Origin of the sequence: Mesorhizobium sp. WSM4887 (assembly GCF_029625865.1) — a bacterium.
Lineage (GTDB): Bacteria > Pseudomonadota > Alphaproteobacteria > Rhizobiales > Rhizobiaceae > Mesorhizobium.
Window position 1 is genome coordinate 1 of the sequence record NZ_JARTVP010000011.1, and the last position, 112,969, is coordinate 112,969.

Here is a 112,969-nt window from a genome sequence, read left to right on the forward strand (position 1 = left end):
ACAATCACACCCCCTCGCCCCTTGGCCCCCCCCCCCCCCCCCCCCCCCCGCGGTGGGCCCCAATTTTACCCCCCCCCCGGCGGCCCCGCCACCCCCGGCGCCTGCCCCCGGCGTCCGTATTGACGGGCCGCATGCGGCCCGTCAGTCTGCAGCCCACCGGCTGCCGATAAGCGCGATGAACAATGGCGTGATGAATTATTCCGACCCATCCATCGTCCAATCCGCTCCGTTCCTGAGCCTCGAGGCCGTGCGCAAGACCTATCCCGGCGTGGTGGCGTTGGACGGGTTCTCGATGGAGGTCAGGCCGGGCGAGGTGATCGGGCTGGTCGGCGAGAACGGCGCCGGCAAATCGACATTGATGAAGATCCTCGGCGGCGTGACGCGGCCGGACAGCGGCTCCGTCACCGTCGACGGCGTCGCGCATGACGGCTTGACCGTGGAAGCCAGCATCGGCTCCGGCATCGCCTTCGTGCATCAGGAGCTCAACCTGTTCGAAAACCTCGACGTCGCCGCCAACATCTTCTTCGGCCGCGAGCCGCTCAAGGCCGGGCCGCTGAAGCTGGTCGACCGCGCGAAACTGCGCGAGATGGTGGCGCCGCTCCTGAAACGCGTCGGCGCCAATTTCTCGGCCGACGCGCCGGTCGCCTCGCTGTCGCTGGCGCAGCAGCAGATGGTCGAGATCGCCAAGGCGCTGTCGATCAAGGCGCGGCTGGTGATCCTCGACGAGCCGACCTCCAGCCTGCCGATCGCCGAGACCGAAAAGCTGCTCGACGTGATCAAGGGACTGCGGGCGGAAGGCATCAGCGTCATCTTCATCTCGCACCGCCTGCACGAGGTCGAGCGCGTCGCCGACCGCGTCGTGGTGCTGCGCGACGGCATGCTTGCCGGCACGCTGCCGAAGAGCGACATCAATCACGACCAGATGGTCAAGCTGATGATCGGACGCATGCTGAAGGAGCGCGAGAAAGCCGCGGAGGCGGGTCGCGCGCCGGGCGGCGTCGCACTCTCGGCGACAGCGGTGCGCACCAGCGCCTATCCCGACCACCCGGTCGACCTGGAGCTTCGGCGCGGCGAAATCCTCGGCCTTGCCGGGCTGGTCGGCTCCGGCCGCACGGAGCTCGCGCGCGTCCTGTTCGGCATCGACGAGCGGCTCGGCGGCAGTGTCGCGCTGGACGGCAAGGCGCTCAATGTCGGATCGGCCGCCGATGCGGTGGCGAGCGGCATCTTCCTGGTACCCGAAGACCGCAAGCTGACCGGCATCCTGCTCGACCTCTCGATCGCACAAAATATTTCGCTGCCCAATATGCCGGCGCATGCGAAGCGCTCGCTGGTGTCGACCAGCGCGGAGCTCGCCACCGCCGAGAAGCAGAAGAAGGATCTCGGCATCAAGGCGCCATCGGTCCTGACCCGCACCGGCACGCTGTCCGGCGGCAACCAGCAGAAGGTGGTTCTGGCCAAATGGCTGGCGATGAACCCCAAGGTGATGATCCTCGACGAGCCGACGCGCGGCATCGATATCGGCGCCAAGGCCGAGATCTACGCGCTGATGCGGGCGCTGGCCGATGCCGGCGTCGCGGTGCTGATGATCTCCAGCGACATGGAGGAGGTGATCGGCGTCTCGGACCGCATCGCGGTCATGCATGAGGGGCAGATCTCCGGCATCCTCGACCGGGACGATTTCAGCCAGGAGAACGTGCTGTTGCTGGCGGTGGGCAAGAAGCCGAAGCTGGCGCAAGCCGCGGGAGGAGCGCAATGAGCAAGAAAGACCTCGGCCTGCTGGTCCTGATCCTGGTGGTCGGCGCGGTGGTCACGGCTATAAATCCGCGCTTCCTGTCGACGATCAATCTCGCGAACACCTCCAACCTGGTCGCGCTGTTCGGCATCCTTTCGATCGGCCAGGCCTTCGTCATCATCACCGGCGGCATCGAGCTTTCGGTCGGTTCGCTGATCGCGCTGCTCGGCACGCTGTTCATCGACTTCATCGCCGTGCGCGAGATGGACTGGCCGTTGGCCTTCGTGCTGATCATCGTGCTCGGCGCCATCATCGGCTTCGTGCATGGCTGGCTGATCACGCGGCTCAAGATGCAGCCCTTCGTGGTGACGCTTTGCGGCCTGCTGATCTACCGCGGCGTCGCCCGTTTCTACACCGCCGACGGCACGGCGGGCTTCGCTTTCGGCCAGAATTTCCCGGATCTCGAATTCCTGACCGCCGGCCGCTCCGGCGGGTTGCCGAATTCCTTCATCGCGCTGATCGTGATCGCCATCGTCATGTGGGTGGTGCTGCACCGCTCGGTGTTCGGGCGCTATCTCTATGCCATCGGCAAGAATGAGGAAGCGGCGAAGTATTCGGGCATCCGCACCGGACGCGTGGTGATCGCGGCATACGTGATCTGCGGTGTGCTGACGGCGCTGTCGGCGATCTACTTCGCCATGTACACGCGCTCGATCTCGCCGGCGAGCCACGGCCAGTTCTATGAGCTCTACGCCATCGCCGCGGCGGTGCTCGGCGGCTTCTCGCTGCGCGGCGGCGAGGGCTCGCTGGTAGGCGTCATCCTCGGCACCGTGCTGCTGCAGGAACTGCAAAACCTCGTCAATCTGCTCGGCATCCCGTCCTCCCTGAACTTCGCGGTGATGGGCGGCGTGATCCTGATCGGCGTGCTGGTCGACCAGCAGTGGGGTGTGTTCCGCGCCCGGCGCCGGATGATGGAGGCGTCGCGCCGGAACGTCGCCGGCGCGCCGGCGGAGTAGCTTCCCTCGTCCGATCTCGGCAGGCAGCGGGGCAGATTTCAACTTCGCGTGCTGCACACATTTTTTGGACGTTGGCGCCGACATCAACAAGTCTCGGCCCAACCTCCCACTCGCAAGCCGGCATCACCTGAATCAATACACCTCAGATCATGTCCGAAAGGTCCGAAAACGCCATCGCCTTGCGCAGCACCTCGGCGAAACGGTCGCCGGCGATCTCTCTGGCGCCGCTGTTGTCGATGGAGGTGACATCCAGCCCGGAAAGCGTCACGCTGGTGCTGCGCGCCAGACGCGCCAGCACCTCGCCGCGCGATTCACGGCCGCGCGCCGCCAGCCGCTCGGCGAGGATCTCCGGCGCAGCGGTGATCTCGACCACCGCCAGGTTGGCATAGCGCTCACGCAGCAACGGGATGACGGCACGGGAGACGTTGGCAACGGCAACATGACCATTGGCGATCGCCCAATCGACATCGGCCGCCAGGCCATAGCGCAGGCCGTGCGCGTCCCAGCAGATGGCGAAGGCGCCGTCCGCTTCCGCCTCGGCGAAGGCGGCGTCGGCCAGCGTATCGTGGTCCTCACTGGCGGAGTCGCTCGGACGGGTGATGACGCGGCGGACGAACTCCAGCCGCGTCTCGCCGGCAAAATGCGCCTTGGCGTAGCCGATCACCGTGTCCTTGCCGGCGCCGCTCGGCCCGACCACCGCGACGAACACGCCGTTGCGGATCGGAGGCGTTTCGGTGAGTTCGCGTTCGATCAGCGCAGAAACCATCATGCGACGCACCTGCCCTGACGCCAGACGTTGCGCACGACCGGCACATGCTGGTCGACGCGCACGCGCACGAGGTCGGCGCGCCGGCCGGGCTCGATGACACCGCGATCGCTAAGGCCGACCGCTTCCGCCGGGTTCTTCGAGACCATGGCGACCGCCTGCGGCAGCGAAATGCCTTCCACGACATCGCCGAGGAAGAAGGCGGACTGAATCAGGCTGAAGGGGATATAGTCCGACGACAGGATGTCGAGCAAACCGTCGCCGGCAAGCGAGCGCGCCGACACATTGCCCGAATGCGAGGAGCCGCGCATGACGTTGGGCGCGCCCATCAGCACGCCGAGCCCTGCCGCCTTCGAGGCTCTCGCTGCTTCCTCGGTGGTCGGGAATTCGGCAACGCGCACGCCCTGCTCCACCGCCTCGTCGACATGGCCGGCTGTCGCATCGTCGTGGCTGGCAAGCACGATGCCGCGCTCGCGGCAGGCGGCGGAAATGAAGACGCGGTTCGGCCCGGAATTCTTGGCCGATTCGGCCATACGCTTCGCGCAGAATTTCTCGAAGTCGCGGTCGGTCAGCTTCAGTTTGCGCTGGTAGTAATAGGCGTAGGTCTCGAGATCGACGAACTGGCGCTGGCCCGGCGCGTGGTCCATCAGCGAGGCGAGCTTCACCCTGTCGTCGGTCTCGAAATTGGCGAAGGCCTCGAGGCAGTCCGGCGCCGAGACCTCGCAGCGCAGATGGATGAAGTGGTCGGCCCTGAGCCGATCCTGGCGCACGCTGTCCTCGATCGCATCGGCGAGCTTGCGCACGTCGTCGGACTTCAGGTCGGCATCCTCGTCCATGCCGACGCGCAAGGCGTCGAGCACCGTGGTGATGCCGGCGGTCGCCACCTGCGCATCGTGGGCGAGCACGGCGGCGATCGGGTTCCAGCGCACTTTCGGACGCGGCGCGTAATGGCCTTCGAGGTGATCGGTGTGCAGTTCTACGAGACCTGGGATGATGTAGTCGCCGCCCATGTCCTCGCCGGTGCGGGCCGCACCCAGCTCGATCGCGGCGATCAGCCCATCGCGCAGCAGCAGCGAGCCCGCGACGATCTCGTCGGGCAGCACGATGCGGGCATTGTTCAAAACGGTCTCGGCGGTCATTTCAGCAGTCCTATCTCAGGCGGGCGGACATCAGGCGGTTTTTCTGGCCGGGCCGCGTCCAAGCACGTGGTGCGAGAGCACCATGAAGGGCGCGCCCGGTTCGGTTTCGACGAACAGCGTCAGCGCATCCACCGGCACCGGACGCTGCAGCACATCCGCGAACAGGCTGTCGATTGCAGCGCGAAGGCGCGGGCTTTCCTGTGGCCCGACCCGTCCGGAGAGCGTCATGTGGAAGCGGAACGTCTCGAAGACGTAGGGATAACCCCACTGGCAGAGGTTGCGGAACTCATCCGGCTTCAGCGAGTCTGGGCTGCGGCGCTCGATCTCGGCCTCGGTCAGCGGCGCACGGAAGCGGTCGAAAGCGCGCACGACCTCGCCGGCGAAACTGTTGAGCGGCTCGAAAGGACTTCCCGGCACGAGCGCGAAAAAGCCGTCGATCTGGCCGACGACCAGACGCGGGACGACGACTGGTGCCGTGGCCTCGGCGAAATCGTCGAGCGCCGCCCGCAGCGAGGCTTCCGTTTCGCTGGGCGCCAGCCGGAACGGCGCCTTCAGCGTCGCGTGGAACCCATAGCGCCGTGCCGAGGCGGTGTGGAAGGCAACTTCCGCCGCCGACAGGTCACCCACACCCTCGACCGGCCGCGTCGGCGCGCCGAACGGGTCGCGCCCCAGCCAGTTAGCGGCAATCCGCGCCAGCGGCTCATCCTGCCTCGGGGTAAAGTAAATGGCATAGCGCATCGAAAATCCTCGTCAGACCGCTGCCATAGGTGATTTCCATGACGGATTGACGAAGCTTTCATGGGTTTTCGAAGGCAACCCAGGCTCCGGCGGTCCTTAGCCGACGATTTTCCCGAACTGGACCAACAGGTTGAGGGCTATGAAAAATCTCACGCCTTCATCAGCCACTCATGCTCGGCGGCGTTGTGGAATTTCCATGTCCGCTTCGGGCCGGCCATGACATTGAGATAATAGAGATCATAGCCGTGGCAGGCCGCACACGGGTGGTAGCCCTTCGGCACCAGCACGACATCGCCGTCCTCGATCGCCATCGCCTCGTCCAGATCGCGCACGCCATTTCTGTCGGCGTCGGTGTAGACGCGCTGGAAGGCGAAACCCTGCGGCGGGTTGAGGCGGTGATAATAGGTCTCCTCGAGATAGGACTCGGCCGGCAGATTGTCCTGGTCGTGTTTGTGCGGCGGATAGCTGGAGGTATGGCCGCCGGGCGTGATGACCTCGACCACCAGCAGCGAGTCGGCCGGCTTGCCCTCGGGCAGGATGTTGGTGACGTAGCGGGTGTTGGTGCCCTTGCCGCGCACTTCCTGACCGAGATCGTCGGGCGCAATGACGCGGGCGGGCAGGCTGCCGCCAAGACCGGGCGCCGAGCAGACGGCAAGCTCCAGCTCGGTGTCGGCGGTCACTGCCCAGTCGGAGCCTTGCGGCACATAGACCGACCAGGGCTTGCCTTCGAAGGGCGACATGCGCTCGCCGAGCAGGCCGAGATCCTTGCCGCCGGCCGCAGCCTTGCCCTTGCCGGTGACGAACACCAGGCAGACCTCGCGCTCGCCCGTCTTGCCGGCGGCCGTCTCGCCCGGCCGCAACCGGTGGAGATCGAAACCCACGTAAGTCCAGCCCGCGCTTTGCGGGGTGACGTGGGCGACGTGGCCGTGGCCCTTGTCGGCCTTGACGAGCAGTTTCGACATTTTTGTCTCCTGGGTCATTCCTTCGGCTCGGCCGGAGGCTTGGGCTCCTCGGCCGGCTTGTAGAGGTAGAAGAACTGCCACACCGCGTAACCGGCGAAGCCGAGCGCGATTACCCCCCAGAACGGCGTGCCGGAGGCGAATTCGATCACCGACCAGATTAGGCAGACGGCGACGACGGCAATGCGCCGCCACAGCGGTCGGAAGAAGGGGTGTTCATAGTCTTTCATCGCGCCAATCCGGGACTTGTCCAAACGCATCAGATAGAGCGAGCGGCCGGACGATCCACCGCTTACGCCGGGAAGCCCTGCGTCTCGACCGTATAGCCGGCGGCCGTCATCACCCGCATCAGCTCCTTATGGCCGACCTCAGCCATCCTCAGCGGCGGGTTCTTTTTCGGATCCTGCTCGGCCTCGACCACGAACCAGCCTTCATAGCCGTAGTCGGCGAAGCGTTGGACGATCGCACCGAAATCGAGCGAGCCGTCGCCGGGCACGGTGAAGGCGCCGAGCGCGACGGCATTGAGGAAGGACTGTTTCGTGCGGTCGAGCCCGTCGATCACGTTCATGCGCACGTCCTTCACATGGACGTGGTTGATGCGCTTGTGGTGGTTGTCGATGGCGCGCAACACATTGCCGCCGGCGAAGGCGAGGTGGCCGGCATCGAGCAGCAGCGGGATGCCCTCGCCCGAATGATGGATGAAGGAATCGAGTTCCGGCTCGGTCTCGATCACGGCCGCCATGTGATGATGGTAGGAAAGCGGCATACCCTGGTCGGCGCACCATTCGCCGAATTCGGTGACGCGGCGGCCATAGGCCTTCATCTCGTCGCCGGAAAGCCGTGGCTTGGTGGCAAGAGGCTTGGTGCGGTCACCCTGGATGGAGCGGCCGACCTCGCCATAGACTATGCAGGGCGCGTTGACCGCCTTGAACAGGTCGATCATCGGCTGGATGCGATCCTTGTTGCTTGCCAGGTCCTCATCGACCAGCGTGCCGGAGAACCAGCCGCCGCAGAGCGTGACGTCGGCCTCTTTCAGGATCGGCAGCATCACCTTCGGGTCGTTGGGGAAGCGGCGGCCCATCTCCATGCCGGTGAAGCCGGCCGAGCGCGACTGGCGCAAACACTCCTCCAGCGACACATCATCGCTCAATTCCACGAGATCGTCGTTCCACCACGCGATGGGAGACATGCCCAGTTTGGCTTTCAAGTCGTCACTCCAGGTTCGGATCGTTCAACTTTCGCTCGTCGGCGCTGCCCTCATCCGCCTGCCGGCACCTTCTCCCTGGAAATGACGGGGAGAAGGGACAGGCTTCAGCGGTGGCGGCCCCCTTCACGGGGAGCAGGGCAAGGGTGAGGGGCAGCGCCAGCTTCAATCACCTAAGCTCTGCATGAGCTTTTTCTCGTCATACGCCTTGCGCGCGGCGTTCACCTGCGGCCGCGACGAGACTTCCGGCACGGCAACATCCCACCAGTGGCCGCCGGCCTCGGTCGACACCAGCGGATCGGTGTCGATGACCAGCACGGTGGTCTTGTCGTGGCCCTTCGCCTTGGCGAGCGCCGTCTCGAGTTCAGCAATCGAGGCCACCTTCTCGGCGACGGCACCGAGGCTTGCCGCATGGGCGACGAAGTCGACGTCGGGCATCACCTCGTGGCGAGCGTCCTTCAAAAGATTGTTGAAGCTGGCGCCGCCGGTCGCCATCTGCAGCCGGTTGATGCAGCCATAGCCGCGATTGTCGAGCAACACGATGGTGAGTTTCAGGCCGAGCATCACCGACGTCGCGATCTCGGAGTTGAGCATCAGATAGGAGCCGTCGCCGACCATGACGACGACTTCCTGGTCGGGTTTCGCCATCTTGACGCCGAGTCCGCCGGCGATCTCGTAGCCCATGGTCGAGAAGCCGTATTCGGCGTGATAGGAACCGGGCGCGCCCGCTTGCCAGAGCTTGTGCAATTCGCCGGGCAGCCCGCCGGCGGCATGCAAAAGCGTGACGCCCGAGCCCATCACGCGTTGCACGGCGCCGATCACCTGCGCGTCGGAGGGACAGGCGGCGTTGGTCGAGGCCGTCACCTTGGCGGCGGCAGCCTGCCATTCCGTCTTGCCCTTCAGCGCATTGTCGGTCCAGGCGGTCGGCGCCTTCCAGCCCTTCAGCGCGGCGGAAAGCTCGGCGAGCCCTTCGGTGGCGTCGGCAACCAGCGGCAGCGCCCAGTGCTTGCCGGCATCGAAGACCTGGGTATTGAGCCCGATGATGGTGCGGCCGGCATTCTTGAACAGCGCCCAGGAGCCGGTGGTGAAGTCCTGCAGCCTGGTGCCGACGGCAAGAACCACATCGGCCTCTTCCGCCAGCCGGTTGGCCGCTGAGGTGCCGGTGACGCCGACGGCCGCCATGTTGAGCGGATGATCGTCGGGCAGCGAGGATTTGCCGCCTTGGGTCTCGCAAACCGGAATGCCGGCGCCCTGCACCAGCTTGGCCAGCTCTCCGGAAGCCTGCGAATAGAGGACGCCGCCGCCGGCGATCACCAGCGGCTTCTTGGCGTTCTTCAGCGCCGCCACGGCGACGGCCAGCTCGTTGCGATCCGGGCGCAGCCGGCGTGGCGTCCAGACGCGCTCGGCAAACAGGCTTTCCGGATAATCATAGGCCTCCGCCTGCACGTCCTGGCAGAGCGAAAGCGTGACCGGGCCGCATTCGGCCGGATCGGTCAGCACCTGCATGGCGCGGTTCAGCGCCGGGATGATCTGCTCCGGCCGCGTGATGCGGTCGAAATAGCGCGAGACGGGGCGGAAGCAATCGTTGACGCTCGCCGTGCCGTCGGAGAAATCTTCGGCCTGCTGCAGCACCGGGTCGGGCAAGCGGTTGGCGAAGACATCGCCGGGAAGCAGCAGCACCGGTAAGCGATTGACGTGGGCGAGCGCCGCAGCCGTCACCATGTTGAGCGCGCCGGGGCCGATCGAGGTGGTCGCGGCCATGAAGCGGCGGCGGAAATTCGCCTTGCCGTAAGCAATCGCCGCATGCGCCATCGCCTGCTCGTTATGGGCGCGGAAGGTCGGCAGCTCGTCGCGGACCTGGTAGAGCGCCTCGCCGATGCCGGCGACATTGCCGTGGCCGAAGATCGCCCAGACGCCGCCGAAGATCGGCACCTTCTTGCCGTCGATCTCGGTCATCTGGCGGCTGAGAAAGCGGGTCAGCGCCTGCGCCATCGTCAGGCGAACGGTGTTGGTCATTGTCGTTTCCTCCGGCTTTCCCTGTGCCGCCTAATATGCTGCCCGTTCTTCTTATGCTGCTTTGCGGCCGCGCGCTGCAAGCCATGCCTCGGTCAATTGCTCGAAGCGCGAGGCCATGTCGGCGACAGCCTCGTCATCCGAGATCTTGCCGGCCAGCCATTGTTCGGCGGCATTGACAAAGATGGTGCGACCGACGGCAAATCCCTTGACGATCGGCGCATTGGCGGTGGCGGCAAAGGCGGCGACCAGCTCATCCTGCGGCGCCTCCAGACCGAGCAGCACGACGCCGCGGCACCACGGATCATTCTTGACGATCACCTGCTCTATCCTGGCCCAGGCCCCTGCCGAGGCTTGCGGCTCGAGCTTCCACCAGTCGGGCTTGATGCCCAGCGCATAGAGTTCTTCAAGGGCGCGCGGAATGGTGGTGTCGTCGAGCGTGCCGTGCTTGCCGGCGATGATCTCGACGAGCAGTTCCCTGCCGACTTTCCGCGCCGCCTCGAACAGGGCTCGCAGTTTTTGCTGCTGCTCTGTCTTCAGCGCCTCCGGATCATCCGGATGATAGAAGCAGAGGCACTTGATGCAATGGTCGACCGGCCATTCGGTGAGCTGCGAGCCGACGTCCTGCGAGAATTCGAAGCGCAGCGGCCGCGATCCGGGCAATTCGACCGGCCGACCGAGCCAGGCAAAGGGATGGCGGGCGAACTCGAAGATGGCATCGCGGCCGTATTTCTCATCGATCAGCATGCCGTAGCCGTCGCGGCCGGCGGCGACCTTGGCCGCCGCCTTGACGGTGAGCACCTTGAAGTCGGGGATGCGCGAGACATCTGCACCGACCCTGGCGGCGACATCTTCCAGCTGGACGCGGTGGTCGCAAGCGAGCGCCATCAGCGAAGGGATGTCGCGCCGGCGCGTCGTCGCCCAGTGGATGTGGTTGATCGCCTCGTCCTTGCGCAGCGCCAGATGCTTGCTGCCGTGCTTCAGAAAGAACTGCAGCTCTTCGAAGGTGGGATATTCCGGCGCGCACAGCAGGCGCGACACGGCGAAGGCGCCGCAGGCATTGGCCCAGGTCGCCGCCGTGGCAAAGCTTTCGCCGCCGAGCCAGCCGCGCAGGAAGCCCGACATGAAGGCGTCGCCGGCGCCGAGCACGTTGTAGATCTCGATCGGGAAGCCCTCGCCGACGACGCCGTCCTCGAGGTCGTCGCTGATCGGCCCGTCATAGACGATGCAGCCTTTGGCACCGCGCTTGAGCACGATGGTAGCGGCCGACAGCGTGCGGATCGTCTTAAGCGCGCTCAAACAATCGTCGGCGCCGGAGGCGATCATGATTTCCTCCTCGGTGCCGACGATGAGGTCGCAATCGGGCAGCACCGTCTTCAGCTGCGCCGAGACCCGGTCCGACTTGACGTAGCGCTCGAAGCCCTCTGCATGGCCGGCGAGCCCCCAGAGGTTCGGGCGGTAGTCGATGTCGAACACGACCTTGCCGCCCTTGGCCTTCATCAAACGGATCGCCTTGCGCTGTGCGGCATCCGAGTTGGGACGCGAGAAATGGGTGCCGGTGACGACCACGGCGCGCGCCGAGGCGATGAAAGCCTCGTCGATGTCCTCTTCGGCGAGCGCCATATCGGCGCAATCCGAACGATAAAAAATCATCGGCGAGACGCCTTCGTCCTCGACGGAAAGCAGCACCAGCGCCGTCAGCCGTTCCTTGTCGGTCTTCAGGGCGTCGACCGAGACGCCCTCACGCCTGAGCTGCTCGCGGATGAAACGGCCCATCTGCTCGTCGCCGACGCGAGTGAGCAGCGCCGAGCGCAGGCCGAGCCTTGCCGTGCCGACGGAGATATTGGCCGGGCAGCCGCCGACCGACTTGGCGAAGGAGGTTATGTCCTCCAGACGCGAGCCGATCTGCTGGCCGTAGAGATCGACAGAGGCGCGGCCGATCGTGATGACGTCGAGCGGCGGATATTTCGCTTCCACGGCTTCGCCCATTCGAACCTCCCATCGGCTTTGTTGTGCAGAGCAGCGTCGTTTTTTTGGGCAGCACGCGCGAACGGCGGCGTGACACCGTCAATATGAAATAATAATTCCAATCCATAGTCAATATGGAATGAGTGTTCCCTGATGGAAAAACGCCCGTTCGGGGCCGCTCAGGCCTTGCGCTTGCGGCCGGCGTCGCGCCGCTTTTCGCCGACGGCAACGGTCAGCGCCATGGCAAGCGCCATCGTTGCCGACAAAGAGCGGAAGCCGCCGAAATCGGATTCGGCCACCTCGAACCAGACCTTGGCGAATTGGGCGAGCGGCGAGAACGAGCTGTCGGTGATGGCGACGATGGGCACGCCCTGCTCGGCGATCGAGCGCGTCTCCTCGATGGTCGCGGGCGCGTAAGGCGAGAAGCTGATGGCGATGACGGCGTCGCGCGGCGTAGCGAAGCCGATCATCTCGGCATTCAAGCCCGCGGCCGACTCGATCAGTTGGTTGCGGATCTTGAGCTTGCCAAGCGCGTAGGCGATGTAGGAGGCGACCGGATAGGAGCGGCGCTTGGCCAGCACATAGATTGTCTCGGCCTTTGCCAGCAGCGTGATCGCCTGTTCGAAATGCGCATCGTTCAGCGCGCGCGAAATGTCGCTGAGCGAGGTGCTGGCGGCAGCCACGAAGCCGTCGAAGATCGCCCGGTGTCCAGCGCCTTCCTCGGCCTTGGCGCGCAGTGCCGCCAACCGCTCGTCATAGGAGGAATTGCGTTCGCGCAGCCGCTCGCGAAACACCTGCTGCAGGCTAGTGAAACCATCGAAGCCGAGCTGCTGGGCGAAGCGGATCAGCGTCGAGGGCTGGACGCCGGCGGAAGCCGCGATACTCGCCGCCGTGCCGAAGGCGATGTCGTCGGGATTGTCCAGTGCATAGGCGGCGATCTGCGCGATGCGCTTGGGCAGACTGGTGCGCCGCTCCAGGATCGTCGTGCGCAAGGTCTCGAAATCGCGAGGCACCCGTCCGTCCATCGTCGCTCCGCCCACGGCCATGCTGGTGTTCCCTCTCCTGCCTCATCATAGCGGTTTCGCGCAAGAACACCATAAAAAATGATTTGGACGTTCCATTCTCGACTGAAATGGATTAATTCATCCATGCGAATTCTTCCCCTTCAGCGGAGACAATCGACATGGTCGGAGTGGGCCTCATCGGCACGGGCTTCATGGGCAAGTGCCACGCCATTGCCTGGAACGCGGTCGGCACCGTCTTTCCCGATGTCGAGAAGGCGAGGCTGGCGCATCTGGGTGAGGTCAATGACGAGCTTGCAAAGCGCAAAGCGGCCGAGTTCGGCTTCACTCGAGGCTCGGGCGACTGGCGTGCCGTCGTCAACGATCCGGAGGTCGATGTCGTGTCGCTGACCACGCCCAACCAGTTCCATCCGGAAATGGCGATCGCCATCCTCGAAGCCGGCAAGCACCTGTGGTGCGAGAAGCCGATGGCACCGAGTTTTGCCGAGGCCGAGGCGATGGCGAAGGCAGCGACCAAATCCGGCAAGGCTGCCGTGCTCGGCTACAACTACATTCAGAACCCGGCCATCCGCCACATCGGCGCGCTGCTCGAGGAAAAGATCATCGGCGATGTCAATCTCGTGCGCATCGAGATGGACGAGGATTTCATGGCCGATCCCGAGGCGCTGTTCTTCTGGAAGCATGAGGCGGCTTCCGGTTATGGCGCGCTCGACGATTTCGCGGTGCATCCGCTGTCGCTGATCAAAGTGCTGTTCGGCCGCGTCGCTCGCGTCATGTGCGACATGGCGAAACCCTATGCCGACCGGCGCGTCGCCTCCGGCGGCCGCCGTGCGGTCGAGACCTACGATATCGCCAGTGTGCTGATGCATCTGGAGAACGGTGTCGCCGGTACGCTGCTGGTCAATCGCTCGGCCTGGGGCCGCAAGGGCCGTATCGCCCTCCAGATCTTCGGCTCGAAAGGCTCGATCCTCTACGACCAGGAGCGAATGAACGAGTTCCAACTTTATCTGACCGCCGACCGGCCGACCGAGCAGGGCTACCGCACGATCCTGCTGGCGCCGCACCACAAGCCCTACGATTCCTTCGTGCCGGCGCCCGGCCACGGCCTCGGCTTCAACGACCTCAAGATCATCGAATGCCGCGAGCTTTTGATGCGGATCGCCGGCAAGCCGGCGCGGACCATCGACTTCGACGAGGGGCTGGAGATCGAGCGCACCGTGCATGCGATGGCGCGATCGTTCCAGGAACAGCGCTGGGTGGATGTGAGGTGAGCCGGCTCGCCTTCAGGTGCCGGCGGCTGCTGCCGCATTGATCTCCCAGCCGTCCACCCAAACCTGCCGCAGTTGATCGCCTTCGCCTTTGAACCACAGGCCGGTCGGCTGGCAATCCTCGATGCGGTCGCTGCGGAAATTGCGGATGGCCTGGCGCAGCTCGCACCAAGCGACGATGTTGGCGGTCTCGGCGTAGTAGATCAGCGCGATCGGGCGGACGATACGCTGTGTGTCGCGGCCGGCTTCGTCGCGGTAGGCGAGGTCGAGCTTCTCCTCGTCGCGGATGGCGCGGCGCACCAGCGCCAGATCGACCGCCGCGGCCGCAGGCGAAAAACCCCAGGCATGAAGAGCGTTGGCGTCGAGCGTCTGGCGCAAGGGCGGTGGCACGGCGCCGGCGATCTTGGCGCCGACGCGCTTTGCCGCCTGCTTGAGCTCGTCGTCGCCGGTGCGTTCCAGCAGCGCCAGCGACAGCACGATCGCCTCCATCTCCTCGATCGAAAACATCAGCGGCGGCAGGTCGAAGCCGGGGCGCAGGATATAGCCTATGCCGCGCCCGCCCTCGATCGGCACCCGCATCGCCTGCAGCGCTGCGATATCGCGATAGACCGAGCGCACCGTCACTTCCAGTTGCTCGGCGATCGTCGCCGCGGTCACCGGCTTCTTGGCCAGCCGCAGGATCTGGATGATTTCGAACAGGCGCGAGGCCTTGCGCATTTTTCCACTCGATCGAAACGCAACTGACACACCCCCGTCAGTTGGGATGACCTATAGGGCCGCGCATCGGTTTGAAAATCAACAGATTCCTCAGCGTCCTTGGCGGGCCGCGACAGGCAACTGACATGAGTTACACGGAAAATCTCTGGCTGTTCTTCATCCTGCTGTTCGGCATCATCGCCGTGCCGGGCATGGACATGCTGTTCGTGCTGGCCAATGCGCTGACCGGGGGGCGCGACAGGGGGCTGGCGGCGACCGGCGGCATTATGCTCGGCGGCGTAGTGCATACGTTGAACGGGGCGATCGGGGTCGGGCTGCTGATTCATTTCGTGCCGGTCCTGTTCAAACCGCTGCTGATCGCCGGCGCCGCTTACATGGCCTATATCGGAATTTCGCTGATGCGCAGCTCGATCACCGTCAGCGATGACGGGCCCGCCGGCAGCCGCTCCGCCTGGAAAGCCTTTCGCCAGGGATTGGTCACCTGCCTGATCAACCCCAAGGCCTATCTGTTTATCCTTGCCGTCTATCCGCAGTTCCTGAAGCCGGTTTACGGTCCGATCTGGATGCAGGCGACCATCATGGGACTGCTGACTGTCGTCACACAAGCAGGAATCTACGGCGGCCTCGCCATCACCGCCGGGCGCAGCCGGGCGCTTCTGGTCGGCAATCCGCGGGCAACGGTCATTGCCGGCCGTGCGGCCGGGCTGCTTCTATTCGCGGTCTCGGTATTCACCGCATGGGAAGGGCTGAGGGCCGCGTGAACGCCGCCCTCGCCAGGGTTGTCAGGCGGCGCCCTGACGGGTGGCGAGCAGTTCGCGCTTCACGGACCGGCGCCACTCGACGGCGCCGGCAAGTCCGTGCAGCACCGTTTCGGTGGTCGCCCAATCGATGCAGCCGTCGGTGATGCTCTGGCCGTAGGTGAGCTGCTTGCTGGGCACGACGTCCTGACGGCCGGCGACGAGATTGCTCTCGATCATGACTCCGATGATGCGCTCGTCGCCCGCTGCGACCTGGCCCGCCACGTCGTGCGCGACTTTCGGCTGGTTCTCCGGCTTCTTGCCGCTGTTGGCGTGACTGACATCGATCATCAGGCGCGGCGCGATGCCGATGCGGCCGAGCTCCGCGGCGGCCGCGTCGACGCTTGCCGCGTCGTAGTTCGGCGCTACGCCGCCACGCAGAATGACATGGCAGTCTTCGTTGCCGGTCGTCGCCGCGATCGCGCTGCGGCCGCCCTTGGTCACCGCCATGAAATGATGCGGCTGCGCAGCGGACTTCACCGCCTCGCCGGCGATTCTCAGATTGCCGTCGGTGCCGTTCTTGAAGCCGACCGGGCAAGAGAGGCCCGACGCCAGCTCGCGGTGGATCTGGCTTTCGGTCGTGCGCGCGCCGATGGCGCCCCAGGCGACGAGGTCGGCGATGTATTGCGGCGTCGTCATGTCGAGGAATTCGGTCGCCGCCGGCAGGCCGAGATTGTTGACGGCGGAAAGCACGTTGCGCGCCATCCGCAAGCCTTTGTCGATGTTGAAGCTGCCGTCGAGGTCGGGATCGTTGATCAGGCCCTTCCAGCCAACCGTGGTGCGCGGCTTCTCGAAATAGACGCGCATGACGATCTCGAGCCGGTCGGCCAGGGCCTCGCGCAGCGCCGCCAGACGGCTGGCGTAGTCCACGGCGGCGACCGGATCGTGGATGGAACAAGGGCCGACGATGACGACCAGTCGATCGTCGGCCCCGGTCAGGATGGAATGGATGGCGTTGCGCGAGGCGGCAACGGTGCGCGTCGCCGTGAGCGAGCGCGGTATCTCGCGCATCACGTCGTCCGGCGTGCTCAGGACTTTGAGTTCCTTGACCCGTAGGTCGTCTGTGGTGGTCAACACGGCTTTCTGCTCCTGGTTAGGAGACCTGCCGGCTGAAACGAAAAAGCCGCCAGGTCTGGCGGCTTTTCGGATTAGATGCTGCAATCTTCAGATCGAGCGCAATCCTCCCGCCGCCAGCGAGCTACCGTAGCTAAAGTACCAAAACGAGGCGGTCAGGTGGATCATGCGGCTCATATAGTCGATGCCGAGGCGCTTGTCACGTCCTCATGAAGCTAAGCATTTGCTTGGTTTGCGCCGTGCTCCGTGGCCTCGGGAAAAAAGAGAGCATCATGCAGCGGTTCACGGTTCATGCAGACCATGGATCGAAAAGTTCGATTGCAAAGCCTTCGAAATCCTTCGAATTACGCGTTGCCAAGGTGAGCTGCTTCGCAATCGCGGTGGCGGCGATCAGACCGTCCATCGACGACAGACTGCGACCGCGGCGCTTGGCAAGGCCCATCAGGTCGCCCCAGGCCAAGGCAACGGCTTCGTCCACGGGCAAAACCCTTTGCTCGAAGCGCTGCGGCAAATCTCGAGCGAGCCATTCGGCCAGTGCCTCTCGTTTGCGGCCCTCATCCATGAGGGAAACGCCGCGCCGGATCTCGGCGATCGACACGACGCTGATGAATGATCGATCCTCATCAAGCCCGTCCAGCCACTTTAGAACGCCTACATCCGGCGCCGGCCTCGTCACCTCTGACAGGACATTGGTATCGAGCAGAAGCCTCAAAGCGGCTGATCACGCGGTTCGTCGGCTTGACGCTCAAGGTCGAGATCGGCGCCGCGCAGCGGCGACTCCAGGAGGAACTCCGCAAGCGTTCCTTTGCGGGCGGTCTTCCGCCGCCATTCCTCTGCGGACACGACGACAACGCTTGGTTTGCCGTTACGGGTGATCGTCTGAGGCGAAGATTGCGCCCGATCTATTACCTCCGAGAGCCGGGCCTTTGCCCCAGCGACCGTCCAGCTCGTATCTTCTTTCGGTCCGGGCAGCATCTCAATCTCATGACTACTCTGACCATCTTGACTATACCGGAATAGCGATGCTGCGGCAACAGGGGCTCTCAGGGGCCGCGTACCTTTGGGCGCACGAGGCTGATCACATCTCCACCCATAGCTGGCCGGCTTCTGGCGTAAGGCTACTCGTGTCACTACTCCCCGATCACGCCAGCTATGTTTTGATCATAATCGACCAGCGAGCCGGTCATGACGCCGGCCTGCGGGCTGAGCATATAGGTGATCAGCCGGGCAAGCTGCGCCGGCTTGACCAACTGGCCCATCGGCTGCGCGGCCTCGGCCTTTTCCAGCCAGTCGTCCGGCGCATCGTGCCACTTCTTCTGCACGATCGCCTCGCCCTCGGTATCCATCCAGCCGGGCAGCACCGCGTTGCAGCGGATGCGGTTTTTCCGGTAGGAGCTGGCGACATTCTTGGTCAGCGTCATCAGCGCGCCCTTGCTGGTCGAATAGGGCGTCAGGAAGGACTGGCCGGCATGCGCCGACATCGACAGCACGTTGACGATCGAGCCCGGCGCCCTGCGCTCCAGGAGATGCGCGACGAGGCCTTGCATCAGGAAAAAGGGGCCGCGCACATTGGTGTCGAAGATCTGGTCGAAAAGCTCTTCCGATGTCTCGACCAACGAGCCGCGGGCCGAAGTGGCGGCGGCGTTGACCAGCGCGTTCAAAGTGCCGAAATGCGCGAGCGCCGTTGCGACGGCGCGCTTGCAGTCGGCGACCTTGGCGACATCGGCGCTGATGAAGATGGCATCGACACCGTTCTTCTTGAGCGCTGCGACCGCCTTGTCACCTTTGTCCTGCGAGCGGCCGACCAGCGCCAGCGCGCGGCAACCCTCGTCGGCCAAGGCTTCCGCGACGGCGAAGCCGATGCCCTGCGCGCCGCCGGTGACGATGGCGCGCGTTTCTGAATTGCGACCGGCTAGACCGTTCATCGCTCTGGCTCCTGTAATCGAGTTTCAAACCTTCAGGCGACGCGGACGGTCTTGCCTGTCTTGGCAGACTCCAAGGCGGCATCAGCCAGCTTCAAGGCGACCAGCCCGTCCTTGCCGCTCGGCGCCGCCTTCTTGCCGGCAGTCGCGGCGGCGATGAAGGAAGCGATCTCGTTGGCGTAGGCTTCGATGTAGCGGGTCATGAAGAAATCGTGCAGCGGCGGGCGGGTGTAGCCCTTGTCATTGGCGAGCTCGATCGACACCGGCCGCTGATTCTCGGCCGCAACCATGCCCTTCGAGCCGTGCGCCTCGATGCGCTGGTCGTAGCCATAGGTGGCGCGGCGCGAGTTGGAGATGACGGCCTGCTTGCCGGACGCCGTTTCCAGAATGACGCTGACGGAATCGAAATCGCCCGCTTCGCCGATCTTCTTGTCGACCAGCACCGAGGCGTGCGCGCTGACCGCCACCGGCTCCTCGCCGAGCAGGAAGCGCGCCATGTCGAAATCATGGATGGTCATGTCGCGAAAAATGCCGCCGGATCGCGCGATGTAGTCGAGCGGCGGCGCGCCCGGATCACGCGAGGTGATGGTGACCATCTCGACATCGCCGATGGCGCCGTCGTCGATCGCCTTGCGGACGGCGGCGAAATGCGGGTCGAAGCGGCGGTTGAAGCCGACCATCAGCGTAGCGCCGGCCTTGTCGACCACGGCCAGGCACTGCTCGACGCGCTTGACGTCGAGGTCGATCGGCTTCTCGCAGAAGATCGCCTTGCCGGCCCTGGCGAAGCGCTCGATGAGGTCGGCGTGAGTGTCGGTCGGCGTGCAGATGATGACGGCGTCGATGTCCTTGGCCTGCTCGATGGCGTCGATGCTGCGCACCTCGGCCCCATAGGCGGAGGCAAGCTCCGTCGCCGCTTTCTCGAAGGCGTCCGCCACGGCCACCAGCTTGGCCTGCGGGTTTGAGGCTACGGCGCGGGCATGCACCTTGCCGATACGGCCGGCGCCGAGAAGAGCGAAGCGGAGAGTCATGGAATGTCCTTTGAGGGTGGCTCTAAAACGTGTCCGCGCCGGCCGGCGCGGACGATTTGGTCTGGTCCCGTCGTGGCGCCTGGTCAGGCGGCCTGAAGCTCCGCCTGCCCGGTCTTGGCGCCGGTGATGTAAGCGACGATGTCGTTGCCGTCGGTGTCCTGCTTGCGCAAATTGGCGACGATGCGGCCGCGCCGGAAGACGACGATGCGGTCGACCAGGTCGAAGACCTGGCGCATGTTGTGGCTGATCAGGATCAGCGGCTCGCCGTTCTCCTTCAGCGTGCGGATGATGTTTTCGACCTGCGCCGTTTCCTGCACGCCAAGCGCTGCGGTCGGCTCGTCCATGATGATCAGCTTGGAGGCGAAGGTTGCGGTCCTGGCGATCGCCACGCATTGGCGCTGGCCGCCCGACATGTGGCGGATGGTGCTGGAAAGGTTCGGGATCTTCACCGCGGTGCGGATCAGCGCCGCCTCCGTCGCCCTGCGCATCGCCTTGCGGTCGAGAATCGAGAAGGGGCCGAGGTTGAAAAGCACCTTCTCCCGGCCGAGGAAGAGGTTCGACGGCACGTCGAGGTCGTCGGCCAGAGCCAGGTTCTGGAACACGGTCTCGATGCCGGCCTCGCGCGCCTCGATCGGGCCGGCGAAGTTCACTTCCTTGCCGTCGAACCAGATCTTGCCGTCGGTGCGCTGCTCGACGCCGGTGATCTGGCGCACGAAGGTCGACTTGCCGGCGCCGTTGTCGCCCATGATGGCGACATGCTCGCCCTTGCGCAGCTCGAAATTCGCCTCCTGCAGCGCGTGAACGCCGCCATAATGCTTGGTGAGGTTTTCGGTCTTCAGAACGATATCGGACATGGTCAAGCTCCTATCGCCCGGCGGCGCTGGCGCCATTGATCGAGAACGACTGCGCCGACGATGATCACGCCCTTGACCATCTCCTGGTAGTAGGCGTCGAGGCGCAGGAAGGTGAAGCCGGAGATGATGACGCCGAAGATCAGCGAGCCGATCACCGTGCCTATGATAGACCCGCGGCCGCCCGAGAGCGAGACGCCGCCGATGACCGCCATGGCGATGGCGTCGAGCTCGTACATCACGCCCATGCCGGCCTGGGCAGTGAGGTTCTTGGAGGAGAGCACCACCGCGGCGATCGAGGCGAGGATGCCGGCAATCACATAGACCAGCACCTTGTGGTTGGCGATCTTGATGCCGGACATGCGCGCGGCGTCCTCGTTGGAGCCAATGGCGTAACAATGCTTGCCGTATCGGGTGTAGCTCAGGATGAGCTGGAACAGGATCGCCAGTGAAATGAAGATGATGACCGGCATCAGCCCCTTGCCGATGGCCGCGAAGCTGTCGGTCGGGAACGAGATCGGTTGGCCCTTCGACCACCATTTGGCGATGCCGCGCGCCGTGACCATCATGCCGAGCGTGGCGATGAACGGCGGAATGCGGGTGTAGGCGATCAGGGCGCCGTTGATCAGGCCGGCAATCAGCCCGCAGCCGATCGCGACCAGCAGCGGCACGATGACCGGCAGGTCGGTCCATCCGTAGTCAATGAACATCGCCTTCGGGTTGGGATTGCCGTTGACGGTCGCAACCTGCGCGAAACTCATGGCGATCATGGCGGTGGCGCCGACGATCGAGCCCGAGGACAGGTCGATGCCGCCGCAGATGATCACCTGCGTGACGCCGATGGCGATGATGCCGACGATCGACACCTGCAGGATGATGATCTGCAGCCGCTGCTCGTTGAAAATAGCATCGACGTTATCGCGGGTGTTGAAGAGGAAGCTGTCGCCGAGGAAGACGCGGCCGATCAGCTCGAATGCGCCGACCAGGATGACCAGCGCCAGAAACACGTTGAACTCGGCAGGCCAGGGGCGCTTTTTGGCGTCATAGCTCAGCCCGCCAATGCCATGCGATGTCTGTGACACGTCTTCTTCCTCCGAATGACCGCGCCCGCTCTCCCGCCCGGTCGGGCGGGAGAAGGAAGGGAGCGACGCTGCTCTGTCTGCAGCCGATTTCAGCCAACTCGATGCGTCGGAGCGCCGCTCCAGGGTTTGTCCTCACGCAAGTCCGTACGGAAAACTTCCTGGAATTGCGTTGGCGCGACCTCAGTTCTTCTTCAGGAACTTGTCGATGTTCGCCGGCGTCACGAGCTGGAAGGGGATGTAGACCTTGCGCTCCACCTTCTCGCCCTTGGCGAGCTTCAGCGCCGCATCGAGCGCGCCCGCGCCCTGGCCCGCCGCGTCCTGGAAGACCGTGACGTCGAGATCGCCCGCCTGCATCGCGGCCAGCGCGTCCTGGGTTGCGTCGACGCCGCCGACCACGACCGACTTCATGTCGATATTGGCGGCCTTCATCGCCTGGATGGCGCCGATGGCGCTTTCGTCATTGTTGGCGATGACGCCGTCGAACGGCTTGCCGGACGACAGCCAGTTGGTCATCAGGTTCTGCGCTTCGTCACGCTTCCAGTTCGAGGTCTGCTTGTCGATGATTTTGATGAAGTTGCAGTCCGGCGTGGCAATCACTTCATCGATATCCTTGGTGCGCTGCACCGCCGCCTGATTGGATAGCTCGCCCATGATCACATAGACATTGGCTTCCTTCTTGCCGGCTTCCTTGAACAGCCGGCAGATTTCCTTGGTCTCGAGCGTGCCGGACTCGGCCTCATTGGACGCGACGAAAGCCTGGTTGTCGGGCAGCTTGTCGACATTGACCGGCTCGCGGTTGACATAGACCAGCGGGATCTTGGCCGCGGCCGCCGCATCCGACATCGCCTGGGTGGCCGAAGTGTCGACCGGGTTGACGATGATCGCGTCGACGCCCGAAGCGGCGAAGTTCTTGATCTGGTCGAGCTGCTTGGCCACGTCGTTCTGCGCGTCCTCGACCTGCAGTTCGACGCCGTCCATGCCCTTGGCCTGGGCGATCATGCCGTTGCGCAGCACCGTCAGGAAATTGTCGTCGAAAAGAGCCATCGAGACGCCGATCTTGGCGGCGAAGGCGGACGAACACATCAGCGCCGAAAGCGCGACGCCCAAAAGCAGTTTCTTCATTTTAGTTTCTCCTCCACTTGGTGTCCGGCTGCACCGATTGAACCGGAATCCCCGATGTTACCGGGGAATCTCTCCCATGGCCCTTCCGGCGGCGTTTTCCTCGCATAATGGAACGCCTGGTCCTCTGTTTGAAACAGATATTCCGGAACGAAAGAACCAAAATACCCAGTTGGTGAAATATTTATTCCATTTCGCTTACAGCCGTCAAGGGAGATTCGAAATGGGCGTGCCGGTTTTTCGATGAAGACAAGCGTGCAGCGCCCTCGCGGCCGGGCATGCAAACGTTCTGCGGCGGACTTCCGGGCAATTTCACGGCGCGAAAGAATTCCATCAGCCTGATGGATCACATCATTCCGACGGAAGGCGGCTTAGATGTTTTCCGGCAGATAGATGTCGAAGGGGAGAAAAGTCTGGCCGGGCGCATTGGCGGCGCCGGTCTCGATGGCATGCGCCATCAGCCCGACAAGCTCGCGGCAGAGCGCCGCCAGCGGGGTCGAGATCACCATGGTCAGGATGTTGTCGGCAAGTGCCGCGCGCGACTCCGCATTGATCTCGTTGCAGACGACCACCGGCATATGCGCCGGCTTCGCCGCCCTCAACGCCGCGACCGCGCCCTCCATGCCGCCGCCGGCGACGTAGCAGCCGGCAAGGTCGGGATGCCGAGCCAGAAGCTCGAGCATCGCATCCTGCGTCACCTGGTTGGCCTCCAGGTTGACCAGCGTCTCCATCACAGTGAAATCCGGCGCATGCTCGCGAAAATAGGAGCGGAAGCCGATCTCGCGCAGCTCGTGACCATGAAAACGGTGGCTGCCGACGAAAAGCGCGACCTTGCCTGGCTTGCTGGCGGCCTTGGCGATCATCCAGGCCGCGGTGCGTCCGACCTTGCGGTTGTCGAGCCCGACATAGCCTTCACGGATGCCGGCGGCGAAGTCGGAGAGCAGCGAAAAGACCGGCTGCCCTCGCGCCTTCAGCGCCTCGACCACCGCCGTCAGGGTGGGATGGTCCGGACCGACCACGGCGATGGCCCTGGATTTCGCCGCCAGCTTGCGCATCTGGGCGGCGATCTCATCGGGCGCCAGCGAAGCGGCGAAGTCGATCGTCGCAGTGCCCCGGAAACGTTGCGATTGCGAGACGGCAAGCTCCAGCTCGCGCGCGAAATCGCCGTAGAAAACGTCATTGCCGCGCAGCAGCAGGAAGCCGAGACGATATTCGGGCAACTCCTGGCGCATGCGCTGCCTGATCAGGCCAGCGGCGTGATAGCCGATGTCGGTCGCCGCCTCGTAGACGCGACGCGCCGTCTCCTCGCGCACCGGCAGGCGATTGTTCAACACCCGGTCGACCGTGGCGACGCTGAAACCTGAAACGCGCGCGAGATCGGTGATTGTCGGCCGCTTTGCCATGAGTGCTCCATCGCTTGCCCGACTCAGATTAGCCCAATCTGATAGAAAATGATAGAATCTATCTTTGTGACATTGAGGCTATCATGACTTGGCGCTATGGTGAAGTCGAAGCCAGCCATGGGCGAGGCGCGGCATTGCCGAGGGCCATTCGCCAGGTGCTGATGGAGGACCCCGCAATGACGGCAATCACGTCTCCGGCGCCGTCCGGACGCGACTACAGCCTGACCGGCCGCGACGCCAAGCGCGCGATCGAGAACGGTCTTTCGGCGGCCCAGTGGTACCACACCGAGATCCCGCGCAAGCAGATGAAGGAGCTGATGCAGCGCTCCGACCAGCCCGCTATCCGAGACACCATCATCTGGCTCGGTGCGCTGTTCCTCAGTGGCGCGGGCGGCGCTTGGTTCTGGGGCAGCTGGTGGTGCGTGCCGTTCTTCTTTGTCTATGGCACGCTGTACGGTTCCTCGACCGACTCCCGCTGGCACGAATGCGGTCACGGCACTGCCTTCCGCACCCAATGGATGAACGATGCGGTCTACCAGCTCGCCTGCTTCATGATCATGCGCAATCCGGTGACCTGGCGCTGGAGCCATACACGCCACCACACCGACACCATCATCGTCGGCCGCGACCCGGAGATCGCCGTCATGCGACCGCCGGACCTTTTGCGCGTTGTGCTGAATTTTTTCGGCGTGCTCGATGCCTGGCATGCGATGACCGACATGGTGCGCAATGCCGCCGGCGTCATCAGCGCCGCAGAACAGACCTTCATCCCGGAACAGGAGCAGCCCAAGGCCATCCGCATCGCCCGTATTTGGCTCGCCATCTATGTCGCGACCATCGCGCTGGCGCTCTATCTGCATTCATGGCTGCCGCTGATGCTCGTCGGCCTGCCCCGCCTCTACGGCGCCTGGCATCACGTCATGACCGGGCTGCTGCAGCATGGCGGGCTGGCCGACAATGTCATCGACCATCGGCTGAACAGCCGCACCGTCTACATGAACCCGATCAGCCGGTTCATCTATTGGAACATGAACTACCATGTGGAGCACCACATGTTCCCGATGGTGCCCTACCACGCGCTGCCCAAGCTGCATGAGCTGATCAAGCACGATTTGCCGGCGCCGACGCCGTCGATCCTGGCCGGCTACCGCGAGATGATCCCGGCCTTCCTGCGCCAGCTGCGCAACGAGGACTACTTCCTCAAGCGCGAGCTGCCGCCGACGGCAAAGCCCTACCGGGAAGAGCTGCACAACGACAATCCGGTAGCGGCCGCGGCCGAGTGACCGGATCCGACACAACCGACAACGAAGAATTTCGCCGGAGGACGACATGAGCGACTGGGTCGAGGCCTGCGCGGCCGGAGACATCGACGAGGAGGACGTAATGCGGTTCGATCATGCCGGCCGCACCTACGCCATCTATCGCAGCCCGGAGGACGAGTATTACGCGACCGACGGCCTGTGCTCGCATGAGAAAGTGCATCTGGCCGATGGGCTGGTGATGGACGACATCATCGAGTGTCCAAAACACAATGGCCGCTTCAACTACAAGACCGGCGACGCGCGCGGGGCGCCGGTCTGCGTCAATCTCAAGACCTATCCGGTCAAGGTCGACGCCGGCAAAGTCCTCATTCAGCTTGGGTGACGGCATGGCGGGAGGAATGGTCATCATCGGCGCCGGCGAGTGCGGCGGTCGTGCCGCGCTTACCCTGCGCGACCTTGGTCATGAAGGGCCGGTGACGCTGGTCGGCGACGAGCCGCATCTGCCCTATGAACGGCCGCCGCTGTCGAAGGAGGCGATGACCAGCGAGGCGCCCCTCATCAAGGCGATCGCCAGCGACGAGCTTTTGGCCGAACACTCGATCCGCCACATCCATTCCGTTCGGGCCGTCGCTATCGACCGCGCCGCGCATCTCGTGCGCCTCTCCGACGGCTCTTCGCTTGGCTATGGCAAGCTGCTGCTCGCGACCGGGTCCGTGCCGCGCAAGCTGCCGATGCCTGGTCTGGGCGGCCGCTGCGTTTATCTCAGGACCTTCAACGACGCGCTCGCGATCCGCGCCCATCTCAAGCCGGAGAACCGCGTCGCCATCATCGGCGGCGGTTTCATCGGCCTCGAGCTTGCCGCTTCGGCGCGCAAGCTAGGCGCAACGGTCACAGTGCTCGAGGCGCAGCCGCGCATCCTGATGCGCGGCGTGCCGGCCGAGATCGCGGAAATCATTCATAAGGCGCATCAGGCCGAAGGCGTGAAGGTGCTTACCGGCCAAGGCATCACGGCGATTGCCGATGACGGCACGCAAGTTCGCATCACGCTTGCCGACAGGCAGGACATCGTCGCCGATCTTGCCGTGATCGGCATCGGCGCGGTGCCGGTGACGGCGCTCGCTGCCGAAGCAGGACTTGCGATCGACAATGGTATCGCCGTCGATGAGAACCTTTGCACCGCGGATCCGGATGTTTTTGCCGCCGGCGACTGCTGCTCGTTCCCGCTCGCCGTCTATGGCGGCCGGCGCGTGCGGCTGGAAGCCTGGCGCAACGCGCAGGAGCAGGGCGCGCTCGCCGCGAAGAACATGCTGGGCGCCAACGAGGCGCATGCCGCGGTGCCGTGGTTCTGGTCGGATCAATATGGGCTCACGCTGCAGATCGCCGGGCTTTCGGACGAAGGCCGCTCGACCGTACGGCGCGACCTCTACGACGGCGCCTTCATTCTGTTCCACCTGGCCGAGGACGGCAGGCTGGTCGCCGCCAGCGGCATCGGGCCCGGCAATGCGGTGGCGCGCGACATACGGTTGGCCGAGATGCTGATCGCGAAGCGGGCGACGCCCGCGCCTGAGGCGCTCGGCTCGCAATCGGTCAAGCTGAAGTCGCTGCTGGCGGCATAGGCCCGAGTAATCGCTGGAAACGAGGGGATCCACGGACATGGCACGCAACAGACCGACCGTCGCCGATTTGCAATTGCTGAAGGGCAAGCGCCAGCTTTCGAAGCTGCGCGTTTTCTCGCTGGAGGAGGCCGAGGCCGCCGAGCGTGCCGGCATCGACATCATCTCGGTCCCCTATGATCTTATCTTCGATCCGCGTTTTCGCGACGCCGCACCCACTTGCTTTGCCATTCCCGGCGACGAACGCATCAAGCTGGGCGCAACCACCGACGAGATCCTGCGCATGGCGGTGAAGCTGCGCGCGGCCAGCGCCGACGCCATGTATTGCGCGGCCAGCCTGCAGACCATCCGCCGGCTGCGCGACGAGCATATTCCGGTCTGCGGTCACGTCGGGCTGATCCCGGCGCATGCGACCTGGACGGGCGGCTTCAAGGCGGTCGGCAAGACGGCCGAAAGTGCTGCCTTCGTCTGGAAGCAGGTCAAGGACCTTGAAGCCGCCGGCGCCTTCGCCGCCGAGATCGAAGTTGTGCCGGCCCCGGTTGCAAGCGCGATCTCGCGGCGTACATCGCTGATCATGATCTCGATGGGCGCCGGCGCCGGCTGCGATGCGCAATATCTGTTCTCCGAAGACGTGCTCGGCAGCAATCGCGGCCATTATCCGCGCCATGCCAAGCGCTACCGCGACTTCGCGGCGGAGTTCGACCGCCTGCAGAGCGAGCGCATCGCGGCCTTCCGCGAATATGCAGACGATATCCAGGCGGGCGCCTATCCAGAGCCGCGGCACATGGTCGAGGCGGATGCCGACGAAATGCGCAAGTTCGAGGCGTTTCTCGCCTCGGAAGGCTACTGAACCACCCGGCTCAGCCGGCTAGAACAGCGTCTTCAGCTCGTCCAGCTTGTCGTTGACCAGCCAGCCGTAATAATTCTCCTCGGGCAGCTTTTCCGGTTCCCCGGCGGCGCGACGCTTCTCGTTCTCCTCCTCCAACGCATAGGCGCGCTGCTCGGGGTTGCCGACATTGTAGAGCGTGGCGGTCAGGCCCGGATTGTGCGAGATGTCGAAGCCGGCGATGCTGTTGTAGGCGTCGATCGACTTCCTGATGGTCGCAGCGACGTAAGGCAGCGTGAGGTCGGGATCCATGATGGTCTTGTAGACCGTGTTCGGATCATTGACGTCGAGCTCGGGCAGGCCGGAGACCTTGTGCACGAGATCGCTCATCTGCAGCGCCGTCAGCGGGTTGAGCTGGCCGAGTCCGAAAGTCTGGCCGGCATAGTAGGGTTGGAAGAAAGTGGCTCCGAAGCGGTCGTTGGGGAAGCTGGTCCCGCCGACGGTCTTGCCGCGGAAGGAATGGTTCCACACCTGCTCGCGGCATTCCCAGAGATCGTAGCTGTCGGTTATGCCGGCGCATTTCTGGAATTGCGGCCGCTCAACGAAATCGCTGACGTCCTCCCCTTCATAAGCAAAGGTGAGCTTGCTCGACAGGTAGGACATTGCCTTGACGTAATAGGTCTGCAGCCGATCATAGGCGTCGACATTGTAGGTGTGCTCGCCGACGATGGCGCCGACGATGTGCATCGGATCGATGTCGTAGGCGGCCGCCACTTTCCTGATCTTGGCGCGCAGCTCGGCATCGTTCTGCAAGAGCGCGTAGACCTTGCGATACTTGGCCTGGAAGCTGGTGTTGGTGGCCTGAGTGCGCCGGCTGGAAGCGCCCGGAATATCCGGCTGCACGCTATTGCGATTGCCCGGCGGCACCATGGTCGCCGCGTTCGCCGTTGCCATCGCCGCGGCCAATGCCAGCCCAACAAAAAGAAGTATGCGTTTCTTCATCCACCGCCGCCTTCAAGTCGGCGGCAAACTAGGTAAAGCGCGTGGGAGAGTCGAGACGAGGCAAGCTTCCGACGGGACGAAAGGTGGCCAGATGGTACCATCTGGCCACACATCGCCGGGCTTCGCCCGTTAGAGGATGAACCGTGACAGGTCGGTGTTGCGCGAGAGATCGCCGACATGCTTCTGCACGTAGTCGGCATCGATGGTGACCGCCGTGCCGTGGCGGTCCGGCGCGTCGTAGGAAATCTCGTCCAGCACCCGTTCCATCACCGTCTGCAGGCGTCTGGCGCCGATGTTCTCGACATTGGCGTTGAGGTCGACGGCAATGCCGGCGAGCGAATCGATGGCGTCGTCGGTGAAGGCCAACTCGACGCCTTCGGTCTTCATCAGCGCAATATACTGCTTGATGAGGCTGGCCTCTGTTTCGGTGAGGATGCGGACGAAATCCTGCTTCTCCAGGGCACGCAATTCGACCCGGATCGGCAAGCGGCCCTGCAGCTCCGGAAGCAGGTCCGAAGGCTTGGAGACGTGGAACGCGCCCGAGGCGATGAAAAGAATATGGTCCGTCTTGATCGGCCCGTATTTCGTCGCAACGGTGGTGCCTTCAACCAGCGGCAGCAGATCGCGCTGAACGCCTTCACGTGAGGGACCGCCCGAAATGTCGCTCCTGGCCGCGATCTTGTCGATCTCGTCGAGGAACACGATGCCGTCATTCTCCGTCGATTCCAGCGCCTGGCGAACCACCTCGTCCTGGTCGAGCAGCTTGTCGGACTCGTCATTGATCAGTAGCGCGTAGGATTCCTTCACCGTCGTCTTGCGGGTCTTGGTCTTCCTGCCGCCCATCGCCTTCGACAGCATGTCGTTGATGTTGAGCACGCCGATATTGGCGCCCGGCATGCCGGGGATCTCGAAGCCCGGCATACCGCCGGTGCCGGTGTCCGCCACCTCGATCTCGATCTCCTTGTCGTCGAGCTCACCGTCGCGCAGCCGCTTGCGGAAGCTGTCGCGCGTGGCCGGGCTCGCGGTCTTGCCGACCAAAGCTTCGAGCACGCGCTCTTCGGCATTGATGTGAGCGCGCGCCTTGACGTCCTCACGCATCTTCTCGCGCGTCAGCCCGATGGCGACCTCGACGAGATCGCGCACGATCTGCTCGACGTCGCGGCCGACATAGCCGACCTCGGTGAACTTGGTGGCCTCGACCTTGACGAAAGGCGCGCCGGCCAGCCGCGCCAGCCGGCGCGAGATCTCGGTCTTGCCGACGCCGGTCGGGCCGATCATCAGGATGTTCTTGGGCATCACCTCTTCGCGCATCTGGCCCTCCAGCTGCTGGCGGCGCCAGCGGTTGCGCAAGGCGATCGCCACGGCGCGCTTGGCGTCTTTCTGGCCGATGATGAAGCGGTCGAGTTCCGAAACGATTTCGCGGGGAGAAAAGGTGCTCATATTACTCAAATTCCACTTTGCCACTGCCTGATGGACTCGAACGGATGCAGCAGCATGATCACGTTGAGCGTCAGATTGTCCCGGATGATGTAGCCCGTGCCGAATTCGAAAATGAGCGCCAGAGCCACGATCACCCATATAGGGAGCTTTCGCGCCATCACAAATCCGAGCGCCATGAACAGCGTGTCGGACACCGAATTGATGATGCTGTCGCCGTAGTAGTTGAGGGAGATGGTGCCGGCGCGGTAGCGGTCGATGATGAAGGGGCTGTTCTCCAGGAGTTCCCAGCCGCCTTCGATGAGGACGGCGAAAGCCAGCCTCAGCCCGACGGGCGAGCGCGGGAACAGAGCCCAGGCCAGCGCATAGAACAGGAAGCCGTGGATGATGTGCGAGAAGGTGTACCAGTCGGCGATGTGCTGGGAATTCTCCGAGCTGTTCACCACACCGTGCCAGAGCTTGACGTAGCCGCAGGTGCAGATCGGCGGATGGCCCATGCCGTAGAGAATGCCGGCCTGGAAAACGACGAGAGCCAGCACCAGCAGCAGCCCCATGCGCCAGCTGTCTTCATAGGCCGACAGCGTCTTGTCTCCCCCGGATGCGGTCATTGTGATCAGTCCCCCTCTTGTTGGTCGATTTCGGCCGCATCGACGGCCATCAGCACGACGTCCCCATATTCCGAATGCCTGCGGCCGATCGGCCTGAAGCCGGCCTTTTCATAGGCGCGGATGGCGCGGCCATTGCCGGGATGCGGATCGATGACGACGCGCGGCGCGCCTTCCTCGAACAGTTCCGCGACGAACTGGCGGACGATGGCCGAGCCGTGGCCGATGCCGACCAGGTCCGGCGGCCCGATCGACAGATCGATACCCAGCGTGCCGAATGGCTGGTCGGCGTAAGGATGGTTGTCCTCGAGATGCGGATCGTAGCTCTGCAGATAGGCGATCGGCTTGCCGCCCAATTCGACGATCAGCGGCTCCACCGAAACCGACCCGATATGCTCGCGTATCTCGGCGATCTCCTTTTCCGGATCGCCCCACCATTCGGCGATATGCGGCTCGGCAAGCCAGCGGGCGATCATCGGCAGATCCTTTTGGGTGACCGGCCGAAAATCGTAGCTGTCTTCCTGTTCGACCATGATCTGTTCCAGAAGCCGATTCCCATTTTTCGGGATCATGGCCGGCCGCCTAGGCGGCATCGAGCGTTTCGACGACGAAGCTGCTGTTGGTGTAGACGCAGATATCGGCGGCGATCTGCATCGCCCTGCGGGCGATCTCCTCGGCGTCCTTGTCGGTGTCCATCAGCGCGCGGGCGGCGGCGAGCGCGTAGTTGCCGCCGGAGCCGATGGCCATGACGCCATGTTCCGGCTCGAGCACGTCACCGGTGCCGGTCAGCGCCAGCGAGACCGACTTGTCGGCGACCAGCATCATCGCTTCCAGGCGGCGCAGATAGCGGTCGGTGCGCCAGTCCTTGGCGAGCTCGACGCAGGCGCGGGTCAGTTGGTCAGGATATTGTTCGAGCTTGGCTTCGAGGCGTTCGAGGAGGGTGAAGGCGTCGGCGGTGGCGCCGGCAAAACCGGCAATGACACTGCCGCCCTTGCCGATGCGGCGCACCTTGCGGGCGTTGCCCTTCATGATGGTCTGGCCAAGACTGACCTGGCCGTCGCCGGCGATGACAACCTTGCTGCCCTTGCGCACGGTGACGATGGTGGTGGCGTGCATGGTCAGTTCATTCCACATTTCCTGCTCCGAGTCGCGCTATCCCTCAAAGGCGATTGGCGCGGTACGAGTGACTTTGATCGGCCATATGTATGCATAGGGCGAGTGATTGCAAACCGTCCGCGGCAAGGCCGATACAGTCCGGAATGGCAACTGGCAATCGCCGGATCATGCTGATAGAAGGCTCTCGTTTTCAAGCCCGCGCCTCTGAACAGGAAAGACTGATGCCGCCCCGTTCCGCAGAAATCAGCCGCAAGACCAAGGAAACCGAGATTTCCGTATCGGTCCATGTCGACGGCACGGGTAAATCCGACATTTCGACGGGTGTCGGCTTCTTCGACCACATGCTCGATCAGCTGTCGCGCCATTCGCTGATCGACATGACGATCGAGGCCAAAGGCGATCTTCACATCGACGACCATCACACCGTCGAGGATACCGGCATTGCCATCGGCCAGGCTCTGAGCAAGGCTTTGGGGGAGCGGCGCGGCATCATGCGCTTTGCCTCGATCGAGCTCGCAATGGACGAGACGCTGACCCGGGCGGCGATCGACGTTTCCGGCAGGCCGTTCCTGGTCTGGAACGTTTCCTTCTCGTCGCCGAAGATCGGCACATTCGACACCGAGCTGGTGCGCGAATTCTTCCAGGCGCTGGCGCAGAATGCCGGCATAACGCTGCATGTGACCAACCACTACGGCGCCAATAACCATCATATTGCGGAAACCTGCTTCAAGGTCGTGGCCAGGGCGCTGCGCGTGGCGCTGGAGCCTGACCCGCGCCAGCCCGATGCGGTGCCGTCCACCAAGGGATCCCTGAAAGGATAACCCTATGGCCATCTATGTCGTGATGGAGCCGCCTGCGGGGGGCAACGAGAAGGACGCCGCCCTGGTGCGCGACAGCTTCACCTGGCTCGGTTTCCTGTTCTCGCCGATCTGGCTCGCCTGGCACCGCCTCTGGATCGAGGCCCTGCTCACCTTCGCCGCCATGGCGGCGTTGTCCATGCTCGGCGAGAAACTCAGGCTTGAATGGGCTGGATCGGCGCTCTCGCTGCTGGTGTCGCTCTATATCGGCTTCGAAGGCCAGGCCCTGCGGATCGCGGCGCTCCGCCGCCGCGGCTGGCGGGAATGGGGCGTCGTCGAGGCCGGCAGGCTCGGCGATGCCGAGGTCCGTCACGCGCTTGAAGCCAGCGAGCGCACGCAGGAACAGGCGCCGATGCCGCACATCGTGCCCGACACCAACCTGGCGCGGCCGGCGCAGACGGGCATGGCGCTGGGGCTGACCCATACGCCGGGAAGGCCCTGACATGCGGGTAGCGATCATCGACTATGGGTCGGGCAATCTGCGCTCGGCCACCAAGGCCTTCGAGCGCGCCGCGCATGAGGCGGGCATCGCCGCGACCATCGATCTCACCGCCGACGCCGAGCGGGTGCGCAGCGCCGACCGCATCGTCCTGCCGGGCGTCGGCGCCTATGCCGACTGCGCGGCCGGCCTGCATGCCGTCACCGGCATGTGGGAAGCGGTGGAAGAGGCGGCGCTTCGCAAAGGGCGGCCGTTCCTCGGCATCTGCGTCGGCATGCAATTAATGTCGGAACGCGGGCTGGAAAAGACCGTCACCGAGGGTTTTGGCTGGATTGCCGGCGACGTCAAGGAAATCACGCCGAAGGATCCGGCACTAAAGATCCCGCAGATCGGCTGGAACACGATCGAGCTCGCGCGCAAGCATCCGCTGTTTTCGGGCATCGAGACCGGTCCGAAAGGACTGCACGCCTATTTCGTCCATTCCTACCACCTGGAGGCGAGGAACCCGGCCGAGGTGCTGGCGACGGCCGACTATGGCGGGCCGGTGACGGCGGCCGTTGCCCGCGACAACTTTGCCGGCACGCAGTTCCATCCCGAGAAAAGCCAGGCGCTCGGCCTGGCGCTGATCACCAATTTCCTGAATTGGAGGCCCTGAATGACCAAGAAGGGCTACTGGATCGCCATGATCGATGTCCGCGACTCGGACACCTACAAGAAATACATCGAGGCCAACGCGAAGGCCTTCGCCAAATTTGGCGCGAAGTTTGCTGTTCGGGCCGGCCGCCATACCGACCCGGAGGGAGCAACGGGAAACCGCCATGTCGTGGTGGAGTTCGATTCTTACGACAGGGCGCTCGCCTGCTATCAGTCGCCCGAGTACCAGGAAGCCTTGAAATTCCGGCTGGCGGCATCGACCGGCCACTTCGCCATCGTCGAGGGCGCCTGATCGTGATCCTGTTTCCGGCAATAGACCTCAAGGACGGCAAATGCGTGCGCCTGAAGCACGGCGACATGGCGACCGCCACCATCTACAACGATGACCCGGCGGCCCAGGCACGAGCCTTCGAAGAGCAAGGCTTCGAATGGCTGCACGTCGTCGACCTCAACGGCGCCTTCAAGGGCCAGAGCGTCAATTCCGCCGCGGTCGGCGCCATCCTCGAGGCGACGAAGAACCCGGTGCAGCTCGGCGGGGGCATCCGCACGCTGGCGCAGATCGAGGACTGGCTGGACCGCGGGCTGGCGCGAGTCATCCTCGGGACCGTGGCGGTGCGGGAGCCCGAACTGGTGAAGGAGGCATGCAGGACCTTTCCCGGCAAGGTAGCAGTCGGCATCGACGCCAAGGGCGGCAAGGTGGCGGTCGAGGGCTGGGCCGAAGCCTCGGAACTCGGCGTCATCGAATTGGCGAGGAAGTTCGAAGGTGCGGGCGTGGACGCCATCATTTACACCGACATCGACCGCGACGGCGTGCTCTCCGGCATCAACTGGGATGCCACCATCGACCTTGCCGAGGCGGTATCGATCCCGGTGATCGCTTCCGGCGGATTGGCCTCTATCGCCGACATCGTGCGCATGACCATGCCCGATGCGAAGCGCCTGGAGGGCGCGATCTCCGGCCGCGCGCTCTATGACGGGCGCATCGACCCGGCGGAGGCGCTCGCCATCCTGCGCGGCAATCACGCGGAGGCACGAGCGTGAACATCTCGATCATCCTGGCATCTTATGACAGCGGCCACTTTCACGGCCGCTGTGGCCAAGGCCCCGATGCGCTGATCTCCGGCGGGCTGGCCGAGGCGCTAAAGCTTGCCGGTCACGACGTCGAGGTGCGCGACATCGGCAAGGTCGTCGAGGACGAGCAGGAGCGCGAGATCGGCACGGGATTTGCCGTCTGCAACGTCGTTTCGGGCGAGGTCCGCATCGCGCTGGACAACGGGCGCTTTCCCATCGTTCTGGCCGGCAATTGCCTGACCAGCGCGGGCGCGGTGGCCGGTGAAGGCGCGGACGCCATCATCTGGGCCGACCAGCATGGCGACCTCAACACGCCGGAATGCTCCACCTCCGGCTTTCTCGACGGCATGGCGCTGGCAACGGCGCTTGGATTGTGCTGGCGGCGCATGGCGGCGCAGATTCCCGGCTTCAAGCCGATCGAGCCGGCCCGCTGTGTCCTGGTCAACGCACGCGACCTCGATACGGCCGAGAAAGAGCTTTTGGAGAAGCTGCCGATCATTCGCACCGAGTGTCCGGACTGGGCAGCCGCCGCGGCGAAGCTGAAGGCCACGGGTGCCGAGCGCATTCACATGCATGTCGACCTCGACGTGCATGATCCGGAAAAGCTGCAGGCCAATCGTTACGCAACGCCTGGCGGCCCGGCGCCGGAGCAGGTCCGCACCGCGATGTGCGGCCTTGCCGGCCCGCTCAGCATCGCCGGACTTACCATTTCCGCCTACGACCCGGCGTTCGACCCGAAGGGCGAGGTGCCGCCGCAGGTCGGCGAGCTGGTGGTCGACCTTTTGTCGACCATGGAGGGGCGCTGATGCTGAAAGCCCGCGTCATTCCCTGTCTCGACGTCAAGAACGGCCGCGTGGTCAAGGGCGTCAATTTCGTCGACCTGGTCGATGCCGGCGATCCGGTCGAGGCGGCCAAGGCCTATGACGCGGCGGGCGCCGACGAGCTCTGCTTCCTCGACATCACCGCATCGTCCGACAATCGCGAGACGATCTTCGACGTGGTCGCCCGCACGGCCGAACAATGTTTCATGCCGCTCACCGTCGGCGGCGGCGTGCGCCAGGTGGCCGACATACGAAGGCTGCTTCTGGCCGGCGCCGACAAGGTATCGATCAACACGGCGGCGGTGAAGAACCCGGATTTCGTCGCGGAGGCTGCCGACAAGTTCGGCAACCAGTGCATCGTCGTCGCCATCGACGCCAAGAAAGTATCGGCTGCCGGCGAGGCCAACCGCTGGGAGATCTTCACGCATGGCGGGCGCGAGAAGACCGGCATCGACGCGGTCGAGTTCGCCAAGAAGATGGTCGATCGCGGCGCCGGCGAGATCCTGCTGACCTCGATGGACCGCGACGGCACCAAGGCCGGCTACGATATCGCGCTGACCCGCGCGATCGCCGATGCCGTGCGTGTGCCGGTCATCGCTTCGGGCGGCGTCGGCACGCTTGATCACATGGTGGAAGGCATTCGCGATGGCCATGCCGCCGCCGTGCTTGCCGCCTCGATCTTTCATTTCGGCACCTACACCATCGCCCAGGCCAAGGCGCATATGGCGGGCGCCGGCCTGCCGATGCGGCTGGACTCGACCGTTCATCGGACTTAAACCACTGCTATGGCTCAATTTTCACTCGCCGAGCTGGAAACGATAATTCATCAGCGCGCCCATTCCGGTGATCCGGAGTCATGGACGGCGAAATTGTTCGCCAAGGGCATGGACAAGGCGGCGCAGAAGCTCGGCGAGGAAGCGGTCGAGGCTGTGATCGCCGCCGTTCGCGGCGACCGGCAGGCCCTCGTTTCGGAAAGCGCCGATCTTCTATATCATTGGCTGGTCGTCCTCGCGATCGCGGGCATTCCGCTGGAGGACGTGCTGAAGGAGCTCGAGGGCCGCACCGGCCGCTCGGGCGTCGCTGAAAAGGCGTCCCGGCCCCGGGGCTGACCGCTAAAGACGGATAGAGCATGATGTCGTCCGAAAACCGCTCCACACTTTTCGGCATCATGCTCTAGGAGGGCAGGAGACTCGATGGACCAGCTTGCTCCGACCGAGAAATACTCCCCCTTTCGTTTCTTCTCGGCCGAGCAATGGTCGCAGTTCCGCGCCGACACGCCGCTCACGCTGACCGAGGACGAGATCGACCGGCTGCGTTCGCTCAATGACCCGGTCGACCTCGAAGAGGTCAAGCGCATCTACCTCTCGCTTTCCCGTCTGCTTTCGGCGCATGTCGAGGCGAGCCAGCTGCTGTTCAGGCAGCGCCAGGCCTTCTTCAACGCGCAGGACGTCGTCAAGACGCCGTTCATCATCGGCATCGCCGGCTCGGTCGCCGTCGGCAAATCGACCACCGCTCGCGTGCTTAAGGAATTGCTGGCGCGCTGGCCGTCGAGCCCGAAGGTCGATCTCATCACCACCGACGGCTTCCTCTTGCCGAACGAGATCCTGCGCCGCAACAATCTGATGGAGCGCAAGGGCTTTCCAGAAAGCTACGACGTCGGCGCCCTGCTCCGCTTCCTTTCCGGCATCAAGTCGGCGCAGCGCGATGTCCGGGCCCCGGTCTACTCGCACCTGACCTACGACGTCATTCCGGGCGAGTTCGTCACCATCGACAGGCCGGACATTTTGATCTTCGAAGGCATCAATGTTTTGCAGCCGGGCAAGCTGCCGAAGGACGGCAAGATCGTGCCGTTCCTGTCGGATTTCTTCGACTTCGCCATCTATATCGATGCCGACGAGAAGCTGATTCACCAGTGGTACACCCAGCGCTTCATGCGACTGCGCGAGACTGCCTTCCGCAACCCGGACTCCTTCTTCCACCGCTATTCGCAGCTGTCGGAGGATGCCGCCCGCGCCATCGCCGAGGGCCTGTGGAGCAACATCAACCTGAAGAATTTGCGCGAGAACATCCTGCCGACCAGGGCGCGCGCCGACCTCATCCTGCGCAAAGGCGCCAACCACCTGGTCGAAGAGGTGGCATTGCGGAAACTCTGATAGAATCCGGCGGACCGGCCCCTAAAGCGCATGGCCCTGGCGTCGATTCAGGCGACGCGCTTTCAAATTAGTCTTTGTTCTTAGTCGGCGGCAGCTTCGATAAGGAGCCGGGTCTCAGCAGACCGTAGCGGCGGCCACGGGACGGTTGACGGCTCCGATCGGCATGTTCGGCACGAGGCGACGGTCCGCGGGGATCAGCTTGCGAGCGACGATGTAAATCACAGACACGACGATGACGGCGACATAGCTGTCTATTGCATAGTGCCATGCCAGATAGACCGAGCTGACAGCAACAAAGGCCACGTAGAGCAGAGCGAAGGCGCCGAGGAGGCGGCTGTATTCGCGCACGAACAATGCATTGAGCATTGCAAGGCCGACGTGAACGCTGGGAAACGCCGAGATACCCGTGGCAAAACCGGTCTGCTTGGCCTCATACAGCGACCATAGATACTGCTGGTAGGCGGCCGCGGAGTTGCTTGACCCAGCCCCGCGGGCCAGGAATGCAAGCTGTTCACCAAATCGCGCCGTGTCTCCCGTGACCGCGCCGTAAAATGCCGGACCCGCCGAGAGGAACAGCGCCGCCAGGATGTTCCCGACCAGGATCCAGACTGCCATAAAGCAGGCGAGATAGCGCGTTCGGACCGATGCCACCATGGGCGATGTGGCGACGAAGAACAAGCCGACGAAATTCAGCAGAAACCAGAAGACGTTGTAGTTCCATTCTATTATGGCGCGCACCAGATCACTTTCGGCCACGGAGTAGAGCCAGCGCCACGGATCGGCGCCCAAATGGAGGAAAGCGTCGATGTCCGCGTGCAGGACATCGAATTGAAAACCGCCTTGCCAGGCCGACATTCCGTTTTTCACGGAAGTGAAATTGCCCTGAAAGATCATGAGCGCCATCAGAAGGCACAATCCCGATAGCGAATATGCCAACCGCCCGGTCGAAAACACTCTTTTCGCAACCAAACGTCGCCGGGAATTGAAGCGATGCATAATGAGAATTGCGTCGGCAAGGATTGCTATTGTGGGCAGTGCGAAGCCGTTGAGGGAGATCCAGGACCCGAAATATATCGAGAACGCGAGGCGGTCGGCCGCGCCAATCGCGTTCAGAAAGATCAGCCCGGCCAAAACATAAATGACGATGGCCAGATAGAGGCCCGAATCCCTCCGAACGAGTTGGGCTGCCTCCGTGACGATTGCCCACAGGCCGCGGAGGACCGAATAGCTTTCCGTCATTGCCGAGCCCCAAGCTGCAATAGCTGCCCGTCTTTATGAGGAAAACTTCTAGATTTCGTTAGCTTGCGGGCACCGTTACCCGCCGCAGCGTCAGATTGATACGGCCGCCACTCCTCAACAGCGCCGAGGTCGCTGGGTAGATGCGGTCAACGCCGTGGAAACAGAGGCGTCCCTCGCCGCCAAGCACGACGACATCGCCGCTCTTCAGCCTGAACGACTTGGTGCCGCCTTCGCGCGTGGTGTGACCGACCCGAAACAGGCAGTCGTCGCCGAGCGACACCGAAACGACGGGTGCTGCGAAATCCTGCTCGTCGCGGTCCTGGTGCAGACCCATCTTGGCCTCGCTCGAATAGAAATTGACGAGGCAGGCTTCCGGCGCGTGCGAATAGGCCGACACCTCGCACCACACTTTTATCAGGGCTTCGGGGATCGGCGGCCAGGGCTCGCCTGTCACCGGGTGCATCGGCTGGTAGCGATAGCCGCGCTCGCGGTCGGTCACCCAACCGAGCACGCCGCAATTGGTCATGCGCACGCTCATCTCCTTGCCGGTGCGCGGCATGGCCGGCACGTAAAGCGGCGCCGCCTGCACGATGCGCCTGATCTCCTCGACCAGCGCTTCCTGCTCCGTGCGCGACAGATAGCCCGGCATATGGCGAATGCCCTTGGGCAGAACGAGCATGGGATTCGATCCGATCAGTTCGTCCGAGCATGCCACCGGCAGAACGGCTTCGCGACCCGAAAGCGGCCGTCGTCGGATGTCGGCCCCTAGTCGCTTTCAACCCGGCCGCGCAGCTTCTTGACCGTCGAGCGCCCGGCCTTGGTCTTGAGGCGCCGCTCGACGGCGCCCTTCGAAGGCTTCGTCTTCTTGCGCGGCGGCGGCGGCGGCTCGGCCGCCTTGGCGACCAGTGCCGTCAACCTGGCTCGCGCGTCGGCGCGATTCTGTTCCTGAGTGCGGAAGCGCCCGGCCTCGATGACGATGACGCCATCCTTGGTTGCGCGCTGGCCGGCGAGCTTGATGGCGCGCTCCCGCACCCGCTCCGACAGGCCCGGCGCATTGGCGGCGTCGAAGCGCAGCTGGACGGCGGTCGCCACCTTGTTGACGTTCTGGCCGCCCGGCCCGGAAGAGCGGATGAAGTCCTCGTGCAGGTCATCCGGATGGATGACCGCATCACTGGCGATGATGATCCTGTCGTCGGCATTCATGCGCACAGTCATGGCGCGGCGGCGGGAAAAAGAAAAGGCCCGGCCAAAGCCGGGCCCTGGAGGAAGATGTTGGAGCGGCAGCTATTCCGCCGCCTCCTGCAGGCGCGGTGCCGCGCCGCGGATGGCCGCGTCGACATGTGTTTCGAATTTCTCGAAGTTGGCGGCGAACATGTTGACCAGCTTGGAGGCCTGCCTGTCATAGCCCGCCTTGTCGGCCCAGGTCGAGCGCGGATCGAGAATGGCGCCGTCGACGCCCGGCACCGCCACCGGCACCTCGAAGCCGAAATTGGCATCGGTGCGGAATTCGGCGGCATTGAGCGAGCCGTCGAGCGCCGCGCCGAGCAGGGCGCGCGTCACCTTGATCGGCACGCGACGGCCGGTGCCATAGGCGCCGCCGGTCCAGCCGGTGTTGACCAGCCAGCAATCGACGCCATGGCCGGCGATCAGCTCGCGCAGCAGATTGCCGTATTCTGACGGATGGCGCGGCATGAAGGGCGCGCCGAAGCAGGTCGAGAAGGTCGCCTCGGGTTCAGTTATGCCCTTTTCGGTTCCGGCGACCTTGGCGGTATAGCCTGAGAGGAAGTGATACATCGCTTGCGCCGGCGTCAGCCGGGCGATCGGCGGCATGACGCCGAAGGCGTCGGCCGTCAGCATGATGATGTTCTTCGGATGGCCGGCGCGGCCGGTCCTCGAGGCATTGGGAATGTAATCCAGCGGATAGGCGCAGCGCGTGTTCTCCGTCAGGCGGCCGTCGTCGAAATCCGGCGCGCGCGCAGCGTCGAGAATCACATTCTCCAGCACCGTGCCGAAGCGCTGCGTGGTGGCGAATATCTCGGGCTCCGCCTCGGCCGAAAGCCTGATCGTCTTGGCGTAGCAGCCACCTTCGAAGTTGAAGATGCCGTGCGGCCCCCAGCCGTGCTCATCGTCGCCGATCAGCGTGCGCGATGGATCGGCCGACAGTGTCGTCTTGCCTGTGCCGGAAAGGCCGAAGAAGACGGCCGCGTCGCCGGCGGGTCCTTCGTTGGCCGAGCAATGCATCGGCATGACGCCTTTTTGCGGCAGCAGGTAGTTCAGCACGGTGAACACCGATTTCTTCATCTCGCCGGCATAGGACGTGCCGCCGATCAGCACGATCTTGCGGGTGAGGTCGACCGCGATAACCGTCGCCGCGCGGGTGCCGTGGCGGGCCGGGTCGGCGCGGAAGGACGGCAGGTCGATGATCGTCATCTGCGGCACGAAGCGGTCGAGCTCGGCGGCTTGCGGGCGGATCAGGAGATTGCGGATGAACAGCGAGTGCCAGGCGAATTCCGTCACGACGCGAACCGGCAGCTGGAACTCGGCGTCGGCGCCGCCGACGAGATCCTGCACATAGAGATCCTTGGCCGCAGCATGGGCGCGGAAATCGGCGAGGAGCGTCTCGAACTGCGCCGGCGAGATCGCCTTGTTGTTTTCCCACCAGACATGCGGGGCGGTGCTGTCGTCACGCACGACGAACTTGTCCTTCGGCGAGCGTCCGGTGTGCTGGCCGGTCTCGGCAACCAGCGCGCCCTGCGCGGTCAATTTCGCCTCGCCGCGGCGGATCGCTTCCTCATAGAGCTCGGCAGCGCCGAAATTATATCGCACCGTGCCCGTGGTCTTCAGGCCGATCGCGTCAATGGCGCAGTCGGGGTTGCGTTTGCCGGCTTCCGACATCAAATTTCCTCTCCGGATTTTGGCCGCGTCTGACCGGTCATTGCCGGAACGCGCAAGGGACTAATTAGGGTCAGAACCAGAAAAGGCGAATGATATCAAATCATTAATCGATTTAAAAATTTTGAAAGTTGTTTAAATCGTTTATATGTGCAAAAAATCACAGAGGTTGCCCAAAGGATTGGCAGGCTTCGTTCGTCCAATCCGGTTATGGGTGCGATCGTGTGTAGCGGCAGGCCGCCCGTGACTTCGGACAAGGCCCGTGCCACATTTTGTACCCAATTTGTCCTGCAAAAGCCCTTTCTCGACGACAGAAGGGACAGCTCATGAGGGAGCCGCTTGAAATGGCAACAATCGCGCTTGTCGACGACGACCGAAATATTTTGACTTCGGTGTCGATCGCGCTCGAATCCGAGGGCTACCGCGTCGAAACCTACACCGACGGCGCGTCGGCACTCGAAGGCCTGGCGGCGCGGCCGCCCAACCTCGCCATCCTCGACATCAAGATGCCGCGCATGGACGGCATGGAGCTGTTGCGCCGGATGCGGCAAAAATCCGACTTGCCGGTGATCTTCCTGACCTCGAAGGACGACGAGATCGACGAATTGTTCGGCCTCAAGATGGGGGCCGACGACTTCATCCGCAAACCGTTCTCGCAGCGCTTGCTCGTCGAGCGGGTGCGCGCGGTGCTGCGCCGCACCAGCGCCCGCGAGGCGGCCGCCAAGGCGCCCAGCCAGCAGGCGCGCTCGCTCGAGCGCGGCCAACTGGTGATGGACCAGGAGCGGCACACCTGCACCTGGAAGGGCGAGCCGGTGACGCTGACGGTAACCGAGTTCCTGATCCTGCATTCGCTTGCGCAGCGGCCCGGCGTGGTAAAAAGCCGTGATGCGCTGATGGACTCGGCCTATGATGAGCAGGTCTATGTCGACGACCGCACCATCGACAGCCACATCAAGCGGCTGCGCAAGAAGTTCAAGGCCGTCGATGACGACTTCGAGATGATCGAAACCCTTTACGGAGTCGGGTACCGGTTTCGGGAAGCTTGATAATAGTGAATAGTCAATGGTGAATGGTGGATGGTGCGAGCGGCCCAATGGGCTCTATCTAAGCGCCCCATTTTTCCATTCGCCATGCACCATTCACCGGACAGGGACTGCTAGTTGATGGCAGTGGACGCAGAGCGAGGCAGGCGGGCGGGCGCGGCGAAGCGCCCGTCGCGTATCGTGCCTGCATTCCTGTCGAAGATCACGGTGCCGATGCGCCGCTTCCTCGGCCACCACATCTTCTCCAGCCTGACGCGGCGCATCCTGTTTCTCAACCTGGCCGGCCTTGCCGTGCTGGTCACGGGCATCCTCTACCTCAACACCTTCCGCGACGGGCTGATCGACGCCCGCGTCGAAAGCCTGATGACGCAAGGCGAGATCATCGCCGGCGCCATCGCGGCCTCGGCGACGGTCGAGACCGACTCGATCAGCATCGATCCGGAAAAGCTGCTCGAGCTGCAGGCCGGCGAAAGCCTGGGGCCAGGCTCCGACCAGCTCGACAATCTCGACTTCCCGATCAATCCCGAGCGCGTGGCGCCGGTGCTGCGGCGGCTGATCTCGCCGACCCGCACGCGCGCCCGCATCTACGACCGCGACGCGAACCTGCTGCTCGATTCGCGGCATCTCTATTCGCGCGGCCAGATCCTGCGCTACGACCTCCCGCCTGTCGACGACGAGCAGCCCGGCCTTTTGGAGCGCGTCGAGAAATTCGTCTTCGACTTCTTCCGCAACAAGGACCTGCCCGTCTATCACGAACAGCCCGGCGGCAATGGCGCGGCCTTCCCCGAAGTGGTCAAGGCGCTGACCGGCAGTCCCTCGACCATCGTGCGGGTAAGCGAGCAGGGCGAACAGATCGTCTCGGTAGCGGTGCCGATCCAGCGCTTCCGCGCCGTGCTCGGGGTCTTGATGCTGTCCACCGAAGGCGGCGACATCGACAAGATCGTCGCGGCCGAACGCAAGGCGATCCTGCGCGTGTTCGGCATCGCGGCGCTCGTCACGGCCATCCTCTCGCTGCTGTTGGCCTCCACGATCGCCAATCCGCTGCGGCGGCTGTCGGCTGCTGCCGTACGGGTGCGGCGCGGCGTCAAGAACCGCGAGGAGATCCCTGACTTCTCCGACCGTCAGGACGAGATCGGCAATCTGTCGATCGCGGTGCGCGACATGACAAACGCGCTCTATGCGCGCATCGAGGCGATCGAAAGCTTCGCTGCCGATGTCTCGCACGAGCTCAAGAATCCGCTGACCTCGCTGCGCAGCGCGGTCGAAACGCTGCCTCTGGCCAAGAACGACACCTCACGCGAGCGTTTGATGGAAATCATCCAGCACGACGTGAAGCGGCTCGACCGGCTGATCACCGACATTTCCGATGCCTCGCGGCTCGATGCCGAATTGGCGCGCGAGGATGCCTCGACGGTCGACCTGAAGAAGTTCATCACCGATCTTGTCGCGGTCTCGCGCGAGACGACGCGCAACAAGAAGTCGGTCGAGATCGAGCTCAAGGTCGCCAAGCTGCCGCAGGGCGTCAAAGGCTATGTCGTCGTCGGCCATGATCTGAGGATCGGCCAGGTCATCACCAACCTGATCGAGAACGCGCGTTCCTTCGTTCCCGAGGAACACGGCCATATCACCATCTCGCTGGCGCGCGCCGGCAAGTTCAACATCGTCACCGTCGACGACAACGGTCCGGGCATCAGAGCCGAAAAGATCGATCGCATCTTCGAGCGCTTCTATACCGACCGGCCCGCCGGTGAGGCCTTCGGCCAGAACTCCGGCCTGGGCCTGTCGATCAGCCGCCAGATCGTCGAAGCGCATGGCGGCACGCTGACGGCGGAAAACATCCCCGGCACCAAGCCGGGCGAGATCAAGGGCGCGCGCTTCGTGGTGACCCTGCCGGCCGAAGGCTGATCTCCGTTCCCAGACAGAAACGATCATGTCCGATCTTGCCGTGAAGCCCGAAAATATCCACGCAACGGCGATCCTGATCGGCGATCGCGGCGTCCTCATCACCGGGCCGTCCGGCGCCGGCAAGACGACGCTGGCGCTGACGCTCATCGATCATTGCCGGGTGCGCGGGCTGTTTTCGCGACTGATCGGCGACGACAGGCTGCTTGCCGCCCCGCGTCACGGGCGGCTGGTCTGCCGGGCGCCGGCCACCATCGCCGGTCTCGCCGAAGTGCCCGGCTTCATTCCGAGCCCGCTGCCGTTCGAGCCGGGCGGCGTGATCGACCTGCACGTCCGGCTGGTGCCGAAAGAGGAAATGGCCCGCTTCCAGGAAGAAATCAGCGAGCCGGTCGCGGGCTGCCTGGTGCCGCGCATCGATCTTGCCGAGCGCAATGTTGTCACAGGCGTGCCGGCCGTGATGGCGCGGCTGTCGATAGCGCCTTTTTCATGATCCGGTCCGGATTTTTTGCTGCAATGCGTCAAAATGGACCGGGGCGTCGCAATTTTGGGCTTGTCAACCGGCCGTGCGTCGACAAGATAGCGCTCCCGCCGCCTGGAATGGTTGGCGAACATAAAATACGCCAGTGAAGCGGCGATGACGGGAGCCACCAAAGAATGATCGGACTCGTGCTCGTGACGCACGGTCAACTCGCCACCGAGTTCCGGCATGCCGTCGAACACGTGGTGGGGCCACAGGACAATTTCGAAACGGTCGCGATCGGCGCCGACGATGACATGGAGAAACGCCGGGCCGACATCGTCGACGCGGTGGCACGCGTCGACACCGGGGCCGGCGTCATCGTGCTCACCGACATGTTCGGCGGCACGCCTTCCAACCTCGCCATCTCAGTGATGGAATCGGGCCGCACCGAGGTCATCGCCGGCATGAACCTGCCGATGCTGATCAAGCTCTCCTCGGTCCGCAAGGGCGACAACATGGCCGCCGCGCTCGACGAGGCGCAGGCCGCGGGGCGCAAATACATCAACGTCGCCAGCCAGCTTCTGAGCAGCAAATGAACGCCCATGCGCCGGAAAAAGACGAGGTTGTGCGAGAGTTCCCGATCGTCAACCAGCGCGGCCTGCATGCCCGCGCCTCGGCCAAGTTCGTCCAGGTCGCCAGCGGCTTCGACGCAACCATCCATGTCGAGAAGGACGGCGTGAAGGTCGGCGGCACCTCGATCATGGGCCTGATGATGCTGGCGGCAAGCCCCGGCTATTCGATCCGCGTCACCGCCAGCGGTCCGCAAGCCGGTCCGGCCATGGACGCGCTGGAGCAATTGGTCGCCTCGCGCTTCGGCGAGGAAATCTGAAGGTTCGCCGCTCGGTGCCGCGCATTGTCTCCAAAGACATGCACGAATAAAGATTTCTTTATATCCCATTGTCGTTTGGCAGCCGATCTGCTAGTCAGGCCGGCAATCCGCGCCCTCCATGCGCCGTCCCGGCGCCGGCGCGCTTTTGAAGACAATCACACCGGAGCACTGCCATGACGGGTAGCAAGGACTATGTGGTCGCCGACATTTCGCTTGCCGGCTGGGGCCGCAAGGAGATCGAGATCGCCGAAACCGAAATGCCGGGCCTGATGGCCTGCCGCGAGGAATTCGGCGACAAGAAGCCGCTCAAGGGCGCGCGCATCACCGGCTCGCTGCATATGACGATCCAGACCGCGGTGCTGATCGAGACGCTGAGAGCGCTGGGCGCCGATATACGCTGGGCCTCCTGCAACATCTTCTCCACCCAGGATCACGCCGCCGCGGCGATCGCCGAGGCCGGCATTCCGGTCTTCGCCATCAAGGGCGAGTCGCTGGAGGACTACTGGGATTACACCGACCGGATCTTCCAGTGGGCCGACGGCGGCACGTCCAACATGATCCTCGACGACGGCGGCGACGCCACCATGTACATCCTGCTCGGCGCGCGCGCCGAGGCGGGTGAGGACGTGCTGTCCAATCCGGGCAGCGAAGAGGAAGAGATCCTGTTCGCCCAGATCAAGAAGCGCATGAAGGCTTCGCCGGGCTTCTTCGCCAAGCAGAAGGAAGCGATACGCGGCGTCACCGAGGAGACGACCACCGGCGTCAACCGCCTCTACCAGCTGCAGAAGAAAGGCCTGCTGCCCTTCCCGGCGATCAACGTCAACGACTCCGTCACCAAGTCGAAGTTCGACAATAAATACGGCTGCAAGGAATCGCTGGTCGACGGTATCCGCCGCGGCACCGACACGATGATGGCCGGCAAGGTCGCCGTGGTCTGCGGCTATGGCGACGTCGGCAAGGGCTCTTCGGCCTCGCTGCGCGGCGCCGGCGCTCGCGTCAAGGTGACCGAGGTCGACCCGATCTGCGCGCTGCAGGCGGCGATGGACGGCTACGAAGTGGTCACGCTGGAAGACGCAGCCCCCACCGCCGACATCGTCATCACCACCACCGGCAACAAGGACGTCGTCACGCTCGACCATATGCGGGCGATGAAGGACATGGTGATTGTTGGCAACATCGGCCACTTCGACAACGAGATCCAGGTGGCGTCTCTGCGCAACCTGAAATGGACCAACGTCAAGCCGCAGGTGGACATGATCACCTTCCCGGACGGCAAGCGGATGATTCTTCTGTCCGAAGGCCGCCTGCTCAACCTGGGCAACGCCACGGGCCATCCGAGCTTCGTCATGTCGGCTTCGTTCACCAACCAGGTGCTGGCTCAGATCGAGCTGTTCACCAAGCACGGCCAGTACCAGAACCAGGTCTATGTGCTGCCCAAGCACCTCGATGAGAAGGTGGCGCGACTGCATCTCGACAAGCTTGGCGCGCGCCTCACCGAGCTCTCTTCCGAGCAGGCGGCCTATATCGGCGTGACGCCGCAGGGCCCGTTCAAGCCTGAGCACTACCGCTATTAACCAAAACGAAAATATCTACAACATATTGAAGCCGGGTGTTGACTTTCCGCCCGGCTTCATTTTTTGCACCTGTGATTCTTCACGCCGATTCCGGCAGGCGTTATTGTTGTGATTCGCGGTCCGGGGACAGTTGGGCCGGGGACGCATTCAGGGCGGTCTTGCATTCAAGCGGCGAAGAGGACCAAGACATGCCGGGGGATAACCCGCCACGCGCGGGAAAGGCCGTTTCCGGCGGCCACGAGGATTCGATCACGACCGGCTCCGCCGCGGCGGGCGGAGCCCTTTCATGGCGCGCCGGCGCCCGTCTCGGCACGCTCCTTGCCACCGCCATGTCTGCCGCCCCATTGCTTAGCATTGCGGCGCATGCCGATACCGGCGTGGCCGCGGCGGTCAGCACGGTCGAGGTGATGCAACTTGCGATGTTTGCCGGCGTCATGGGGGCAGCCCTTGTCTCGGCCATCTTCCTGATCCGCGAGCGGGCACGGACGGCGTCGCAAAATGTCCAGCTCAGGGCGCGAATCGCCGACGTCAACGCGGCCCTGCAGCGCTCCGAGGCGCTGCTCAATTTGCGCGACCAGCGCGTCGTCGTGTGGAGTTCCGAGATCAAGAAACCGGAGCTGATCGGCAGCCTGCCGCTCGAAAGCGGCGCACCGGACGAGCGGTCCGCCTTCCTCGCTTTCGGCCGCTGGCTGATGCCGCGCTCCGCCGCGGCGCTCGAGAACGCCATAGCGGCGCTGCGCGACCAAGCGAAGACTTTCGACCTCGTCATCGAAACGCAGGCGGGCATGCCGCTGGAGGTGCATGGCCGCAAGAGCGCCGCGCATGTCTTGGTCCGCTTCATATCGCTGTCGGAAACGCTGCGCAGCCAGGCCCGGCTGAAGGTCGAGAATCAGCGGCTCAGCGCCGACTACGATACCATGCTCGGCCTGCTCGACGCGCTGAAGATGCCGACATGGCTGCGGGCGGCCGACGGGCGGCTGAAATGGGTCAACCGCGCCTATGCCGAGGCGGTCGAAGCGGAAAGCGCGGAGGCCGCCGTGCGCGAAGCCAAGGAGTTCCTCGGCGGACAGGCGCGCGAGCAGATTGCCGAACAGCACAAGTCGCGCCCCGTCTTCGAGCAGACATTGTCGACGGTCATCGAGGGTGATCGCCACATGTTTTCGGTCACCGACTTTGCGAGCGCCGACGGCTCGGCGGGGCTCGCCTGCGACATCAGCGCCATCGAGACGATCCGCGCCGAATATGAGCGCACCGTGCGCAGCCATGCCGACACGCTCGACCAGCTCAACACGGCTGTGGCGATCTTCGATACGGATGAAAACCTGCGCTTTTTCAACCAGGCATTCCAGAAACTGTGGGGCCTGGACGGCGGCTTCCTGCACAGTGCCCCCTCCAACGCGCTGCTGCTCGACCGGCTGCGCAGCGAAGGCAAGATCGCCGAACAGCCGGAATGGCGGCGCTGGAAGGAGAACCTGCTCGGCGCCTATCGCGCCGTCGAATCGCAGGAGCATTGGTGGCACCTGCCGGACGGCAAGACGATCCGCGTGGTGGCCAACCCGCAGCCCAAGGGCGGCGTCACCTGGGTGTTCGAGAATCTGACCGAGAAGATGGACCTCGAAAGCCGCTACCAGACCGCCGTGCGTGTGCAGGGCGAGACGCTGGACAATCTGGCGGAGGGCGTGGCGGTGTTCGGCCCGGACGGACGGCTGCGCCTGTCCAACCCCGCCTTTATCGCGCTGTGGGGGCTGGCGCCGGATGCGATCAAGGCTAACGTGCATGTCTCGGCGATCCGCGACCTTTGCGATCAACGCGCGGCCGACAGTCCGTGGGGCGGCTTCGTCGCCGCCATCACCGGCTTCGACGACGAACGCCGCGACCGCCACGGCCAGGCGGAACTCGTCAACGGCACGGTGCTGAGCTATGCCGTGATCCACCTGCCCAACGGGCAAGTGATGATGACCTTTGTCGACGTCACCGACACCGTCAATGTCGAGCGGGCGCTGAAGGACAGGAACGAGGCGCTGGAGAAGTCAGACCAGTTGAAGAACGAGTTCGTGCAGCACGTCTCCTACGAACTGCGCTCGCCGCTGACCAACATCATCGGCTTCACCGAACTGCTGTCGCTGCCGACGACGGGACCGCTGACGCCGAAGCAGCGCGAATATGTCGAGCATGTCGGCTCGTCGTCCTCGGTCCTGCTCACCATCGTCAACGACATACTGGATCTCGCGACGGTCGATGCCGGCATCATGCAGCTCGACATTTCCGAGATGAGCATCGACAGGACGATCGCTGCGGCCGCCGAGCTGGTCGCGGACCGGCTGGAGGAGCATCAGATCAAGCTCAAGGTCGACGCTGCATCGGCGCCGAAGAGCTTCCACGGCGACGAGATCCGGGTCCGCCAGATCCTCTATAATCTCTTGAGCAATGCCGCAAATTATGCGCCAGCGGCGAGCACGATCACGCTCGCTTGCCGTCAAATGGCAGACGGCGTCGAATTCTCGGTGCATGACGACGGGCCGGGCATGCCGCCGGACGTGCTGGAATCGGTCTTCCGACGCTTCGAGCCGCGCGCCAATGGCGGCCGCCGACGCGGCGCCGGGTTGGGACTGTCGATCGTCAAGAGCTTCGTCGAATTGCACGGCGGAACGGTGCGTATAGAGACCGGAGCGGACAAGGGCACGACCGTGATCTGCACCTTCCCGGAGACGCCCTCCGGCGGCATCCGCGAAGCGGCCGAGTAACGCGCTTTGGCAGAAACGGTGTTGGAACGATTTCTCGCCGACGAGGCGGCGACCGCAAGGCTTGGCGAAGACCTTGCCATGGCGCTGCGGGCTGGCGACGCAATTGCGCTGAAAGGCGATCTCGGCGCCGGCAAGTCGACGCTCGCCCGCGCGCTCATCCGGGCGCTTGCCGACGACGCCGGCCTCGAAGTGCCTAGCCCGACCTTCACGCTGGTGCAGAGCTACGAGACGCGGATACCCGTGCACCATTTCGACCTCTACCGCCTGTCCTCGCCGGACGAGCTCGACGAGCTCGGCCTCGACGACGCGCTGGCGCAGGGCGCGGCACTGATCGAATGGCCGGACCGAGCCGGCGACCAGCTGCCGGCAAATGCGCTCCAGGTCGAGCTTATCGAGCAGGGCGCGGGCCGGTCGGCAAGGATCTCCGGACAGGGAGCCGCCTTCGAGCGCGCGGCGCGCTCGCTGGCGATGCGTGATTTCCTGGCCTCGGCCGGCTGGGGCGAAGCGAGCCGCCGTCATTTCGTCGGCGACGCGTCCGCCCGTTCCTACGAGATCGCCTCGCTTCCCGGCGGGGCGCCGCGGGTGCTGATGAACTCGCCGCGCCTGGTGCTCGGACCGCCGGTGCGCGACGGCAAGCCTTACGCCGTGATCGCTCACACCGCACAGTCGGTCGCCGCCTTCGTCGCCATCGACCGGGCGCTTCTCGCCGCCGGCGTCAGCGTGCCGCTTATCCATGCGCAGGACCTCGATCAGGGCTTTCTGCTGCTCGAACATCTCGGCTCGGAAGGATTTTTGGGCGGCGACGGCCAGCCGATCGTCGGGCGCTATGAGGCAGCGGCGGAGCTGCTCGCCATGATGCATGGCAAGGCCTGGCCGGACCGCATGGAGGCCGCGCCGGGCGTATACCACGCCGTTCCGCCCTTTGACCGCGAGGCGATGCTGATCGAGGCCGACCTTCTGGTCGATTGGTATGTGCCGATGGTCACCGGCGAGCCGGCAAGCGATGCATTGCGGGCCGGCTATCATAACGCATGGAATGCGGTGCTCGACCGGCTCGAGGGCCAGGAATACACGCTGATGCTGCGCGACTTCCATTCGCCCAACATCATCTGGCGGGCAGAGCGTTCCGGCCTCGATCGGCTCGGCATCGTCGACGTGCAGGACGCACTGATCGGCCCGGCGGCTTACGACGTCGCCTCTTTGGCCATGGATGCGCGTGTCACCGTCTCGACCGAGATCGAGCGGCGGACGGTCGAAGCCTATGTCGCGGCGCGGCGTTCGGCCGGCGCCTTCGACGAAGCCGGCTTCGCCGAGGCCTATGCGATCATGGCGGCGCAGCGCAATTCGAAGATCCTGGGCATCTTCGTGCGGCTCGAAAAGCGCGACGGCAAGCCCTACTATCTGAAGCACCTGCCGCGCATTCGCGACTATCTGAGGTGGGCGCTGGCGCACCCGGCGCTTGCCGGCCTGAAGGAATTTTACATGGCCCACGGCCTGCTCGAGGAGCGCTCGCCATGAAGCCGAAGACCGCGATGGTGCTTGCGGCCGGTCTCGGCAAGCGCATGCGGCCGATCACCGACACGATGCCGAAGCCGCTGGTGAAGATCGCCGGCAAGGCCTTGCTCGACTGGGGGTTGGACAGCCTGGAAGCCGCCGGCGTCGCCAGCGCCGTCGTCAACGTTCACTACCTGCCGGAGCAGATCATCGCCCATGTCGCCGGCCGCCGGGCGCCGAAGATCGACATTTCCGACGAGCGCGCGGGCCTGCTGGACTCGGCCGGCGGCATCGTCAAGGCGCTGCCGTTCCTGGGGGGCGAGCCTTTCTACATCATCAATGCCGATACGTTCTGGATCGACAGCGGCGAGCCCAGCCTCGAGCGCCTCGCCCTTGCATGGGACGCCGCTAGAATGGATATTCTGCTGATGCTCACCGATCTCGACTCAGCGATCGGACACTGCGTCGGCACCGACTTCCTCGTGGCGCCGGACGGCGCGCTGCACCGGTCCAAAGGCGACCCTGCCGGCTTGATTTATGCCGGTGCCGCGATCATCCATCCGCGCATCTTCAAGGATGCGCCCGAAGGCCCGCATTCGATCAACGCCTATTTCGACAAGGCAATCGCCGCCGGCCGCCTGTTCGGCATGAAGATGAGAGGCCGCTGGATCACCGTCGGGACGCCGGATGCCATTCCGGCGGCCGAAGCGGCGGTCACCGGCGCGCCCGCGACCGCATCGGCCCAAAAATCGGGTCCGATTTTTGGAAAGCACGATGCGTAGACTCAAAGAGTTAGATCGTCGTTTGTGCGCCCAAACGGGCGCACAAAGATCTAATGCGGTATGAGCGGCTCGCGCCGCGTCTTTTCCATCCCGTCCGGAGCGCCGTTCCTGCCGACGCTGGCGGAGGCGTTGCTCGAAGGCCGCCTGATCCCAACCTTCCGCTTCGACGGCGAGCCGCTGGCGCTGGCTGACGCGACTATCTATGTGCCGACGCGGCGCGCGGCGCGCGCCCTGCGCGGCGCCTTCGTCGACATGCTCGGCAGACGCTCGGCCATCTTGCCGACGGTGCGGCCGCTCGGCGAGTTCGACGAGGACGAGGCCGCCTTTGACGCCGAGGCGGCACCGGCAATAGACCTCGCACCGCCGATCGCCGCGCAGGAAAGGCTGCTGTTGCTGGCGCCGCTGGTGCGCGCCTGGAAGGAAAGCCTGCCGGCGCACGTCAGGGCGCGCTTCAACGAGGAGTTCGTTGTGCCGACCTCGGCCGCCGACGCCATTTGGCTTTCGCGCGACCTTGCCCGGCTGATGGACGAGATCGAGACCGAGGGAACGGATTGGGCGAAGCTCGCCACGCTGGTCACCGGCAACCTTGCGGGCTGGTGGCAGGTGACGCTCGATTTCCTCGGCATCGTCACCGACAACTGGCCGGAGTTGCTCAAAGAGCGTGACCGCTCTAATCCGGCCGCGCACCGCAGCGCGCTGATCCGGCTGGAAGCGGCGCGGCTGAAGCGCAGTCCGCCGACCGGACCGGTGATCGCCGCCGGTTCGACCGGCTCCATTCCAGCCACGGCCGAGTTGCTTGCCGTGATCGCCGGCTTGCCGAACGGCGCCGTCGTGCTGCCCGGGCTCGACCGTGAGCTCGACGACGCGTCCTTCGCGGCGATAACCGCGCCCGGCGCGCGGCCGGCAACACTTGGTCACCCACAATACGGCCTCGCCAAGCTGATCGGCAGCATTGGCATTGAGCGCCGCGATGTCGAGGAGATCGGCGCTGCATCACGACCGCTCGCATTACGCGCCGCCCTTGTCGGCGAGGCGCTGCGGCCGGCCGAGACCACCGAGCTTTGGACGGAGTCGCGGCCGCGTTTCTCGGTCAATGATGTCGAGCAGGCGCTGGCCGGCGTGACGCTGGTCGAGGCTGCAAATGAGCGCGACGAGGCGGCAGCGATTGCCATTGCGCTTAAGCGCGCAGTGGAAATGCCGGGCAAGCGCGCGGCACTCGTCACCGGCGACCGCGCCCTGGCGCGACGCGTCTCGGCCGAGCTGCTACGCTTCGGCGTCGTCGCTGACGATTCCGGCGGCACGCCGCTAGCCAACACGCCGGCCGCCAGCCTGCTCAGGCTGGCGCTAGGCGCAGCATTCCGGCCAGGCGATCCGGTGGGTCTATTGTCGCTGCTCAAGCATCCGCTGCTTGGCCTCGGTCTCGAACGCCAGAGCGTGCGCAAGGCTGCCGAGCTGATCGAGCTGGTGGCGCTGCGCGGCGGCACCGGCCGGCCGGACGTCGCTTCCCTCGACGCGCTTTTCGAGACGCGGCTCGCGGGCCTTGGCGGCGACAGCCGTCAGCCCTTCTGGTTCCAGCGCCTCACGGTACGCGGTATCGAAGAGGCGCGGGCAGTGCTCAATCGCCTCACCGATGCGCTATCCCCGCTCACTGCGATGCGCGGCGAGAAGGATGCCGATATCGCGACATTGACGCGGGCGAGCGTCGTGGCGTTAGAAGGTCTCGGCCGCGCGGCCGATGACAGCCTGACCAGCCTCTATGCCGGCGACGCCGGCGAGAAGCTCGCCGCGCTTCTGCGCGGGCTGGTTGCCGTGTCATCGCCGTTTATGATCGGTGCGGGCGAATGGCCCGACGTGATGGAGGCGCTGATCGCGCCGGAAACGGTCAAGCCGGCGCAAGGCACCGACCGCAACATCGCCATCTGGGGAGCGCTGGAAGCTCGCCTGCAAAGCGTCGACACGCTGGTCATCGGCGGCCTCAATGAAGGGGTCTGGCCGCGCAAGCCCGAGAGCGACCGGTTCATGTCGCGGCTGATGAAGACCGGCATCGATCTCGAGCCGCCGGAGCGGCGCATCGGCCTTGCCGCGCATGATTTCCAGATTGCGATGGGTACTGAAACGGTGGTGCTGACGCGCTCGGCCCGATCCGGCGACGCGCCGGCGGTGCCGTCGCGCTGGTTGCAGCGCATCGTCACCTTCATCGGCAAGGACCAGGCGACGGCAGTTCGCCGGCGCGGCGACGCGCTGCTTGTCTGGGCGCGCGCGCTCGATGCCGGCGACAGGAAGGATTTCGCGTCCCGCCCACAGCCGAAGCCGCCGCTGCACCTGCGGCCACAGCATTTCTCGGTCACCGAGATCGAGACACTGCGCCGCGACCCCTATGCGATCTATGCCAGGCGGATTCTCGGCCTGATGCCGCTCGACCCGGTGATCCGCGACCCCGGTGCTGCCGAACGCGGCACGCTGTTCCACGAAATCCTGCATTTGTTTTCGCGAAGGGTGGAAGATCCGAGGGCGCCGGGCGCGCTGGCAGCCCTCATCGAGGCCGGTCGCGCGTGCTTTGCCGACGCGGCACTTCCGCCCGATATCGAGGCGGTGTGGTGGCCGCGCTTCGAAAAGCTCGCGGAAAACATCATCGAATGGGAGCATACCCGCGCCGACGCCGTCGCCCGGCGCTATGCCGAGGAACGCGCCGAAAAGACCGTTGTCGGCCGCACCGGCATCACGCTTTCGGGCTATGCCGACCGGGTCGACCTTCTCGCAGTCGGCATGGCCGACATCCTCGACTACAAGACCGGTTCCTCGCCTTCGAAGGCGCAGGCGCATACGCTTCTGTCGCCGCAGCTGGCACTCGAGGGCGCGCTTCTTCGGCGGGGCGCCTTCAAGGAGCTCGGCATCTGCGAGCCCTCGCAGCTTGCCTTCGTGCGGCTGAAGCCGAACGGCGAGGTGTTCGAGGAATCGATCCTCGAATACAACCGCAAGCCGAAGACCGCCAACGAGCTTGCCGAGGAAGCGTGGGCGCGGCTGGAAAGGCTGCTGTTCCACTATGCTGACCCGACCACCGGCTATCTGTCACGCGCGCTGCCGTTCCGCGAAGGCGAGGCCGATGGCGACTACGACCATCTGGCGCGCGTGCTGGAATGGTCGGCCGGCGGCGCAAGCGAGGACGAGGCGGAAGGATGAGATATCCGATCCCCTCCGACACCGCCGCCAGCCAGGCGCGCGCTTCCGATCCGCAAAATTCCGCCTGGGTCTCGGCCAATGCCGGCTCGGGCAAGACCCATGTGCTGGCGCAACGCGTCATCCGGCTTCTGCTCAACGGCACCGATCCGTCGAAGATCCTGTGCCTGACCTACACGCGCGCCGCCGCCGCCAACATGTCGAACCGCGTGTTCTCGACGCTGTCGGAATGGACGGCGCTTCCCGACGCCGAGCTCGCGACACGGATAGCCGCGCTCGACGGGCGGGCGGCCGATCGCGATACGATGCGGCGCGCGCGCCGATTGTTTGCCGAGGCGCTGGAAACGCCGGGCGGCCTGAAAATTCAGACCATCCACGCCTTCTGCGAATCGGTGCTGCATCAGTTCCCGCTGGAAGCCAACATCCCGGCGCATTTCGAGATGCTCGACCCGCAGATGGAGGCCTCGCTTTTCGCGGATGCGCGACGCGACATGATCTCGGGTGCCGGCGCCGGTGTCGAAGGCCTGGCGGAAGCCTTTGCCACGGTGCTGGAGCGCGGCGGCGAATTCGGGCTCGACATGCTGCTCTCCGAGATCGTCGGCAAGCGCGACGAACTGCGCGCCTTTATCGAAAAGCTGGGCAGGGACCGGGAATTCCGGCTGCTGTTCGCCGAATTCGGCTTCAACCCCGGACAGACGGCAGCCGGCATTGCCGCTTCTGTCTGGCCGCTGCCGGGCTTTGCGCCGAGCCATATCGCTGAATTCGCGGGCGCCGCCGAAGCCGCCGACGCGCGGCAGGTGCTGAACAACGTGCTGCCCTATGCGCAGACCGCTTTTGCCGAAGCCGATCCTATCAGGCGACTGCGACTGCTCGCCAAGGCATTTCTGCGCTCCGATGGCGACCCTTACGATCCACCGAAAATCTTCAAGAAAGCGCTGGTGGACAGGCTGCCCGACCTGCCCGAGCGCTATCTCGCGGCGGCCAAGGCGATCCTCGATGTATCGGACCGGCTGGGGCTGTTCCGCATGCTCGAAGGCACGGCCGCTGCGCTCACCGTCGCCGGCTGGCTGATCGCCCGCTACGAGCAGCTGAAGCGAAGCCGCGGTTTCCTCGACTTCAACGATTTGATCACCCGCACGGTCAGCCTGCTGTCGCGGCCCGATGCCGGGCCGTGGGTGCAGTTCAAGCTCGACCAGGGCATCGACCATATCCTGCTCGACGAGGCGCAGGACACCAGTCCCGACCAGTGGGAAGTGGTGAAGAAGCTGACGGAAGAATTCTTCGCCGGGTTCGGCCAGCGAGAGACGGTGCGGCGCACGGTGTTCGCCGTCGGCGACGAGAAACAGTCGATCTACTCCTTCCAAGGCGCGGCGCCCGATTCCTTTGCCGAAAGCCGGCTTTTGTTTGCCGGGCGGGTGCGCGACGCGGAGGCTTCGTTTGCCGACCTGAAGCTCACCTGGTCGTTCCGCTCGAGCGACGACGTGCTTGCCGCCGTCGACCGCGTCTTCGCCGAGCCAGGCGTGCGACGCGGCATCAGCCACGATCCCGATCCGCTCAGCCACAAGGCGATCCGCACCGATGCGCCGGGCTATGTCGAGGTGTGGCCCTCGATCGGCGCCGAAATGGTCGAAGAGCCCGACGACTGGACCTTGCCGGTCAACCACGCCAGCGCGCCCGCCGTGCGCGTGGCCGAACATGTGGCAACGACGATCCAGAACTGGCTGCGCAACGGCGAGGCCATCGAAGGCAAAGGCCGCAAGCTGACCGCCGGCGACATCCTGGTGCTGGTGCGCAAGCGCGATCGCTTCGTGCACGCGCTGTCGCGCAGCCTCAAGAACCGGCAGATCCCGGTTGCCGGCGCGGACAGGCTGAGCCTTCCCGGCCATATCGCCGTGCAGGACCTGATCGCGCTCGGCCATTTTTTGATTCAGCCGGAGGACGACTTGTCCCTGGCCGCCGTGCTGCGCAGCCCGATCTTCGAGGTTTCCGAGGAGACGTTGCTCACGCTCGCTGGCGAGCGGCCAAAGGGCCAGTCGCTGATCGCCTCGCTCCGGCAGCATGCCGGCGGAGACGAGGTCTTGGCCGCCGTTGTTGGCCGGCTCGATGGCTGGGCGACTGAGGTGGCGTTCAAGCCGGTGTTTGAATTCTATGCCGCCGCGCTTTCGCGTGACGGCCTGCGCCGCAAGATGACGGCCCGGCTCGGGCCGGAAGCCGGCGACATCCTCGACGAGTTCCTGAGTTTCTGCCTGGCTGAGGAACGTACCGGCCTGCCGGGGCTGGAATCCTTCCTCTCGACGCTGGAAAACAGCGGGCCGGAGATCAAGCGCGAGATGGACCAGACCCGCAACGAGGTGCGCGTCATGACCGTGCACGCCGCCAAGGGCCTGGAGGCGCCGGTCGTCTTCCTGGTCGACGGCGGCTCGGCGCCGTTCAGCGACCAGCACCTGCCGCGGCTGATGGCCTTCGAAAGCTCGGGCGCTGATTGGAAGGGCAAGGGCTATCTCTGGCGCTCGGCGAGTGACGTCGTCAACGGCGTTTCGAAAGCGGCCTCGGCGCGGGCGCGCGCGCTTGCCGACGACGAATACCGGCGGCTGCTCTATGTCGGCATGACGCGCGCCGAGGACCGGCTGATCGTCTGCGGCTATCACGGCAAGCGCGCGCCGAGCACCGGCACCTGGCATTCGATTGTCAGCCGGGCACTGCTGGGTGCGCCGGAAAGCGCTGAGCGGCGGCATCCGGCGACACCCGACGTGGCGGTGCATCGCTTCCATATGACCAAGCTGCCGCCGATGGCGCTCAATCAGGCTGAGGAGACGATACTGTTCGATCATGCCGCGCCGCTGCCGGACGGCCTGTTCCGGCCGCTCCCGCCCTATGAGGACTTGCCGCGGCCGCTCTCGCCTTCAGGCGCCTCGGCGCTGATCGACGAAGCGACGGAAAGCTTGCCCGACACGCGCTCGCCGGTGCTCGCTGCGGAAACCGAACCCGGCTTTGCGGTGATGCGCGGGCTGGCACTGCACAAATTGCTACAGATGCTGCCCGGCATCGCCGAGGACGAGAGGCGGAGCGCGGCCGAGCGCTATCTAGCGCGCGCCGGCGCCGACTGGCCGGCCGAAGAGCGCGACACGGCGCTGGAAGCCGTGCTTTCCATCCTGTCCGACAGAAGCTTCGGGGCGCTGTTCTCGCCGTCCTCGCGGGCGGAAGTCGCCGTCATGGGCGGCCTGGAGGTAAGGGGCAGGCTGCGCTCGATCTCCGGCAAGATCGATCGGCTGGCCGTCACCGCGGAAACGGTCTCGATCGTCGACTACAAGACCAACCGGCCGGCGCCGGCCAGCCTGGCCGAAGTGCCGCCGGCCTATGTCCTGCAGCTTGCGCTCTACCGCGCGCTGCTTCAGCCGCTCTATCCGGGCCGCACGGTGACGGCCGCGCTGCTGTTCACCGAGGCGCCGCGCCTGATCGAGCTGCCGGCAGCGGCCATGGACGGTGCCCTTGCCCGACTCACGGGAGCGTGACACAAGAACTGCTTGAACATCGCCACCACAGCCACCACATTTGGTGCAACCCGAGTTTTCGAAAGGATTTCAGCATGGCCACCGTCAAGGTCGACAAGGGCAATTTCCAGGCCGATGTGCTCAATGCCAAGGAGCCGGTTGTGGTGGATTTCTGGGCCGAGTGGTGCGGTCCGTGCAAGATGATCGCCCCGGCGTTGGAAGACATCGCCAAGGAGCTCGGCTCGAAGGTGAAGGTCGCCAAGCTCAACATCGACGAGAATCCCGAGTTGGCCGCCCAGTACGGCGTGCGCTCGATCCCGACGCTGATGATCTTCAAGGGCGGCGAAGTGGCCGACATGAAGGTGGGTGCGGCACCGAAGACCGCGCTGTCGCACTGGATCAATGGCAGCCTCGCCTGAGCCAATCCGAATATCAGAAAGATCGAGCCCGGCCATCGCGCCGGGCTTTTTCCTTGGCGCCATCGCTGACCGCGCTCTGGCCCTGACGCTTCGGGCAGCCATCTCCTTTCCTTAAGAAAAGGAGAGCCCCATGACCGGAACAGCCAAGGCCACAGTTCACGTCGACAATGAGCGCGTGATCGTCACCGAATACCGCTTCGCCCCGGGCGCCAACACCGGCTGGCACCGCCATGGCCACGACTATGTCATCGTGCCGCTGATGGACGGCAAGGTGAAGCTGGTGACCAAGGACGGCGAATCCTTCGCGGAGATGAAGCAAGGCGCGCCCTATTTCCGCCGGGAAGGCGTCGAGCACGATGTCATCAACGTCAATGACGGCGAATACGCCTTCATCGAGATCGAGCTGAAATAACCTTCGAGGCAGACGCCGCTACCAATCGGCGACGCGATCGCCGCCGATGAATTGCGCGCTTTTGGCCGTGTATTCGAACAGCTCGATCTTGACGCCGTTGGGGTCTTTGATCCAGGCCTGCCAGGTGCCGTCGCAAGCGAGCTTCTTCGCCGTCACCTCGACCGCTTTCGACCGGATATGGGCGATCGCGGCGTCCATGTCTTCCACCTCCAGGCAGAAGTGGTTGACCTGGTTCGCCTCGCTGTAGCGGGCTTCGGTCTTCTCGAACACCTCGACATGGCTGCGGCCGCCGCAATTGAGATAGAAACCGAAGATCTTGCCGTCGCGCAGGAAGTTGAACTGCGTGTCCATGCCGAGCACATCCCGGTAGAAGCCGCGCGTCGCCTCAAGGTCATGCGCGAAGATGCAGACATGGGCCAGTTGGTTCACCTTGATCACGATTGCTCCTCGCGACTGCCTCGGCGCTATCAGGTCGGCGGCGTGCCGTTCTCGTCCAGCACGGCGCCGGCGAAATATAGCGAGCCGCCGATGAGGATGCGCGGCGCCGGACCGTCCCAGCTGTCGCGCAACAGCATAAGCGCATCGGCGACGGAGTTGACCGGCTCGGCTGACAGGCCGGCCTCGGTGGCGCGCAGCGCGAGCTCGTCATTGGGCACGCCGGCATCGCTCTTGCTCACCGGCACCGTGTAGACATGGCGGGCAAGCCCCTTGAAGGCGCTGAAATAGCCGGTCTGGTCCTTGGTGTTGATCATGCCGGCGATGAGGATCAGCGGGCGCGGGTTCTTTTCCTCCTGCTCGGCCAGCGCTTCGGCGATGACGACGCCGGCGCCCGGATTGTGGCCGCCGTCGAGCCAGATCTCGGCGCCCTTTGGGGCAAGCTCAACCAGCCTGCCCTGCGTCAGCTTTTGCATCCGGGCCGGCCACGCGGTGCTGGTCATCGCTTTTTCGGCAGCCCGATGGCTTATCTCGAAGCCGGCGGCCTTGACCGCGGCGATCGCCGCGGCGGCATTGGCGAACTGATGCCGACCGGGCAGGCGCGGCAGCGGCAGGTCCATCAGACCGTCCTCGTCCTGATAGACCATGCGGCCGTTCTCCTCGAAGGCCAGGAAATCCTGACCGTAGACAACGGTCGGGCAATCCAGCCGCTCGGCGGTCTCGATCAGCACCTCCAGCGCGGTCTCGCTTTCCTGCGCGCCGATCACCACCGGGCAGCCGCGCTTCATGATGCCGGCCTTTTCGGCCGCGATCAGCTCAACGCGGTCGCCGAGATAGGCTTCGTGATCCATCGACACCGGCATGATCACCGAGACGGCAGGCCGCGAAATGACATTGGTGGCATCGAAGCGGCCGCCGAGCCCGACCTCGATGATCGCCGCCTCGGCCGGATGCTCGGAAAACAGGATGAAGGTGACGGCGGTGAGGATCTCGAAAACGGTGATCTTCTGGCCTTGATTGGCCTTGGCGACGCGCGCGATGGCCTCGGCAAAGACATCGTCGTCGACCAGCTTGCCGCCGCCCTCGGCGGCCAGCCGGTAGCGCTCGTGCCAGTTTACCAGGTGCGGCGAGGTGTGCACGTGGACGAGATGACCGGCCGCCTCCAGCAGCGCCCGCGAGAAGGCGGCGCAGGAGCCCTTGCCGTTGGTGCCGGCGATGTGGATGACCGGCGGCAGCTGGTCCTGCGGGTTGCCGAGACGCTCGAGCAGGCGGGCGATGCGGTCCAGCGAAAGGTCGAAACCTTTCGGATGAAGCGTCATCAGATGTTCGATTTCACGATCGGCGGCGAGCGTTGTCATGGCGGAATCCTAGAGCATTTGCGGCGAAAGAACAGGATCGCCTTCAATGCCTTTCGTTCGTGTGCAATTCCGGACGCAAAACCGCTACGCACTCTGGCTGGAATTGCTCTGGGCATGAGCCCGAACCGGGATCGGTTTTGGAAAGGGATCATGCGCAAACAGCTACTGCGCAGCGCAGCTGGCGCAATCGCGGTGGGCGGCAAACGGTGTCGCGTCAGGCCTGCGGCCGGGCTTCGGCGTTGACGACCGCCGGCGGCAGGATCTCAGGCTCCAATGGCTTCTCGGCCACTGGGGTCTTGAGCAGCATCTTCAACAATCGTGCGATGGTCGGGCGCATCTCCAGACGCGAGACCACCATGTCGACCATGCCGTGTTCCATCAGATATTCGGCGCGCTGGAAGCCGTCGGGGAGCTTCTCGCGGATCGTCTGCTCGATGACGCGCGGGCCGGCGAAGCCGATCAGCGCGCCGGGCTCGGCGATGTGAACGTCGCCCAGCATGGCATAGGACGCGGTCACGCCGCCGGTGGTGGGGTTGGTCAGCACCACGATATAGGGCAGGCCGGCTTCCTTCAGCCGGTCGACGCCGACCGTGGTGCGCGGCAATTGCATCAGCGAGAGGATGCCCTCCTGCATGCGGGCGCCGCCCGAGGCGGCGAACAGGATCAGCGGCCGCCTGCGCTGCAAAGCGACCTCGAAGGCATGGACGATGGCCTCGCCCGCGGCCATGCCGAGCGAGCCGCCCATGAAGGCGAAGTCCTGCACGGTAACCACCACCGGCAGACCTTCGATGGTGCCGACTGCGTTAAGAATCGCGTCCTCGAGACTTGTCTTGGCTTTCGCCTCTTTCAGCCGATCGGTGTAGCGCTTCTCATCGCGGAACTTCAGCGGATCCTGCATGACCTTGGGGTTTTCCAGGGTCTCGTATCTGCCGTCGTCGAAGAAGTATTTCAGCCGCTCCTTGGCCGAGATCTTCATATGGTGGCCGGAAGACGGGATGACGAACTGGTTGGATTCGAGGTCCTTGTGGAAGATCATCTCGCCGGTCTCGGGATCCTTGATCCAGAGATTTTCCGGCATGTCGGTGCGCCGGCCGAGCATCGAATTGATCTTCGGTCGAACGTAGTTGGTGATCCAGTTCATCGCTTCGGCTCCTGTCCCGACGAAGAGACGTCCAGCAATTCCAGGAAAAGTGTGTGGCGGTTTTCCGTCCGGAATTGCGTAAAAACAGATAGTCAGACTATTCGGCGGCAGCAAGGCGGGCCGAGCGGACGCCCTGGGCAAGCCCGCTGACCAGCGTGGCGACCGCTTCGGCCGGATCGGCGGTCTTCTCGCCCTTGGGCCCGAGCACATTGGCGACCGCGTTGACAATCGCCGTGCCGACGACGACGCCGTCGGCGGAGGCGCCGATGGTACGCGCCTGCTCGGCGGTCTTGACGCCGAAGCCGACGCAGACCGGCAGCGCGGTGTGACCCTTGATGCGTTTGACCGCCGCCGACACCTTGGCAGTGTCGGCCAAGGCCGAGCCGGTGATGCCCGTCATCGACACGTAGTAGACGAAGCCGGAGGTGTTCTCGAGCACCTTCGGCAGGCGCTTGTCGTCGGTGGTCGGCGTCGCCAGGCGGATGAAATTGATGCCCGCCTTCAGCGCCGGAACGCAGAGCTCCTCGTCCATTTCCGGCGGCAGGTCGACAACGATCAGGCCGTCGATGCCGCTCGCCTTGGCGTCAGCCAGGAAACGATCGACGCCGTAAATGTAGATCGGGTTGTAGTAGCCCATCAGCACGATCGGCGTTTCGTCGTCGCCGGCGCGGAATTCGGACGCCATCTTCAGCGTCTTGACCAGCGTCTGGCCGCCTTTCAGCGCCCTGAGACCCGCCGCCTGAATGGCCGGGCCGTCAGCCATCGGATCGGAGAACGGCATGCCGAGCTCGATGACATCGCTGCCGGCGCCGGGAAGCGCCTTCATGATAGCCAAAGATGTCTCGTAGTCGGGATCGCCGCCCATGAAATAGGTGACCAAAGCCGGACGGCCCTCGGATTTGAGCTTCGCCATGCGGCGGTCGATGCGGGTCGTCATTGTCAGATCTCCATGCCCAGCATCTTGGCCACCGTGTGCACGTCCTTGTCGCCGCGGCCGGACAGGTTGACGATGACGATCTGGTCCTTGTCCATTTTCGGCACGATCTTCATCGCATGCGCGATGGCGTGCGCCGATTCCAGCGCCGGGATGATGCCTTCGACCCGGGTCGTCAGTTGGAAGGCCTCCAGCGCCTCGTCGTCGAGGATCGGCTCATATTCGACGCGGCCCGAATCGCGCAGCCAGGCATGCTCGGGCCCGACGCCCGGATAATCGAGACCGGCCGAGATCGAATGGCCGTCGAGAATCTGGCCGTCCGCATTCTGCAAGAGATAGGTGCGATTGCCGTGCAGCACGCCCGGCGCGCCGGCATTCATCGAGGCGCAGTGCTCGACGCCGTCGAGGCCGCGACCGCCGGCCTCGATGCCGATGATGCGCACATCCTTGTCGTCGAGGAACGGGTGGAACAGGCCAATGGCGTTGGAGCCGCCGCCGACGGCGGCGATGATGACGTCGGGCAGCCGGCCTTCCTGCTCCAGCATCTGGGCGCGCGCTTCCGTGCCGATCACCGACTGGAAGTCGCGCACCAGCTCCGGATAGGGATGCGGGCCGGCGGCGGTGCCGATCAGGTAATAGGTGTCCTCGACATTGGTGACCCAGTCACGCAGCGCTTCGTTCATGGCGTCCTTCAGCGTGCCGTGGCCGGCGGTGACCGGGCGCACCTCGGCGCCGAGCAGCTTCATGCGAAAGACGTTCGGGCTCTGGCGGGCGACGTCGGTGGCACCCATGTAAACCACGCAAGGATAGCCGAAGCGCGCAGCGACCGTGGCGGAAGCGACGCCATGCTGGCCGGCACCGGTCTCGGCGATGATGCGCTTCTTGCCCATGCGCTTGGCGAGCAGGATCTGGCCGAGGCAATTGTTGATCTTGTGCGAGCCGGTGTGGTTCAGGTCCTCGCGCTTGAAATAGACCTTGGCGCCGCCCCCGAGGCCCTTCGCCGAGGAAACCTCCCGAAGATGCCTCGTCAGGCCTTCGGCGAAATAGAGCTTGGACGGTCTACCGGCATAATGGGTCGAAAGGTTCTCCAGCTCCGCCTTGAACTCCGGATCATTCTTGGCCTTGTTCCACTGCTCTTCGAGATCGAGGATCAGCGGCATCAGCGTCTCGGCGACGAAGCGGCCGCCGAAAATGCCGAACATGCCCTGCTCGTCGGGCCCGGTGCGGAAGGAATTGGGCATAGCCGGCCTGTTCATCGCCGATCTCCTGAGTCTTTGCTTCTGAGCACGTCCTTATCGGAAAACCGGTTCCCACTTTTCCGGGACATGCTCGGGTTTGAAAACTTCCTCAGGCGGCGCGGTCGTCGCGCGCGGCCCTGACGGCCCGGAAAAACTGCTCGATCAGCGCCGGTTCCTTGACGCCCGGAGCGCTCTCCACGCCGGAGGAGATGTCTATCCCGGGCGGATTGGCCAGTCTGAGGGCATCGCCGACATTGGCGGCGTTGAGCCCTCCGGAAAGCATGTAATCGAGGCCGGCGTCAAGGCCGGCAAGGATCCGCCAGTCGAAGGCGACGCCATTGCCGCCAGGCAATTGCGATCCCTTGGGCGGCTTGGCGTCGAACATCAAGCGGTCGGCAACGCCGACATAGGGCCTTATCCGCTCGAGATCCGCGGCTTCGCTGACCGACAGTACCTTCATCACCGGCAGGCCGTAGCGGGTCTTGAGCTCGGCCACCTGCACCGGCGTTTCGGAACCATGCAGTTGCAGCATATCCGGCTGCATCCTCGCGACAATCTCGTCGAGAAGGGCATCATCCGCATCCACGGTGACGGCAACCGCCTTGGCCTTGCCGATGGCCGCCTGGCGCAGACGGCCAGCCTCGGCCGGATCGACGAAGCGCGGGCTTTTGGCAAAGAAGATGAAGCCGACATGGCTGGCCCCGCCGGCAAGCGCGGCGGCCATCGCGGTGTCGGTCTTCAATCCGCAGATCTTGATGTCGAGCGTCATGGCGCGGGATTGGCACGAAAAGCCGCAAGAGTCGAGAAAAAGCATGCCGTTGCCGGGCCGGCGGAAAGCGCTACCTTTCGAATAGGGACACAGGCGGGAGCAGGAAGATCATGACCGACAAGACCGTCGCCGAACTCAGACAGAAGATCGCGCAGGCGCGCGAGGTGATCGCGCATCTGATGGACAAGTCCGCTTTCAACGGCGCCGAGGCGCACCGGGCGCTCGACTATTTCGGCAGCGACGCGTTCGACCGGAATTTTTTGCCGTGGCCGCATGCGAGTGAGGAAGGGCTGCGGCCGGAGGAACTCAACGCGGCGAATGACGATTGAGCGGCTGCGGTGGACCGCCAGCTATACGGGTGCCAGGGCGACGCCTACTCAAACACGATCGCCTGCAGCGCGCCGCCGTTGCGCTTCAGCCAGTCCTTGCAGCGATCGGTGTCGGGGCAGAGCTTTTCGCACAGCTTCCAGAATTTCGGTCCGTGGTTCATCTCTTTCAGATGCGCGACCTCATGCGCCACCAGGTAATTGATGACCGGCGGCGGCGCCATCATGATGCGCCACGAGAAGGACAGATTGCCCTCCGAGGTGCATGACCCCCAGCGGCTGGAGGTATCCTTGTAGCGGATCGCCTTGGCGCGCTTGCCGATCGCCTCGGTGTGCTTGACCACCAGCTTCTCGATCTCGCGCTTGGCCTCGCGTTTGAGATAATCGGCGATGCGGCGCGGCAGGTGGACACGCTCGCCATGGATGATGAGCAGCGGGCCGCGCTCGTCGCGCGCGACGGTGACGGTGCCGCGTTTCGCCGGCTCATGGACGATGCGGTGCGGCACGCCGCGGATCGGGATCTTGATGCCGGGCCGCACCTGCGGGCGCATCGGCACCTTGGCCAGGCGCTGCTCCAGCCAGTCCTGATGGCGGTCGAGGAACTTCTCCACCTCGCCGCGGCGCAAGCCGGGCGGCACGGTTATGCGCAGCCCCTGGCCGCCGGAATCGATACGCAGCGTCAATCGCCGGGCCCTCGCGCTCTCGACGATTTTGAGCGGCAGGGTGCGGCCGGCGACGCAATGCTCGCGCTCCACGACGGGCTTGGGTTCTGGCTTGGTCAGATTGCGAAAGAAGCCGAGGGTCATGGCCGGACGATACGCGATTCGAGAAAAACGACCAGTAGAGTGAGGCTACATGGAGAACGAAAAAGAAACGGCGCCGCTCGCGCGACGCCGCATGTCGGCCGAGTCTTATGATTGAGGCTCAGTCGTCAAGGAGGTTCGACCCCTTGCCGCGCTTCGGCCCCGTCGCTCCGGTTGGACCACTCGTCGTGGTTGGCGCGGTCCGCTTGTTACGCTCGGCCATGAAGCGGTCGAACTCTTCCTGGTCCTTGGCACGGCGCAGCTCGCGGGCATACTCGTCGAACTCGTTCAGCATCTCGTCGAGCTTGCGGCGCTCCTCGGCGAGGCGCTCAAGTTCCTTCTCGCGCCAGTCGTCGAAAGCGACGTTGCCGGTGCGGGACGAGCCATGGCCCCAGCGGGCCGCCTTTTCCGAGCCACGGCGGCAGCCGGCGAAGATGCCGTCGGTGGCGCGGTTGACATCGCGCTTGAAGCCTTCGAGCCGGTCGCCCCAGATGATGTAGGCAAGCATGGCGAAGCCCAGCGGCCAGAACACCATGAAGCCGATCACCATCAGCGCGATGGTCGCCGGCGTCCAGGCCGGACGGATCAATGCACTTGTGTTCATTTTCTCCCAATCCTTCCGTTGGAGACAGCCAAACCGGCTGCGTGGAATCGAAATGGGAAGGCGAAATCGGCGATTCAAGGCAAGTCCGGCCAAAACCGGCGAAAGGCCTGAAATGATTATCGCTTTTTGAGTTTCTCGAGGAAAAGCACTGCCATTCCGGCGACCAGCCCCCAAAAAGCCGCGCCGACGCCGAACAAGGTGAGCCCTGAGGCCGTCACCGCAAAGGTGAGCGTGGCCGGCATGCGCTCGCCCGCATCATGGAGCGCGATCGAGAGCGCGTTGGCTAAAGGCGCCATCAGCGCCAGGCCGGCGACCAGCACGATCAGGCTCTGCGGCAGGACGGCGAAGATCGCCACCAGCGAAGCGCCGAAGATGGCGAAGACCAGATAGGCGAGCGCATAGAACGGCCCCGTCTTCCAGCGCTCGGCGGGATCCGGATGGACATCCGGGCCGGTGCAGATCGCCGCGGAGATCGCCGCCAGATTGGTCGTCGAGGCGCCGAACGGCGCCGAGAGCAGCGAGAACAGCCCGGTGACGCCGATCAGCGGGCCAGGTTCCGGGTGGTAGCCGGCGGCTTTCAGCACCGCGAGACCGGAGAGGTTCTGCGAGGCCATGGTGACGAGGTAGAGCGGCAAGGCCAGGCCAATGATCGCCGAAACGGTGAACTGCGGAGCGATCAGCGTCAGTGTCGACAATTCCGGCGCCGGCAGGCCGCCGACGCGGCCGGTGAGGAAGGCGGCAAGGCCGCCGCCGATCAGCACGACAAGGACCGAAACCGCCGGGTTGAACAGCCGGATGACAAAGAAGGCGGCGATCAGCGGCAGGATCAGCCACGGATCGGCGGGAATGGCCTTGACCGCACTGATGGCGAAGCCGACCAGGATGCCGGCCAGCATGCCGGACGCCACCGAGGCCGGAATCTGCGCGATCAGCCGGGTCAGCGGCTTGAACAGGCCGGTGGCGATCAAGAGGATGCCGGTGACGATGAAAGCGCCGACGGCTTGCGCCATGGTGAAGCCGCTGGAGGCCGCGATCAGCGCCAGGCCCGGGGTCGACCAGGCGGTGATGACCGGCATTTTCGTGCGCCAGGACAGCCACAGGCATTCTAGGGCCATGGCCAGGCAGATCGCCGTCACCCCGCTCGCGGTCTCGATCTGAGTGGCGCCGATCGCCTTGGCGGCGGCAATGACGATGGCTAAAGTGCCGCCAAAGCCGACGATGGCCGCAACGAAGGCGGATATCGGGATTGAAATGCGCATGCTCATGAAACCCGCTGGACCAGGTCGCCGACGGCGCGGTTGAGCATGTCGAGATCCTCCGGGCGGGAGAGGCGATGATCGCCGTCGGGGATAAGCGACAGCGTGACGTCATCGGCCGGCAGCAGTGCGGCGAGCTTCAGCGCATGGCCGGAAGGCACGTCGGGATCGGCGAGACCCTGCAGGATATGCACCGGGCAATGAGTGTCGATCGGCCTAGTCATCACCCGGTTCGCGCGGCCGTCCTCGATCAGCGCGCGCGTGTAGATATAGGGCTCGGCGGAATAGTCGGACGGTTCCTCGAAAAATCCCTTTTTCGAAAGGTCGCGCTTTTGCGCCCTGGTCAGCACCGGCTCGATCAGCTCGACGGTAAAGTCGGGCGCCGGCGCAAGCAGCACCAGGCCGGCGATGCGGTCGTCGCCGGCCTTGCGCAATTCCTGCACCATGCGCAGCGCAATCCACGCCCCCATCGAGGAGCCGACCAGGATCTGCTTGCCCTTGCTGAAGCGGCGAAAGACGGCGAGGCTCTCGGCCAGCCATTTCGAGATCGTGCCCTCGGCGAATTCGCCGCCCGATTCGCCGTGGCCGGAATAGTCGTGGCGCAGATAGGCGCGGCCTTCGCGGCTCGCCCAGGCCGACAGCGCCTCGGCCTTGGTGCCCAGCATGTCGGACTTGTAGCCGCCCAGCCAGACGATGCCCGGCGCTGAGCCCGGCGCCTGCCTGACAGCGATCTGCGTTCCGTTCACGTCGATGAAAACTGGTGCGCTGGCGTCCATGACCTCGTCCTTCCGGCCGGTCTTTTGGCACATCCGGCGGTTCGCGGAAAAGTGCTCGCACCTTTTCTTTGCTTGGTGCAGGCAATGGCAAGCTTTGAGGTGATTTCCTGGCGAGGCTGTGCTATTGACTCCGGCCGCGCGCTCACCACATAGGCGCGTCCAAGCGATTGAACTCAAAGAAACCCTGAACGAAACGGCCGAGGAGACCACGACCATTCGCAGACCTTTCAAAGCAGCGGCCCCGACCAAGGACGGTCCGCGCTCCAATCGAGACATCCGGGTGCCCCGGGTCCAGCTCATCGACGCAGAAGGCCACAACCGTGGCGAAGTTTCCATCAACGACGCGCTGCTGCTGGCCGAAGAGGCCGGGCTGGATCTCGTCGAGATATCGCCCAACGCGCAGCCGCCCGTCGTCAAGATCCTCGATCTCGGCAAGCTGAAATACGCCAACCAGAAGAAGGCGGCCGAGGCGCGCAAGAACCAGAAGGTCATCGAGATCAAGGAGATCAAGATGCGCCCGAACATCGACAGCCATGACTACGAGACCAAGATGAAGGCCGTGCGGCGCTTCTTCGAGGACGGCGACAAGGTCAAGCTGACGCTGCGTTTCCGCGGCCGCGAAATGGCGCATATGGAACTCGGCATGCAGCTCCTGAACAAGGTGCGCGAGGAAGTCGCGCCGATCGCCAAGGTCGAGGCCGAGCCGAAGCTCGAAGGCCGACAGATGATGATGGTGCTGGCGCCCCGCTGACGGTGCGCCTCACGTTTCCTTTCCGTCCTGGAGCCATTCCGGCGCGATCGCCGCAAACTGTCGCGCCGATCACGGTTTCGCGAAGGAGAATTGACCGGCCGGCGCTGCTTGGTGCTCCAAAATCCGCCTGAATTGCCGCGCAGGGCGACCCGACGATCGGCGGGGCGCCTGTTTTTCTATCCGATCGCCGGCTTCTCGACGATCGAGCTCCTCGATCGCGACCAAATCGACGATCGGATTTTCCCGATCGCGACCAAATCGACGATCGGATTTTCCCGATCGCGATCAAAACACGACGATCGGATTGGCCATGGTCGATGAAACAAAGATCCCGACCGACAACCAGATAGAAGGGTTGGGCGGCTACCAGTATATGCGCCGCATCGTGCTGGCGGTGCTCATCGTGGTGCTGTTTGCGGCACTCCTGTTCGGCCAGTCGACGTTCCCTCCCGAGACGCCCGTGCACGAGACGATCGAGATGTTCGGCGTGCTCCTGATCTTCCTGGGCATCGTCGGGCGCTTGTGGTCGACGCTCTACATCGGCGGCCGCAAATCCTCCGAAGTGGTCACCGGCGGGCCCTATTCGATCACCCGCAACCCGCTCTATCTGTTCTCGACCGTGGCGGCAGCCGGCGTTGGCGCGCAGATCGGCTCGTTTTCCGGCATCATCCTCTTCGCGGTCCTTTGCGCCGGCGCGTTCCACATCGTCATCCTGCGCGAGGAGCGCTATCTCAAGGAAGTCCTCGGCGCTCCCTACAAAGCCTATCTGGCGCGCGTGCCGCGCTTCTTTCCAAAGCTTTCGCTCTACCAGGAAGGCGACACCGGCAGCTTCAAGCCGCGCCTGCTGTTGAACACGCTGCTCGACGGGCTGGTATTCCTGGTGGCGCTGCCGGCCTTCGAACTGATCGACGGCGCGCAGCAGTCGGGGGTGCTGCCGGTGTGGTTCACGCTGCCCTGAACGGGACAGCGCGCCGCAGGGCGTGAGGTGTTGCGCACGAGCCCTGTTTGATCTATAGGACCGCCGTTCTGCGTATCGGGCCGGAAATCATCTCTGATTTACGGAAAGCACGATACGCAGAGCAAAAACAAAAACCGCCCGGCAGGGCATGCCGTGGCGGTTTCATTTGCTTTTCGGGCTCTGGTCGGCCCGAAGCGAGAAAAGAAGCGCGATGGTGCGCCACATTACGGAGTAGCAAAATGCCCAAGATGAAGACCAAATCGGCCGCCAAGAAGCGGTTCAAGATTACCGCCACCGGCAAGGTGCTGTCGGCTGCCGCCGGCAAGCGCCACGGCATGATCAAACGTTCCAACAAGTTCATTCGCGATGCCCGCGGCACGATGGTTCTGGCTGAACCGGACGGCAAGAAGGTCATCAAGAATTTTCTGCCGAACGGCCTTTAAGCATTCGGTCCGGAACAGCGTTTTAAGGAGATCATGACATGGCACGCGTAAAGAGAGGCGTCACCGCCCACGCCAAGCACAAGAAGGTCCTGAAAGCCGCCAAGGGCTTCTACGGCCGTCGCAAGAACACCATCCGCATCGCCAAGCAGGCGGTGGAAAAGTCGCTGCAGTACGCCTATCGCGACCGCAAGAACCGCAAGCGCTCGTTCCGCGCGCTGTGGATCCAGCGCATCAATGCAGCGGTGCACGAGCACGGCCTGACCTATGGCCGCTTCATCGACGGCCTCAACAAGGCCGGCATCGAGATCGACCGCAAGGTTCTTTCGGACATGGCCATCCACGAGCCGCAGGCTTTCGCAGCCCTTGTGGCCAAGGCCAAGGTGGCGCTCGAATATCTGAAGAACACCACGCCGAATGCTTTTGAGAGCGCTGTCGCCTAAGCCAGCGCTTCCCAAGCATTCGCTATTCTGATTTGGGGAACCCGCGCTGGCACGGCTGGCGCGGGTTTTTCTTATGCCTGATCCAACCAAATTGGTGACGCGCCGAACCCCGGTGGTTGCCCGATCGAGAGAGTTTCGCCGTGAACGCCACCGCTGGAAATCTTGAAACCCTTGAAGCTTCTTTGATGGCCGACATCGCGGCCGCGGCCGACGAGCAGGCGATCGAGGCTGTGCGCGTCTCGGCGCTGGGCAAGAAGGGCTCGGTCTCCGAGATGCTGAAAACGCTCGGCGCGATGAGCACCGAGGAGCGGCAGGTCAAGGGCCCGGCGATCAATGGGCTGAAGAACCGCGTCACCGAGGCGCTGACGGCGCGCAAGTCGGAGCTGAAGGACGTAGCGATCGCAGCGCGGCTCGCCGCCGAGACGGTCGACGTCACGCTGCCGGTGCGCCAGTCGCCGGCCGAGCGCGGCCGCATCCATCCGATCAGCCAGGTGATCGACGAGATCGCCGCGATCTTCGGCGACCTCGGCTTCGCGATCGCGGAAGGTCCGGACATCGAGACCGACTACTACAATTTCACCGCGCTCAATTTCCCCGAAGGCCACCCGGCGCGCGAGATGCACGACACCTTCTTTTTCCAGCCGGACGAGAAGGGCGAACGCAAGCTTTTGCGCACGCACACCTCGCCCGTGCAGATCCGCACCATGGAGCAGCAGAAGCCGCCGATCCGCATCGTCATCCCCGGCAAGACCTACCGGCAGGATTCGGACGCAACGCACTCGCCGATGTTCCATCAGGTCGAGGGGCTGGTGATCGACAAGACCGCCAACATCGCCAACATGAAGTGGGTGCTGGAGGAATTCTGCAAGGCCTTCTTCGAAGTGCCGAGCGTCAAGATGCGCTTTCGACCGTCCTTCTTTCCGTTCACCGAGCCCAGCCTCGAGGTCGACATCCAGTGCGACCGCTCGCGGCTAGGCGAAGTACGCTTCGGCGAAGGCTCCGACTGGATGGAGATCCTGGGCTGCGGCATGGTGCATCCCAACGTATTGCGTTACGGCGGGCTCGATCCCGACGAATACCAGGGCTTTGCCTGGGGCATGGGCATCGACCGCATCGCCATGCTGAAATACGGCATGCCGGACCTGCGCGCCTTCTTCGACGCCGACGTGCGCTGGCTCACGCATTACGGCTTCCGGCCGCTCGACATGCCGACGCTGTTCGGGGGCCTTTCCACATGACTGCTCCCCACACCGGGGGCTGCCGCTGCGGTGCCGTGCGGTTCGAGGCCTCGGCCGAGCCGCACCACATCAGCTATTGCCATTGCGGCGATTGCCGGCGCGCCAGCGGCGCACCGGTGTCGGCCTTTATCGGCTTCGCGGCCGACCAGATCGCGCTCGAAGGCAAGTCGCTGAAGAGCTACCGGAACGGCCCGGTGGCGCGCTCGTTCTGCGGCATTTGCGGCTCGCCGATCGCCTATAGCGACGAGCGGCTCGCCGGCCATATTTACTTCACGCTCGGCGCCATGGACATGCCTGCCTATTTCAGGCCGACGCTGCATGCGCATGTGCGCGAGCAGCTGCCCTTCCTGCATATGCCCGATTCACTGCCGCGGCACCTCAAGACGAGCGTGGCTAGACCTGACGCGCAAAGCCCTTCCTACGGAACACAGTCATGAAATTCACCCTCTCCTGGCTCAAGGACCATCTCGAGACCGACGCTTCGCTTGCCGAAATCGTCGAGCGGCTGACGGCGATCGGCCTCGAAGTCGAACATGTCGACGACAAGGCGGGCCTAAAACCCTTTGTCATAGCCAAGGTGCTGACTGCCGTGCAGCATCCCGACGCCGACCGGCTGCGGGTGCTTACGGTCGATACCGGCGACGGCAAGCCGCCGGTGCAGGTGGTGTGCGGGGCGCCCAACGCCCGCGCCGGCCTGGTCGGCGCTTTTGCTGCGCCCGGCACCTATATTCCCGGCATCGACGTCACGCTTTCGGTCGGCAAGATCCGCGGCGTCGAGAGCCATGGCATGATGTGCTCCGAACGCGAGCTGCAGCTTTCGGACGAGCATACCGGCATCATCGACCTGCCCGAAGACGCACCGGTCGGCACCAGCTTCGCCGCCTACGCCCATCTCGACGATCCGGTGATCGAGATCAACCTGACGCCGAACCGCCCCGATGCCACCAGCGTCTACGGCATCGCCCGCGATCTCGCGGCGAGCGGCCTCGGCCGGCTGACCGGCGGCGCGATCATGCCGCATGCCGGCGACGGCATGTGCCCGGTCAAGGTCAAGATCGAGGCACCGGAACTCTGCCCCGGCTTCGCGCTGACTCTGGTGAAGGGCGTGAAGAACGGCCCGTCGCCGAAATGGCTGCAGCAGCGGCTGATCGCCATCGGGCTTCGGCCGATCAGCGCGCTGGTCGACATCACCAACTACGTCACCTTCGACCGCGGCCGGCCGCTGCATGTGTTCGACGCGAAGAAGGTCACCGGCAACCTTGTGGTGCGCCGCGCCAGGGACGGTGAAAAGGTGCTGGCACTCGACGGACGCGAATACTCGCTGACGCCGGAGATGTGCGTGATCGCCGACGACAACGGCATCGAATCGATTGCCGGCATCATGGGCGGCGAGCATTCGGGCTGCGACGAGAACACCACCGACGTGCTGATCGAATCGGCGCTCTGGGACCCGATCACGACGGCCCGCACCGGTCGCACGCTCGGCATCATCAGCGATGCGCGCTACCGCTTCGAGCGCGGCGTCGACCCTGAGTTCATGGTGCCCGGCGTCGAGCTCGCGACCAAGCTGGTGCTGGAATTGTGCGGCGGCACGCCGACGGAAATCGAGGTGGCGGGCTATCCCGGCCACAAGCCGAAGATCATTTCCTTCCCGCTGTCGGAAGTGAAGCGGCTGACCGGCATCGAGGTGCCGAGAGAAGAAGCGCTCACTATACTGACCCGTCTCGGCTTCGAGCCGCGCAGCTCAGGTGACGCCGTCGAGGTGAAGGTCCCCTCCTGGCGTCCGGATGTCGACGGCAAGGCCGATCTCGTCGAGGAAGTGATGCGCATCCACGGCGTCGACAACATAGCGCCGCAGCCGCTCACCTCGCATGACGCGGTCAACGGCAGGATCCTGACCATGCTGCAGGTGCGCACCCGGGCCGCCAAGCGCGCGCTCGCCGTGCGCGGCATGATGGAGGCGGTCACCTGGTCGTTCATTCCGGCGAAACACGCCGAGCTGTTCGGCGGCGGCCAGAACGGGCTGAAGCTCGCCAACCCGATCGCCGCCGACATGTCCGACATGCGGCCGTCGCTGCTGCCCGGGCTGATCAGCGCCGCCCAGCGCAATGCCGATCGGGGCATCGGCGACGTGGCGCTGTTCGAGGTCTCCGGCACCTATGAAGGCGACTTGGCCGATCAGCAGCGGCGCGTCGCCGCCGGCGTGCGGCGGGGCACCGCCAAGCTCGACGGCTCGGGCCGCAGCTGGGCCGGCAATGCCGGGCCGGTCGGGGTGTTCGACGCCAAGGCCGATGCGATCGCGGCGCTCGAAGCCTGCGGCGCGCCGGTCGACAGGCTGCAGATCGAGCCCGGCGGCCCGGCCTGGTACCATCCCGGACGCTCAGGCACGATCAAGCTCGGGCCGAAGACCGTGCTCGGCACTTTCGGCGAGTTCCATCCAAAGACGCTCGAAGTGCTCGACGCCTCCGGGCCGCTCTGCGGCTTCGAGGTCTTTGTCGATGCCGTGCCGGAGCCGAAGGCCAAGCCGACGCGCACCAAGCCGAAGCTGGAGCTTTCACCCTTCCAGGCGGTGAAGCGCGATTTTGCTTTCGTCGTCGACCGGACGGTCGAGGCCGGCACGCTGGTGCGGGCAGCTTTGGCCGCCGACAAGAAGCTCGTCACCGGCGTTTCGGTGTTCGACGTCTTCGAGGGCGCTGCGCTCGGCGCCGCCAAGAAGTCGATCGCCATCGAAGTCTCGATCCAGCCGGTCGAAAAGACGCTGACCGACGAGGATTTCGAGGCGCTGGCCAAGCGCATCGTCGAGAACGTCAACAAGCAGACGGGCGGCGTGCTCAGAACATGAGGCATTGCGGAGCGATGGCGAATCGCCCTCCAAAGGGCGATGCACCATCTCCGCTATTCCGGCCTGCCTTTCGAGGAGCAACGCGCGGCGTTCCTCGAAATCGTGGCGGCGGACCCGCTGCTGGCCAAAACGCTGGCGCGAGTGCGTGAACTGGCGTTGCCGGACTGGCTGGTGGTTTCCGGCGCGCTCTACAACAGCATCTGGAACCATCTCACCGGCAGGCCCTCAGGCTACGGCATCAAGGATGTCGATCTGTTCTATTTCGACGGCACCGATCTCTCCTACGAGGCCGAGGATGCGGTGATCCGCCGGGCGGCGCAGCATTTCGAAGGACTGACGCTGCCGGTGGAGGTGCGAAATCAGGCACGCGTGCACCTGTGGTATCCGGCCAAATTCGGGCAGGCATGCCCGCGCTACACGAGCGCGAGTGAATCGGTCGGCTATTTCGCCTCGAAGACGCATGCGGTCGGGGTGCGGTTCGACGCAGACGAGGCGTTGGAGCTGGTGGCGCCGTTCGGGCTCGACGACATTTTTTCGTTCCGTATCACGCCGAACCGGGCGCTGGACAACCAGCGGACGCATGAGGCGAAGGGGAGGAGGGCGCGAGAGAACTGGCCGGAGATCAGCGTGGTGCCTTGGTAGGTCAGCGCGAGGCGCCCCCCTCTGTCCTGCCGGACAGAGGGGGGCGCTGTCCCGCCAGCGTCTCAAAGCAAGCTGAAATGTCTAACCATTCACCAGCGCCAGCAGCTCTTCGGTATAGCGCTTGCCGACGACCTTGTCGGGCGACAGCGCGTCGCCGATGGCCGCGACCTCGGCGGCGCTCAGCTTGATCCCGGCCGCTGCCGTGTTCTGCTCCAAATGGCGGATCTTGCGCGCGCCGGGGATCGGCACGATGAAATCGCCCTGGTGCAGCACCCAAGCGAGCGCCAGTTGTGCCGCTGTCACGCCCTTTTCCATCGCCCACTTTTCCAGCACGGCAATGACGGCATTGTTGGCTTCCATGGCTTCGGCCTGGAAGCGCGGCAGGCCAAGGCGCCAGTCGCCGGCGCCGAGCGTATCGCGCTTGGCGATGGTGCCGGTGAGCAGGCCGCGGCCGAGCGGACTGTAGGGGACAAAGCCGATGCCGAGCTCGCGGCAAACGGCAAAGACCTCGTCCTCGGGATCGCGGCTCCACAGCGAATACTCGCTCTGCACGGCGGCGATCGGGTGCACGGCATGCGCCCGGCGCAGCGTGGCGCCGCTCACTTCCGACAGGCCGAGCGCCCGCACCTTGCCCTCGCGCACCAGTTCGGCCATGGCGCCGACCGTGTCCTCGATCGGCACGTTCGGGTCAACGCGATGCTGGTAGTAGAGGTCGATGACGTCGGTATCGAGCCGCTTCAGCGAGGCCTCCGCCACCGCCTTGACGTGCTCAGGGCGGCTGTCGACGCCGATCATGCGGTCGATGCCCGAACCGTGCTCGGATATCTTGAAGCCGAATTTGGTGGCGATGGTGACCTTCTCGCGTACCGGCTTCAGCGCCTTGCCGAGCAGGATCTCGTTCTCGTAAGGGCCATAGACTTCGGCGGTATCGAAGAAGGTGACACCGATCTCGATGGCGCGGCGCAGCGTAGCGATGGCTTCCGCCTCCGGCTGTCCGCCATAGACAAAGCTCATGCCCATGCAGCCGAGGCCGACGGGGAAGACTTCGAGTTCAGTTCCTAATTTGCGGGTTTGCATGGCGCATCTCCTTGTTGCGATGGAGATGAAATAGCGCCTAGGCATCCGTTCGATAATCATGTCTCTTTCGCACAGCTCGCTCTATAAGATAGATCAATGAACCGGACGAACCTTTCCCAGCTGGCCGTTCTCGCCGCGGTCGCGCAATGGGCCAGCTTCCGCGGCGCGGCCCGCGAGCTCGGCATCGCGCCGTCGGCGGTCAGCCATGCGGTGGCGAGCCTGGAGGCGCAGCTCGGCGTACGGCTGCTGGCGCGCAGCACGCGCAGTGTCGCCCCGACCGAGGAAGGCGCGCGGCTGTTGGAGCGCCTGCGGCCGGCGCTGTCCGAGATCGACCTGGCGCTGGAAACGGCGGTCGAGGCGCGCGACCGCCCGGCCGGCAATCTCAGGCTCAGCGTGCCGCGCACCGCCGCGCATCTGGTGCTGACGCCGCGGCTCGCTGCCTTCACGGCCGCCTATCCCGAGATCGTGCTGGGGGTCGTCATCGAGGACCGCTTCACGGATGTGGTGGAGGGCGGGTTCGACGCCGGTGTCAGGCTGGGCGAAAGCCTGCAGCGCGACATGATCGCGGCGCGCATAGGGCCGAACATCCGCGGCGCGGTGGTCGGCGCGCCCTCCTACTTCGCGACCATGCCCAAACCGCGTCATCCGCGCGATCTCGCCGATCACCGCTGCATCCGCTTCCGCTTCTCCAGCGGCATCCTCTACCGCTGGGAGTTAGAGAAGGACGGCGAGGAAATCGAGATCGCAGCACAAGGGCCGCTGATCCTCGACGAGGACCATCTGATCGCCCAGGCCGCGATCGACGGCGCCGGGCTCGCCTTCGTCTTCGAGGACTATGTGAAGGCGCCGCTCGCCGATGGCCGGCTGATCCGCGTGCTGGAGGACTGGTGCCCCGCTTTCGACGGCTTCTTCGTCTACTACCCAAGCCGCCGCCAGATGCGGCCGGCGTTGCGGGCCTTCGTCGATTTCTTCAAGGTGAGCCCGTAGGGCTCCTCCGTTCCGCTTGTGGGGAGGGCTGGAAGAAAGGTGATTTCAGCGACGTTTTTCGACCATGCAATCGTCCATCACCAACACCGCCACCCGCTATGGCTGGGCGATGATCATCCTTCACTGGCTGATCGGCATCATCTTCATCGGCCAGTTCGTGCTCGGCTTCGTGATGATGCGCATCGATAGCCAGCGGACGTCCTTCGAGCTGATCCAGCTGCATAAGTCCGTCGGCTTCCTGCTGCTTGGGCTGGTCATCCTGCGCATCGCCTGGCGTGTCGGCAATGCGGCGCCAGCACTCCCGCCTTCGGTCGGAACATTGGAGCGCAAGGCAGCGCCGCTGGCGCATTTGGCGCTTTACGCCTTCCAGGTTGCGCTGCCGCTCTCCGGCTGGGCGCTGGTCTCGGTCTCGACGCTGGAAATCCCGACGATGCCGTTCAACCAGTTCGTCATGCCCGACCTGCCGCTCGCCGAATCCGACGCCGCGGAAAGCTTCTGGTCGGCCGCGCATTGGTATCTTGCCTATGCCGGCATCGCGCTGGTGGCGTTGCATATCCTTGCAGCGATGCGCCACCATTTCCTGCTGCGCGACGGCGTGCTCACGCGCATAATCACGCCTTCGTCTGCCCGGGAATAGAGCGGGCCGCCCGTTCGTTGGTGGCGGGAAGACAGCAATGCGCTGGTTCAGGATAGGAAGATGTCGATGCATGCGCGCATCCTCGGATTGGCGGCCTTTGCCGCTTGCCTTGCCGCGCCGGTTTGCGCCGCGGTGGCGCTCAGTGACGCCGCCGGCAGCTACACGATCAGCCCGGCGGGCTCCTCGATCCGCTTCACCATCGGCAAGGCCGGCGGTGGCGGCTTCGGCGGCGCCTTCGGCCGCTTCAAGGGCACGATTCGCATCGACAATGCCGATGTCGGGCGCTCGAACGGTCAACCTCACCATCTTTCCGGAAAGCGTCGGCACCGGCCAGGGCCGCATCGATGCTTTCCTGCGTTCCGACGCCGTCTTCGACAGCGCCAACAATCCCGAGATCCAATTCCGCTCGACAAACGTGACCCGCACCGGCGAGACCACCGCCGTGGTCACCGGCCGGCTGACGGCGCGCGGCAAGACGTTTTCGGAAAAGTTCACGGCCGAGCTCGATGGGCTGAAGTCAGGAACCATCAAGTTCCATGTCACCGGCAAGGTGCTCAGATCGCGCTACGGCATGGATGTCGGCACGCCGATCTATTCCAACGTCGTCGACTTCGACATGACCCTGACGGGGAGAAGGGGTTAGCTCTGGTCGCGCATCCTCGGGTTCGTCATCCTAGGGCGGAGCAAGGAGCGAAGCGACGCGCGCAGACCCTAGGATCCATGCCGTGGCGCTAAGGCGTTGCAACGGTTACAGAATTTTGCATCCCTGCACTTTACGTCATAGGTCACGGAATGGATCCTCGGATCAAGCCCGAGGATGACGAAGGCGCTTTGTGGCCCGCGTCTGCGATTGGCTTTTCTCCGGAATTGGGGCACACCTCCATCGACGTAACTGACATGGAGAAGCATGATGTTCCGATGGGGTGTTCTGTCGACGGCCAAGATCGGCCGCGAGCAGCTTTTGCCGGCGATCGTAGATTCGGAGAACGGCGTGCTGTCGGCGATCGCCAGCCGCGACCTGTCGAAGGCCAAGGCATTGGGCGAGCGTTTCGGCGCGCCGCATGCCTTCGGCTCCTATGAGGAACTGCTCGCTTCCAAGGAGGTCGACGGCGTCTATGTTCCGCTGCCGACCTCGCAGCATGTCGAATGGACGGCAAAGGCAATCGAGGCGGGAAAACATGTGCTGGTCGAGAAGCCTCTTGCGCTCGACGCCAAGGACATCCCGCCGCTGATCAAGCTGCGCGACGAGAAGAAGGTGCTGGTCTGCGAGGCCTTCATGGTCATCTATCACCCGCAGTGGATCAAGGTGCGCGACCTGATCGCCAGCGGCGCGATCGGCCGGCTGCGCCACGTCCAGGGCGCGTTTTCCTATTACAATGTCGATCCCAGCAACATGCGCAACCAGCTGGATCTCGGCGGCGGCGCGCTGCCCGACATCGGCGTCTATCCGACCGTGTCGACGCGCTTCTCGACCGGCAAGGAACCGGTCCGCGTGCAAGCCAGCATTGAGCGCGACAAGACCTTCGGCACCGACATCTATTCCTCGATCCGCGCCGATTTCGGCGACTTCGAACTGTCCTTCTACCTGTCGACGCAGATGGCGGCGCGGCAGGTGATGGTGTTCCACGGCGAGAAGGGTTTCATCGAGGTCTTTGGTCCGTTCAATGCCGGGCTCTACGACCATCACCGCATCGAATTGCACAACCAGAACCACACCGAAGCGCAGGTGTTCCGCTTCCCAGGCACCCAGCAGTACCGGCTGGAATGCGAGGCCTTCGTACGCGCGGCCCAGGGCGGCAAGGACCGTGTCTTCACGCTGGAGGAATCGGTCCTGAACCAGAAGGTCATCGACGCCATCTTCCGCGCCGGCGACAAGGACGGCTGGGAGCCCGTCTGACTCTTTGTCTCGACGCAATTCCGGACGGAAGGCTACGGCGAAGTCGCCGAGCCCAAACCGCTTCGCACTTTTCCTGGAATTGCTCTGCCGGCCGTTTTGAGGGGAGGAAAGATGGCTGACGACGCGGATGTCATCATAGTCGGCGCGGGGCTGGCAGGCCTCGTCGCCGCGGCAGAACTTGCCGAGGCCGGCAAGAAAATCATCATCGTCGACCAGGAGCCCGAGCAATCGCTGGGCGGCCAGGCCTTCTGGTCGTTCGGCGGGCTTTTCCTGGTCGACTCGCCAGAGCAGCGGCGCATGCGCATCCGCGATTCCCACGACCTCGCGCTCGCAGACTGGATGGGCACCGCCGCCTTCGACCGCCCTGAGGATTTTTGGCCGCGCAAATGGGCTGAAGCCTATCTCGGCTTCGCCGCCGGCGAGAAGCGCTCCTGGCTGATCGAGCGCGGGTTGAAATTCTTCCCCGTCGTCGGCTGGGCCGAGCGCGGCGGCGGCAATGCCAGCGGCCACGGCAATTCGGTGCCGCGCTTCCACATCACCTGGGGCACCGGGCCCGGCGTGCTGGAGCCCTTCGTGCTGCGCGTGCGCGAGGCGCAGAAGCGTGGGCTCGTCGAGTTCAAGTTCCGCTACCGGGTCAACGAGATCACGCGGACCGGGAAGACGGTGACCGGGGTGCGCGGCGACGTGCTGGAGCCAAGCACGGTCGAGCGTGGACGCAAGAGCTCGCGCAACGTGGCCGGGGATTTCGAGCTCCACGCCCAGGTCGTGATCGTCGCTTCCGGCGGCATCGGCGGCAACCACGAGCTGGTGCGTAAGAACTGGCCGCAGCGTCTCGGCGCGACGCCGAAGCGCATGATCACCGGCGTGCCGGACCATGTCGACGGCCGCATGCTGGCAATTGCCGAAGCAGCGGGCGGGAGGGTCATCAACCGCGACCGCATGTGGCACTATGTCGAGGGCATCAAGAATTGGGCGCCGGTCTGGACCGATCACGCCATACGTATCCTGCCGGGTCCCTCTTCGCTATGGCTCGACGCGCGCGGCAGACGGCTGCCGGTGCCGCTTTTCCCAGGCTTCGACACTTTAGCCACGCTCAGCCATATCATGAGCACCGGCTTCGATTATTCGTGGTTCATCCTGACGAAGAAGATCATCCAGAAGGAGTTCGCGCTGTCGGGCTCGGAGCAGAATCCGGACCTCACCGGCAAGAGCTGGCGGCAGGTGCTTGGCCGCGCCACGTCGGGCATTCCCGGCCCGGTGAAAGCCTTCATGGAAAAGGGTGAGGATTTCATCGTCGAGGCCAACCTTTCGAAGCTGGTGGCGCGGATGAACGGGCTGGCCGGCGAGCCGCTGCTCGATGTGGCGCAGGTCGAACGCGAGATCCGCGCCCGCGACATGCAGCTCGACAACCCGTTCTCCAAAGATGCGCAGGTCACCGCGCTGCGCGGCGCGCGCGCTTATCTCGGCGACAGGCTGATCCGCACCGCAAAGCCGCACAAGATGCTCGATCCGGCGAACGGCCCGTTGATTGCGGTCCGCCTCAACATCCTCACCCGCAAAACGCTGGGCGGCTTGCAGACCGATCTCGACAGCCGCGTGCTCGACGCGGCGGGCGAGCCGGTGCCTGGTCTCTACGCGGTGGGCGAGGTCGCCGGCTTCGGCGGCGGCGGCGTGCACGGCTATGCGGCGCTCGAAGGCACCTTCCTCGGCGGCTGCATCTTTTCCGGACGCAGCGCCGGAAGGGCGGCGACGAAGGCGGTCGGATGAGCGATCGAACGGTGTTGCCAAAAGCTCGTGAGCTCGGCCCACCTTGTATGCTGCGGCCTCATTCGGGGTTTGATGTTGCTTGAAGTCGATGCCGGAAAGGGCGTTGACGATGCACGGAGACCTCATACCAAGCGGCCTCCGGCAAGTTTGGCCTCTTCCCCAAGCAAGATGGCCCTTACAACGGGTACCCACGCGCTTTAACGGATGCTAATATTCTCCGTTACTCGGGAAGGTCGCAATGTCCAAGGTTTGTTTGTTGTGCGCGTGCCTTCTTTTGCTGGCCGGCTTGTCGACACCGGCCTCCTCTGAGACCCAGATCGGTCAACGCAGCCATAGATATGCGCTCGTAATCGGTAACTCGGCCTACCGTTTTGCGTCATCGCTTCCCAACGGGGTAAATGATGCGAATGCCATCTCCCGAGTTTTGCAAGAGACGGGCTTCGACGTCACCCTTGGATTGGATACCGACGCATCAACGTTCAGGGAACTCATCGGAAAATTCAGGCGAAACTTGCGGCCGGGTGACGTCTCGCTTTTTTACTTCGCCGGACACGGGCTCCAAGCGAACGGGGAGAACTACCTATTGCCGGTTGACGCCGCCCTTCAACGTCCAGCCGACTTGGCTCTGGAGGCTGAGCGCCTGCAAGACATCATCGCCGCCATGACGGCCGAGGAAAATATCGCAATCGTCCTTCTCGATGCCTGTCGGGACAATCCTTTCGTTAAGCAATTGAGTGGACCGGGTCAAAGTCGCGGCCTTGCCATAGGAAAGGGGCTGGGAGCCTTGGATGCTGGCAGGGGAGTCTTTATCGGCTTTGCAACACAACCCGGCAACGTGGCTCTCGATGGAGCCGTCAATCATAGTCCGTTTGCAGACTCTCTTGTGAAGCGGATAAAGACTCCTTCGATCGACATTGAAATTCTCATGCGTCGCGTCCGGTTGGACGTCATGAACGCGACTTCTGGGAAGCAGGTTCCCTGGAGCAACTCGTCCCTGGTGGAGCCGGGATTCTCATTCAACCCAGATGCCGCGTCTAGTCCGTCTTCGGCAGACGCCTATCAGCCAGACATCAACGCGGCGGCAGAGCTTGAATTCTGGAAATCAATCAAGGATACATCCGATGTCTCGATGTATCGTGCTTATCTAGCGGCATTTCCGAATGGTGCATTCGTCGAAATTGCAAAGAGCCGAATTGCCAAGTTCCAAGCACCTACGCCGCCACGCAAAAAGATCCTGCCAAAGAAAGTCAGTCGCAAGCCGCAAGTGTCGTTGCCTGTCGATGAACCTTCCAATCGTTCGGCAAAAACGAGCGCACCAGCTAAACCGGAATCCGTGGGGCGATGCAGGGATGGCAACAAGGAGAGGTGTCGCCAGAGATGCCGTGAAGGCGCAAGGCGTGCCTGTCGCAAGCTGCAACAGCTAGGGGGTTAGTAACGCCGATGACTGCCTTGCGCGCGGTGGGACTTAGGCCGCGCCGCCGACTGCGGCTGGAGACGAGCAAGGGTGCATGAAAAAAAGCTGAACTCAAGAACGCTCGGGTACCACTGCCGACCCGATCAGGATCGTGGATTAATACGCCACGTGAACCTCGCCGCGTGAGCGTAGGCAGCCAGCGACTGCTTCGGCCGGCGAGGCAAATGCGCGGGAGTTCAGTTTGATTAATTGGCGCGCCCGAAGAGATTCGAACTCCTGACCCCCAGATTCGTAGTCTGGTGCTCTATCCAGCTGAGCTACGGGCGCGCATCAGGCCGTGTGAGACACAAGCCCCGCGATCCGGTCGAGACGCCGGCCGCGATGTGGAGTGTTCCCTAACGACTGAATTTCGGAAAAGCAAGCCGGCCCGGCAAAAGTTTTGTCGCAGGCGTTTACAGGATCACATTCCGACCGGGGTCTTTGCTTCGCGGAACTCCGAAGCGGGAACGTCTTCCCTGGCCTGCCACGGTCAAGCCGGGCGGCGCAGGCCGTTGCGGGCCTGATCGAGCCGCACCGGCTGGTCGGGGATGGTGACGGCGAAGACCGTGCGGCCGCCGATCGATTCGACCAGCTCCACCGTGCCGCCATGGGCGCGGATCAGCTCATGGGCGATCGCCAGGCCAAGGCCGGTGCCGCCGCTGCGCGCCGAGCCGCGGAAGGCGGCGAACAGGTTCTCGCGCGCCTTGGGCGGGAGGCCGGGGCCGGTGTCGCTGACGGTGATGCGGCTGACGCTGCCCAAGCGCTCGGCCGAGACGGCTAGCCGACGCACCACCGCGCTCTCCGTGTCGGCCGCCATTGCCTGCACCGAGTTGCGGCACAGATTGGTGAGCACGCGGAAGAGCTGGTCGGAATCGGCGTCGACTTCGAAGGTGAGCTCGACGGCATTGATGAATTCGATGCCCTCCTCGATATCGAGCAGGCCGTGCACGTCGTCGACCAGCTGGCGCAGCCGCAAGCGGCGGCGCGACGGCGCCGGCTCCTGTGTGCGGCCATAGGCAAGCACGCCCTCCGAATAGGCGACGGCGCGGTCGAGCGCGCGCAACAGCTTCGGCGCGAAGGACTGGACGGTCGGATCCTTCACCTGGCGCAACCGGTCCGACATAAGCTGCGCGGAAGCCAGGATGTTGCGCATGTCGTGGTTGATCTTGGACACGGCAAGCCCGAGATTGGCGAGGTGCTTCTGCTCGGCGAGCATTTTTTGCAGCCGATCCTGCATCTGCGACAACTCGCGCTCGGCGACGCCGATCTCGTCGGCACGCTCCGTCGGGCAAATTATGCGGCCGGGATCGTCCGGCGCCTCGGAGAAGGACAGGATCGAGCGCGTCATGGTGCGGATCGGGCCGATCATGATCAGATCGATCGCCGCATAGACAAGCATGGCGGTGAACAGCGAGATCAGCAGCGAGACGACGGCGACGTTACGCGAATATCTGAGCATGGCGTTGCGCAGACTGTAGTCCGGCATGATCAGCTCGAATTCCTTGTCGCTGTCGCCGACCGGGCCGAAGACGCGCAGCATCCGGTTTCCGCCGGCGAACAGCGTTTCCAGCGCGCCGGTCATGCCGTTGACCAGGCCGACATTGGCAATGTCGATATGCTCGTCGACCTTCGGCGGCATGTCGGCCACGACCAGCAGCCGCGAGACGCCGCCGTCGCGCACCGCGATCGCCTTGGCGCCGATCGCCATCAGCACGTCGTTCTGGGCGGTGTGCGACAGGGAGTTGGGCTCGCCCTGCAGCAACACGATCGACACGGCGGCGGAGGTGCTCAGCCGCTCCTTCAGCCAGTTCACCCGGTAGCTGGCGATCCAGGGCAGGAAGATCAGGATTTCGGCGAGCAGCACGAAGACGATGGTGAGAAGCAGAAGCTTGGTCGACAGACCGCGCGACAGCGGCACCCGGCGCGGCGAGCTTGCCGCCGCGGGGCGTGGCTTTTCATCCGTTGACAGGACTTCACTTGTCATGACGCGGTTTTCACGAAGGCTTGATCGAGCAAGATTATGCGATTTGCGGCTTTTTTGCCAATTTCGCCGCCAGCCAGTGAAAAAATGCCTTTGGGCGGGCTGGATTGACTTCCAAAATCCTTCTTCCTATAAGCCCGCTCACGCTCGGGCCTTCCGTCCCGGCGCGGTTTCGATCGCGCCTATAACCGGCCCGGCAAAGCTCCTGTTACAGTGTGACAGAATCAAGAAGGGCCGCACGCCGCGGTATTAAAACAAATGAAGCGTACCTACCAACCGTCCAAACTCGTCCGCAAGCGCCGGCACGGTTTCCGTGCCCGTATGGCCACCAAGGGTGGCCGCGGCGTCGTCGCAGCCCGCCGCAACCGCGGCCGCAAGCGGCTCAGCGCCTGAACGAAAGACGAGATCGTTGCCCGCAACCGGCAAGCCAAAGGGGAAAACTCCCGGGCGGCTTCTGAAACGCGCGGATTTCATGGCTGTGCGCGGCGGCGAGAAGCGCCGCGGGCGGCTTTTTCTCGTCGAGGTTCTCGACCGGGGCGACGATTGTGCGCCACGCGTCGGCTACACCGTGACCAAGAAGGTCGGCAACGCCGTGGTGCGCAACCGCGTCCGGCGGCGGCTGAGAGAAGCCGTGCGAACGCATGCCGCCGATGACATGGCGCCCGGCAGTGACTATGTCATCGTCGGGCGCGAAGACGTGCTTGCCATTCCGTTCGGCCAGTTGAAGGCCGAGCTTTCCCGCCGGCTGCGCGGAACACGATAGGCCAAGGGCTTTCGATGGAAAACAACCGCAATTTCTTCATCACCATCGCGCTGTCGGTGCTGATCCTGACGCTCTGGCAGGTGTTCTACATGAACCCCAAGATGGAGCAGCAACGCGAGCAGGCCCGCATCGAGCAGCAGCGCGTCGAGGCGCAGAAGAAGGAAGCGCAGGGGACCAATCCGGGCGCGGCCGGGACGCCGGCGCCGGCTCCGGGCGCCATCCCGACCGCACCTGGCGGCGAGACAGTCACTGTAGAGAGCCGTGACCAGGCTGTTGCCGCGACCAAGCGCATCAAGATCGACACGCCGAGCCTCGAGGGCTCGATCAATCTCACCGGCGCTCGCCTGGACGACCTCAAGCTCAAGCACTACACTGAGACGGTCGACAAGAATTCGCCCGAGATCCAACTCCTCAATCCGCAGGCGCTACCGACCGGCTATTTCGCCGAGATCGGGTTCGTCGGCACCGACAAGACCGGCGCGGTGCCGAGTTCCGACACGGTGTGGAGCGTTGAGGGCAATCCGACGCTGACCCCGTCGACGCCGGTGACGCTGACCTACACCAACGACAAGGGCCTGACCTTCAAGCGCACCATCTCGGTCGACAACGATTATATGTTCACCGTTTCGGACACCGTGCAGAATTCGGGAAGCGCTGCCGTCAGCCTGTTCAACTACGGTCGCGTCACGCGCTACGACAAGCCGGCGGTCGCCAGCACTTATGTGCTGCATGAAGGCCTGATCGGCGTTACTGGCACCGAGGGGCTGACGGAATACAAATACGCCGCCATCGAGAAGGACAAGGAAGTCAAGCCAGGCAAGTCGACCGACGGCTGGCTCGGCATCACCGACAAGTACTGGGCCGTCACCATGGTGCCGACCGAAAAGCAGCCCTTCCAGCCGCGCTACGGCTATTTCGAGGACGGGCGCCATCGCTACCAATCCGACTTCCTCACTGATCCGATCAACATCGAGGCCGGCCAGTCCGCAACCATCGAAACCGAAGTGTTCGCCGGCGCCAAGGAAGTCGCCAAGATCAACGCCTATGAGGCTGACCGCCATATTCGCCAGTTCAATCTGCTGATCGACTGGGGCTGGTTCTATTTCATCACCAAGCCGATGTTCTGGCTGATCGACACGCTGTACAAATTCTTCGGCAATTTCGGCCTAGCGATCCTGGCCACGACCGTCATCGTCAAGGCCATCTTCTTCCCGCTGGCCAACAAGTCCTACGCGTCGATGGCGAACATGAAGAAGGTGCAGCCGAAGATGCTGGAAATCCGCGAGAAATACGCGGACGACAAGATGAAGCAGCAGCAGGCGATGATGGAGCTCTACAAGACGGAAAAGATCAATCCGTTGGCCGGCTGCTGGCCGGTGGCGCTGCAGATCCCGGTCTTCTTCTCGCTCTACAAGGTGCTCTACATCACCATCGAGATGCGGCACGCGCCGTTCTTCGGCTGGATCCACGACCTCGCGGCGCCCGATCCGACCTCGGTGTTCAACCTGTTCGGCCTGCTGCCCTTCGCGCCGCCGGCCTTCCTCCCGCATATGGGCGCCTGGGCGGTCGTGATGGGCATCACCATGTTCCTGCAGATGCGCATGAACCCGACGCCGCCGGACCCGACGCAGGCCGCGGTGTTCACCTGGATGCCGGTCCTCTTCACCTTCATGATGGGTTCCTTCCCGGCCGGCCTCGTCATCTACTGGGCCTGGAACAACCTGCTCTCGATCCTGCAGCAGGGCGTGATCATGAAGCGCCAGGGCGCCAAGATCGAGTTGTGGGACAATCTGGCGGCGATGTTCCGCAAGAAACCATCGCCGGCGGAATAGATGGCACCCCGGTCCTAACACCAAAAACCCCGGCATGACCGGGGTTTTTTCGTTGGCGGCTTGCCCTATGGCGCTCCGGACAGAACTTCGCGCAGCCGTCTTTCGGAATTTGGCCTGCCCCCGCGAAACTGCGGCATGGCCTGCCTCGTAGCTTCCCCGGTCCTCCCCAAAAGCCGCGACGGCTTCCGGCGCAGCGACGCCGGTGTTGGGAAGGCCGTCCGGCAGGCCGGGGTCCCGCGGGGGGACCCCGGTTTTTCCTCCTAAAGCGCGACGCGCTTTAGGGACTTTGTTTTAATGCAGTGTCGTTTTCCCAAAACCGCTCCACGCTTTTGGGCGACATGCACCAGCTCACTCCATGACGGCGCTGTGGTCGACCTTGGCCGGTGTGCCAGGCTTGCGCAGCAGAAGCACAAGCGGGATGGCGGCGAGCGAGAGCAACATCATCAGCTCGAAGTCGTCGACATAGCTGATGATCGTTGCCTGCAGCGTGACCAGCCCGTCGAGCGCGGCGCGGCCGGCGGCGGTGTAAGGGCTCAGCGCCTGCGCGATCGCCGGATCGCCGAACGCCGGATTATAGGGCGTCACATAGTCGGCGATGTTGGCATGGTTGATCTGCTGGTTCTGCGTCAGAAGCGCGGTGACGACCGAGATGCCGACGCTGGAGCCGATGTTGCGCGACAGATTGTAGAGGCCCGTCCCTTCAGCGCGCCGTTCCGGCGCCAGCGTGGCGAAGGTGATGGTGGTGAGCGGCACGAACAGGAAGCCTAAGCCGGCGCCCTGGATGAAGCCGGTGCGGATGATCGTCCATTGCGAAACGTCCGGGGTCCAGCCGGTCATGTCGTACATCGCCCAGGCGGTGACCGCGAGCCCCGTGAACAGCAGCCAGCGCGTGTCGACCTTGCCGACCAGCCGGCCGACAAGGAACATGCAGGCCATGGTGCCTAGGCCGCGCGGCCCCATGACGATGCCGGCGGTCACCACGGGATAGCCCATCAGCGTTTGCAGGTAGGGCGTCATCAGCGCCAGCGAGGCGAGATAGGTGATGCCTATGATGAAGATGAACACCATGCCGACCGCGAAATTCCGGTCGAGGAACAGCCGCGGGTTCACGAAGGTGTCGCGGGCGGTGAAGGTGTGGACGATGAAGATATAGAAGGCCGACGCGCAGACCAGCGCCTCGACGATGATCTCGGACGAGGAGAACCAGTTGAGCTGCTCGCCGCGGTCGAGGAACATCTGCAGCGAAGCGATGGCGAGGCTGAGCATGCCGAAACCCAACCAGTCGAGCCGGGCCTTGAGGTCGAGCTTGGTCTCCTGCACGAACATCGAGACGCCGGCGAAAGCCAGCACGCCGATCGGCACGTTGATGTAGAAGACCCAGCGCCAGGAAACATTCTCGGTCAGCCAGCCGCCGATGACGGGCCCAAGCACCGGGCCGATCATCACCGAGACGCCGAACAGCGCCATGGCCGAACCGCGCTCCTCGACGCTGTAGATGTCCAGCAGGATACTCTGGGACAGCGGTACAAGGGCGGCGCCGAACAGGCCTTGAAGCAGCCGAAAGCCGACGATCTGCGGCAGCGACTGGGCAAAGCCGCACAGCACCGAGGCGACGACGAAGCCGGTGATGGCGACCAGCAGGATGCGCTTGCGGCCGAAGCGGTTGGCAAGATAGCCCGAAGGCGGCGTCATCACCGCCGCGGCGACGATATAGGAAGTGAGCACCCAGTTGATCTGGTCGGCGCTCGCCGACACGCTGCCCTGGATATAGGGCAGCGCCACATTGGCAATGGTGGTGTCCAGCGCCTGCATGATGACCGCCAGGATGACGCAGGCGGTGATGGCTCCGCGATTGGCGACCGCAGGCGTGCCCGTGGCGACGGTGCTCATGACTTTTGCTCAAACCGCTTGAAGAGGTCGGTCACGAAATCGGGCAGGCCGCGGGCATGGCCGGTGTCTATGCTGACAACCGTGCTCATGCCCCCGCGCAGCGGCGGCTTGCCTTGCGGGTCGTCGATCGTCACCCGCATCGGAATGCGCTGCACGACCTTGACCCAGTTGCCGCTGGTGTTCTGCGCCGGAAGCAGCGAGAAGCTCGACGACGAGGCCGGGCTGATGCTGCCGACCTTGCCATGCCAGACCTCGCCCGGATAGCCATCGATGCTGATCGTCGCCTTTTGCCCCGGCCGGACATAAGTGAGCTCGGTTTCCTTCGGCTCGGCGGCGATCCAGATGTCGGTCGACGAGACCAGGCTGAAGGCCGGCTGCGAGGCGGGAAGGTACTTGCCGACCTGCAGCGCATCGACATTGGTCACGACGCCGTCGAACGGCGCCTTGACGACGGAACCGCCGAGATTGCGCTGGGCATCATCCAGCGCCGATTGGGCCTGCAGGTAGAAGGGGTTCTTCTCGACCGGCTGGTCGGCGTCGCCGCCGAGCTGGGCGAGCGTTGCCTGCGCCTGCGCCTTGGCGACGATGACTTTCTGCCGGGCGGCGATGAGATCGTGCTGGGCGCTGTCGAAAGTCGCCTTCGAGGCGGTTGAGGTCTTGAGCAGATCCTGCTGACGCTGGAAGGCCGACTCGTAATAGGGGATGTCGGCCTCGGCCTGGGCGATCTGCGCCAGCGATTGCTGGTAGCTCGCCTGCAAGGTCAACACCTGGTTGCGCACCGTGCCGAGTTGCGCCTGAGCGCCGGCCAGCGCCGTCTCGAACGAGGCCGGCCGCAAGCGGAAGAGCACCTGGCCCTTCTTAACCGCCTCGTTGTCATGCACGTCGATCTCCTGCACGGTGCCGGAAACATCGGTGGAGACGCCGAGCGACTGCGCCTGGATATAGGCATTGTCGGTGGTCATGACCTGACCGCCGACGACGTAGTAATAGCCGCCGACCGCCAGCGCCACCGGAAGCAGCGCAAACAGGACAGACCGGGTTAAGCTGCGCCGCGGCTTGGCCCGGGCCGGCGAAGCTATCGTGACGGCGGCCGGCTTCGGCTGGGCCGAGGGTGCTTCGAGCGCAGCAGGTTCCGACGCGACAGGGGCTTCCAGCTCATCGTTTTCGATCCCCGGATTGGCGGCACGCCTTTGCTCGCGCTGGCTGTCCAGGCGAATGACCTGGTCGCTGCTTCTGTCGCCGGCATTGTCGCCGTCGGCGGGTTTGCGTGGTGAGGCTGGTTCAGACATGGACTTTTTCCCGGTCGACAGCCGGCTGGGCGCAGGCCTCGAGCAGATTGGATTTGATCAGACAAAGTGTTTGCAGCTCCTGCCGCGCGTCCGCGGAAAGGTGAATGCCTTGCTGTCGAGACAGATAGGGCCGCACCTGCCAATGCCCGCGAGTCAGGCTCGAGCGGCGCGAGCGCTGCTCGAAGCGTTTTCCGGGCAGGCGCGCGACGTCGTGCAGGACGAAGCTGCTGGTGAGCGAGGAAGGCATGGGAGGAACTTCGGAGTCGGCAGACAAGCTTTCGTGAGCATGCTTATTATCATCATGCACATAATCCTGCTGGACGCGGTGCGCAAGACCAGCTAAGCCGCCTGGAGCAAACGTCGCGCCGACGTGGCGCAACTGAAGGCCGGCAGAGGCACGCACGAAAAATGAAGATGAACCGGCTCAGGATCGCGACCGTGGCTGCCCTGCTGACATGCGCGTTTCCGGCCGCCGCCAAGGAAGCGGTGAGCTGCGGCGGCGCGGCAATGCTCGGCGGCGCGCAGCTCAACTGCAGCCACGTGCAACCCAAGGCTCCGCCGCAGTTCTGCACCTATAGCTGGGCCCTGCACACCTCGGCCGGCGACCAGAAAGTCGTCGACGGCAGTTTCACGCTGCCGCCCGGCGCCTCCAACGTCCAGGTCTATCAGGGCAGCGGTTTCGACAGCGCGCTTTCCAACCCGATCGTGATCTGTCGCGGCAGCCGCTGAGCGCGGGTTGGTGCTGCAGCCTGATCACGGTAGTTTGATCGGGAGACAGCGTCGCCAGGGCGCCGCCTCGTGCCTGCCAACTAAGGACTGACCGCGATGACCGGACCCAACCCCAACATCAAGCATCCCATTGCGATGCATCCGCGCGTCGGCTTCCTGAAGCCGCTGGTCAATGCGCCGAACATCGAGATCGGCGACTTCACCTATTACGACGATCCCGACGGCCCGGACAAATTCGCCGAGAGGTGCGTGCTGCACCACTATCCCTTCATCGGCGACAGGCTGATCATCGGCAAATTCTGCGCCATCGCCGAGGGTGCCCGCTTCATCATGAACGGCGCCAATCACGCCATGTCCGGCTTCTCCACCTATCCGTTCAACATTTTTGGCCATGGCTGGGAGGAAGGTTTTGACCCCGAGACCTGGTCGAAAGAGATCCGCGGCGACACGATCGTCGGCAATGACGTGTGGATCGGCATGGATGCGGTGATCATGCCGGGCGTCGAGATCGGCCATGGCGCGATCGTCGCAGCGAAATCGGTTGTCACGCACGACGTGCCGCCCTATGCGATCGTCGCCGGCAATGCGGCCAAGGTGGTGAAGATGCGCTTCGACGAGTTCACGGTGCGACGGCTTTTGAAAGCGGCCTGGTGGAACTGGCCGGTCGACAAGGTCAGCCGCAACCTCAACGCCATTCGTGGCGCCGACATTTCCAAGCTGGAGGCCGCCGTTTGAACGCGCCGGATAAAACCACGAGCGAAACTGCCATAAGTCCGGAGCTGTTCACCCGCGCGTGGATCTTCATCCGCGGCGTGCCGTCGATGAAATTCCTGCCGCCGGAAGGGCCGCCGGAGATCGCCTTTGCCGGCCGCTCCAATGTCGGCAAGTCGTCGCTGATCAACGCGCTGGTCGGCCAGAAGGGGCTGGCGCGCACCTCCAACACGCCGGGACGTACGCAGGAGCTGAACTATTTCGTGCCGGACGGCTTCTCCGGCGAAGGCGCCGACCTGCCGCCGATGGCGCTGGTCGACATGCCGGGCTACGGCTACGCCAGCGCGCCGAAGGACAAGGTCGATGCCTGGACGAAGCTGATCTTCGAATATCTGCAGGGCCGCGTCACGCTGAAGCGCGTCTATGTGCTGATCGACGCCCGGCACGGCATCAAGGCCAAGGACGAGGAGGTGCTGTCGCTGCTCGACAAGGCGGCGGTGTCCTACCAGATCGTGCTGACCAAGACAGATAAGATCAAGGCGGCCGGCGTGCCGAAGCTGATCGAGGAGACGCTTGCCAAGATCAAGAAACGGCCGGCGGCGTTCCCGGCGGTGCTCGCGACTTCGTCGGAAAAGGCCTCAGGGCTCGAGGATCTGCGCGCGGCGATCGCCTTGGTGGCGAACGGCGGCTGACGCATTTTTCGCCTTGGAGCAGGGCAGCCGCGTACTGCGCTCCCCCTCACCCAGTCTCCGCTTCGCCCGGCTGACCTCTCCCCGAGGGCCCCAGATAGACAAGGACGGGCAGGACCAGCCGCGATCGGCCGACCTGACTGCGCGCCCTAACGCCCGCTCAATCCGTCTCGTCGCGCTCCGGCGCATGGTCGCGCCGGCCGGCAAGGATTTCGCGCTTGCCGACATGGTTGGGCGCGCCGACCAGGCCTTCCTTCTCCATGCGTTCGACCAGCGAGGCGGCGCGGTTATAGCCGATGCCGAGGCGGCGCTGGATGTAGGAGGTCGAGCATTTCTTGTCGCGCTTGACCACTTTGACCGCCTCCTCATAGAGGGCGTCGCCATCCTCGGCGTCGATCGAGCCCTTGTCGAAGACTGGACCCGTGTCGGCCGGATCTTCTTCCTCTTCCTCGCCGGCGGTGACCGTATCGAGATATTCCGGGCGGCCTTGCGCCTTCAAATGCGCCACGACGTGCTCGACCTCGAGATCGGAGACGAAGGGACCGTGCACGCGCACGATGCGCCCGCCGCCGGCCATGTGCAGCATGTCGCCCTGGCCGAGCAGCTGCTCGGCGCCCTGCTCGCCAAGGATGGTGCGGCTGTCGATCTTGGACGTCACCTGGAAGGAGATACGGGTGGGGAAATTGGCCTTGATGGTGCCGGTGATGACGTCGACCGACGGGCGCTGTGTGGCCATGATCAAATGGATGCCGGCGGCGCGCGCCATCTGCGCCAGCCGCTGGATGGCGCCTTCGATCTCCTTGCCGGCCACCATCATCAGGTCGGCCATCTCGTCGACGATGATGACGATGTAGGGCATCGGGGCGAGGTCGATCTCCTGCTCCTCGAACAGCGGCTCGCCCGTGCCCTTCTCGAAGCCGACCTGCACCTGCATGACCACGACCTCCCCCTTGTCGCGGGCGGCCGCGGCGCGCTGGTTGTAGCCGTCGATGTTGCGCACGCCGAGGCGCGCCATCTTGCGGTAACGCTCCTCCATCTCGCGGACCGCCCATTTGAGCGCGGTGACCGCTTTCTTGGAATCGGTGACGACCGGCGTGAGCAGATGCGGGATGCCGTCATAGACGGACAATTCGAGCATCTTGGGATCGACCATGATGAGGCGGCACTCCGCCGGCTTCATCCGGTAGAGCAGCGATAGGATCATGGTGTTGATGGCGACCGACTTGCCCGAGCCGGTGGTGCCGGCGACCAGCAGATGCGGCATCTTGGCGAGGTCGGCGATGACCGGCTCGCCGCCGATGGTCTTGCCCAGCCCCAGCGCCAACTTGCACGATGTGTTGCGGAAGCCGGCCGATTCGATCAGCTCGCGGAAATAGACCGTCTCGCGCGTTTCGTTGGGCAGCTCGATGCCGATGACATTGCGGCCCGGCACCACGGCGACGCGCGCCGAGATGGCCGACATGGAGCGGGCGATGTCGTCGGCCAGGCCGATGACGCGGCTGGACTTCACGCCCGGCGCCGGCTCGAACTCGTAGAGCGTGACGACCGGACCCGGCCGGACATGGATGATCTCGCCCTTGACGCCGAAATCCTCCAGCACGCTTTCGAGCAGGTCCGCGTTCTGTTCCATCCGCTCCTGCGACATGTAGAAGCCCTGGCCTTCCGGCGGCATCTGCAGCAATTCCTCGGACGGAAGCTCGTAGCCGGCCGAAGCGGGCTGCGGCGCGACCTTGCCGGCGACGGGCAGGGGCGGCGCGGGTCTGGCGGCCTTGGCGCTCTTTGCGATGGGACGCGGCGCGACGGACTCAGGCGCGGGCGCGCGCGATTCGATTTCCCCAGGAGCGGACCGGAGAGCGGGCAGATCGACCGGCGCCGTCAGCGGGGCCAGACTTGCGGCCGGCCCGTGCGAGCGCCATTCGATGACGCGGTAGAACGAGGTCGCCTCGCCGATCGCGGCGGGGCGGAACGGGCTCGGTTGCGCCGCAGGACTCATCCGCGCGGGAGCCGCGGGCGTCTGCAAAGGATCGTTCAGCCGTGCCCGCGCCAGGCGCTCGGCGAGCAAGGGCAGGCTGAACTCGAAAAACGCATCGTCGGAAAGATAGGACCAACGAAATTTCGGCGGCTGCGGCTTTTGTGCCGGAGTGGCTACGGCCCGTGGCGGCGGCGCGGCGCTGGCCTGCTGCGGCTTGACGATGGCCTGCGGCGGCTTGGCCGGGGCGGTGGCGGCCGCGCCGGGGACTGCCCGGCCCGGATTGGTCGGCTGGGGCGCCAGCGGCGCCGGACGAATGGGAAGCCCGCGGGAAGCCACCGCCTTGGCCGGCGCTTCATCAACTGGCTCCGGTGCGGGCCGTTTGTCGGAATCCGGCGTGCGAGTGAAGCGCACATTGGGCGCGAGGAAGAAATATTGCTGCCAGGCCTGGCCGCCGAACTCGTCGCCGCCAGCCGAATCGGCGGCGTTCGATTCGCCGTCAGCGGCGGCTCGCAGCGTGACGACCTGCCCTGTTTGCCGCTGCGGCGGCACGGCAGCGCCATGGTGCCGCGCGTCTTCCGAGCTGCTGTCGTCGTTGTCGCCGTAAGCGGAAGCACCGGAAGGATTGGCACGGGTAAAACGCATGGATGTCACACTCGAGATTCGTCGAACAAACGTGTCCCGAGACATAGGAACCGATGGTTAACAAGCTCTTCCGGAAGGGTCCGGGAAAAGTGCCGGTCGACGGTTCGAGTTGGGCTGGAAGAAGGAGGTGACCGGTGGCATCGAAGTCGGCTGCCGCGGCGCCGTAGCGTCGTCAAAGCGCCTCGCGTTCCTTCGCAATCGCTGCGCGCCGCAGGTTCACGCCGAGAGCGACGCCTGCTCCTCGGCCGCGAGCTTCTCGGTGCCGTAGGCCTTCAGAAAGACGTTCACGCCGGAGCGAACGACATGCTCGATCTCGGCTTGGCTCGGCGCCTTGGTGCGGTAGGAAAAAATGCACTGGCGGAAGAGGCCGGCGAGGCAGAGCTCGGTGAACTGATAGGCGGCGAGATCGACATCGTCGATCTTCAGCAGGCCGCGTTCGACGGCTTCGTTGAGGAAGATCATCACCTTGTCGTGGCCACGCTTGGGACCGCGCTCGTAGAAGCGGGCGCCAAGCTCGGGAATCCTGTCGGAAGCGCCGACCACGGTGCGCTGCGCCTGGATGACCTTGGCCGAGGTGATCTTGGCGGAGAGCACCATGCCGAACTTCACCAGCGTCTTGCGCAGGTCGTCGAAATGGTCGAGCACCTCATACATATTCTTGAAGATGGTGCCACGCTCTTCCTCGATGAGAGCCTCGAACAGCTCTTCCTTGTTGGCGAAATAGACGTAGATCGTGCCCTTGGAGACGCCGGCCTCGCGCGTGATGTCGTTCATCGACGCGGCTTCGAAGCCCTTGTCGATGAAGACGCGGCGCGCGCCTTCGATGATCTGGGCCCGTTTGATCGGATCCTGCCCGGCCGCGGGACGGCCTTTGCGCAGGTCGAGCAGATCGCTATCGGCTGTCGTTTCGACCATCGGAGTCAAACCTCACGAAATATTTCGAACCAACCGGTTCGATTTGCTCTTGATATGGGCCTCTTTCCGCGCTATGTCAATCGCCAATTCGAACCGAACGGTTCAGTCTGACTGACTTGTCCCAGAGAGATTATCATGTCCTCGAACGCGCCCGCTATCGCCGAAGTCCGCAATTTCCCCAACGCCAAGGTCCAGCCGTCGACCGAAGCTCCGGAAGCGCCTGTACTGCCCGCGCCTGCCGAAGCGCCGGCCAAGAAGAAGCGCTCTGTCCGCTCGCTGCTGCTGCCGATCATCGGGCTGGGCCTCCTCGGCGCCGGCTGCTGGTACGGGTACGATTACTGGACCGACGGCCGGTTCATGATCTCCACCGACGACGCCTATGTCCAGGCCGACATGTCGTTCGTGTCGCCGAAAATCTCCGGCTATGTGGACAAGGTGCTGGTGAGCGAGAACCAGAGCGTCAAGGCCGGCGATCCGCTGTTCGTCATCGATGACGGCGACTACAAAATCGCGGTCGCCCAGGCCGAGGCGCAGATCGCCACGCTGGCGAAGACGCTCGACCGCATCGACGCGCAGACCAAGGCGGCGCAGGCCTCGCTGGCGCAAGCACAGGCGCAGAAGATTGCCGACCAGGCGGCGGCCGACAATGCGGCACGCGCCCAAGCCCGCGCGGCGCAGCTGCTCAAGACGCATGTCGGCACGCAGGCACAGCTCGACGACGCCCAGACGGCGCTCGACCAGGCAAAGGCAGCCCTTGCCGGCGCCGACGCGCAGATCACCGCCGCGCAGGCCAATATCGGCGTGCTCGAAGCCCAGCGCGCGGAATCCGCCAGCACGCTCGCCTCGCTGCAACTCACCCGCGACAAGGCGCAGCGCGACCTTTCCTTCACCGTGCTCAAGGCGCCCTATGACGGCGTCGTCGGCAACCGCTCGGTCGAACAGGGCGACCTCGTCACGCCCGGCCAGAAGCTCGCCGTCGTCGTGCCGATGGACAAGCTCTACATCGTCGGCAACTTCAAGGAAACGCAGCTTGGCCGGCTGGTGCCTGGCGAGAAGGTCCGCATCACGGTCGATGCCATCGACGGCCAGACCTTCGAGGGCACGGTTTCGTCGCTGGCGCCGGCTTCGGGCGCGGTGTTCTCGCTGCTACCGCCGGAAAACGCCACCGGCAACTTCACCAAGGTCGTGCAGCGCGTGCCGGTCCGCATCGACGTGCCGGCCGACGTGCTGAAGACCGGCAAGCTGCGCGCCGGCCTGAGCGTCATCGTCGCCGCCGACAGCCGCACCGCGCCGGCCGCGACGACCAACTGAGAGTTTGGGGGGCGGCCCGGTGGCCAATTGAGCGCCGAGCCGCCCAGCCTGTTTTGACGCAGTTCCGGGCGGAAAACGCCGCGCACTTTTGGAGCTGCCGCAGGGAGGCCATGAGATGGCAACCGCAACCATTACCGCAGGAGCAGCGCCGGCAAGGCCGGCAGCCGCCGCACCCGCCGACCACATGCCGGCGCGCCGCGTCATCGCCTTCCTGGCGATGGTGTTCGGCATGTTCATGGCGATCCTCGATATCCAGATCGTCTCGGCATCGCTGGCCGAGATCCAGGCCGGCCTCAGCGCCAGCTCCGACGAGATCCCGTGGGTTCAGACCGCCTATCTGATCGCGGAAGTGGTGATGATCCCGCTGTCGGGCTTCCTCAGCCGCATGCTGTCGACCCGCGTGCTGTTCACGACCGCGGCCGCCGGCTTCACAGCAGCAAGCGCGCTGGCCGCGACCGCCACCAACATCGACCAGATGATCGTCTACCGCGCCATCCAGGGCTTTATCGGCGGCGGCATGATTCCGAGCGTGTTCGCTGCCGCCTTCACCATCTTCCCGCCGTCGCGCCGCGCCGTCGTCTCGCCGATGATCGGCCTCGTGGCGACGCTGGCGCCGACCATCGGCCCGACGGTCGGCGGCTATATCAGCCATGCCATGTCCTGGCACTGGCTGTTCCTGATCAATGTCGTGCCGGGTATACTGGTGGCGACGGCTGCCTGGTCGCTGATCGATTTCGACAAGCCGAACCTCAAGCTGTTCTCCAAGTTCGACTGGTGGGGCCTGATCGGCATGGCCGCCTTCCTTGGCTGCATGGAATACGTGCTGGAGGAAGGCCCGAACCATGACTGGCTGCAGGAGCCGGCCGTCTTTGCCTGCGCCATCATCATGACCATAGGCGGTCTCATCTTCTTCTGGCGCGTGTTCACCGCCGAGGAGCCGATCGTCGATCTGCGGGCCTTCAACAATGTCAATTTCGCCTTCGGCTCGCTGTTCTCCTTCGTGGTCGGCATCGGCCTTTACGGGTTGACCTACCTCTATCCGGTGTTCCTCGGCCGCATCCGCGGTTACGATTCGATGATGATCGGCGAAGCGCTGTTCGTCAGCGGCCTGGCGATGTTCTTCACCGCGCCCGTTGCCGGCATCCTGTCGAACAAGATCGATCTCAGGCTGATGATGATGGTCGGCTTCATCGGCTTCGCCACCGGCACATGGTGGATGACGCATCTCACCGCCGACTGGGATTTTTATGAGCTCTTGATCCCGCAGATCCTGCGCGGCTGCTCGATGATGCTGTGCATGGTGCCGATCAACAACATCGCGCTCGGCACGCTGCCGCCGGAGCGGCTGAAGAATGCGTCGGGCCTGTTCAACCTGACCCGCAATCTCGGCGGTGCCGTCGGCCTGGCAGTCATCAACACGGTGCTGATCGACCGCAATGCCTTTCACTATGCAAGGCTTTCCGAGCATGTGCAGTGGGGCGGCGAGGCCGCGCAGACCAAGCTGCAGAACATGACGCTGACCTTCCAGCAAAACGCCGGCCTCGACGCCACGGCCGCCGCCATTTCAAAGCTGTCCGGCATGGTGCAGCAGCAGGCGGCGCTGTTGTCCTTCATGGACGTGTTCATGATGCTGACCGTGCTGTTCGCCTCGCTCGGATTTTTCGTGCTGTTCATCAACAAGCCGGCACAGCAAGGCGGCGGTGGCGGCGGAGGCCATTGAGGAGCCGGAACCCCCGCCTGGCGTCCTCAACGCGTGACCCCGGAAATCGTCGCCGATTTCCGGGGTCATTTCTTTGGACAGATCGCAGTCCGCTCAGGCCGCGGCGGGCTTGAAGGTCAGCGCCACGCCGTTGATGCAGTGGCGCAGGCCGGTGGGCGGCGGGCCGTCGTCGAAGACATGGCCAAGATGACCGCCGCAACGGCGGCAATGCACCTCGGTGCGCGTCATGCCGAGCGAACGGTCTTCGGTCTTGCCGATGGCATTGGGGATCTCCTGCCAGAAGCTCGGCCAGCCGGTGCCGGAATCGAACTTCGTTTCCGACGGATAGACCGGCAGGTCGCATCCGGCGCAGGCGAAGATGCCCTTGCGGTGTTCGTTGAGCAGCGGGCTGGTGCCCGGATATTCGGTGCCCTCCCTGCGCAGCACGTCGAAGGCGGCATCCGAAAGGATGGCGCGCCATTCGGCGTCGGTCTTGGTGATCTCGAAGGTCTCGGCGGCCAGAGCCGGCTTCGCGCCGCCCATGTGCAACGCCGCTCCGGCTCCGATTGTGAGGGCAGTGGCGGCGGCACCGCTCCAGAGAAAGTCGCGACGGTTCATGGCCTTTCCTCCTGACGTGATCTTACAAACTAGGACGCCACCGGAAAAGCAAAAGCCGGTGACGGTTCGCGCGCCACCCCGCGTCGACCCAAGCCCTGGCGATGCGGAGCGGCGCTTGACGGCAGCACGGATCGTGGGAGGGAGACCGTGCGGCCGGCGCGGACATACGCCACTTCGCCGGCCGCACGCGCTTTGTTACATCTTCGGCAGAAGAACCTTGTCGATGACGTGGATGACGCCGTTCGACTGGCGCACGTCGGCGATTGTGACATGAGCGACGTTGCCGTTCTCGTCGGTCGCCGTGACCTTGCCCTTTTCGGACTTCAGCGTCAGGGCGCAGCCGCCGACGGTCTTGACCTCATGCGCACCGCCATCGGCCTTGGCCATCTTGGCGACGTCGGCGGCCAGCGCCTTGGCGGCAATGACATGGCAGGTGAGGATCTTGGTCAGCTTGTCCTTGTTCTCGGGCTTGAGCAGCGTCTCGACGGTGCCGGCCGGAAGTGCAGCGAAGGCCTCGTTGGTCGGGGCAAAGACGGTGAAAGGACCGCGGGTCTGCAGCGTGTCGACCAAGCCGGCGGCCTTGACGGCGGCGACCAGCGTGGTGTGGTCCTTCGAATTGACGGCATTCTCGATGATGTTCTTCTTGGCATACATCGGGGCGCCGCCGACCATCGGATTGGCGGCATAGGCAACGGCGCCAAGCGCCGAAAGGCCGATTGTAGAGGCAAGCAGAAGGGTGGCGAGTTTACGCATTGTATCAGTCTCCTCGGGTTGTTTTCCCCATCCTTGGGAACGCGAGGAGATACGACGCGTCAAAAACTTAGTTTCGCGAACTTCGAAGATTTTTTATTCGTCGGCCCGGGTGCAACGTACCGCGTCTAAGCGCACGAAAGCGCTGCTGCCGACACATGTCTGGTGGATAGACTTCGGCTAGTCTCCAATTCTTTTCCGAAATGTCGTCAGATGCCCTTCAGATCGCCGGCGGCGACGACGGGGCCGGTCGGCTGGCCGGTCGGCGAACCGCCGGCCGGCTCGAGACTGACGGCGAGCACGGCGCCTTGCGCCAGCTTCTCCTGCACGGCCGGCGTGACGGCCATGCGCGCGGTCTGGCCGGCCGGGATGACGCCCATCGAGACCGGCGCAGTCTTGCCCTCGATCATCCACAGCTCGAAATCCTTGCCGGCGCCGCGTTCGCCGGAAACATGCGAGAGGCCGACCTCCTGGCGCGCAGCGTCATAGACAGCGAGGTATTTGACGTTGCTGTTGTCGGCAGCGAGCGAGGCGACCAGCCTGGTTTCGGGCTGCGGCAACGGCGGATTGACGAGAGGCAGGGCGACAAAGACGGCCAAAGCGGCAAGCGCGGCCGCGGCAAGCCCGCGCCAGAAGGCGAGGCTCCCCAGCAGGCCGGTGCTGAGCGCGGCGGGGGTGGCCACTGATGAGGCAAACAGCCGCCGGTCGATCGCCGCCTTGACCGAAGCCGGCGACTCGACCGCAGCGTAGGCGGCTGCCATCGGCGCGAAATGGGCTTCCCAGGCATCGACCAGGCGGGCAAAACCCGCCTCGGTATCGATGCGGCGGGAGGCGATCTGGCGTTCGTCGGCTGCCAGAACGCCGAGAACGTATTCGGCGGCGAGCAGGTCGTCGCCTCCGCGTTCCGGTCCGTTGTCTTCCGCCAGCGTCATCTTTCCAGGCATTCTCTCAGTTTGAGCAAGCTTCGCCGCAGCCAAGTCCGCATCGTGTTCAGCGGGACCTCGTGGCGCTCCGCCAGCTCGGCATAGCTTTCGCCGTTGAGATAGGCGCCCCGGACCGCCGCCGCCCGGTCTTTCTCCAATTCGTCGAGGCAATGGTAGATGCGGTCGGTCTCGCCGCCCGCGACAGCCATGGCCTCAGGCCCCGGCGCCGGATCGGCGACCTCGAGCGCTGCATCGATATTGGCGGAAGGACCGCGCCGGGCCCTGATGCGGTCGATCGCATGATTGCGCGCAATGGCCACCAGCCAGGAAATCGGGCTGAGATCGGAAACCGCGAAACGATCCGCCTTGGTCCAGATCTTGACGAAGACCTCCTGCAGCGCTTCTTCCGCCTCACTCTTGTCCCTCAATACACGAAGGCAGACGCCGAAAAGTTTCCCGCTGGTCTGCTTGTAGAGCAGATCGAACGCAGCCCGGTCCTTCATCGAAGTCCGGACGATCAGCTTGCTGATGTCCTGAGGCCCCATGCAGGCAAATTAGAAGATTGCGATCTATTTGCAACGGCGCCGACGGTGTTGTCCACCCAAGGCTGTCGCGGCGCCAGTACGTGAAGTCATCTTCCGCAATGCGAGATGAACAACGCAAATCCGGATTTCGATTTGCGGCTTCATGCGATAGCCTTCGCCAAAACAGGGGAGCGGCAATGTCAATAGAACGCGTGCTTTGGGAACAGGATGCGACCGGACTTGCCGAGCTCGTCCACAAGGGCGAAATCTCGCCGCAGGAGCTGGTCGACGCCGCGATCGCCCGCGCCGAGGCGACAAGAACCAACATCAACGCCATAGCGACGCCGCTCTATGACGCCGCCAGGGCGCGGGCGAAGGCGATCGACCGCAAGCAGCCCCTCGCCGGCGTGCCCTTCGCGCTGAAGGATCTCGGCATCGGCATCAAGGGCGTGCCGATCCATGGCGGCAGCCGCATCCCGGCCTTCACGGCCGATTTCAACTCGGTGATGGTCGAGCGCTATCTGGCCGCGGGCCTGATCCCGATCGCTACCAGCACCTCGCCTGAGCATGGGCTGCGGCTGATGACCGAATCGGCCCGCTTCGGCATCACCCGCAACCCCTGGAACACCGGCCACACCACCGGCGGCTCGTCCGGCGGATCGGCGGCGCTCGTCGCGGCCGGCGTGGTGCCGGCGGCGCACGCTTCCGACGGCGGCGGCTCGATCCGGGTGCCTTCGGCCTGCAGCGGCTTGGTCGGGCTCAAGACCTCGCGCGGCCGGGTGCCGCTGACGCCGCTCACCAGCGAGAGCTGGTACGGCATGGTCGTCGACCATGCGGTCAGCCGCTCGGTGCGCGATACAGCCCTCCTGCTCGACCTGACGCACGGCGCCGATCCGCTGTCGCCTTATGCGGCGCGGGAGCCCAAGGGCGCCTTCACCGCCGCAGCGGCGCGCGATCCAGGCCGGCTCAGCCTCGCCGTCTACCGCAAATCGCCGCTCGGCCTGCCGATCTCGGCTGAGACGCTCGAGGCGCTGGACACCGCGGTGGCGCTGGCGCGCGAGGGCGGGCACACGGTGGAAGAGATCGACCTGCCCTATATCGGCCGCGACTTCATCGCCGATTTCTGCAAGAGCGTCGCCTCGGCCGTCGCAGGCATGATGCGTGCCGAGGCGAAGCGCGTCGGCCGCCCGGTGACCGGCGAGGTCGAACGTGCGACGCGCGTGCTCGGCCGCCTCGGCGAAATGCTGTCCGCCGGCGAGGTCTATGACGCCGTGCAGCGGCTCAACGCCACCGCGCGGCAGATGATCGAAGACACCGCGCGCTTCGATGCCGTGCTGATGCCGATCATTGCGCACCCGCCGCTCGCCTGCGGTGCGATGGATCCGAAAGGCGCCGACGAGCTCGTCGAGAACGTCCTCGACAAACTGCATCTTACCGGGCTGCTCAGGATCAAATCATTTTTCGGCCAACTGATGGACAAGAGCCTGTGGTTCACTCCCTGGCCGGCGATCCACAATGTCAGCGGCCAGCCCTCGATCGCGCTGCCGGTGCATGTCACCGCAGGTGGCCTGCCGCTCGGCATCCAGGCCGCGGGACGGCCAGGCGAGGAGGAGACGCTTTTGTCGCTCGCAGCGCAGATGGAGAAGATTTCGGGATGGCTGAAGCGCCGCGCACCGCTCAAGGTGCCCGGCTAGGTCTGTCAATATTCAGGTGATGCCGGCCTGCGAATGGCGGTCTTCTGCGCTTCCGTACTTGCGGACCAGAAAGTACGCTCCGTTCCGGTTCTCGAAATCCGCCATTCTCGACTCGGCCTGACCTGAATCTCGACAGACCTTGAAACCCGCCGATTTCGTCATTGTGAGCGCAAAGCCGTTTGCGACCTGCGGCAATTCCCGCTAAGACGCCCGCCATCCTTGCCACCTAGGGAAAGCACCGATGACGGACATCGCCGCCAACGCCGAAATGCAGGCCGCGCTGCTCTCGCGCGCGCTTCCTTATATGCAGCGCTACGAGAACAAGACGGTGGTGGTTAAGTATGGCGGCCATGCCATGGGCGACAACGAGCTCGGCAAGGCCTTTGCCCGCGACATCGCGCTGCTCAAACAGTCCGGCGTCAACCCGATCGTCGTTCACGGCGGCGGGCCGCAGATTGGCGCCATGCTCAACAAGATGGGCATCGAATCCAAGTTCGAGGGCGGGTTGCGCGTCACCGACCAGAAGACGGTCGAGATCGTCGAGATGGTGCTGGCCGGCTCGATCAACAAGGAAATCGTGGCGCTGATCAACGCCGAAGGCGAATGGGCTATCGGTCTCTGTGGCAAGGACGGCAACATGGTCTTCGCCGAAAAGGCGCGCAAGACCATGATCGACCCGGATTCCAACATCGAGCGGGTGCTGGATCTCGGTTTCGTCGGCGAGCCGGTCGAGGTCGACCGCACTCTGCTCGATCTGTTGGCCCGTTCCGAGATGATCCCGGTGCTGGCGCCGGTGGCGCCCGGCCGCGACGGCCATACCTACAACATCAACGCCGATACTTTTGCCGGCGCCATCGCCGGCGCCTGCCGCGCCTCGCGCCTGCTTTTCCTGACCGACGTGCCCGGCGTGCTCGACAAGAACAAGAAGCTGATCGACGAGCTGACGGTCGGCGAGGCCAAGGCGCTGATCAAGGACGGCACGATATCGGGCGGCATGATCCCGAAGGTCGAGACCTGCATCGAGGCGATCGAGCGCGGCGTCGAGGGCGTGGTCATCCTCAACGGCAAGACGCCGCATTCGGTGCTGCTCGAGCTGTTCACCGAGCACGGGGCCGGCACGCTGATCGTGCCGTAGCGATTATTTAGCCGGCTAGCCTTCTGCTTTCGGCGACCCGCTTATCTTCCGCGACGGGCAGGGCCGGCTTTCGCGCCGGGCGCTGAAAGACCATCGATTCCTCGTCGGCGTCCTGCGGCGCGCCCCAGAATTCGGCAAGCGTCGGGCCCGTGGCCACGCGGCGGTCCCGCACCAGAAAACCCCAAACCTCACGGAACCAGACGCGGCGGCCCATATTGGTGTACCAACGCATCGAATGCCGCTGCTCTGGGTCCGGATGGAAAAGGACGCGCGCCAGCGCTTTCGGCCGTGACTGCACGGCAAGCTCGATCAGTTTGACGGCGAAGAACAGCATCCACGGCTTCAGCCGGGTCATATGCAGCACCTGGTGCTTGTAGTCCCAGAGCCGGACGTCCTTCTGGATCACCCTGCGATCCTTGGCGATGCGGAAGAACGGCGTCCAGCGATGCGGCGTCACATAGAGCGCCTGGATCTGGTCGGGATCATAGGCGATGAGCTGGCGAAAGCCGCCAGAGATCGCGAAAACCCTCATCCTCGAAGCCAACGACCCAGGTCGCCATGGACAATATGTCGTGCCGGCGAAGCAGCCGGATCGCCTCGCGGTCGGACTTGGTGCTGCCGCCCTTGCGGATCAGCGACAGTGTGGCCTCGTCGGTGTTCTCCATGCCGAGCAGCCAGCGGATGACGCCGGCCTTGCGATAAAGGTGCAGGATATCGGCATCGCGCACGATATCGTCGGCGCGCGTCGAGCCGACGATCAGCACCGGCACGTTCTCGGCGATCATCGCATCGAGAAAGGCGCGCCAAGCCTTCTTCGAGGAGGTGGGGTTCTCGTCGGCCAGATTGACCAGTTCGACGCCATACTCGCGGTGCAGCCAGGCGATCTCCCTGGCGAAGCTGACCGGGTCGCGATGTCGCCAGCGGGTCCAGAAGCCGCGCTGGCCGCAATAGTTGCACAGATGCGGACAGCCGCGCGAGAACTGCATGACCACGGCGCGCTTGCCGCCCCAATAGCTGTAGCGGCCATGGTCGATCAGCTCCCAGCCGACGCGGCAGGGGTCGAGATCGGCAATTGTCATCGCAGGTGGCGTCGCGAAGGGTCGGCCGCAATCGTCGCGATAGGCGATGCCGGCGACACCCGACACCGGCCGGCGCCTTTCCAGCGCCTCGACCAGCGCCAGCGCGGTCGCCTCACCCTCGCCGCGCACGATGAAGTCGAAGACGTCCGTTGCGGCGAGCACGTCGCGCCAGTGATAGGTCGGGAAGACGCCGCCATAGAGGATGACGACCCCTAGCGCGCGGGCCTTGATCATTTCGGCGATCCGCAGCGCGGTCGGATGCGCCGAAGTCGAGCCGGAATGGCCGATCAGGACGAAATCCGGATTCTCGCTCAGGGCCTCATCGACGAGCGTGGAAAGCGGCATCGGCCCGAACTCCGCGTCGACCAGGCGCACCCGATGGCCGGCATCGAGCAGCGGACCGCCGATCGCCAGCAGACCCAAAGGCGGCAGGTGATCGTCGGGCACGCGGCTGCCGATGGCCGTATGCGGCGGGTTGACCAGCACGATGTTCATGGCGGACCTCCGTTGCGTCGGTCCGCCGGTCGTATTTGGCGATGTCGAAGCCGCCTGGGCGCGGTTCAGCAGTTTCGATGCAGCTTTCCCACAGATTTGATGGGCACACCCGAAACGTCGCGCAGAGCGGGAGACGGCGTCAGCCCAGTGCATAACAAAAGGTTAAGGACGTGCGCGTTGCGCAGCTCGATCGACCTCTGGTTTTCGGCGCTTCAAACCTTCGGCAAGGAGAGTATTAGCAGAAACTAATGCAGTTGACCCTAAACTTTTATTAAAACTCTAAGCATTTATAATTGTCGGTGGGGGACCACAAGGAAATGCCCATATGGCGCTGAATCCCGATCTGAAAATCGATGAGGCGAGCCTCATCACATCGACGTTGATCAAGAAGCACAAGGCGGCGTCCGCGGAGGCGGTCGACGCCGCCGAGCTCAAGGCGCGGGCGGCCCAGCTCGCCCTGGTGCTGGACCTCACTCATCAGGCTTTCGCGCGCCAGGAGCCCGCAGGGCAAATCGTCGAGCGCCTGGCGGGTCGACTGCATGAACTGCGCCGGGAGGTCGCTCCGGCTCTTTGGCAGGAACTGATCCCGCTCGCTCAGCAGCACCGCGTGGCGGCCTACCTGAAGCAGGATCCGTTCACGCGCTGGTCCTTCGAAAAGCCGCGCGGCTATTCGGGCGACGCGACGCTGCTGGACATCTACTACAAGCACCCGAGCGCCGCCGAGATCGTGGCCTCGTCGAGCGAACTCGGCCGCGAGATCTTTGCCTATACGAGCGAAGCGGCAAGCTCGGTGGCGGGGCGCGAGCGCCGCGAGATACTGGCCAAAACGGTCGACGAAACGGCTGCCCGGGTAGAAAACGCCGAGGTGCTGGCAATCGCCTGCGGCCATTTGCGGGAAGCCGAACTCTCAAAGGCGCTCGCCGAGAGAAGGTTAAAGCGCTGGATCGGTCTCGACCAGGATCCGGTGAGCGTCGGCACGGTCAACCGCGACCTCACCGGTACGGCAGTGGAAGCCGTGGACGGATCCGTGCGCGGTCTTTTGCGGCGCGCCTACCCGCTTGGCACATTCGATCTCGTCTATGCGTCTGGGCTGTATGACTACCTGCCGCTTCCGGTCGGCGCACGGCTGCTGCAGCGCGCGATGGAACTGGTCAAGCCGGACGGCGAATTCCTCTTCGCCAATTTCAGCGACGAGATCACGACCGACGGGTACATGGAAACGTTCATGGACTGGCCGCTCATCCTGCGATCGGCCGGCGACATGTGGGACATCATCAATGCCGCGGTGGATAAGAACCGCGTCGAAGCCGAGGTCTATTACGGATCGAATAGGAACATCGTCTACGGCAAGATCCGCAAACGCGTGGATTTCGCGGCGCCCGCCATGGAGCGGTAGCGGAGCCGCTTCACATCCGGATTTTCAAGTCGGGCCGTGCAGCGGCCCGGCTTTCTGATGCATCGCGCGGCGTCCTCGTTTCGCCGACATAGCGCCGCCTGTCCTCCTGCCGGACTGCTTAAGCTAAGCGACGAGGTCCTGCCTGGCCTGCATGATCTCTTCGATCGGGACGGGACGTCCGGTCAGGAAGCCCTGGATCGACTGAATGCCCATGTGCTGCAGCAAATTCTGCTGCTCTTTCGTCTCGACACCCTCGACAAGGACCGTATGGCCCAGATTGCGCAGCAGTCTGACCATGTCCTGCAACAGGCTCAGGCCTCGAACCGTCTGGCAATCGTGCAAGAAACTGCGATCGATCTTGACGACGTCGAACTTGAAACGACGGAGCCAGGCCAGACCCGCAAATCCGGTTCCGAAATCATCGAGCCAGATCTGAACACCCAGGTTTCGAAGCTGCTCGATACTTCTGGCGGCCTGTGCCTCCAGAGATATATCGCTGCCTTCAGTGACCTCGAGCGCCAGCCTCTGGGGCGCCATGCCATGCCGACCAAGGATCTCGGTGACGTGAAGCGGGAAATTCGGAGCCTTGAGCTGGACGACCGAGACGTTCACGGACACGACCGATCCTAATCCGTGCTCGACCATGTCGCCGCAAGCCCGATCGATCACCCACATCCCGAGTTCCTCGATCCCGCCGGTCTGCTCGGCGACAGGTATGAACACGGACGGGCTGATCACGCTGCCGTCGAAGTCGCGCAGCCGCATCAACGACTCATGGCCAAGCACCTTGCCGGATATCGCATCGCAGATCGGCTGATAGACGACGGAGACCAGTCCCTCCGAAACGGCTTGCTTGAGCAGTTCCGAAAGATTCTGGCTGGCGCGCTTCTGATCGATGGCCTGCGCATCATAGATGGTGAAGGTCGCGCGACCGGAAAACTTGGAGGCGTAAAGCGCGCGATCGGCCTCCTGCAACAAGATCCGAAGCTCTATGCTTTGATCGGCGCGCGTCAACGAGGCGCCAGCGCTGATGGTGACGATGTTGAGTTTATCGTCCCGATCGGGATGGGAGATGTTCAAGTCCTCGACGGCCCGGCAGAATTGATGGGTCACCTCGCGCAGGTGATCCGGTCCGGCGACCTTGCAGAGCACGACGAATTCTTCGCCGCCGTACCGTCCTGCGATGGCGTGATGGGACGCCGCCGTCTCGTCGAAGGCTCGGGCAAGCTCGATCAGGCAGTCGTCGCCGGCCTGATGGCCGAGCCGGTCGTTGAACCGCTTGAAGTAGTCCACGTCCATGAGAATGACGCCTATTTCGTCATTGTCCCTGGCCCATTCCTTGCACAACTCCGCGAATTCCCGGGTGATCGCCCTGCGGTTCTTAAGCCCGGTAAGCGGGTCGGTGTCTGCGATCTCGATGAGCTTTTGACCGTTTTCGATGGCGACCTGCTCCTGGATTTGCGCCTGAAGGGCATGCAGGAAGGTCTGGTAGCGCTCCATGCTGAGACGCCATGACAGATAAAGCGACAAAACAAGGCAATTCACGAAATAGGTTGCAAGCACCAGACGGGTGCCAAGATCGGCTTGAAGCAAGCACAGCGTGGCGCCGAGGAATGCTATTGTCACGGTTGCGGACGACAGCGCCGAGAGCCATAGCCGGAAGTTGAAGAAAAGATTGGCACCGAGAATGAAAACCGTGCCGAAGATGATGAAATGGGACAGCGCCTCCTGATGCTTCGTTCCGAGGGCCGACAGCAGCCATCCGATCGCGCCCGCCACGATCGCCAGAGCAGCAACGTAGTGCAGAGTGGTGACGGCAAAATCGCGTCGAGCAACAAGTTCGACAAGCACCAGGAAGGTCAATCCCAACGTCAGGCGCGTCAGAATCACACGGTCGGCAATGTCCGGAAAAAGGAACCAGTCGAAGGCCCCGTAGCATATGTAGCTCAACACGGCCGCCGCTATGCCCCAGCGCACGACCTTGCGATTCTGATCCGCGTTCTTCTGCAGCAGCATCGCAAAAAGCGTCGGATCGGCGGATTTCCACGGCGGGCGTGAAATCGCTTCAGTGACCCTCTGAGCCACGTCCTCCGTCAGTCGCATGCAATGCTCCTTTGCGATCATCCTCCGCATGAACGGGTTCGAGCAAGCGAAGTCCGTCAAGTCCTTACGGAAGGACGAAGGCAAGCCTGGTTCATTATAAGACACTAATGTTGCTAACCGCCGGTAAACGGATCATGCGATTGCACGGCCCAGCGGCCCGCTAAGGATTCCATGCAACAATCGTGAGTTACCGAATAATGCATGGTCACACTTTCTCCAGATCGCAAGAGACGACGGACGAAACATTGCGTAAATGTCCGAGCGCGTCTTTTGTTAAGATTCGTGTAACCTTAATTTCAGTTGATATCGGGGAAATCGTCCCGAAGTAGATTCGCTCCGACAACATTGTCGGGCCGTTCTTTGCGGAGGAACCGTTTCGGGCACGATTACCGCCGCAAATGGCTGAGCGGCACGTGGCCTGGGCCCTTGATGTTCTGCAGCACAAGCTGGGTGTGGACGTCGCGGACGCCGGGCAGCCGCATCAGCCGGTGCATGACGAAAGCATTGAGATCGTCCACCGACGGCACCATCACATGCAGCAGGAAATCGTGGTCGCCGGTCATCGTCCAGCAGGACGAGACCTCGTCCATGCGCTGCACGGCGGCGATGAAGCTTTCCGGCGAGCCGTCGCTGTGGCTCACCAGGCGGACCTGGATGAACACCTCGACCGTCAGCCCCAGCGCGCGTCGGCTGAGCACGGCGGCAAAGCCCTTGATGATGCCGGCGCCTTGCAGCGCCTCGAAGCGCCGCGCGCAGGGCGTGGTCGACAGGCCGATCTCCTGCGCGAGTTCCGACACGGCCTTGCGCCCGTCGCGCTGCAGGGTGTCCAGCATTCTTATTTCGAACTCGTCCAACTGAGGCATTT

The 112,969-nt window shown here is 64.3% G+C and carries 107 protein-coding genes, 1 tRNA gene and 2 pseudogenes; 57 read left to right on the forward strand and 53 right to left on the reverse strand.

The features are described from left to right. Positions 1–190: 190 nt before the first annotated feature. Both P9230_RS26930 and P9230_RS26935 read left to right on the forward strand, forming a co-directional pair. Positions 191–1,756 carry a sugar ABC transporter ATP-binding protein gene (locus P9230_RS26930; RefSeq protein WP_095825589.1) on the forward strand — a complete coding sequence of 522 codons (1,566 nt, stop codon included), beginning with the start codon at positions 191–193 and terminating at the stop codon, positions 1,754–1,756. Then, positions 1,753–2,748, forward strand: coding sequence for an ABC transporter permease (locus P9230_RS26935; protein ID WP_067323934.1), 996 nt, complete (start codon positions 1,753–1,755; stop codon positions 2,746–2,748). The genes P9230_RS26930 and P9230_RS26935 overlap by 4 nt, the downstream gene beginning before the upstream one ends. A gap of 142 nt (positions 2,749–2,890) precedes the next feature. On the opposite strand, the gene phnN is transcribed toward P9230_RS26935, so the two are convergent. The 9 genes from phnN to P9230_RS26980 all read right to left on the reverse strand — a co-directional run bounded on the left by phnN (position 2,891) and on the right by P9230_RS26980 (position 12,560). Beyond that, a complete protein-coding gene (gene phnN, locus P9230_RS26940) occupies positions 2,891–3,517 on the reverse strand; it encodes a phosphonate metabolism protein/1,5-bisphosphokinase (PRPP-forming) PhnN (protein ID WP_278121217.1) in 627 nt (208 codons plus the stop codon). Beyond that, positions 3,514–4,653, reverse strand: coding sequence for an alpha-D-ribose 1-methylphosphonate 5-triphosphate diphosphatase (locus P9230_RS26945; protein ID WP_278052251.1), 1,140 nt, complete (start codon positions 4,651–4,653; stop codon positions 3,514–3,516). The genes phnN and P9230_RS26945 overlap by 4 nt, the downstream gene beginning before the upstream one ends. Positions 4,654–4,683: 30 nt before the next feature. Further along, positions 4,684–5,391, reverse strand: a complete 708-nt coding sequence (locus P9230_RS26950; RefSeq protein WP_095799078.1) for a DUF1045 domain-containing protein — start codon at positions 5,389–5,391, stop codon at positions 4,684–4,686. Positions 5,392–5,540: 149 nt separating this feature from the next. Then, the gene (iolB, locus tag P9230_RS26955; RefSeq protein WP_095825587.1) at positions 5,541–6,353 is read right to left on the reverse strand and encodes a 5-deoxy-glucuronate isomerase; all 813 of its coding nucleotides are present in this window, start codon (positions 6,351–6,353) and stop codon (positions 5,541–5,543) included. Between the two features lie 14 nt (positions 6,354–6,367). Beyond that, positions 6,368–6,580 carry a hypothetical protein gene (locus P9230_RS26960; RefSeq protein WP_067003268.1) on the reverse strand — a complete coding sequence of 71 codons (213 nt, stop codon included), beginning with the start codon at positions 6,578–6,580 and terminating at the stop codon, positions 6,368–6,370. Between the two features lie 62 nt (positions 6,581–6,642). Continuing rightward, entirely contained in the window at positions 6,643–7,557 is a 915-nt protein-coding gene (gene iolE, locus P9230_RS26965) for a myo-inosose-2 dehydratase (protein WP_278121218.1), read from the reverse strand. 162 nt (positions 7,558–7,719) lie between these two features. Then, complete coding sequence (gene iolD, locus P9230_RS26970) at positions 7,720–9,570, reverse strand: 3D-(3,5/4)-trihydroxycyclohexane-1,2-dione acylhydrolase (decyclizing) (RefSeq protein WP_127247519.1); 1,851 nt, start codon at positions 9,568–9,570, stop codon at positions 7,720–7,722. 51 nt (positions 9,571–9,621) lie between these two features. Next, positions 9,622–11,556, reverse strand: coding sequence for a 5-dehydro-2-deoxygluconokinase (gene iolC, locus P9230_RS26975; protein WP_278121221.1), 1,935 nt, complete (start codon positions 11,554–11,556; stop codon positions 9,622–9,624). A gap of 158 nt (positions 11,557–11,714) precedes the next feature. Then, on the reverse strand, positions 11,715–12,560 hold the full coding sequence (locus P9230_RS26980) for a MurR/RpiR family transcriptional regulator (RefSeq protein WP_067323921.1): 846 nt from the start codon (positions 12,558–12,560) through the stop codon (positions 11,715–11,717). 158 nt (positions 12,561–12,718) lie between these two features. On the opposite strand from P9230_RS26980, the gene P9230_RS26985 reads away from it, so the two are divergent. Then, a complete protein-coding gene (locus P9230_RS26985) occupies positions 12,719–13,828 on the forward strand; it encodes a Gfo/Idh/MocA family oxidoreductase (RefSeq protein WP_278121223.1) in 1,110 nt (369 codons plus the stop codon). Positions 13,829–13,840: 12 nt separating this feature from the next. On the opposite strand, the gene P9230_RS26990 is transcribed toward P9230_RS26985, so the two are convergent. After that, a complete protein-coding gene (locus P9230_RS26990) occupies positions 13,841–14,542 on the reverse strand; it encodes a YafY family protein (RefSeq protein ID WP_095782142.1) in 702 nt (233 codons plus the stop codon). Positions 14,543–14,667: 125 nt separating this feature from the next. Here P9230_RS26990 and P9230_RS26995 point away from each other — a divergent pair, with 125 nt between their 5' ends. Then, on the forward strand, positions 14,668–15,303 hold the full coding sequence (locus P9230_RS26995; protein WP_095776900.1) for a LysE family translocator: 636 nt from the start codon (positions 14,668–14,670) through the stop codon (positions 15,301–15,303). A 21-nt stretch (positions 15,304–15,324) separates the two neighbouring features. Here the strand turns inward: P9230_RS26995 and P9230_RS27000 are convergent, their stop codons facing one another. From P9230_RS27000 to P9230_RS27035, 8 genes are all read right to left on the reverse strand, one after another. Then, positions 15,325–16,416, reverse strand: a complete 1,092-nt coding sequence (locus P9230_RS27000; RefSeq protein WP_067323911.1) for a 3-deoxy-7-phosphoheptulonate synthase — start codon at positions 16,414–16,416, stop codon at positions 15,325–15,327. 286 nt (positions 16,417–16,702) lie between these two features. Next, the gene (locus P9230_RS27005) at positions 16,703–17,125 is read right to left on the reverse strand and encodes a type II toxin-antitoxin system VapC family toxin (protein ID WP_278121225.1); all 423 of its coding nucleotides are present in this window, start codon (positions 17,123–17,125) and stop codon (positions 16,703–16,705) included. Beyond that, positions 17,122–17,388, reverse strand: a complete 267-nt coding sequence (locus tag P9230_RS27010) for a type II toxin-antitoxin system Phd/YefM family antitoxin (protein WP_095776897.1) — start codon at positions 17,386–17,388, stop codon at positions 17,122–17,124. Before P9230_RS27010 ends, P9230_RS27005 begins: the two co-directional genes overlap by 4 nt. Before the next feature lie 155 nt (positions 17,389–17,543). Then, positions 17,544–18,338 carry an SDR family oxidoreductase gene (locus tag P9230_RS27015; RefSeq protein ID WP_095825527.1) on the reverse strand — a complete coding sequence of 265 codons (795 nt, stop codon included), beginning with the start codon at positions 18,336–18,338 and terminating at the stop codon, positions 17,544–17,546. A gap of 32 nt (positions 18,339–18,370) precedes the next feature. Continuing rightward, positions 18,371–19,363: an inositol 2-dehydrogenase gene (gene iolG, locus P9230_RS27020; protein WP_095799068.1), complete on the reverse strand. Its 993-nt coding sequence runs from the start codon at positions 19,361–19,363 to the stop codon at positions 18,371–18,373. 83 nt (positions 19,364–19,446) lie between these two features. Further along, positions 19,447–20,217, reverse strand: coding sequence for an ATP-binding cassette domain-containing protein (locus tag P9230_RS27025; protein ID WP_067003269.1), 771 nt, complete (start codon positions 20,215–20,217; stop codon positions 19,447–19,449). Between the two features lie 2 nt (positions 20,218–20,219). Continuing rightward, positions 20,220–21,296 (reverse strand): ABC transporter permease, encoded by a 1,077-nt coding sequence (locus P9230_RS27030; protein WP_095782140.1) that lies wholly within the window; start codon positions 21,294–21,296, stop codon positions 20,220–20,222. 180 nt (positions 21,297–21,476) lie between these two features. Then, the gene (locus P9230_RS27035) at positions 21,477–22,418 is read right to left on the reverse strand and encodes a sugar ABC transporter substrate-binding protein (protein ID WP_067323901.1); all 942 of its coding nucleotides are present in this window, start codon (positions 22,416–22,418) and stop codon (positions 21,477–21,479) included. Between the two features lie 76 nt (positions 22,419–22,494). Here P9230_RS27035 and P9230_RS27040 point away from each other — a divergent pair, with 76 nt between their 5' ends. Continuing rightward, a complete protein-coding gene (locus P9230_RS27040; protein WP_278121228.1) occupies positions 22,495–22,662 on the forward strand; it encodes a hypothetical protein in 168 nt (55 codons plus the stop codon). Positions 22,663–22,786: 124 nt separating this feature from the next. Here the strand turns inward: P9230_RS27040 and P9230_RS27045 are convergent, their stop codons facing one another. Continuing rightward, positions 22,787–23,818, reverse strand: coding sequence for a LacI family DNA-binding transcriptional regulator (locus tag P9230_RS27045; protein WP_278121229.1), 1,032 nt, complete (start codon positions 23,816–23,818; stop codon positions 22,787–22,789). 176 nt (positions 23,819–23,994) lie between these two features. On the opposite strand from P9230_RS27045, the gene P9230_RS27050 reads away from it, so the two are divergent. Genes P9230_RS27050 through P9230_RS27065 form a run of 4 tightly spaced genes read left to right on the forward strand, consistent with a single transcriptional unit; the run spans position 23,995 to position 27,543 of the window. Continuing rightward, positions 23,995–25,101 (forward strand): fatty acid desaturase family protein, encoded by a 1,107-nt coding sequence (locus P9230_RS27050; RefSeq protein WP_278121291.1) that lies wholly within the window; start codon positions 23,995–23,997, stop codon positions 25,099–25,101. A gap of 46 nt (positions 25,102–25,147) precedes the next feature. Further along, positions 25,148–25,462, forward strand: coding sequence for a MocE family 2Fe-2S type ferredoxin (locus tag P9230_RS27055; RefSeq protein ID WP_067002880.1), 315 nt, complete (start codon positions 25,148–25,150; stop codon positions 25,460–25,462). Positions 25,463–25,478: 16 nt separating this feature from the next. Continuing rightward, a complete protein-coding gene (locus P9230_RS27060) occupies positions 25,479–26,696 on the forward strand; it encodes an FAD-dependent oxidoreductase (protein WP_245322441.1) in 1,218 nt (405 codons plus the stop codon). A gap of 37 nt (positions 26,697–26,733) precedes the next feature. Further along, complete coding sequence (locus tag P9230_RS27065; protein ID WP_067323895.1) at positions 26,734–27,543, forward strand: 3-methyl-2-oxobutanoate hydroxymethyltransferase; 810 nt, start codon at positions 26,734–26,736, stop codon at positions 27,541–27,543. 18 nt (positions 27,544–27,561) lie between these two features. On the opposite strand, the gene P9230_RS27070 is transcribed toward P9230_RS27065, so the two are convergent. The 5 genes from P9230_RS27070 to hslV all read right to left on the reverse strand — a co-directional run bounded on the left by P9230_RS27070 (position 27,562) and on the right by hslV (position 31,697). Then, a complete protein-coding gene (locus tag P9230_RS27070) occupies positions 27,562–28,521 on the reverse strand; it encodes a DUF1402 family protein (protein ID WP_067323893.1) in 960 nt (319 codons plus the stop codon). 129 nt (positions 28,522–28,650) lie between these two features. Then, positions 28,651–29,961, reverse strand: a complete 1,311-nt coding sequence (gene hslU / locus P9230_RS27075) for an ATP-dependent protease ATPase subunit HslU (protein ID WP_067323891.1) — start codon at positions 29,959–29,961, stop codon at positions 28,651–28,653. A gap of 5 nt (positions 29,962–29,966) precedes the next feature. Further along, positions 29,967–30,566, reverse strand: coding sequence for a DUF2585 domain-containing protein (locus P9230_RS27080; protein WP_067002893.1), 600 nt, complete (start codon positions 30,564–30,566; stop codon positions 29,967–29,969). A gap of 5 nt (positions 30,567–30,571) precedes the next feature. After that, the gene (locus tag P9230_RS27085; RefSeq protein WP_067324669.1) at positions 30,572–31,096 is read right to left on the reverse strand and encodes a GNAT family N-acetyltransferase; all 525 of its coding nucleotides are present in this window, start codon (positions 31,094–31,096) and stop codon (positions 30,572–30,574) included. 49 nt (positions 31,097–31,145) lie between these two features. Next, complete coding sequence (gene hslV, locus P9230_RS27090; RefSeq protein WP_278121231.1) at positions 31,146–31,697, reverse strand: ATP-dependent protease subunit HslV; 552 nt, start codon at positions 31,695–31,697, stop codon at positions 31,146–31,148. A gap of 203 nt (positions 31,698–31,900) precedes the next feature. Here hslV and hisB point away from each other — a divergent pair, with 203 nt between their 5' ends. From hisB to coaA, 9 genes are all read left to right on the forward strand, one after another. Beyond that, positions 31,901–32,500, forward strand: coding sequence for an imidazoleglycerol-phosphate dehydratase HisB (gene hisB, locus P9230_RS27095; RefSeq protein WP_278121232.1), 600 nt, complete (start codon positions 31,901–31,903; stop codon positions 32,498–32,500). A gap of 4 nt (positions 32,501–32,504) precedes the next feature. Continuing rightward, complete coding sequence (locus P9230_RS27100; protein WP_067002897.1) at positions 32,505–32,978, forward strand: DUF2628 domain-containing protein; 474 nt, start codon at positions 32,505–32,507, stop codon at positions 32,976–32,978. A 1-nt stretch (position 32,979) separates the two neighbouring features. Next, entirely contained in the window at positions 32,980–33,630 is a 651-nt protein-coding gene (gene hisH, locus P9230_RS27105) for an imidazole glycerol phosphate synthase subunit HisH (protein WP_095827266.1), read from the forward strand. Further along, positions 33,631–33,921, forward strand: a complete 291-nt coding sequence (locus P9230_RS27110) for a DUF1330 domain-containing protein (RefSeq protein WP_278121234.1) — start codon at positions 33,631–33,633, stop codon at positions 33,919–33,921. It abuts the gene before it with no gap. Positions 33,922–33,923: 2 nt separating this feature from the next. Next, a complete protein-coding gene (gene hisA, locus P9230_RS27115; RefSeq protein ID WP_278121236.1) occupies positions 33,924–34,670 on the forward strand; it encodes a 1-(5-phosphoribosyl)-5-[(5-phosphoribosylamino)methylideneamino]imidazole-4-carboxamide isomerase in 747 nt (248 codons plus the stop codon). Further along, positions 34,667–35,506 (forward strand): arginase family protein, encoded by an 840-nt coding sequence (locus tag P9230_RS27120; RefSeq protein ID WP_278121238.1) that lies wholly within the window; start codon positions 34,667–34,669, stop codon positions 35,504–35,506. Before hisA ends, P9230_RS27120 begins: the two co-directional genes overlap by 4 nt. Continuing rightward, positions 35,503–36,297, forward strand: coding sequence for an imidazole glycerol phosphate synthase subunit HisF (gene hisF, locus P9230_RS27125; protein WP_067324668.1), 795 nt, complete (start codon positions 35,503–35,505; stop codon positions 36,295–36,297). Before P9230_RS27120 ends, hisF begins: the two co-directional genes overlap by 4 nt. A gap of 9 nt (positions 36,298–36,306) precedes the next feature. Then, complete coding sequence (locus P9230_RS27130; protein ID WP_067323877.1) at positions 36,307–36,630, forward strand: phosphoribosyl-ATP diphosphatase; 324 nt, start codon at positions 36,307–36,309, stop codon at positions 36,628–36,630. An 84-nt stretch (positions 36,631–36,714) separates the two neighbouring features. Next, a complete protein-coding gene (coaA, locus tag P9230_RS27135; protein WP_067002907.1) occupies positions 36,715–37,674 on the forward strand; it encodes a type I pantothenate kinase in 960 nt (319 codons plus the stop codon). Positions 37,675–37,788: 114 nt separating this feature from the next. Here coaA and P9230_RS27140 read toward each other — a convergent pair whose 3' ends face one another. The 4 genes from P9230_RS27140 to P9230_RS27155 all read right to left on the reverse strand — a co-directional run bounded on the left by P9230_RS27140 (position 37,789) and on the right by P9230_RS27155 (position 41,808). Continuing rightward, a complete protein-coding gene (locus tag P9230_RS27140) occupies positions 37,789–38,913 on the reverse strand; it encodes a phosphatase PAP2 family protein (protein ID WP_095799057.1) in 1,125 nt (374 codons plus the stop codon). Positions 38,914–38,971: 58 nt separating this feature from the next. Then, positions 38,972–39,592 (reverse strand): alpha-ketoglutarate-dependent dioxygenase AlkB, encoded by a 621-nt coding sequence (locus tag P9230_RS27145; protein ID WP_127324180.1) that lies wholly within the window; start codon positions 39,590–39,592, stop codon positions 38,972–38,974. 86 nt (positions 39,593–39,678) lie between these two features. Further along, on the reverse strand, positions 39,679–40,116 hold the full coding sequence (gene arfB, locus P9230_RS27150; protein WP_067002912.1) for an alternative ribosome rescue aminoacyl-tRNA hydrolase ArfB: 438 nt from the start codon (positions 40,114–40,116) through the stop codon (positions 39,679–39,681). A gap of 81 nt (positions 40,117–40,197) precedes the next feature. Further along, positions 40,198–41,808 carry a phosphoenolpyruvate carboxykinase gene (locus tag P9230_RS27155; protein ID WP_278121242.1) on the reverse strand — a complete coding sequence of 537 codons (1,611 nt, stop codon included), beginning with the start codon at positions 41,806–41,808 and terminating at the stop codon, positions 40,198–40,200. A 341-nt stretch (positions 41,809–42,149) separates the two neighbouring features. Between P9230_RS27155 and P9230_RS27160 the strand changes: the two genes are divergently transcribed. The 13 genes from P9230_RS27160 (at position 42,150) to P9230_RS27220 (ending at position 60,192) form a co-directional block, all read left to right on the forward strand. Then, the gene (locus tag P9230_RS27160; RefSeq protein WP_006201274.1) at positions 42,150–42,851 is read left to right on the forward strand and encodes a response regulator transcription factor; all 702 of its coding nucleotides are present in this window, start codon (positions 42,150–42,152) and stop codon (positions 42,849–42,851) included. 117 nt (positions 42,852–42,968) lie between these two features. Next, the gene (locus P9230_RS27165; protein WP_067323871.1) at positions 42,969–44,753 is read left to right on the forward strand and encodes a sensor histidine kinase; all 1,785 of its coding nucleotides are present in this window, start codon (positions 42,969–42,971) and stop codon (positions 44,751–44,753) included. A 25-nt stretch (positions 44,754–44,778) separates the two neighbouring features. Then, positions 44,779–45,240, forward strand: coding sequence for an HPr kinase/phosphorylase (locus P9230_RS27170; RefSeq protein WP_278113780.1), 462 nt, complete (start codon positions 44,779–44,781; stop codon positions 45,238–45,240). Positions 45,241–45,404: 164 nt separating this feature from the next. After that, entirely contained in the window at positions 45,405–45,806 is a 402-nt protein-coding gene (locus P9230_RS27175) for a PTS sugar transporter subunit IIA (protein ID WP_067002921.1), read from the forward strand. Then, a complete protein-coding gene (locus tag P9230_RS27180; RefSeq protein ID WP_095799052.1) occupies positions 45,803–46,099 on the forward strand; it encodes an HPr family phosphocarrier protein in 297 nt (98 codons plus the stop codon). The genes P9230_RS27175 and P9230_RS27180 overlap by 4 nt, the downstream gene beginning before the upstream one ends. Before the next feature lie 173 nt (positions 46,100–46,272). Next, positions 46,273–47,673: an adenosylhomocysteinase gene (ahcY, locus tag P9230_RS27185; protein ID WP_127325296.1), complete on the forward strand. Its 1,401-nt coding sequence runs from the start codon at positions 46,273–46,275 to the stop codon at positions 47,671–47,673. Positions 47,674–47,861: 188 nt separating this feature from the next. Further along, complete coding sequence (locus P9230_RS27190) at positions 47,862–50,417, forward strand: PAS domain-containing sensor histidine kinase (protein WP_067324664.1); 2,556 nt, start codon at positions 47,862–47,864, stop codon at positions 50,415–50,417. Between the two features lie 6 nt (positions 50,418–50,423). After that, positions 50,424–51,935, forward strand: a complete 1,512-nt coding sequence (tsaE, locus tag P9230_RS27195) for a tRNA (adenosine(37)-N6)-threonylcarbamoyltransferase complex ATPase subunit type 1 TsaE (RefSeq protein ID WP_278121243.1) — start codon at positions 50,424–50,426, stop codon at positions 51,933–51,935. Continuing rightward, positions 51,932–52,693, forward strand: a complete 762-nt coding sequence (locus P9230_RS27200) for a nucleotidyltransferase family protein (protein WP_095799049.1) — start codon at positions 51,932–51,934, stop codon at positions 52,691–52,693. Before tsaE ends, P9230_RS27200 begins: the two co-directional genes overlap by 4 nt. A gap of 60 nt (positions 52,694–52,753) precedes the next feature. Beyond that, positions 52,754–55,873 (forward strand): double-strand break repair protein AddB, encoded by a 3,120-nt coding sequence (gene addB, locus P9230_RS27205; RefSeq protein ID WP_278121244.1) that lies wholly within the window; start codon positions 52,754–52,756, stop codon positions 55,871–55,873. Then, positions 55,870–59,382, forward strand: coding sequence for a double-strand break repair helicase AddA (gene addA / locus P9230_RS27210; protein WP_278121246.1), 3,513 nt, complete (start codon positions 55,870–55,872; stop codon positions 59,380–59,382). The genes addB and addA overlap by 4 nt, the downstream gene beginning before the upstream one ends. Positions 59,383–59,456: 74 nt before the next feature. Then, positions 59,457–59,780, forward strand: coding sequence for a thioredoxin (gene trxA, locus P9230_RS27215; protein WP_041000044.1), 324 nt, complete (start codon positions 59,457–59,459; stop codon positions 59,778–59,780). A 130-nt stretch (positions 59,781–59,910) separates the two neighbouring features. Continuing rightward, entirely contained in the window at positions 59,911–60,192 is a 282-nt protein-coding gene (locus tag P9230_RS27220; protein ID WP_127324728.1) for a cupin domain-containing protein, read from the forward strand. Positions 60,193–60,210: 18 nt separating this feature from the next. On the opposite strand, the gene P9230_RS27225 is transcribed toward P9230_RS27220, so the two are convergent. The 6 genes from P9230_RS27225 to P9230_RS27250 form a co-directional block, all read right to left on the reverse strand. Further along, entirely contained in the window at positions 60,211–60,630 is a 420-nt protein-coding gene (locus tag P9230_RS27225) for a VOC family protein (protein ID WP_127239640.1), read from the reverse strand. Positions 60,631–60,659: 29 nt separating this feature from the next. Beyond that, the gene (locus P9230_RS27230) at positions 60,660–61,985 is read right to left on the reverse strand and encodes a folylpolyglutamate synthase/dihydrofolate synthase family protein (protein ID WP_278121248.1); all 1,326 of its coding nucleotides are present in this window, start codon (positions 61,983–61,985) and stop codon (positions 60,660–60,662) included. Between the two features lie 214 nt (positions 61,986–62,199). Then, positions 62,200–63,126 (reverse strand): acetyl-CoA carboxylase, carboxyltransferase subunit beta, encoded by a 927-nt coding sequence (gene accD, locus P9230_RS27235; protein ID WP_095799044.1) that lies wholly within the window; start codon positions 63,124–63,126, stop codon positions 62,200–62,202. Between the two features lie 97 nt (positions 63,127–63,223). Then, positions 63,224–64,063, reverse strand: coding sequence for a tryptophan synthase subunit alpha (gene trpA, locus P9230_RS27240; protein ID WP_067002941.1), 840 nt, complete (start codon positions 64,061–64,063; stop codon positions 63,224–63,226). A gap of 2 nt (positions 64,064–64,065) precedes the next feature. Further along, the gene (gene trpB / locus P9230_RS27245; RefSeq protein ID WP_095831871.1) at positions 64,066–65,316 is read right to left on the reverse strand and encodes a tryptophan synthase subunit beta; all 1,251 of its coding nucleotides are present in this window, start codon (positions 65,314–65,316) and stop codon (positions 64,066–64,068) included. A gap of 91 nt (positions 65,317–65,407) precedes the next feature. After that, entirely contained in the window at positions 65,408–66,067 is a 660-nt protein-coding gene (locus tag P9230_RS27250; protein WP_127239779.1) for a phosphoribosylanthranilate isomerase, read from the reverse strand. A gap of 110 nt (positions 66,068–66,177) precedes the next feature. Between P9230_RS27250 and P9230_RS27255 the strand changes: the two genes are divergently transcribed. Further along, complete coding sequence (locus P9230_RS27255; RefSeq protein ID WP_067002948.1) at positions 66,178–66,396, forward strand: hypothetical protein; 219 nt, start codon at positions 66,178–66,180, stop codon at positions 66,394–66,396. A gap of 44 nt (positions 66,397–66,440) precedes the next feature. Here the strand turns inward: P9230_RS27255 and P9230_RS27260 are convergent, their stop codons facing one another. From P9230_RS27260 to P9230_RS27275, 4 genes are all read right to left on the reverse strand, one after another. Next, complete coding sequence (locus tag P9230_RS27260; protein ID WP_278121250.1) at positions 66,441–67,199, reverse strand: M48 family metallopeptidase; 759 nt, start codon at positions 67,197–67,199, stop codon at positions 66,441–66,443. Positions 67,200–67,317: 118 nt separating this feature from the next. After that, positions 67,318–67,800 carry a DUF2852 domain-containing protein gene (locus tag P9230_RS27265; protein WP_067002952.1) on the reverse strand — a complete coding sequence of 161 codons (483 nt, stop codon included), beginning with the start codon at positions 67,798–67,800 and terminating at the stop codon, positions 67,318–67,320. A gap of 116 nt (positions 67,801–67,916) precedes the next feature. After that, the gene (locus P9230_RS27270) at positions 67,917–69,059 is read right to left on the reverse strand and encodes a benzoate/H(+) symporter BenE family transporter (RefSeq protein ID WP_095776870.1); all 1,143 of its coding nucleotides are present in this window, start codon (positions 69,057–69,059) and stop codon (positions 67,917–67,919) included. Between the two features lie 2 nt (positions 69,060–69,061). Then, positions 69,062–69,832: an alpha/beta hydrolase gene (locus tag P9230_RS27275; protein ID WP_067324660.1), complete on the reverse strand. Its 771-nt coding sequence runs from the start codon at positions 69,830–69,832 to the stop codon at positions 69,062–69,064. A 214-nt stretch (positions 69,833–70,046) separates the two neighbouring features. On the opposite strand from P9230_RS27275, the gene infC reads away from it, so the two are divergent. From infC to P9230_RS27315, 8 genes are all read left to right on the forward strand, one after another. After that, positions 70,047–70,583: a translation initiation factor IF-3 gene (gene infC / locus P9230_RS27280; RefSeq protein WP_067003282.1), complete on the forward strand. Its 537-nt coding sequence runs from the start codon at positions 70,047–70,049 to the stop codon at positions 70,581–70,583. Between the two features lie 310 nt (positions 70,584–70,893). Beyond that, the gene (locus P9230_RS27285) at positions 70,894–71,541 is read left to right on the forward strand and encodes an isoprenylcysteine carboxylmethyltransferase family protein (protein ID WP_067324658.1); all 648 of its coding nucleotides are present in this window, start codon (positions 70,894–70,896) and stop codon (positions 71,539–71,541) included. Positions 71,542–71,780: 239 nt separating this feature from the next. Then, positions 71,781–71,984 carry a 50S ribosomal protein L35 gene (rpmI, locus tag P9230_RS27290; RefSeq protein WP_027166935.1) on the forward strand — a complete coding sequence of 68 codons (204 nt, stop codon included), beginning with the start codon at positions 71,781–71,783 and terminating at the stop codon, positions 71,982–71,984. 38 nt (positions 71,985–72,022) lie between these two features. Then, entirely contained in the window at positions 72,023–72,424 is a 402-nt protein-coding gene (rplT, locus tag P9230_RS27295; protein WP_040968947.1) for a 50S ribosomal protein L20, read from the forward strand. 185 nt (positions 72,425–72,609) lie between these two features. Further along, positions 72,610–73,662, forward strand: a complete 1,053-nt coding sequence (pheS, locus tag P9230_RS27300; RefSeq protein ID WP_278121252.1) for a phenylalanine--tRNA ligase subunit alpha — start codon at positions 72,610–72,612, stop codon at positions 73,660–73,662. Beyond that, positions 73,659–74,099, forward strand: a complete 441-nt coding sequence (locus P9230_RS27305; RefSeq protein ID WP_067002960.1) for a GFA family protein — start codon at positions 73,659–73,661, stop codon at positions 74,097–74,099. Before pheS ends, P9230_RS27305 begins: the two co-directional genes overlap by 4 nt. Further along, positions 74,096–76,504 (forward strand): phenylalanine--tRNA ligase subunit beta, encoded by a 2,409-nt coding sequence (gene pheT / locus P9230_RS27310; RefSeq protein WP_278121254.1) that lies wholly within the window; start codon positions 74,096–74,098, stop codon positions 76,502–76,504. Before P9230_RS27305 ends, pheT begins: the two co-directional genes overlap by 4 nt. Before the next feature lie 39 nt (positions 76,505–76,543). Next, entirely contained in the window at positions 76,544–77,146 is a 603-nt protein-coding gene (locus P9230_RS27315) for a nucleotidyltransferase family protein (protein ID WP_278113801.1), read from the forward strand. Between the two features lie 81 nt (positions 77,147–77,227). Here the strand turns inward: P9230_RS27315 and P9230_RS27320 are convergent, their stop codons facing one another. Then, positions 77,228–78,223, reverse strand: a complete 996-nt coding sequence (locus tag P9230_RS27320) for an aldo/keto reductase (RefSeq protein ID WP_278121255.1) — start codon at positions 78,221–78,223, stop codon at positions 77,228–77,230. A 96-nt stretch (positions 78,224–78,319) separates the two neighbouring features. On the opposite strand from P9230_RS27320, the gene P9230_RS27325 reads away from it, so the two are divergent. The 6 genes and pseudogenes from P9230_RS27325 (at position 78,320) to P9230_RS27350 (ending at position 84,943) form a co-directional block, all read left to right on the forward strand. Further along, positions 78,320–79,210, forward strand: a complete 891-nt coding sequence (locus P9230_RS27325) for a LysR family transcriptional regulator (RefSeq protein ID WP_278121256.1) — start codon at positions 78,320–78,322, stop codon at positions 79,208–79,210. A gap of 64 nt (positions 79,211–79,274) precedes the next feature. Beyond that, entirely contained in the window at positions 79,275–79,847 is a 573-nt protein-coding gene (locus P9230_RS27330; protein ID WP_278086063.1) for a cytochrome b, read from the forward strand. Positions 79,848–79,913: 66 nt separating this feature from the next. After that, positions 79,914–80,490 (forward strand): annotated as a pseudogene (locus tag P9230_RS27335) (YceI family protein). Between the two features lie 267 nt (positions 80,491–80,757). Further along, on the forward strand, positions 80,758–81,744 hold the full coding sequence (locus P9230_RS27340; RefSeq protein WP_278121258.1) for a Gfo/Idh/MocA family oxidoreductase: 987 nt from the start codon (positions 80,758–80,760) through the stop codon (positions 81,742–81,744). 111 nt (positions 81,745–81,855) lie between these two features. Next, positions 81,856–83,511, forward strand: coding sequence for an FAD-binding dehydrogenase (locus P9230_RS27345; RefSeq protein WP_278121260.1), 1,656 nt, complete (start codon positions 81,856–81,858; stop codon positions 83,509–83,511). Between the two features lie 238 nt (positions 83,512–83,749). After that, positions 83,750–84,943 (forward strand): caspase domain-containing protein, encoded by a 1,194-nt coding sequence (locus P9230_RS27350; RefSeq protein WP_095827292.1) that lies wholly within the window; start codon positions 83,750–83,752, stop codon positions 84,941–84,943. A gap of 232 nt (positions 84,944–85,175) precedes the next feature. Here the strand turns inward: P9230_RS27350 and P9230_RS27355 are convergent. Then, positions 85,176–85,252: transfer RNA gene (locus P9230_RS27355), tRNA-Arg, on the reverse strand. Positions 85,253–85,454: 202 nt separating this feature from the next. Then, the gene (locus P9230_RS27360) at positions 85,455–86,948 is read right to left on the reverse strand and encodes a HAMP domain-containing sensor histidine kinase (protein WP_067002984.1); all 1,494 of its coding nucleotides are present in this window, start codon (positions 86,946–86,948) and stop codon (positions 85,455–85,457) included. A 255-nt stretch (positions 86,949–87,203) separates the two neighbouring features. Here P9230_RS27360 and rpmH point away from each other — a divergent pair, with 255 nt between their 5' ends. Genes rpmH through yidC form a run of 3 tightly spaced genes read left to right on the forward strand, consistent with a single transcriptional unit; the run spans position 87,204 to position 89,540 of the window. Further along, entirely contained in the window at positions 87,204–87,338 is a 135-nt protein-coding gene (gene rpmH, locus P9230_RS27365) for a 50S ribosomal protein L34 (protein ID WP_008833937.1), read from the forward strand. Positions 87,339–87,354: 16 nt separating this feature from the next. Next, the gene (gene rnpA, locus P9230_RS27370) at positions 87,355–87,708 is read left to right on the forward strand and encodes a ribonuclease P protein component (protein ID WP_067323826.1); all 354 of its coding nucleotides are present in this window, start codon (positions 87,355–87,357) and stop codon (positions 87,706–87,708) included. Between the two features lie 14 nt (positions 87,709–87,722). Next, on the forward strand, positions 87,723–89,540 hold the full coding sequence (gene yidC / locus P9230_RS27375) for a membrane protein insertase YidC (RefSeq protein ID WP_067002989.1): 1,818 nt from the start codon (positions 87,723–87,725) through the stop codon (positions 89,538–89,540). 348 nt (positions 89,541–89,888) lie between these two features. Here yidC and P9230_RS27380 read toward each other — a convergent pair whose 3' ends face one another. The 3 genes from P9230_RS27380 to P9230_RS27390 are packed head-to-tail and all read right to left on the reverse strand — an operon-like array spanning position 89,889 to position 93,098. After that, positions 89,889–91,430 carry a DHA2 family efflux MFS transporter permease subunit gene (locus P9230_RS27380; RefSeq protein WP_278121262.1) on the reverse strand — a complete coding sequence of 514 codons (1,542 nt, stop codon included), beginning with the start codon at positions 91,428–91,430 and terminating at the stop codon, positions 89,889–89,891. Next, a complete protein-coding gene (locus tag P9230_RS27385; protein ID WP_278121264.1) occupies positions 91,427–92,719 on the reverse strand; it encodes an HlyD family secretion protein in 1,293 nt (430 codons plus the stop codon). The genes P9230_RS27380 and P9230_RS27385 overlap by 4 nt, the downstream gene beginning before the upstream one ends. Beyond that, positions 92,712–93,098 carry a hypothetical protein gene (locus P9230_RS27390; protein WP_245491823.1) on the reverse strand — a complete coding sequence of 129 codons (387 nt, stop codon included), beginning with the start codon at positions 93,096–93,098 and terminating at the stop codon, positions 92,712–92,714. The genes P9230_RS27385 and P9230_RS27390 overlap by 8 nt, the downstream gene beginning before the upstream one ends. A 35-nt stretch (positions 93,099–93,133) precedes the next feature. On the opposite strand from P9230_RS27390, the gene P9230_RS27395 reads away from it, so the two are divergent. The 3 genes from P9230_RS27395 to yihA all read left to right on the forward strand — a co-directional run bounded on the left by P9230_RS27395 (position 93,134) and on the right by yihA (position 94,851). Continuing rightward, positions 93,134–93,448, forward strand: a complete 315-nt coding sequence (locus P9230_RS27395) for a hypothetical protein (protein WP_095825578.1) — start codon at positions 93,134–93,136, stop codon at positions 93,446–93,448. Between the two features lie 96 nt (positions 93,449–93,544). Then, positions 93,545–94,183, forward strand: coding sequence for a CatB-related O-acetyltransferase (locus P9230_RS27400; protein ID WP_127324171.1), 639 nt, complete (start codon positions 93,545–93,547; stop codon positions 94,181–94,183). Next, positions 94,180–94,851 carry a ribosome biogenesis GTP-binding protein YihA/YsxC gene (yihA, locus tag P9230_RS27405; RefSeq protein ID WP_067002997.1) on the forward strand — a complete coding sequence of 224 codons (672 nt, stop codon included), beginning with the start codon at positions 94,180–94,182 and terminating at the stop codon, positions 94,849–94,851. The genes P9230_RS27400 and yihA overlap by 4 nt, the downstream gene beginning before the upstream one ends. Before the next feature lie 157 nt (positions 94,852–95,008). On the opposite strand, the gene P9230_RS27410 is transcribed toward yihA, so the two are convergent. Continuing rightward, positions 95,009–97,462 (reverse strand): DNA translocase FtsK, encoded by a 2,454-nt coding sequence (locus tag P9230_RS27410; protein ID WP_127247475.1) that lies wholly within the window; start codon positions 97,460–97,462, stop codon positions 95,009–95,011. Positions 97,463–97,678: 216 nt separating this feature from the next. Beyond that, complete coding sequence (locus tag P9230_RS27415; RefSeq protein WP_067323814.1) at positions 97,679–98,377, reverse strand: TetR/AcrR family transcriptional regulator; 699 nt, start codon at positions 98,375–98,377, stop codon at positions 97,679–97,681. 135 nt (positions 98,378–98,512) lie between these two features. Here P9230_RS27415 and P9230_RS27420 point away from each other — a divergent pair, with 135 nt between their 5' ends. Then, complete coding sequence (locus tag P9230_RS27420; RefSeq protein WP_127217446.1) at positions 98,513–99,688, forward strand: HlyD family secretion protein; 1,176 nt, start codon at positions 98,513–98,515, stop codon at positions 99,686–99,688. A 115-nt stretch (positions 99,689–99,803) separates the two neighbouring features. Beyond that, the gene (locus P9230_RS27425) at positions 99,804–101,408 is read left to right on the forward strand and encodes a DHA2 family efflux MFS transporter permease subunit (protein WP_278121267.1); all 1,605 of its coding nucleotides are present in this window, start codon (positions 99,804–99,806) and stop codon (positions 101,406–101,408) included. A 93-nt stretch (positions 101,409–101,501) separates the two neighbouring features. Here the strand turns inward: P9230_RS27425 and msrB are convergent, their stop codons facing one another. The 4 genes from msrB to P9230_RS27445 all read right to left on the reverse strand — a co-directional run bounded on the left by msrB (position 101,502) and on the right by P9230_RS27445 (position 104,223). After that, positions 101,502–102,005, reverse strand: coding sequence for a peptide-methionine (R)-S-oxide reductase MsrB (gene msrB, locus P9230_RS27430; protein ID WP_067323811.1), 504 nt, complete (start codon positions 102,003–102,005; stop codon positions 101,502–101,504). A gap of 195 nt (positions 102,006–102,200) precedes the next feature. Next, positions 102,201–102,758 (reverse strand): fasciclin domain-containing protein, encoded by a 558-nt coding sequence (locus P9230_RS27435; RefSeq protein ID WP_067323809.1) that lies wholly within the window; start codon positions 102,756–102,758, stop codon positions 102,201–102,203. A gap of 206 nt (positions 102,759–102,964) precedes the next feature. Continuing rightward, complete coding sequence (locus P9230_RS27440; protein WP_278121268.1) at positions 102,965–103,687, reverse strand: anti-sigma factor; 723 nt, start codon at positions 103,685–103,687, stop codon at positions 102,965–102,967. After that, on the reverse strand, positions 103,684–104,223 hold the full coding sequence (locus P9230_RS27445) for a sigma-70 family RNA polymerase sigma factor (RefSeq protein ID WP_278121270.1): 540 nt from the start codon (positions 104,221–104,223) through the stop codon (positions 103,684–103,686). Before P9230_RS27445 ends, P9230_RS27440 begins: the two co-directional genes overlap by 4 nt. A gap of 176 nt (positions 104,224–104,399) precedes the next feature. Between P9230_RS27445 and P9230_RS27450 the strand changes: the two genes are divergently transcribed. Both P9230_RS27450 and argB read left to right on the forward strand, forming a co-directional pair. Continuing rightward, complete coding sequence (locus P9230_RS27450; RefSeq protein ID WP_278121272.1) at positions 104,400–105,896, forward strand: amidase; 1,497 nt, start codon at positions 104,400–104,402, stop codon at positions 105,894–105,896. A 241-nt stretch (positions 105,897–106,137) separates the two neighbouring features. Next, a complete protein-coding gene (gene argB, locus P9230_RS27455; RefSeq protein WP_067003018.1) occupies positions 106,138–107,031 on the forward strand; it encodes an acetylglutamate kinase in 894 nt (297 codons plus the stop codon). Positions 107,032–107,038: 7 nt separating this feature from the next. On the opposite strand, the pseudogene bchE reads toward argB, so the two are convergent. Beyond that, positions 107,039–108,605: pseudogene (gene bchE / locus P9230_RS27460) on the reverse strand (magnesium-protoporphyrin IX monomethyl ester anaerobic oxidative cyclase). A 325-nt stretch (positions 108,606–108,930) separates the two neighbouring features. Between bchE and P9230_RS27465 the strand changes: the two are divergent. After that, positions 108,931–110,001 (forward strand): class I SAM-dependent methyltransferase, encoded by a 1,071-nt coding sequence (locus P9230_RS27465; RefSeq protein WP_278121274.1) that lies wholly within the window; start codon positions 108,931–108,933, stop codon positions 109,999–110,001. Positions 110,002–110,124: 123 nt separating this feature from the next. Here the strand turns inward: P9230_RS27465 and P9230_RS27470 are convergent, their stop codons facing one another. Both P9230_RS27470 and P9230_RS27475 read right to left on the reverse strand, forming a co-directional pair. Then, entirely contained in the window at positions 110,125–112,104 is a 1,980-nt protein-coding gene (locus tag P9230_RS27470; RefSeq protein WP_278121276.1) for a GGDEF and EAL domain-containing protein, read from the reverse strand. A 386-nt stretch (positions 112,105–112,490) separates the two neighbouring features. Further along, complete coding sequence (locus P9230_RS27475; RefSeq protein ID WP_067003023.1) at positions 112,491–112,967, reverse strand: Lrp/AsnC family transcriptional regulator; 477 nt, start codon at positions 112,965–112,967, stop codon at positions 112,491–112,493. Positions 112,968–112,969: the final 2 nt, after the last annotated feature.

What these genes read in the sequence shown, in the direction of transcription:
- P9230_RS27180 (WP_095799052.1), top strand. Translation starts at nt 45,803, where the DNA reads ATGAACGCCCATGCGCCGGAAAAAGACGAGGTTGTGCGAGAGTTCCCG.
- P9230_RS27155 (WP_278121242.1), bottom strand. Translation starts at nt 41,808, where the DNA reads ATGTCGGAAGCCGGCAAACGCAACCCCGACTGCGCCATTGACGCGATC.
- P9230_RS27010 (WP_095776897.1), bottom strand. Translation starts at nt 17,388, where the DNA reads ATGCTGCCCGGACCGAAAGAAGATACGAGCTGGACGGTCGCTGGGGCA.
- P9230_RS27045 (WP_278121229.1), bottom strand. Translation starts at nt 23,818, where the DNA reads ATGGCAAAGCGGCCGACAATCACCGATCTCGCGCGCGTTTCAGGTTTC.
- P9230_RS27130 (WP_067323877.1), top strand. Translation starts at nt 36,307, where the DNA reads ATGGCTCAATTTTCACTCGCCGAGCTGGAAACGATAATTCATCAGCGC.
- argB (WP_067003018.1), top strand. Translation starts at nt 106,138, where the DNA reads ATGACGGACATCGCCGCCAACGCCGAAATGCAGGCCGCGCTGCTCTCG.
- P9230_RS27230 (WP_278121248.1), bottom strand. Translation starts at nt 61,985, where the DNA reads ATGACAACGCTCGCCGCCGATCGTGAAATCGAACATCTGATGACGCTT.
- P9230_RS26945 (WP_278052251.1), bottom strand. Translation starts at nt 4,653, where the DNA reads ATGACCGCCGAGACCGTTTTGAACAATGCCCGCATCGTGCTGCCCGAC.
- P9230_RS27420 (WP_127217446.1), top strand. Translation starts at nt 98,513, where the DNA reads ATGTCCTCGAACGCGCCCGCTATCGCCGAAGTCCGCAATTTCCCCAAC.
- P9230_RS27110 (WP_278121234.1), top strand. Translation starts at nt 33,631, where the DNA reads ATGACCAAGAAGGGCTACTGGATCGCCATGATCGATGTCCGCGACTCG.
- addB (WP_278121244.1), top strand. Translation starts at nt 52,754, where the DNA reads ATGAGCGGCTCGCGCCGCGTCTTTTCCATCCCGTCCGGAGCGCCGTTC.
- P9230_RS26980 (WP_067323921.1), bottom strand. Translation starts at nt 12,560, where the DNA reads ATGGACGGACGGGTGCCTCGCGATTTCGAGACCTTGCGCACGACGATC.
- msrB (WP_067323811.1), bottom strand. Translation starts at nt 102,005, where the DNA reads ATGAACCGTCGCGACTTTCTCTGGAGCGGTGCCGCCGCCACTGCCCTC.
- P9230_RS26950 (WP_095799078.1), bottom strand. Translation starts at nt 5,391, where the DNA reads ATGCGCTATGCCATTTACTTTACCCCGAGGCAGGATGAGCCGCTGGCG.
- addA (WP_278121246.1), top strand. Translation starts at nt 55,870, where the DNA reads ATGAGATATCCGATCCCCTCCGACACCGCCGCCAGCCAGGCGCGCGCT.
- P9230_RS27200 (WP_095799049.1), top strand. Translation starts at nt 51,932, where the DNA reads ATGAAGCCGAAGACCGCGATGGTGCTTGCGGCCGGTCTCGGCAAGCGC.
- P9230_RS27065 (WP_067323895.1), top strand. Translation starts at nt 26,734, where the DNA reads ATGGCACGCAACAGACCGACCGTCGCCGATTTGCAATTGCTGAAGGGC.
- pheS (WP_278121252.1), top strand. Translation starts at nt 72,610, where the DNA reads ATGGCCGACATCGCGGCCGCGGCCGACGAGCAGGCGATCGAGGCTGTG.
- P9230_RS27050 (WP_278121291.1), top strand. Translation starts at nt 23,995, where the DNA reads ATGACGGCAATCACGTCTCCGGCGCCGTCCGGACGCGACTACAGCCTG.
- P9230_RS27085 (WP_067324669.1), bottom strand. Translation starts at nt 31,096, where the DNA reads ATGGTCGAACAGGAAGACAGCTACGATTTTCGGCCGGTCACCCAAAAG.
- P9230_RS27170 (WP_278113780.1), top strand. Translation starts at nt 44,779, where the DNA reads ATGTCCGATCTTGCCGTGAAGCCCGAAAATATCCACGCAACGGCGATC.
- P9230_RS27080 (WP_067002893.1), bottom strand. Translation starts at nt 30,566, where the DNA reads ATGACCGCATCCGGGGGAGACAAGACGCTGTCGGCCTATGAAGACAGC.
- P9230_RS27450 (WP_278121272.1), top strand. Translation starts at nt 104,400, where the DNA reads ATGTCAATAGAACGCGTGCTTTGGGAACAGGATGCGACCGGACTTGCC.
- trxA (WP_041000044.1), top strand. Translation starts at nt 59,457, where the DNA reads ATGGCCACCGTCAAGGTCGACAAGGGCAATTTCCAGGCCGATGTGCTC.
- P9230_RS27400 (WP_127324171.1), top strand. Translation starts at nt 93,545, where the DNA reads ATGACCGGACCCAACCCCAACATCAAGCATCCCATTGCGATGCATCCG.
- P9230_RS27475 (WP_067003023.1), bottom strand. Translation starts at nt 112,967, where the DNA reads ATGCCTCAGTTGGACGAGTTCGAAATAAGAATGCTGGACACCCTGCAG.
- P9230_RS27145 (WP_127324180.1), bottom strand. Translation starts at nt 39,592, where the DNA reads ATGCTCGTTCTGCCCAAGGGCATTCGCCATATGCCGGGCTATCTGTCG.
- rpmH (WP_008833937.1), top strand. Translation starts at nt 87,204, where the DNA reads ATGAAGCGTACCTACCAACCGTCCAAACTCGTCCGCAAGCGCCGGCAC.
- hisB (WP_278121232.1), top strand. Translation starts at nt 31,901, where the DNA reads ATGCCGCCCCGTTCCGCAGAAATCAGCCGCAAGACCAAGGAAACCGAG.
- rpmI (WP_027166935.1), top strand. Translation starts at nt 71,781, where the DNA reads ATGCCCAAGATGAAGACCAAATCGGCCGCCAAGAAGCGGTTCAAGATT.
- P9230_RS27160 (WP_006201274.1), top strand. Translation starts at nt 42,150, where the DNA reads ATGGCAACAATCGCGCTTGTCGACGACGACCGAAATATTTTGACTTCG.
- P9230_RS26990 (WP_095782142.1), bottom strand. Translation starts at nt 14,542, where the DNA reads ATGCGCAAGGCCTCGCGCCTGTTCGAAATCATCCAGATCCTGCGGCTG.
- P9230_RS26985 (WP_278121223.1), top strand. Translation starts at nt 12,719, where the DNA reads ATGGTCGGAGTGGGCCTCATCGGCACGGGCTTCATGGGCAAGTGCCAC.
- P9230_RS27320 (WP_278121255.1), bottom strand. Translation starts at nt 78,223, where the DNA reads ATGCAAACCCGCAAATTAGGAACTGAACTCGAAGTCTTCCCCGTCGGC.
- P9230_RS27345 (WP_278121260.1), top strand. Translation starts at nt 81,856, where the DNA reads ATGGCTGACGACGCGGATGTCATCATAGTCGGCGCGGGGCTGGCAGGC.
- P9230_RS27220 (WP_127324728.1), top strand. Translation starts at nt 59,911, where the DNA reads ATGACCGGAACAGCCAAGGCCACAGTTCACGTCGACAATGAGCGCGTG.
- P9230_RS27255 (WP_067002948.1), top strand. Translation starts at nt 66,178, where the DNA reads ATGACCGACAAGACCGTCGCCGAACTCAGACAGAAGATCGCGCAGGCG.
- P9230_RS27025 (WP_067003269.1), bottom strand. Translation starts at nt 20,217, where the DNA reads ATGTCCGATATCGTTCTGAAGACCGAAAACCTCACCAAGCATTATGGC.
- P9230_RS27325 (WP_278121256.1), top strand. Translation starts at nt 78,320, where the DNA reads ATGAACCGGACGAACCTTTCCCAGCTGGCCGTTCTCGCCGCGGTCGCG.
- iolC (WP_278121221.1), bottom strand. Translation starts at nt 11,556, where the DNA reads ATGGGCGAAGCCGTGGAAGCGAAATATCCGCCGCTCGACGTCATCACG.
- P9230_RS27350 (WP_095827292.1), top strand. Translation starts at nt 83,750, where the DNA reads ATGTCCAAGGTTTGTTTGTTGTGCGCGTGCCTTCTTTTGCTGGCCGGC.
- P9230_RS27305 (WP_067002960.1), top strand. Translation starts at nt 73,659, where the DNA reads ATGACTGCTCCCCACACCGGGGGCTGCCGCTGCGGTGCCGTGCGGTTC.
- P9230_RS26930 (WP_095825589.1), top strand. Translation starts at nt 191, where the DNA reads ATGAATTATTCCGACCCATCCATCGTCCAATCCGCTCCGTTCCTGAGC.
- P9230_RS27385 (WP_278121264.1), bottom strand. Translation starts at nt 92,719, where the DNA reads ATGTCTGAACCAGCCTCACCACGCAAACCCGCCGACGGCGACAATGCC.
- P9230_RS27270 (WP_095776870.1), bottom strand. Translation starts at nt 69,059, where the DNA reads ATGCGCATTTCAATCCCGATATCCGCCTTCGTTGCGGCCATCGTCGGC.
- hslV (WP_278121231.1), bottom strand. Translation starts at nt 31,697, where the DNA reads ATGTGGAATGAACTGACCATGCACGCCACCACCATCGTCACCGTGCGC.
- P9230_RS27415 (WP_067323814.1), bottom strand. Translation starts at nt 98,377, where the DNA reads ATGGTCGAAACGACAGCCGATAGCGATCTGCTCGACCTGCGCAAAGGC.
- P9230_RS27100 (WP_067002897.1), top strand. Translation starts at nt 32,505, where the DNA reads ATGGCCATCTATGTCGTGATGGAGCCGCCTGCGGGGGGCAACGAGAAG.
- trpB (WP_095831871.1), bottom strand. Translation starts at nt 65,316, where the DNA reads ATGAACAGGCCGGCTATGCCCAATTCCTTCCGCACCGGGCCCGACGAG.
- P9230_RS27015 (WP_095825527.1), bottom strand. Translation starts at nt 18,338, where the DNA reads ATGAACGGTCTAGCCGGTCGCAATTCAGAAACGCGCGCCATCGTCACC.
- P9230_RS27470 (WP_278121276.1), bottom strand. Translation starts at nt 112,104, where the DNA reads ATGCGACTGACGGAGGACGTGGCTCAGAGGGTCACTGAAGCGATTTCA.
- P9230_RS27330 (WP_278086063.1), top strand. Translation starts at nt 79,275, where the DNA reads ATGCAATCGTCCATCACCAACACCGCCACCCGCTATGGCTGGGCGATG.
- iolD (WP_127247519.1), bottom strand. Translation starts at nt 9,570, where the DNA reads ATGACCAACACCGTTCGCCTGACGATGGCGCAGGCGCTGACCCGCTTT.
- P9230_RS27175 (WP_067002921.1), top strand. Translation starts at nt 45,405, where the DNA reads ATGATCGGACTCGTGCTCGTGACGCACGGTCAACTCGCCACCGAGTTC.
- pheT (WP_278121254.1), top strand. Translation starts at nt 74,096, where the DNA reads ATGAAATTCACCCTCTCCTGGCTCAAGGACCATCTCGAGACCGACGCT.
- arfB (WP_067002912.1), bottom strand. Translation starts at nt 40,116, where the DNA reads ATGAATGCCGACGACAGGATCATCATCGCCAGTGATGCGGTCATCCAT.
- hslU (WP_067323891.1), bottom strand. Translation starts at nt 29,961, where the DNA reads ATGAGCACCTTTTCTCCCCGCGAAATCGTTTCGGAACTCGACCGCTTC.
- P9230_RS27315 (WP_278113801.1), top strand. Translation starts at nt 76,544, where the DNA reads ATGCACCATCTCCGCTATTCCGGCCTGCCTTTCGAGGAGCAACGCGCG.
- P9230_RS27040 (WP_278121228.1), top strand. Translation starts at nt 22,495, where the DNA reads ATGGCCCTTCCGGCGGCGTTTTCCTCGCATAATGGAACGCCTGGTCCT.
- P9230_RS27285 (WP_067324658.1), top strand. Translation starts at nt 70,894, where the DNA reads ATGGTCGATGAAACAAAGATCCCGACCGACAACCAGATAGAAGGGTTG.
- P9230_RS27380 (WP_278121262.1), bottom strand. Translation starts at nt 91,430, where the DNA reads ATGAGCACCGTCGCCACGGGCACGCCTGCGGTCGCCAATCGCGGAGCC.
- P9230_RS27340 (WP_278121258.1), top strand. Translation starts at nt 80,758, where the DNA reads ATGTTCCGATGGGGTGTTCTGTCGACGGCCAAGATCGGCCGCGAGCAG.
- P9230_RS27190 (WP_067324664.1), top strand. Translation starts at nt 47,862, where the DNA reads ATGCCGGGGGATAACCCGCCACGCGCGGGAAAGGCCGTTTCCGGCGGC.
- accD (WP_095799044.1), bottom strand. Translation starts at nt 63,126, where the DNA reads ATGAACTGGATCACCAACTACGTTCGACCGAAGATCAATTCGATGCTC.
- P9230_RS27435 (WP_067323809.1), bottom strand. Translation starts at nt 102,758, where the DNA reads ATGCGTAAACTCGCCACCCTTCTGCTTGCCTCTACAATCGGCCTTTCG.
- P9230_RS27425 (WP_278121267.1), top strand. Translation starts at nt 99,804, where the DNA reads ATGGCAACCGCAACCATTACCGCAGGAGCAGCGCCGGCAAGGCCGGCA.
- P9230_RS27360 (WP_067002984.1), bottom strand. Translation starts at nt 86,948, where the DNA reads ATGACAAGTGAAGTCCTGTCAACGGATGAAAAGCCACGCCCCGCGGCG.
- P9230_RS26960 (WP_067003268.1), bottom strand. Translation starts at nt 6,580, where the DNA reads ATGAAAGACTATGAACACCCCTTCTTCCGACCGCTGTGGCGGCGCATT.
- ahcY (WP_127325296.1), top strand. Translation starts at nt 46,273, where the DNA reads ATGACGGGTAGCAAGGACTATGTGGTCGCCGACATTTCGCTTGCCGGC.
- coaA (WP_067002907.1), top strand. Translation starts at nt 36,715, where the DNA reads ATGGACCAGCTTGCTCCGACCGAGAAATACTCCCCCTTTCGTTTCTTC.
- P9230_RS27265 (WP_067002952.1), bottom strand. Translation starts at nt 67,800, where the DNA reads ATGAACACAAGTGCATTGATCCGTCCGGCCTGGACGCCGGCGACCATC.
- P9230_RS26935 (WP_067323934.1), top strand. Translation starts at nt 1,753, where the DNA reads ATGAGCAAGAAAGACCTCGGCCTGCTGGTCCTGATCCTGGTGGTCGGC.
- P9230_RS27275 (WP_067324660.1), bottom strand. Translation starts at nt 69,832, where the DNA reads ATGGACGCCAGCGCACCAGTTTTCATCGACGTGAACGGAACGCAGATC.
- P9230_RS27035 (WP_067323901.1), bottom strand. Translation starts at nt 22,418, where the DNA reads ATGAAGAAACTGCTTTTGGGCGTCGCGCTTTCGGCGCTGATGTGTTCG.
- iolG (WP_095799068.1), bottom strand. Translation starts at nt 19,363, where the DNA reads ATGACTCTCCGCTTCGCTCTTCTCGGCGCCGGCCGTATCGGCAAGGTG.
- P9230_RS26995 (WP_095776900.1), top strand. Translation starts at nt 14,668, where the DNA reads ATGAGTTACACGGAAAATCTCTGGCTGTTCTTCATCCTGCTGTTCGGC.
- P9230_RS27250 (WP_127239779.1), bottom strand. Translation starts at nt 66,067, where the DNA reads ATGACGCTCGACATCAAGATCTGCGGATTGAAGACCGACACCGCGATG.
- hisH (WP_095827266.1), top strand. Translation starts at nt 32,980, where the DNA reads ATGCGGGTAGCGATCATCGACTATGGGTCGGGCAATCTGCGCTCGGCC.
- trpA (WP_067002941.1), bottom strand. Translation starts at nt 64,063, where the DNA reads ATGACGACCCGCATCGACCGCCGCATGGCGAAGCTCAAATCCGAGGGC.
- P9230_RS27260 (WP_278121250.1), bottom strand. Translation starts at nt 67,199, where the DNA reads ATGACCCTCGGCTTCTTTCGCAATCTGACCAAGCCAGAACCCAAGCCC.
- yidC (WP_067002989.1), top strand. Translation starts at nt 87,723, where the DNA reads ATGGAAAACAACCGCAATTTCTTCATCACCATCGCGCTGTCGGTGCTG.
- P9230_RS27070 (WP_067323893.1), bottom strand. Translation starts at nt 28,521, where the DNA reads ATGAAGAAACGCATACTTCTTTTTGTTGGGCTGGCATTGGCCGCGGCG.
- P9230_RS27140 (WP_095799057.1), bottom strand. Translation starts at nt 38,913, where the DNA reads ATGACGGAAAGCTATTCGGTCCTCCGCGGCCTGTGGGCAATCGTCACG.
- P9230_RS27395 (WP_095825578.1), top strand. Translation starts at nt 93,134, where the DNA reads ATGAACCGGCTCAGGATCGCGACCGTGGCTGCCCTGCTGACATGCGCG.
- P9230_RS27410 (WP_127247475.1), bottom strand. Translation starts at nt 97,462, where the DNA reads ATGCGTTTTACCCGTGCCAATCCTTCCGGTGCTTCCGCTTACGGCGAC.
- P9230_RS27165 (WP_067323871.1), top strand. Translation starts at nt 42,969, where the DNA reads ATGGCAGTGGACGCAGAGCGAGGCAGGCGGGCGGGCGCGGCGAAGCGC.
- iolB (WP_095825587.1), bottom strand. Translation starts at nt 6,353, where the DNA reads ATGTCGAAACTGCTCGTCAAGGCCGACAAGGGCCACGGCCACGTCGCC.
- P9230_RS27445 (WP_278121270.1), bottom strand. Translation starts at nt 104,223, where the DNA reads ATGGGGCCTCAGGACATCAGCAAGCTGATCGTCCGGACTTCGATGAAG.
- P9230_RS27465 (WP_278121274.1), top strand. Translation starts at nt 108,931, where the DNA reads ATGGCGCTGAATCCCGATCTGAAAATCGATGAGGCGAGCCTCATCACA.
- rplT (WP_040968947.1), top strand. Translation starts at nt 72,023, where the DNA reads ATGGCACGCGTAAAGAGAGGCGTCACCGCCCACGCCAAGCACAAGAAG.
- P9230_RS27060 (WP_245322441.1), top strand. Translation starts at nt 25,479, where the DNA reads ATGGTCATCATCGGCGCCGGCGAGTGCGGCGGTCGTGCCGCGCTTACC.
- P9230_RS27055 (WP_067002880.1), top strand. Translation starts at nt 25,148, where the DNA reads ATGAGCGACTGGGTCGAGGCCTGCGCGGCCGGAGACATCGACGAGGAG.
- phnN (WP_278121217.1), bottom strand. Translation starts at nt 3,517, where the DNA reads ATGATGGTTTCTGCGCTGATCGAACGCGAACTCACCGAAACGCCTCCG.
- P9230_RS27440 (WP_278121268.1), bottom strand. Translation starts at nt 103,687, where the DNA reads ATGACGCTGGCGGAAGACAACGGACCGGAACGCGGAGGCGACGACCTG.